This is a genomic window from Actinomadura alba (assembly GCF_014323705.1).
GTDB classification, from domain to species: domain Bacteria; phylum Actinomycetota; class Actinomycetes; order Streptosporangiales; family Streptosporangiaceae; genus Actinomadura_C; species Actinomadura_C alba.
The window spans coordinates 1-115,343 of sequence record NZ_JABVEC010000021.1 but is presented as its reverse complement, the minus strand read 5'-3'; the positions used below and the strand labels follow the sequence as shown (position 1 = coordinate 115,343).

Here is a 115,343-nt window from a genome sequence, read left to right as displayed (position 1 = left end):
GGTTCAGGCTGCGCGATGGTATTGGCTGATCAGGCCGCCGAGGATCGGCTGCCGCTGGACAGAGCGGAGGTCAGCCAGATCGGTAATCGGTCTCGCGACCGTGGTTTCGACATGTGGCGGTCGCTGGCCTCGCGACTGATGCGGCCGATGATCGTCGTAATGTTCGACGTATTCGGTGAGGATCTTGGACAGATGCTTTTCGTTGAAGATCAGTATCTGGTCGAGCACCTCTCGGCGGAGCGTCCTGACAACCCGCTCGCAGATCGCGTTCGCCCGTGGGGCTCGTGGCGGAGTCTTGATGATCTGGACGCCGCAAGCCCGGAAGACCTCATCGAAGGCGGCGGTGAACTTGGTGTCCCGGTCACGGACCAAGAACCGCAGCGAGTCCATCCGAGGCCCCAGATCCATGGCCAGGTTCCTGGCCTGCTGCGTCACCCATGGCCCGGTCGGGTTGGCGGTGACTCCGGCCAGGTGCAGCATGCGGGTGCCGTGCTCGATGAACACCAGGACATACAGGCGTTTCAGCACGGTCGTGTCCACCGTGAAGAAGTCACATGCGATCATCGCGTGGGTTTGGGCGGACAGGAATTGCCGCCAGGTCGGCCCCGATCTGCGCGGTGCGGGATCGATACCGGCCGCGTTCAGAATCTCCCACACCGTCGAGGGCGCGACCTGATGGCCGAGACGGGCAAGCTCGCCCTGGATCCGCCGATGCCCCCACCTTGGGTTATCCCGGGCCATCCGCAGGATCAACTGCTTGACCGCCGCGACCATCGATGGTCGTCCGGGCCGGCGACGGTCGGAATAGGTCCATTTGCGCGTGACCAGGCGGCGGTGCCAGCGCAGGATCGTCGCGGGAGTCACCGGGAACACCGCCGACCAAAGGCGTCGAGGCAGATGCCGAGACAGCGCCGCGAACCAGATCCGGTCGGCCGGCCCGTAGCGGGGGCGCGGGACCTGGCGGCGAAGCACTGCGTTCTCATGACGGAGCACAAGTAGTTCAACGTCCTTGGACACATCACCGCGGACCAGGACCGCCACCACTGAGAGTACGAATCTTATGATCATGTAAGCCAGGGCGAGAGGCATCTCGCGAGGATCCCAGCCACATCGACCGTCTGCAGGCGAACCTCCAGGTCAAAGCCTCGGCCGAGTTTTCGAGCGGCACACGCAAGATTAAGGACTTCCGCAACATCCTTATTGGCCGTATGACCTAAATTGCAACTCCAATAATTGAAGGGCTTCTGATGCGTTTCGCATGGCGTGCAGCCCACTTGCATCTCTCCTGGTCGCCGGACCTTGGCAGTCTGGTTTGCATCCACGAATCCATCGACTTCACCAATAAGGAAGGTTTGGTGATGTTGCTGTCTGTGCGCACACATGGCATGATCAGCTTGCGTTGAACACGACTTAACTCCCAGGATCCACTTGTGGTAAAATTTGCGAGTTTCGTCGGCATGGTCGGGCAGTGTCGGAGTACTGAAACCACTTAATAAGGGGACTTCTGGTTGCGTGGATCACTGATGCCAATGACCGGTCCTCGCTACTGCGTCGAACCGGAGGTTCTGATAGCCGATTCGGCTTCAGCGGTGATTGCCCGACGTAATACATCCAGTGGTGCTGGCGGTGGCCACGCTAGCCGATATCAGCGTCGTCGTACGCGCGGTGTTCAGTCCGCCTGTGGTCTATAGGTCTGGAGAGAGTGTATCAATGGCATCTCGCATTCCTGGAACCTTTCACATGAACCAATCCATCAAGTGCTTTGTCGCCGCAGTTGCGATATCTCTCTCTGGAAGTCTGGTGTCTGCGTGCGGCGGAGACTCTTCTGATGCAGAAGGCAAGGGTGAAGGTAATGCCAAGCTCTCCCTAGCCAGCGTTCGCGGGTCGTGGCAAGAGGCCAAGGTCCTACGCCAAGCAGAAGAGCAGCTCATGACCCAATGCATGAAAGCCAAGGGGCAGAAGTACATCGCTAGCCCAATTCCGGATTCAGAGCCCAAATGGGACTCATTTGGGCGATGGAACACAGTAGAGCCCGGCGATGATGTCCAGCGAGCACGGCGGACCGGTTACAATTTTCAAGACTTTCAGGCACGTCAGAAGTCTACGCCTCCCGACCTTAACGGCGCCTACTTGAAGACGCTTTCGCCGACAGAGCAGCAGAAGTGGGATCTGGCGATAAAGGGCGACAAGACGGTCAAAGTGAGCGTGCCTGGCAGCGGTGAGGGTGAGCGCCCGGCAGGCGGCTGTTATGGGGATATACAGAAACAGCTGTATGGCGATTTGAACAAGTGGTATCAAGCTCAGGGCACGATCGACATGCTTGCTGGCCCGGTCGGGGCGCTGGTCGCCCAAGATCAGCAAACCCGCAGGGTAGAGGATGACTGGCCTAAGTGCATGGCAACCAAAGGGTACCGGTACAAGCACCCGCGAGACGCTCAATCGGAGGGGTTCAAGCTGGCGGAGCGTGGGAGCAAGGATAAGGAAATCAAGCTCGCCGTGGCTGCCGCTGAATGTGACAAGCAGGTGGGATTCACTAGCACCATGCGCAACGTATGGGATTCGCATCAGGCAAAAGTGATAGCAGATCGGGAAGGCCAGATCATCGCTTATCGAACCCTGCGCATGGAGGCTCTTAAGCGGGCCCATAGCGTACTACGCAACTCCTGAACTTCACCTGCCCTCGCGACCGCTTGGCCCGGAAGGCGGTTGAGTTGACTTCCTGGGCCGCAGGTGCGGTCATCACCTGGCCACACAGCCAAGTAATGTCTTCATCCACTGGCCATTTCTGGCCACCACGCTTTTTTAATTGACATAACACTTTGGGCCATCAATAATTGAGCCGTAAATGAAGTTCTAGCCCGGTCCGCCGTAGAACGCTCGCCAGCATTGTCGGCAGATTGGGTCAGCGCGAAGCGAAAGGAAGTCTACATGTCCAAACTTCCCCTGAGCGTCCTGCGGAAGGTCGCGGTGACGTCCGCAGCCGTGGCCGCCGCCGGCGCAGCCGCAGTTGCGATCGCACCGAGCGCCAGTGCCGATAGGAACAGCGCGGCCGCCGAGTGCTCCACCAGCTACTACTGCGTCTGGGCCGGTCCTTCGGACAGTGGGTCCATGGCCCCGTTCAAGTACGACAACCCTCACTGGGGCACGACGGCCAATTATTGGATGGTGCACATCGACTCGTCGTCCTACAACGACACCGCGGGAAACAATTCGGTCTGGCTCCTGACCGAGTTCGGCGCCTACTGCTCGCGTCCCTTCGCCTACTGGAGCCAGCACAACCCCGACGGCGCGGGCTACGGGAACGACTGGGTAGCCTCCTGCTGAGGCTCTCCCTGCCCGCGGCGACCTAGAGTGGTCAGCCGACTGTGCGACCAGGTGATGACCGCACCTGCAGCCCAACCGTAAATGGAGTTCTAGCCCGGTCCGCCGTAGAACGCTCGCCAGCATTGTCGGCGGACCGGGCCAGCGCGAAGCGAAAGGAAGTCTACATGTCCAAACTTCCCCTGAGCGTCCTGCGGAAGGTCGCGGTGACGTCCGCAGCCGTGGCCGCCGCCGGCGCAGCCGCAGTTGCGATCGCACCGAGCGCCAGTGCCGATAGGAACAGCGCGGCCGCCGAGTGCTCCACCAGCTACTACTGCGTCTGGATCGCAGCTTACGACACCGGGAACAAGGCCTCGTTCAAGTACGACAACCCCAACTGGAGCACGACGGCCTATTATTGGATGGTGCACAACGACTCGTCGTCCTACAACGACACCGCAGGTAACAACGCGGTCTTGCTCATGACCGAGTACGGGCCTTACTGCTCGCGTCCTTTCGCCTATTGGAGTCTGCACAACCCCAATGACGCGGGCATCGGGAACGACTGGGTCACCGCCTGCTGAGGCTCTCCCGGCCCGCGGCGACCCAGAGTGGTCAGCCTGTTACGACAGGCAATGGAGATTATTCGGCCGGTGCGGTGCGCAAAGGTGAGCTGTCGACACCTGTGCATCCGCCGTGGGTAGCCGCCGCAGGGCTTGACTGTGAGGACATGCGACGGCTTCTCCGTCTGGCCCGGCATGCGCGAGCAAGCCGGTCGGCAGGTGGGGAGACTGTCGCGTGCGATAGGCAAGTTGTTGTGGCGCCTGAACAGGGTAATCACGGCGCGAGGTTTCTGGTGTGCACTTACTAGCCGACCCGATCTTTCTAGCCAACCCGATCTTTGTTAGTGCGTAGTTGTCTAATCCGCTTCAATTTTCACGGTATAGTTCCGATCGGTGTGTTGCTCGGAGGCTGGAATCCTCGTCGCTGAGCAGCAGTCTCCGGCTGAGGAGAACGCAAGGTTGTTGCGTAGACGTGGAAAATCCATCGAGAACGCGACGAGGCTGGCCACGCGAACGACTTCGGGAGAAACCTTGTGTACCTCGTCCCCTGATCCGCAGGTGAAGTATCCGGAGTCGGGTTCATGAGTCAGGACCGGCCGGATTCCGTCGGCCCGATGCCGGAGCCGTCGCAGCATGATGACGGGCAACCGGAGGCATCTGCGGTTGACGCGACATTGAATCGTCGTCGCATGCTGATCGGGGTCGTGGTCAGTGCCGTGGTGTTGTCGTGTGCGGGTTTGGGCGCGTCGGTGTGGGTGAAGTCGCCGCAGCAGGTCGCGGCTGAGGCGGCTCCCCCGAAGGCTTCGGTGATCTCGGCCCCGGTGGAGAAGCGGGTGTTGAAGCAAACAGTGGTATTGCGGGGGTCGGTGGCGCCGGGCAAGGAGATCGGGGTGTCGGTTCCGGCTCCTGCTGAGGGCAAGTCGGTCGTGACGCGGTCGGTCGTGAGGAAGAGCCAGCGGATCAGGGCCGGACAGGTCGTGGCGGAGGTTTCAGGCCGTCCGATGATCGCAATGTACGGCAGAATCCCGATTTACCGTGACATGCGTCCGGGTGCGAAAGGGCCGGATGTCCTGCAGTTGCAGGCGGCGTTGCGGAACCTGGGCTATTCGGTCGGCGACCGTCCGGGGGTCTTCGGGTCCTCCACGCAGGCCGCAGCGAAGCGGTTGTACGGCGATCGGGGCTATGACCCGCCGACGGCGACCGGGCCCTCCGCCTCCCCCGGATCCGGATCCGGATCCGATGACTCTGCCGGAGGGCCCTCTACAGGTGATGCTTCTTCGAGCGGTGCACGGAGCATCTTCGTGAAGGCTGGTGAGGTGTTCTTCGTGCCCAAGTTCCCGGCTCGGGTGACGTCAGTGAAGGCGGCGCTGGGCAGGGAAGTCAAGGGGACCTTGCTCACTCTGGCGGAGGGTGATCTGGTGGTCCGCGGGTCGTTGTCACCACCAGACCGCAAGCTGGTGGATGTCGGCGACCAGGTGCGGATCTTTTCGGAGGAGCTGGAGCTGGAAGTACGGGGGCGGGTGGGGTCGATCGGCGCTCTCGATGGTGGTCCGCCAGAGGGCGGCGAGGGGGAGGCCGGTTCTGGGGAAGGCCAGGAGCCTGCGAGTGAACCGGGTCATCCGATCCTCGTGACAGGTGTCAAGCAGCTTCCTGAGAAGCTCGCGGCGCAGGACGTGCGGTTGACGATCGAGGCGGCGAGTACGTCCGGTGCGGTGCTGGCCGTGCCGTCGTCGGCCGTCTACGCCAGCGCCGACGGATCAACACAGGTGATCGAGCTGCTGCCGGGTGGGAAGCAGCGGCGGGTGACGGTGCGGATCGGCGCTACTGCCGGTGGCTTTGTCGAGGTGGAGTCCGCTGAGCTTGCGCAGAACGACCTTGTGGTGGTGGGGGAGTGAGCATCCCCGAAACCGGGGCCGAGGCGCTTCATATCAGCTCTGCTGCGGGGAATACGCCTGTCATCGAGTTCTGTAGGGTCGGCCGTACTTATTCTGGGCCGCCGCCCGTGATTGCGCTGCGCCCGGCGGACCTGATGATCCGGCGCGGTGAGTACGTCACGGTGGTGGGACCGTCCGGATCGGGCAAGTCCACCTTCTTGAATGTGGCGGGTCTGCTCGATCGGCCCAGTGAGGGTGTCTACCGGTTGGACGGGATCGACACCGCGGCGTTGAACGAGCGGGATCGTACGGCGTTGCGCGGACGTCGGATCGGCTTTGTGTTCCAGTCGTACCACCTGCTGCCCCACCGCAGTGCCGTAGAGAACGTGATGCTGTCGTTGCTCTACACCGCAAGTTCTCGCAAGCGCAAGCGCAAGCGCAAAATGGCAGCCGAGATCCTGGAGAGGGTCGGGCTGTCGCATCGAATGCTGGCCAACGCCGGACAGATGTCGGGTGGAGAGCAGCAGCGGGTGGCTATCGCGAGGGCACTGGTGAACCGGCCGAGCCTGCTGCTGTGCGATGAGCCGACCGGTAACCTGGACACCACGACTGCGGCAACCGTGCTACAGCTCATGGATGAGCTGCACGCCGATGGGTTCACGTTGCTGGTAGTCACCCATGATCCAGGGGTGGCGGCACGTGGCGACCGCGCGGTGGTCATCCGGGACGGAGTGCTCCGGGAGGCCGACCCTGAACAGTTGACCGCCGAAGCCGTTCAGGCGACGGTGGGCGATGTGTGAGGGCTCCCACCGGGCCACCAAAGCGAAGCAACTCGCTCTCGCTCTCGCTCTCGCCCGTGTACGTAGTCACGTCCGCGCGCACGGCCGCGGCCCGGGTCCAGTGGAACCGACGCGGTTGGCATTTCGCGACATGGTGGACGAGGCGACGACAGCGATCCTCGCACGCCCCACCAGGGCGGGTCTGACGGTGCTGGGCACGCTGCTGGGAGTGGCGGCGTTCGTGGCGGTGCTCGGCCTGACCGCCACCGCCTCGGGTCAGGTCTCCAAACGGTTCACCGCTCTGGCGGCCACCGAAGTCATCGTGGAAGACGCCCCGGCCGAGCCATCCACCGCTGACACCCCCTTTCCCGCGGACACCGAACAACGGCTGATGCGACTGAACGGGGTCCGCAACGCAGGGACCTATTGGCAGCCCAGCTTTGGAGGCGGCGAAGGGCGCGGCGTGACGGTCACTGCCCGGCCACCCTCGATCGACCGCACGGCAGGAGAGCCACTGACCGTCATCGCCGCGTCACCAGGCTATCTGCGCGCCATCCACGCCCAGGTCAGCACCGGAAGGCTGTATGACGCCTTCCACCAGAGCCGGAACCAGCGGGTCGCCGTGCTGGGGCGTGCGGCCGCCCACAGGCTAGGGATAACCCGGCTGGACATGCAGCCGGCGATCTTCATCCGTGACACGCCACTTACGGTGATCGGAATCATCGACGACGTCGACCGCCAGCCTGACGCCCTGCTGTCCGTGCTAACCCCATCGTCGACGGCCACAACCCTGTGGGGTGCCGCTGACGCAGCAGACGGCTCTCCGCCGAAAGTGCTGATCGAGACCCGGTTGGGCGCTGCCCCACTGATCGCACAGCAGGCCGCTGTCGCCATCAGACCGGACAATCCGGACCGGTTCAAAATCATCGCCCCACCCGACCCCAAGCAACTCAAAGAGCAGGTGAACACTGACCTCGGCGCACTCTTCCTCGCACTCGCCGGTATCTGCCTGGTCATCGGAGCGGTCGGCATCGCCAACACGACACTCGTCGCCGTCCTAGAGAGAACCGCGGAGATCGGGCTGCGTCGTTCCCTAGGTGCCCGGGGCCGACACATCGCCGCGCAGTTCCTCTCGGAATCCGCGGCTCTCGGGTTGCTCGGTGGGCTGATCGGTACCAGCATCGGCGTTGCGACCGTCGTGGCGGCCGCCGTCGGCAAGGACTGGACTCCGATTCTGGAGCCGGCGACCGTCCTGCCCGCACCACTGATCGGCACGGTCACTGGGCTCCTCGCCGGTCTCTACCCCGCCTGGCGCGCCTCCCGCATCGAACCCATCGACGCACTTCGCCGCTGAATCGCGGTGGGAACCGGCGACCTGCAAACGCAATCGCCGAACAGTGGATCTCCAACTGTCGGTGAGAGGCCGCCGACAGATCCTCATCCTCAGCGAACGACACCTACGCACCGTCCGAATCGAATATGTCGATCACTACGACCGACACCTCCCACACCGGACGCTCCAGCAACGACCACGCGACGCCACGGAACCAGCGGCGGAGGCACCAAACAACCTGATCAAGATCGTACGACGCGATCGGCTCGGCGGACTGATCCGCGAATGCTCGTATGTCGCATAGGGCGACACTATTTCAGGCACCGACAGGGTGAGGGCCGCTGCCGGATACAGACCGGCTCTTTCCCTCTGTCCTGGCCGTCATGCGCGGCCATGCCACTGGTGCGCTCCGCCTACTCGGCTTCACCAACATCGCCGAAGGGATCCGCTAGGCGCGCGACGACTTCACCCATCTGTTGATCACCCTCGGTCTCACCATGTGAGAATGCGCTCGACCCTGACCCGCCTCTTGCACAATAACTTTCTGCAAGGCGGGAACGGTCAGTTCTTACGAGCTTTGATCGACAATTTCGACATTAATTGTGCTATCAGGGACGGCGCGCCTCTCCCGCACACCGGCACCGAGACGCGAATTTATACAAGGGTGCTGTGACGAATCTCACTTTCGACAGCGACCGCGCACGTTAAGTCAGTACGTAAACAGCTACTTGCCGTAGTAGCCCCCAGGTGGCGTGAGTAATTTTACACCCTCGCTCATTGATGGTGGACGCGAGGAGTTTCGACCGGGGGAGATATCTGGAGAGACTGCTTTACAGGAAACGAATCGCCGTGTAAAAATACATTTACCATGCAAAACTGTTAGCCCGGAATCCCGCAACAGATGGTCGGTACCTCGTCACGGGACTGGGCCAGCATGAATCGAAAGGAATTCTACATGCCTCTGCCAGTCGGACGCGCCCTGAGTAAGGCCGCCATCATAATAGTCGCCTCACTCGGCGCCCTTACGGCTGCCCTCGGCTCGGCCGCAATCGCCGACAGCACCTCTGGCAACTACGGTGCCGAATGCTCCAGCAGCTACTACTGCGTCTGGACGAATACCTACGACACGGGCAACAAGGCGTCGTTCCGGTACGACAATCCACGCTGGTCTGAGACCCAGTACTCCTTCATTACGCTCGACGACTCCTCCTCCTACAACGAAACCTCAGGCGGGAATTCGGTCTGGCTGGTCACGCAGATGGGCCACTACTGCTCCCGTCCGTTTGCGTATTGGAGAGTACACAACCCCATTAACGCTGGCTACGGAAACTACTGGACCTCGTCCTGCTAGATTGCGAACGGCTCGCTTACGTGGCGGGTGCCGAGCGCTCCGCACCCGCCACGCTTCGTCGTGATCTCCGAACCTATTGATCGCGGAGGCGTTTGACGACATCCTTAAGGTGGGGGTGGGTGATCGACCGGGTGTCAATATTCGGCTCAAGCCGCTGGCGAGCGGTTTACCGCCGTTGTGCGTGCCCAAAACCTCGTCCACGTAGTGCGACCTGGGAGTGTTCGTGCGAGGATGGCGCCGAGGCGGTCGCGCCGCGGGATCTTGAGTTGGTCTAGTGGCGCGTCACCGAATCTTGGCCGGGTAATGGCCGGCGTACTCGGTGAGGACAGCGGTCAGGTGCTTCTCGTTGACAATGAGCATCCGGTCAAACAGTTCCCGGCGCAGGTCCCGATCAGATCCTTGCAGATTGCGTTCGCCCAGGGAGCCTGCGGCAGGGTCTGGAGGGCGGTAATGCCATCGGCGGTGAGCATCTGAAAGCTAGATAAATTTGCTGTCGCGGTCACGGATCAAGAACCGTAGCGAGTCCATCCGCTCACCGAGCTCCCATCGCGAGATTACGAGCCTGCTGCATCACCCAGGCTCCGGTTTGCGTGGTCACCCCTACGAGATGGAGTCTGCGGGTGCCGTGCTCGATGAACGTCAGGACGTAGATCCATCTGAGCAGGACAGTATCGACCGTGAAGAAGTCACAGGCCATCACCGCGTGGGCCTGGGCGGACAGGAGCTGCCGCCAGGTCGGCCCGGACCTGCGCGGCGCCGGATCAATACCTGCGGCGTTCAGGATACCGTTGACGGTGCGATCACGTAGCCGAGGCGGGCCAGCTCGCCGTGGATTCGGCGATGGCCCAGGGCGGGTTGTTTCTCGCCATCGCCAAGATCAGCTTCTTTACCCCTCCGGGTGCCGAAAACCCCATCCAGGTCCTGTGACCTGCAGGTCGTAAGTACAGCTGACGATCGCCGCACGAGCACGCCAAGTGACCCCTCGTGCTATCGGCGATACCATCCTGCGCTGGCACCGCGTCCCGCCGCAAACACCCCGGCCGCCCTGTGCCGTTGGAGTATTGGGTTTCGGTCGCTGACCTGCAGGGTCAGCAGTGGACCTGGACACTTCATAGGCACCCGATCGGTACACCCCTACCGGCCACTAACTGACGGCCGTCAACGCACAGGTCGCCCGTTCCCATCTGTGCGACATCCCCCACGGCGCGAACCTGCGCAGCGTCGCAGCGGACCCGGACGCCGTTGCGCCGATGCGCCGATGCGCCGATGCCGGCTGATGCCGATGGTTGCTCGGTGGTTGCTCGTATGTCTTGGAACGGAGCGGCACGACGCGGCACAACCCGGCATCGGAAACGGTGGAGTCGCGCACGAAACGGCATAGAGCGACAGTGGGAGCACCGATCCAGCACGTGAGCAGCAGACTCTTAATCTGCGGGTTCGGGGTTCAAGTCCCTGACGGCGCACCCCGTCTGACCTGGGCAAACGCGATCAAGATCGTGTTTGCCCATCGGTCGTTTTGGGCCGGTTCGTCTCCCCACGCTGCTCGGAGTTCGCTCGCGGACACGAACCGAGACACGATCATGGTCACAGCGTCCCTCGGGGTCGGCCCGGTTACCTGCAGCGTTGCTCAAACGATCACCGACATCACCAGGAGCCGGGTCCGTAAGGTCATACGATGCCCCGCTGCGGCCAGCGAGCCGACCGGGCGTCCTAGTCAGGCCGGAACGGTGGGGATGTTCACCACGGCCACCTCGATGCCAAAGTTCCGGAGGGCGACCGCGGCCTGCAGGAGCGAGACCCCAGGCACGCGCGTTTCACCGGACCGCCCTTCTGCCGGCTCTGTCGGCGGCAGGCGATAGAAGATCGGCATGGGTTTCTCCACTGGTTACGTGCTCGTCCAGGATCTGACCGTCGATGATGTACTGCAGCGCCTCGGAGCCGTGCTCGGCTACCGGGTCGAGGATCCGTGCCTCTCAGACGCGCCGGCCTGTCTCGGGCCGCTTGAGCAGGGCTGGACGGTCATCGGCGACTCCCCCGGCGATATTCGGGACGACCCCGACCTGCTGGAAACCCTCAGTATCGGTACCACCGTGGTCACCGCTTTCCTGGAAGAACATGTCATGTACAGCCAGGCCGAGTTGTATGCCAACGGACTCCGACGGTGGAAGGTTGTCAGTGATTCCGAAACGGAGGACGACGCCGGCCTGCACATCGCCATCGAAGGCAGAGCCCCTGACGTCCTTGTTTCTCTCATCGAGCGGGCACTGCACGACGAACGCCAGACCATCGCCGTGGACTACCAGTTCAACGTGCCACTGAAGCTAGTCAACGACGTCACGGCCGGTGCCTTCGACGGCACCTACCCCTGGGGCGATCCCGACGAGAGCCCCTACCGAGAGATCGTATTCAACAATGCGTGAGCGAACTCGCAACTACCCGTGGAGGGTCCGATGTTCGCATCGCGGACCTTGATGTTCAGCGAAACCATGCCCACCGGGCACCATGTTCGCTCGGTGTTCGCTCGGCGACATCGGCACGGACCGGCACCCGCCAGCACAGCGCGGCATGCGAACGCCATGCATGCATCCCGGACAGGACGGTACAGTCTGATAGCGAGAGCGCTGATCTAACACGAGAACAGCAGCTCTTAATCCGCGGGTTCGGGGTTCAAGTCCCTGACAGCGCATCCGTTCCGACCTGGGTATTCGCAACGCTATCGCGAATGCCCATCAGTCTTTATAGGCCCCGATGAGGCGGGCAGGACAGGCGGGCGAAGTAGGCAGTGTGTTTCGATGCGCTGTGGCTACTCACCTCGCGGTGCATGCGCTGCACAGCCGCTCGGTCTCAGGTCTGGACCTTCCGGACGGGGTGGATCCGGTCCGGCTCGACTTTGAGACCGACGACCCAACCGACGGGCGCGCTTGTGGAGAAGTGATGGCGGGTCCGGCGGCTGTGGTGCGATTTTGGTGATTTCGCTGAGCGTGGATGGGGGTGGCCAGGATGATATACGTGCTGGTGTGCCGAGCGTGTGGAGTGGTGGGGTATGCGAGTGGCGGTTGTCGGGGCCGGGCCTGCGGGAATTGTGGCAGCGAAGGTGCTGCTGGAGAGCGGGTTTGAGGTTACGGTCTTTGACAAGTACCGGCGGGTGGGTGGTATTTGGTCGCCGGGGGGTTGTTACGACGGGTTGGCCAATCAGGCCTCGCTTCGTCTCTTTGAGTTCGCGGATCTGCCCAACCGGCTGCATTACGCCAGTGCGATAGAGACACAGCATTATCTGGAGGAGTACGCGGAGAACTTCGGGGTGCTGAAGCGTCTGCGGCCGGGGACCGAGGTGGTCGCGGTCCGGCCGGTGGATGGGCCAGGGCGGGCGGGTGCCTCAGGCTGGCTGGTCGAGTCTCGGCCTGCGGGGGACAAGGCGGCGCAGGCCGAAAACGAGGCATTCGACTATGTCGTTGTCGCCAGTGGGGCTCACCACCATGTCCGGGTGCCGAACCTACCTGGGCGTGAGTTGTTCGGCGGGACCGTGCTGCATTCCAACCAGGTGAGCGCCGGGACGTTCGAGGGTCGGCGTGTGGTCGTCGTAGGCGGCGGTAAGTCCGCGCTCGACCTGGCCACCCGTGCCGCGCGAGAGGCGGTCTCGGCCACTCTCGTGCAGCGCAAGGTGAACTGGATGGTCCCCGAGCGGCTCCTGTTCGGGCTTGTCGGCTACAAGTGGATCCTGATGACGCGATTCGGTGAGGCGCTGCTGCCGCGCTACCACGATCCGGCCTGCGTACGCCCGATCGACCGCCTCGGCGAGCGGGTCAAGCGAGCCCTGTGGTGGGGCATCGCCCGCGACATGATCATCTCTACGGGGCTGTACCGGCTGCCGAGGCGACTGCGGCCGGCGAACCCCTTGCCCTTTCACCTGGCACATGCCGGGGTGATGCCACGTGGCTACGTGCGGTCCGTCCGCCGAGGCCAGATCACCGCCAAGGTCAGCGCTGTCGAGGCGTTCACCCAAGCGGGGCTCCGGCTGGCGACCGGCGAGGAGGCGGCGGCGGATGTCATCGTTTTCGCCACCGGTCATCACAAGGTCTTCCCGTTCCTCGACCCGCGGGTGCGTGTGCATGATTCCGCCGAGCGAATACGGCTCTATCGGGGCATCGTTCCCCCCGGCGTGGAGCAGCTGGGGTTCGTCGGATTCCGGCAGATCTTCAACAACATCATGGGCATGGAACTCAGCGCGCACTGGCTGGCCCGGTATTTCCTGGGAGCGCTGCGCACCACCCCAGACGAGCAGAAAATGCAAGAAGCTATCGACAGCCGCCTGGCCTGGCAGGAGCGCGTGCTTCCCGGCTCCGGCGGATACGACTTCGGCCCATACGACATCCATAGTGCGGACGAGCTCATGCACGACATGGGCCTGCCGTCCCGCCGCGCCCGCAACCTCCTGGCCGAATATCTGCTTCCCGGTGGTGCCGCCTACCGCTACACCGGCCTGACGCCACCCCGCAGACGCCCCTCAACCGGCATCGTGACCTAGCGAAACGGCCCTCTCCGCGGGGGCCATGCACTTGGGCTCGCTGACGTGGAGGTCTAGGACGAGGCGGGCAAGGTCCTCAAGCACCTGCAGTAATCGGTCACCCCCTGCGCTCGCCAGGCACTCATCAACTCCACCAGTCCCGCCCCATACGCCCATCAAAACCGACCAGGCATGCAAGCCGATCGTCTCAGTCACAGATCATCACCAGGCTGCGATCAGCAGCACGACGACTCCACCCGTGTCTACTACCTGCAGGAAACCGAAAACCGAGACGTCCAGTGACCGGTCTGCGGTCCGGTGCGGGGGCGGTCCGGGCGGCCATGTTCGCTCGGCGTCCCCGGTACGGGACGACACGCCGCGATAAAGGGCGACATGAAAATCGGACTGGACGTGCACAGGGGCGGTATGAACTGACACCGAGAGCACCGATCTGACACGACAGCAGCGGACTCTTAATCTGCGGGTTCGGGGTTCAAGTCCCTGACGGCGCACCCGCTTTGGCCTGGGCGAACGTGACCATGATCGCGTTTGCTCAGTAGTCGTTTGGCCGAGTTCGTCCCCCCACGCTGCTCCTCGTTCGCTCGCGGACACGAACTGAGACACGATCATGGTCATCGCGTCTGATCCGGTCGGCTCGGTTCCCTGCAGCGTTGCTCACGATCGTCAACACCGTCCGACGCAGGGTCTGTAATGCCATCCTGCGATGCCCTGCTGCGGCCAGCGAGACGGCCGACCGGCCCTCGTCAGGCCGGAGCGGTGGGTATGTTCAACACGGCCACGTCGATGCCGGAGTTCCGGAGGGCGACGGCGGCTTGCAGGAGCGAGACCTGCGCGAAGGTGAACAGGTTCTCAACGGTGAGTGGTAGGCCGCTCTTCAGGGAGATGCCGTAGATCACCGACAAAGCTCGCTGACGAGTGGGGATGTGCGCCTGGCTCTGCCCGGCTACTTGGGCAGCGCGCCGCGGTGAGCCAGGAGCGGCCGGACGATCGGTGAGCCGATCTGAGGTACGCGCTCGAATTCCCCGGTGCGCACGTCGAGGCGGACCGCGGCGGCATCGATCTCCCAGCGTGGGACCGGCACCAGGAGGTGGTCGGCGTCTTCCCAGACCGGCTTGTGCGCGCCGGACGGGTTGGTGCCGCGGGGCAGCCAGAAGACCTTCGGGTTGTCGGCGCCGGTCTCGACGTCGAACAAGGTGACCGCCGGGGGCAGGTAGCGGTAGGTGTACAGACGCCGCCCGCCGGGTGCGAGCTCCGCGGCCGGATCGAGGTCCACCCGCCGCCTGATGCCGTCGGGCGAGATCACGACCAGGCCGGAGTCGTACACGAGCGCGGTGCCGGTCAGCGGGTCGATCTGGCGCAGGTCGTAACCGCGCGGCTCGGGCTCGCCGCCCGGGGCCCAGCACATGGCGACCCGAGGGCCGCCATCGGGCTGGGCGCCGACAAAGTGCACCGCGCCCTCGTGGATCGCTACGACGTAGCAGTCGCGGTCCTCGTCCCAGGGCATGACCTGCCGGGAGCCGTCGGCCAGGTCGATCAGGTGCAGTCGGTGGCGGGCGTCCCGGCGGGAGTACTCGGCCTCGGTGAAGGCGAGCAGACGCCCGCGCTCGTCCAGCACGCCGGAGTGGCTGTGCTCGGTGCCGAAGGTCATGATGGTCCCGTCATAGCGGAGCAGCGCCGACTCCCCGGCCATACCGAACAGCACGATGCCGTACGCCGCCTCGAGGGCCTGCACCGGCGGTTCCCCGCGCGGCCGGGACATGGTGATCTCCCGCTCCCGTCGCACGGTCACCTCATCGTCCGTGATGACCGTGCGCGGCGGGTCGCCGAACGGGGGGCGGTACGGCTTTGCGCGCCCGCCGTCGAAGTACCGCCGGGCGGCCTCGAACACCTCCCCGTCGACGTCCGGCTCGTCGCCGGCGGACCCGATGACGCCGATGAAGATCTGAGGGGCCGGCGGACTGGGCGTGTGCCACGGCGGGCCGGGCGCGGGAATCTGCGTGTACCCGGACGTCACGCTGTCCGCCCGCCGGGGCAGCGGCGTGAGTATCAGCGTCGACTCGGCGACCTCGGTGCGTTCGAGCAGGCCTTGCTCGACTGCGTACTCCAGCGTCTCGCGCACCTCCCGCTCGGTCGCCAGCAGCCGGCCGGTGAGCTCGCGGATCGTCAGCTCGGCACCGCCCGCCCACATCGCGACCGCCACGAGGTCGGACGCGAACCGGGTGAACCGGTGGAACCCGTTCCGCCGCTCCACCTGGGCGACCGTCTCCGCCGACAGGTCGAGGACATCCCGCGCCCTGGGAGGGTCTGCCGCCCAGCGGTAGCGGGGGCCGTCGCCGGAGTCCTCGGCGACCAGCAGACCGGCGGCGGCGAGCAGCGGCAGGGCCGCGCGGAAAGTGGTCGGCGCAGGGACTCCGAGCTGCTCGGCGATCCGCGTGTGCTCGCGCAGCCGCCGCGCGTTGTCCTCGACGACCGAGCGGCGCGAGTCGAGGCGGCCGGCGTCGATGTCGGCATGCCCGCTCGGCGGCGGCGTCGGCGGGTCCGGCCACAGCGGCTGGTCCAGCCAGCCGCGCTGCCGGGCGTGCCGGGCGCCCCACTCGCCAAGCTCCTCGGCCGTGACCCCCGTGCCGCCGCGCACGTGCTCCCGCTCGGCGGCGTACACCAGGTAGGCGACATCGCGGACGTGGTGGTCCAGCACCGTGTCCCAGCCCGACAACGGGTCCTGAACGGCGGATCCGTCGCGCTTGAGCCACCGAGGCGGCTCTGGCCGGTGCGGCCAGAACTGGAACCGCCACAAGTCACCGCCGTCATCCCAGCGCCTACGGGAGACCCGGGCACGGTAGGGGCCGGGATCGCCGAGCCGCAGCTCGGGCTTGCCGGCGCCACCTGTCACGTAGGTGAGGCCCACCTCACCGACACCGAAGTAGGAGGTCTCTACGGCCTCGCTCCACTCGTCGTGGTCGTCGGGCGGCGCCGCGTCGTGCGCTTCCAGCCGTACGACGTGGGGGCCATCGCCCGCCGCCGCCTCCAGCCACCCGGACCCGGCCCGGGCGATCGTCCCGCAGGGCGCAGCGTCAGAGCCGCCCTCCTCGAAGGCGTCGAGCCCGGGGATCTCCTCGGCATCCGAATCCCAGGCATCCCGAATCATCAGCGTGCCGAACTCGGGCAAGTAATCGTCGTTCTCGAAGCTCCGCAGCAACGCCATGGCCCGGAAGCTAACAGCGCCCTACGACACCCACCCGGAATTCATGATCTTTCGCGCCACTCAGCGGCCGCGGAAGCCTCTCCTCCGGTTGATCCCCACGGCACGGCAGGCTGCCGAGTCGGTCATGCCCTGTGCGATCAGTTTCAGATATTGCTCGCGCTTGTCGGTCAACGCGGTCGACCGACAGGTCCTCCGACGGCGAGGAGCTTGCGCCACTGCAACTCCCGAGGTGATCGGGTGTTGCAACGACCCCAAGAACCTGGGCCCGGAGCGCAAGGTCCCGCCGCTCACGCGCGCCCGTCCAATCCGGCGGGTGTCACTACATGTCCGGCCCGGTGCGCGGTGACGAAGTCGACGAAGGCGTCTGGCCAGCCCAGCGGGCAGTCGATACCGGCCTTGTCCGCGTTCACGATCGCATCGAGGATCAGGTCTCGTCCGCGCCCATGTCGACCTGGCTGACCGGGCACCATCGGCGACAGCGACATCAGGGACTGTCAATTTTCGGCTCTGTCTCAGAATTTCTTACAGTCCCGGCGGCCATGACCGAGGACGCTGGGCGCAAACATTCGGCTCCCGAACCCAGCGACTGGCTATCGTAATGACCACGAGTCTTCAAGCCCCTGCGCCTGGAAGGATCTACTTCTTCGTCTGCCGATTGCTGACGTTGGACCTCGGACAGCGGTCCGGACCTGAGTTCGATGATCCGAGTCGCGGCGGCTACGCATTGGACCGGGTTGATCTACTGGATGGCGGCTTGCGGGACGTTGATCTCAAGCCTGCGGCGTTGAAGGAATTCATCCTCGCCAACGATGTGGCTGTGGCGTGAGCGCCGCTGAGTCGGGGCAGGGCGGCGGCAGACATTGCCCGCCGCCGCCCTGCCATGGACCCAAGAGGCCCTCTGTTCAAGCCGGTTTAAGTTCCTACGCGATCATTCGGCGGCGATCGTCTCGGCGGCCTCGGCCTCGTCCACCGCCACGGGGGCGGAGTTCTTCGGGCCGCGCAGAGCGATGTAGACGAACAGCGCGCCCGTGACGGCGACGCCTGCCCACATGGCCTGCTGCCAGCCGTCGACGAAGGACTGCTGGGCGGCATGGACGATCTGCCGCGCGTGCGAGCCGGTGCTGCCCGAGACCTCGACGGCGTTGGCGATGCCTTCGCGGGCGGTGTCCGCGGCCCCCTGGGGGACGCCGTGCAGCCGGTCGTCAATCGCGCTGCGGTAGCCGGCGGACAGGAGCGCACCCAACATGGCGACGCCCAGCGCGGTGCCGAACTCGCGGGTGATGTCGTTGAGTGCGGAGGCGACGCCCTGCTTCTCACGCGGCAGCGAGCTGGTGATGGCCTCGGTGGAAGGCGTCATGGACAGGCCCATGCCGATGCCCATGGCGAGCATGCCCGGCAGGATGGTCAGGTAGCCGCCATCCACGGAAACGAACAGCGCCATCAGCACCAGGCCCACACCGGCCAGGGCGATGCCCACGGCCATGGTCGAGCGGGAGCCGATGCGGGCGGCCATTATGGGGGCCAGGCCGGAGGTCATCATCATCATGACGGCCATCGGCATCATGGCCACCGTCGACAGCAGTCCCGACCAGCCGAGCACCGCCTGGAAGAACGGGAACAGGACCACGGCGATGCCCGCCTGGACACCGAAGACCACCAGCAGCGTGATCGAGCCGCCGGCCAGGCCGCGCTCCAGGAACAGGCGTACGTCCAGCAGTGATGCGTCTCGGCGGTGCAGCTCCCAGGCCACGAAGCCGATGCCGGCGATGAGGCCGACGGCGAGGCTGATCAGCGTCGCGGGGGCGGTCCAGCCGCGCCCGGGCCCTTCCTGCAGGACGAGGATGAGGCCGATGACGGCGACGGTGGAGACCAGCGCGCCGATGGTGTCGAAGGAATGGGCCGAGCGCTCACGGGAGTTGGGCACCGACTTCAGTGTCATGCCCAGGGCCACGATGACCAGGGCCACCGGCAGCACGAACAGCCAGCGCCAGTCCGCGACATCGACCAGGAGGGCGGAGAGGAACATGCCCAGGATGCCGCCGCCTCCGGCGACGCCGGTCCACACGCCGATCGCCTTGCCGCGCTGCTCCTCGGGGAAGGTGGAGGTGATGACGGCAAGGGTGATCGGCATGATCATCGCGGCGCCGATACCGCTGGCCACACGGGCCGCGATCATGACCTCGGCGGTCGGGGCCAGGCCCGCCACGACGTTTGCGACACCGAAGATGCCAAGTCCGGCGATCAGCATGGGCTTGCGGCCCAGGCGATCACCGATCGCGCCGAGCGGCAGCAGCAGCGCGGCCAGGGCCAGGGTGTAGATGTTGATGATCCACAGAACCGTGTTCTGTGAGGCCCCGAACTCGACGGCCATGTGGGTCTGGGCGACGTTCAGCCCGGACACCGACGCGATGACGGCCATCAGCGCGATGGAGACGGCGATCAGGATGGTGCGCAGCTGACGCGCGTCCGGTGCGCCGGCCCCCTGTGCGGGCTGGTTCGTACTCATGGATTCCTCTCAGTAAGGGCATGGGGAGCTCGGCGTCGGACCCTGCCCGGACGCCGGAAATGCGGATGGAAGGAGCGGCAGCGCGCGCCGCGGATGTCAGGCGGTGGCGGTACCGCTCTGGGCTGCGGCGAGGGCCGCGTCGGTCTCGGCCGTGGCCAGCAGGGCGTTGATGTGGGATGCGGCCAGGGCGCCGGCCGCGGCGGATGCGCCGACCTGGGCGGTCAGGTCGGTGGCGTTGCCAGCCACCCACACCCCGGGCACCTCGGTGGTTCCGGCCATGCCGGAGGCGAAGCGGCGGCCCATGTCATCGGGCAGGTCCTCCATCGGCAGCTTCAGCCCGTCCATGCCCTCGGTGCGGGCCTGCATCCGGGTGGCGACCGCGAGAACGCGGCGGGCCATGAACGCGCCGTCGGCCAGGCGCACGCCCGCGACACCGCCGTCGTCGGCCTTCACGACCTCTTCCACGAGGGTGTCGACGATACGGATGCCCCGGGCGGCGAAGCGCGCGCGGGTGTTCTCGTCGAGTGGGGTGTTGCGGGTGAAGTAGACGAGGTCGTCGGTCAACTGGCGGAACAGCAGGGCGTGGTGGATGGATGCAGGGCCGGTGGCGAGGACGCCGATGGGCTCGTCGCGTACCTCCCAGCCGTGGCAGTACGGGCAGTGCACGACGCTGTGTCCCCAGTGTTCCGCGAGCCCGGGAACGTCGGGCAGCACGTCCCGCAGGCCGGTGGCCACCAGCACACGGCGTGCCGTGATGGTCCGGCCGTCGGCCAGGGTGATGGTGAAACGCAGATCCCCGTCGGCCGACGGGGCGGCAGGCTCAGCCGAGGCCACCTTGCCGAAGACGACCAGGCCGCCGTACTGGCGCACCTGCTCCCGGCCGCGCTTCAGGATCTCGGTGGGCGGCGTACCGTCCAGCACGATGAAGCCGTGCATGGCCTCGGCCGGCGCGTTGCGGGGCGTGCCGCTGTCGATCACGACAACGGAGCGGCGGGAGCGGGCGAGCATCAGCGCACCGTTCAGGCCCGCGGCGCCGCCGCCGATCACCACGGCGTCCACGGTCTCACCAGGCAGTGCGTCGCTCGCGTACGCGGAAGTCTGCACGGACATCTCCTCGCGCCCTTTCTGTCGTGCGCAGCCCCAGCCGATCCGGGCCATCTGCCTTGGACGTTAAGCCCGGATTGCATCGAGGGCATACCATGTTGCCTATGACGCAAGAAGAGGGTGCGCTGGACGGCCTCGTACGCAAACGCATCCGCGCTCTGCGGGTCGCACAGGGCTTGTCCTTGGAGGAACTGGCCACCCGCGTCCACCTCGGCCAGTCCTCGCTGAGCCGCATCGAGAACGGCCAGCGCCTGGCGCTGGACCAGCTCGTCGCCCTGGCCCGCGCTCTGGACACCACCCTCGATCAGCTCGTCGAGAACGCCGCCGACGATGTCGTCATCAGCCCCATGATCCACGGTACCCACGGTCTGAGCTGGCCGATGAAGGCCGACCCGGCCATGAGCGTCATGCGTCGGCGGCTGACCGAGCCGCCGCCCGACAATCCCTCCAAGATGCGCGCCCACCCGGGCCGGGAATGGCTCGTCGTGCTGTCCGGCACCGCGATCCTGATGCTGGGCCACCGCCGCTTCCGCATCGAGACCAACCAGGCCGCCGAGTTCCCGACCATGATGCCGCACGCCATCGGCGCCGAGGGCGGCCCTTGCGAGGTCATGTTCATCTTCGACCGCGACGCCCGCCGCGGACATCGCGAGTCCGACGATCAGCGCGAGAACGGCGACAGCGACGCGCAAGGCGCCAGCCCGTAGCCACGCCGGCGCCGCCGGCCCGCCCCCGCACGGGTGCACCTTGCGCGCCCGGCAGCACACAGGGCCATCGCCTTGCGCAATCCGCAAGAAGGTATGCCGAAAGCGCATGGCGCACTTAACGTGGCGGTATGACGCAAACACGCGCCCCCCACGACGGCCACCACGAACACGGCCACCACCAGCAACGCGGCGCCGACAGCGGGCAGGCGGAGATCCTCGACCTGGACGCGGAAGTCCTCGCCGAGCACATCGCCGCCATCACCAAGTGGCTGCCCCTGAAGAGCGGCCCGCGCCAGATCGTGGACCTGGCCTCCGGTACGGGAGCGGGCACCTTCGCGCTCCTCGAGCGCTTCCCCGAGGCGCACGTCACAGCCGTCGACGCCTCGCCCGGACACCTGCAACGGCTGCGGGAGAAGGCGTGCGCCCGCGGTGTGGGCGAGCACGTGCGCACCGTGCTGGCCGACCTCGACGACGCCACCTGGCCCGACCTCGGAACGCCCGACCTCGTGTGGGCGTCGGCCTCCATGCATCACATGGCCGACCCCGACCACGCCCTGCGCACCGTCCGCGACCTGCTCGCGCCCGACGGCCTGTTCGCCGTCGTCGAGCTGGCCGGCCTCCCCCGCTTCCTGCCCGAGAACGCCCCCGCCGACCGGCCCGGCCTGGAAGACCGCGTCCACGCCGCGACCGACCGCTTCCACGCCGAGCACGTGCCCCACCGCGGCGCCGACTGGGGACCCATGCTGAACACCGCCGGATTCGCTGTGGCAGGCGAACTCACCGTCGCCGTCGACATCGACGGGTCCCGCAACGCGGCGATCGGCCGCTACGCCTTGGGCGCGCTGCAGCGCATCCGCGGCGCCGCCGCCGCCGAGCTTGCGGCGGAAGACCTCACCGCACTCGACCGGCTGCTCGACACCAGCAGCCCGCACAGCATCCTGCGCCGTGACGACCTCGCGGTACGCACCGAGCGCACCGTCTGGGCCGCGCGCCGCAACTGACGCGCCATCCGGGGCGGGGTTTGCCCTGCGGCAGCCCCAGCACCCAATGTCTTGGCCCCGGAGTCCTATCTCGGGACTGTAAAGCTAACGGCGGATCTGATGATCAAGAGAGAGACACCAGATGACCGAGAACGCCGTTGAGTCTGAGTCCGTGGAGCAGGCCGTTGAGTCGCCGGTAAGCCAGGCGAGCATCCCCGACGCGGCACTCGGCGGAAGTGGCGGTGCTGACCCACCTGCTGGGGAGGCCCAACGACGCGGGCAGCGTCCTCGATCCGTCTGGCTACACCGACCCCGGCCCGGACTGCCCGTTCACCGACCACCGTCAGGCACTGGCACTGGACCGGCGTGTAGGGGTCACAGTCGATCGACTCCTCCGGAAGACCAGGTCGGCCACGTCGTCGACGTCAGCGAGGAACTGGACGTGCCCACGGTGCTCCTACGCAATGCTCAGCATGCCCGTGCCCGATTTCCGCGCCCGCATCGTCGACACGACGGTGCGATCATCGCTCGCCGACCTGCGCGAGGGCGCCCGCGCAGGGCGGGCACGTGCAGGTCGACGTTGACTCGGGGGAACTGCAGGGAACTGCTTGCATGACCGTGATAATCCGAGCGGCGGGGACAGCGGAGCCACAACCGACCGTCGCGGCATGCTCCGTCCCGATGAACGATCGTCAATCGGTCCGGGTGCGGAGGCTCCGCGCCAGGGTGGGGATCATCACCGTCGCAGCGACGAGGTGTAGCCCGAGGAGGGCGGTGGTGGTGGCGGTGTTCGCCTCGGAGAGGAGGGGCGGGACCAACGAGATCGCGGTCAGCGACACTGCCGTCCACACGAATCGCTCGGCGGGGCGAGCGCTCCAACGAAGAAGAGCGGCGGCAATGACGATGCCCACGACCGAGAAGAAGCCGGTCACCACGGCGAACCCGGACAACGGGATCGTCTCGCCACCATCGGTGACCTCGAAGTCGACGCCAACGGCCTGGGCAAGCGCAGCGGCGAGGGTGGTGGCCACCATCGCTGCGAGCGTGGCAATGAAGCCGGTGCCGGCGAGCCCCCGGAGTCGGTGGGTGTAGCTGGTCTGGCCCGATGCCGGGCCTGCGACGACCCCGGTGTCATTCATGCTGTTCATGTCGTTCCTCCATCATTCGGTAACTGGCGTACGGGGTGTGTTGACTGGCACGTGACGGTCCTGGCCCTGGGGTGTCACTCAGTCGGGTCGACCGGAGTACGCCGGTCGGTTCCGCTGCCGAGGGTGGGATGCGCGCCGCTGATGTGCACCTCCCAGCGGTCCACGCGAAGCACCCACAGCCGGAGGTCCGCCTCGCCGGTCAGTTCCTCGGCGGTGAAGGCCCGGGCACCACGCTCTGGACGGAACGCTCTGGGCAGGTGCTTGGCGAGGGCAGCGGGTCCTGCTGGGCCGGCGGGCGGTGTGCTGTGGCGTCATGGGGCCGGCGTCGTCGGTGGGTGTCGTCGGCGGCCAGGTGACCGTCGTGGAGAGCCTGGTGTACGAGACGGTGTGATCAGGCCGCGGCGCCGAGCTGCGCGGCGATGCCCTCCAGGCACCACGTCCAGCCCACGCGCATGTGCTCGGCGGTCAGGGCGCCCGACAGGCCCTCGACCGTGAGCTCCAGCCGGGTCCCGCCCTCGACCGGCAGGAGCAGCACCGTGCAGCGGGAGCGCTCGGCCATGTCCTCCCCCGCGGTGAGCACGTCGAGCACGAGCCGCTCCACGGGCTCGAAGACCGCGAAGGTGGCCGTCTCGCTGTTCGCGTCGCCGGCCGGGCGGGGGCCGAACCGCAGCCGGTAGCCCCCGCCCTCGCGGGCGTCGACCTCGCAGGTCGACACGCGCCAGGCGGGGTCGGGGCAGGCCCAGCGCTGCAGCAGGTCGGCGCGGGTCCAGGCGGCCCAGACGCGCTCGGGCGGCGCGGGGTAGGTGCGCTCGAGGTCGAACGACAGGAGCGGGGTGGCGGTCACGTGTCCTCCAGGAGGGTGCCGAGAGCGTCCAGCCGGGTCGACCAGAGCGCCTGCTGCTGTGCGGTCCACGTGGCCACGGCGACGAGGGCGTCGTCGCGCAGCCGGCACTCGCGCACGCGGCCGCGCTTGACGGTCGTCACCAGGCCCGCCTCCTCGAGCACGCGGACGTGCTTGAGAACGGCGGGCAGCGAGAGCGTCGTCGGCGCCGCGAGGTCACCGGCGGACGTCGGCCCGCGGGCGAGCCGCTCGACGATGGCCAGGCGGGTCGGGTCACCCAGGGCCGCGAACTGACGGTGAACCATAAGGTTTACTGTTGCGTCTCGACGCGCCCGTGTCAACCCGCTCGTCTACGCAGCTGGTCGGTGGGTTGGCGCGGCGCGGCTGTCGGCGCAGGGCTCGCCGTCGCCCGGTCGACCCCGAGGGATGCCACCCCCGGCGGGCCGCCCGCTGCGCTCTACGGAGGCACCCGAAGTGATCGGCTAGCGGGAGCCGGTGAAGAAGCGGCTCGCGGGCGTGCTCACGACAAATCTCGATCATGGACTCGATCGGATTGGTGGACCTCAACGCTCGCGGACACGAACCGAGACACGCGGCCCTCACCGAAGCACATCGACATGGCCGCACCACCGAACGGCCGCAATGCGCTGATCCGAGTTTGGGAAATCGGGGTGTGCGTTAGGGTTTCAGATGCCTTTCTCTTGATCATCTGGAGATGCTCCCATGCCGGAAGTCGAGCCGTTGCGGTCCGAGGACCCGCGAGGAACTGGCCGCCGACCCGCGCGTGCGCGAACGCTTCATGAAGGAGATCGCCGCCGCCCGCCGGGTCGATCCGTTCTGCATCGCGCAGGTCCTGGACGCGTCGTTGGACGGGCCGCGGCCGTACATCGTCACCGAGTACGTCGACGGTCCCTCGCTGCAACAGGCGGGGCCGCGGGGCAGCGCGGCGGCCGTCCAGCGGCTTGCCGTCGCCACCGCGACGGCGCTCGCGGCCATCCACGACGCGGGCATCGTCCATCGTGACTTCAAGCCGTCCAACGTGCTGCTCGCCCCGGACGGTCCCCGGATCATCGACTTCGGGATAGCGCGCGATACGGAAGCTCCGCTCACCGTCACCAGCGGCATCATCGGTACCCCGGCGTACATGGCGCCCGAGCAGTTCGAGGGACGGTTCGTCGGCGCGCCCGCCGACGTGTTCGCCTGGGCCTCCGTCGTGGCGTTCGCGACCACAGGACGGCCGCCGTTCGGCGCGAATTCCTTCCCGGCCATCATGAACCGGGTGCTCCAGGGTCAGCCCGATCTCGGCGACCTCGCCGAGCCGCTGCGTTCCGTCGTGACGTCCTGTCTGGCCAAGGACCCCGCCGACCGCCCGACCATGCGGGACGTCATGATGCGCCTGGTCAGCGTCCGTTCGGTGGTGACCGCCCCGCAGGCACCCGCCCCACCACTTCCCGGAGCCGCCGTCGCGGTACCGTCTCCCGGGCTTCGGCAACAGCCGCCCGTCCCCGTCCCCGTCCCGGTCCCGCAATCGCCGCTGCCAAGCGCGCCGCCGCCAGGCCCGCGCCCGCCCGAGACCACCGCTCCGGGCACGCGGCGGCCCGCCCCAGGGCGGCGCCGCCTGGCTCTACTGGCCGGAGCGGGCGGCGCGGCGGTGCTGACGGTGGCCGTGACCATGACCGTGCTCTTCTGGCCGAACCAATCGGAGGCCGATTCCGACGAGAACGGCGCCGATGCCGTCGGGGCGGCGTCAGGGGCCGACTCGCAGCGCCAGGGTGTGGTCAGCCCGACCGCGTCGGGATCTCCGACGAACGGCACGACCGGTGAGCCGTCGCCCGGCGCCTCGTCACCGGGATCGAAACCCAAGTCCGGCACCGGCTCCGGTTCTTCGCCAAGGACAGGCACCGGCTCCGGTTCTTCGCCAGGGACAGGCACCGGCGACAGCCCCGAAAGGCCCGCGTCCCCGGCCCCGACCAAGTCCAGCGGAGGTGGCGGCGGCGGTGGAGGGATCGCGCTCTCGGTGTTCGGCACCAAGAGCGGAAGTTGCTACACCAAGGCCGGCTACCGATACACGATCAGCTACCCCAATCCCAGCCACCAGCTCTTTCAAGACGGCAGTATGATCACCGACTCCAGCCAAAGAAGCTTCGAACTCCGAGCGTCCGGCGGTTGGACCTCGGGAACCCACCGCATCAGTGTCTACATGGACGAGCCCAATGTCGTAGACAGCGTCACCTTCACCGCCTGCTGACGCGCCGTCCCCACCCCGGCAAGGAAGTCGCACCGGCCTGGCCGACCGCACAACAAAGGCGTTCGGCCAGCCCAGCAGGCAGTCGATACCGGCCTTGTACGCAGCCGCCGCACGCGAACAACTGCATGATCACGCCTGGAGGGGAAGGGCACTGACGCTAGCGCAGCGCGAAGGACTTGATGATCGGGTCGGCGACCGCGGCAAGCCCACCCGGCTTGGCGTTGAGCGTCACATAGCAATACTTGTTGTGCGATACCGGTACACGGACGTCGATGGTTTCGCTGGTCACGCCGGTGAACGTAGCAGTCTCGGTGTAAGCGATCCGGAGCGCGGGCTTCCCGCTGACCGTGATATCGGTGATCTGTGCCCCCTTGTGGAAGGCCTGTGCCCTTTTCCGCAAGCCGTCGAGTGAGGCGTCCATCATTTCGCCGGAGTCGCACGCCGCCGCCAAATTGGTCGCGAACGCCCCGGACGCGCTGGCCGGATCGATCGCCCAGACCGCGCCCTTCTCCTTCAGTAGCCTCAGCATTTCCTTTGCCAGGTCAGCGGCCGAGTTGTCCTTGATCCCGTACGCCCCGGCCACGACCTCAGAGGAGTCGGTGGTGGGATCAACCTTCTTCCACTCGGTCGGCACCGTCACGACCAGCTCATTTGTTACGAGTTGCTGCCCTGCGGAGGACGATGGTGATGAGGACTCTCCCGCATGCGGTGTTCCAGTGGTCTCCTTCGCAGCAGGCGTGTCCGCGCCAGAACATCCGACGACCAATAGAGGTGCGGTCACAGCCGAGACGAGCAGCAGCATGCGCTTCATTAGTCGGTCTCCCAGGGATGGTTCGGAGAACGAGCACACCTCTCCGAATGGATCTGCCGGATGGTATCGGTCTCGGCCTTGCACTCGAAAATCGGAGACTTATCGCGCGTGCGGCAACGCCCATCGCGTCCCTGAACTGGGGTGTTGCAACCTGTGGGTGCCGAAAACCCCGTTCACACCGTGACCTGCGGAACCCGCCGAACAACCAGACCATCAGCAGATACAGGAGGCCTAGGAACACGAGTGCTGAGGATAGAAGGCCAGGTCAGATGCCATCGACGAGTTATGGCACCGCACACCCTGCCGACCGACACAATCAGCCGCGACCTGGCCTGATGGACCGGGTGCGGACGGTACGGGGCCTGGAGGCGTGCGGTCCCCTGCTCGCTGAGGGCGAGGGCGGCGATCGCGTCGTCAAGGTGGGTGAGCTTGTCAGCGCCTCACGGCGAATGTGGATCGGGGCTGAAGGCGGTGCCCACCACCAGGCGGCCACTGCGGGAGCGGACCGTCTGCACGTCGCCGTCGCGCTCCACGGTGACGCCTTCAGCCTCCTTCGCCGTCAGGTCCGAGGCGCCGCGCAGCACGACCACGGTGGCACCATCGCCACCCAGCCCGGGGTGGAACGCCAGGAACGAGTCCCCCACCTCGGCGAGCTCCGCATTCGCCCACTCGAGTCGGCCCAGTGGGGTGTCGAGGCCGAGGGCCAGCATCGCGCCGGTGCGCGGCGGCACGAGCAGCGGGCTGCCGTCGCCGACGGGCGTGCCGTCGAGGGCGAGCCTCCCGGTCACCTCGTGGCCCGTGACGTTCGCGAGGTGGAGGAGCCGCTCGCCGTCCGCCGTCGAGGTCGTCGTGGCGAGCAGTCCCGGCACGTCCGACTCCAGCCCCAGCCCCGGGGATACCCCCAGACGCTGCATCGCGCGGCTGAAAAGCACCGGCGCAGAGGGCAGTTCAGCCGCCAACACGATCGCCCTGCCCTCACCCACCGCCACGTCGACGCCGCACACGGCACCGTCGACGCCGCGCAGCACCGCTTCGCCCCGCTCGTACTCGACCGACTGGAACCAGCCGACCCGGGTCTCCGGCCACGGCGCCGCCCAGCCACTCGCGACGACCGAGGGGAAGTATTGCTCGCGGTCCCAGATGACCTCGCTGGCTCTCAGCCCGAGGGCGTCGGCGAGGATCGTACAGCGCGCCCCGGCGAGGTCGCGCTCAGGCACGCGGCCCAGGAGGAGCACGCCGCCGCCATGGGCCAAGTGGTCGACGAGCCCCTGCTGCACCTCAGGCGGCAGGTGCCGCCCCGAGGAGAGTACGACGACGCCGCTGGGCTCATCGCGCTGCAGGTGCACCGCCCCGAACCGGTAGCCGCCGAGCAGGAGGGAGCGCACCAGCGCGCGCCGGGGACCGGCGCCGCGGTGGCGCTGGAGGTCCTCGACGACTTCGGTCATCAGCGCGCTGTCGGGGTGGTGGTACTCGGTCGCGTAGGCGTCAAGGACGAGCCCGAGCTGCACCGCGTCGTGGTCCTCCTCCATGCGGGCCAGCCAGCGCTCGTGGACCCGTACCGCGTGCACGACGCGGGACGTCGCGTCATAAGTCATGCCCTTCTGGCCCTCGGGACCGACGGGGGCGGCGGTGCCGTGCCGTTCGCCGGTGAAGCTGATCCGGTCGTTCCCGTCGCCCACCGGCTCCTCGAGCGGCGGGTTGATGCCGCCCGCGAAGAGGTAGTAGTTGACCATCCGGTTGCCCTGCGCGAGCGAGCGGCGGGTCTTGAGGTCGACCGTGCTGGGGTCGTACTGCAGGTCCAGCCCGCCGCCGTAGTCGCCCGAACCGGCCTCGAACTCCAGGGAGGTGGTGGGCTGCCCGGGCCCGTGCACGGCGTCCATGAAGGCGTTGATGACGTAGAGGTCCGTCGTCGTCGAGAGGGTCATCTCACCCATATAGTGGTCCGAGCCGGACAGCATCCCGGGAACCCCGGCGTAGGTCTCCACGAGCTGGCTGATGCCGATGGGGAACGGCTCGCCGCTCCCACCCTCCGTTCCGTGGATGTTGACGAGGAACGGCACGCCCTCCACGCCCTGCGCCTCGGCCATGGCGCGCAGCGTCTCGACGTAGCGCCGGAAGCGGTCGCGCATGAACAGCGCGAGGTCCTCCCGCAGCGGCCCCGCCCACTCCTCCTGCGGGGAGCGGACCTCGGTGAGCCCCAGTGGGTACGGCGCCGTGCCGTTGTTGCGCCGGCGCGCCCACTCGGAGAAGTCGGCGACGAGGTGGTCGGTGAGGTCCGGGCCGTTGGTGACCCAGGCGAGCATGCCGATCTCGTTGTCGAGCTGCACGGCGATGACGTTGCCACCGGCCGGCTGCAGGCGCTGCGCGATGAGCGGCATGATCGCGGCGAACCACCGCCCGCACTCCTCGACGTATGCCGGCGCCAGGTAGTCGACGGTCCGCGACGACGCCGGCTTGGCGTCCCACCCGACCGGCACGATCTCGGGGTGCTCGGTGTAGAGCCGGTACGGCAGACCCTCGTTCTTCAGCTCGGCCATGATGAACGGCCCGGGTCGAGCGATGAACCACAGCCCGTGCTCCGCGCACAGGTCGATGAAGGCCGCGACGTCGCGCTCGGGCCGCGTCTCGCCGGTGACGTCGATGGTGCCGTCCGGCAGCTCGTGCCAGAGCCATGGGATGTAGGAGGCGACCGCGTTGCAGCCGGCCTCCTTGAGCAGCAGGATCCGCTGCTCCCATTCCTCGCGGGCCACCCGGAAGTAGTGGATCTCGCCCGCCATCACCACCCTTGGCTCGCCGTCGATGACGATCTGCTTGTCCGTGATCTCGATCATGGTGCTTTCCGTTGGGGGACAGAGGGTTCCGGGCTATGCGTGGTGCTGCGAGGGCGACCCTGCGCCGAGCGGCCCGGGACGTCAGCCCGTCACCGCGATGGCGAGGCTCGAGCCGTGGAGGGCGTCCGGCCCGGCGGTCAGGACGACATCGCCGACGTCGATGCGCTCGCGGTTGTCGCGGCCGAAGTACGAAAGCTGCTCCGCCCGCACGGTGAACCGGGCGGTGCCCTTCTCGCCCGGCGCGAGGTCGAGGTGCGCCCAGTCGAGGAGCTCGGTGAGCGGGCGGGTGACCTCGGCGACCAAGTCGCGGAACGACAGCTGCACGGTCTCGCGGCCGGGCCGCTCGCCGGTGTTCGTGACGTCGACCTCGACTTCGACGCTGCCGCCCTCGCGGGCGAGCTCGATCGACCCGGCTGCGCGGAGGTCGCCGTACGCGAAGGTCGTGTAGGACAGGCCATGGCCGAACGGCAGCCGGGCGAAGACGAGGTCGTCGAGGTAGCGGCCGAGGCGGTCGTCCTCATCGTGCTCGATTAGACGGCCCGTGGGCCGCTGGTGAGTGCTCGTCGGGATGTGCCCGGTCGTGAGCGGGAACGTCATCGGCAGCCGGCCGTGCGGGCTGACATCGCCGAATACGACGGAAGCCAGTGCGTTGCCCGCCTCGACACCGGGGTGCCAGACGACGAGGACGGCGTCAGCGGCGTCGAGGACCGGGCCGAGCTCGAGCGGCCGTCCGGTGTAGACGACCACGACGAGCGGCTTGCCGATCCGGGCGAGCTGCTGTACGTACTCGATCTGGCCGGCAGGCAGGCCGATGTCCGTGACGGAGTTCGCCTCCCCCGAGCGCCAGGGGTGCTCCCCCACGACGGCCACGGTGACGTCGGCGTTGCGGACCTGCTGCACGGCGCGATCGCTGAAACGGCCGTCCGTGACGAGCAGCCGCTCCTCGCCGAGCCGCTTGCGGAAGGCCGTGGCCGGGGCCACGACGTCCTCACCGCGGCCGTCGAGCGTCCACGTGCCCAGCAGCTCCTCGCCCGCCTCGGCGTACGGGCCGGTCAGGTGGACCGTGCCAGACGACGGGTCGAGCGGGAGGACGCCGTTGTTGGCCACGAGGACATGGGCGGCCTGGGCGGCGCGGAGCGCCACGACCCGGCTCTGGGGCGTCGGAGCATTGCTGCGGCCCGGGTCGCCGACGTAGGGCCGCTCGAAGAGGCCGAGCTCGAACTTCAGGCCCAGGATGCGGCGGACCGCGTCATCGACAAGGGCCACATCGACCTCGCCGGACTCGACGAGGTCGGCGAGGTGCGCGGCATACGACCCCGAGCACATGTCGAGGTCCACGCCTGCCTCGATGCCCTGCCGGGCGGCGTCCCGCAGGTCGGCCGCCACGCCCTGGTTGACGAGCTGGCCGATGCCGTTCCAGTCGGCGACGACGACCCCGTCGAAGCCCCACTCGCCCTTGAGCACGTCGCGCAGCAGGTGGCGGTGGGCGTGCATAGGGATGCCGTCGACGTCGTTGAACGCCGCCATCACAGTGCGGACCCCGGCCTGGACGGCGCTGCGGAACGGCCGCAGGTGCAGGTTGCGCAGCGTGTTCTCGCCCACCGAGACCGTGTCGTAGTCGCGGCCCCCGGCGGACAGCCCGTAGCCCGCGAAGTGCTTGACGCAGGCGGCGATCCGGTCCGGGTCGCCCGGGTCGACGCCCTGGAAGCCGCGCACGAGGGCAGCCGCGAGCCGGCCACTGAGCACCGGGGTCTCGCCGAGCGACTCGGCGACGCGGCCCCACCGCGGCTCCTCGGAGATGTCGACCATGGGCGCGAACGTCCACGCCACCCCGTCGACGACCGCCTCGGACGCCGCCACCCGCGCGACCTCCTCCAGCAGGTCCTCGTCCCACGAGGCGGCGAGCCCGAGCGGGATGGGGCACACCGTGCGGTGGCCGTGGATGACGTCACGGCCGAAGAGGACAGGGATGCCGAGCCGGCTCTCCTCGACCGCGTGGCGCTGCGCCTCGTCGATGTTGGCCGCGAGCACGCCCTCGTCCCGCTCGTTGCCGCCGGTGGCGCCGCTGGCGAACAGGCTGGAGCCGATCCGGCCCTGCGCGAGCTGGGCGGCGTCGTCGTGCGGGTGGATGTTGGCGACCTGATGCGTCTGGCCCACCTTCTCGGCCAGCGTCATCTCCGCCAGGAGGGCGTCGACGCGGGCGGCGGTCGGGAGCGAGGAGTCGAGCCAGGGCCTGGTGCGCTGGGCGGCGGTCATGTAGGAGATCTCCACGGTGAGCTCGATGTCGTTGCCGGACGCTGCGGCCGGCAGGTCGGACCGGGGCGTGCCGGGCACGTTCTGGCGGACCGCGAGGGCGGTGCCCGCCCGTCTCGGTGTTGATGGGTGTGCGGTCGAGGTACTGGCCGACGTGTGCCGCGAGGCCGGGGGCGTGGGCCATGACACCTCTGTTGTATAGCAGCGTGAAGCCCCCGCCTGACAAGGCGGAAAGCGTTGTAAATAAATGAAACTCAGTTCCTGAGCACGAACTCTAGTCGTGAAAGTACTTTCATGGGCGCGAAGGATTGACAGATGACCATTGGACAGATGACCATTTGCCGAACTTGGGGTGACGACAAATCCCCTTCCGGAGGTCAATCAATGGCGACAAAAACCAAGGTTGTAGCATTTGCTGTTTGCGGTGTGCTCAGCCTGTCAGCATGTACAGGCGGCGACTCCGGCGGGGGCTCTGCCGCCGATGGTGGCGGCGGGATGATTCCGCAGCTCATGTTCCCGTCCGACGCGCCGGCCACCATGGGCGGCCTCGTCGACTACAACCCGTACGCCGTGAACGCTCTGACGAAGACCTGGCTCTATGAGCCGCTCATGGTGCGCAACGGCATCAGCTGCGAGATCACGCCCTGGCTTGCCACCGACTTCGAGTGGGGCGGCGATGCCACCACCCTGACGTTCACCATCCGGAACGGCGTGAAGTGGTCCGACGGCCGGCCGCTCACGGCCCAGGACGTCGCCTTCACCTACAACCTGGCCAAGCAGTACCCGGCCATCGACCGCGCTGCCATCTGGAAGCCGGTGTTCGGCGCCCCCGCCAAGAGCGTGACCGCCGAGGGCAACAAAGTGACGATCGCGTTCAAGGGCAACGCCGCTCCCAAGTTCGACGAGCTCATCAGGCTGCAGATCCTGCCCGAGCACGTCTACTCCAAGGTCGGCGACGTCACGAAGTACATTGACAAGACGCCCGTCGGCTCGGGTCCCTTCAAGGTCGGCAACTACAATGGCCGCCGCCTTGAGCTGATCCGCCGGGCGGACTACTGGCAGGCCGACAAGGTCAAGGTCCAAAAGCTCATCCTCGAGGGCAACTACGACGCCGCCCAAGCCTCGCTGAAGCTGCGCTCCGGCCAGCTCGACGCCTATTGGGGCGAGATCCCCAACCCCAAGCGCGCGTTCGTCGACGCCAACCCGAAGACGAACCACATCTACTACGCGCCGAACGGCAGCACAGTGCTTAGCCCCAACGTGGAGAAGGCGCCTTTCGACGACGTGAAGTTCCGCGAGGCGATCGCCCCCGCGCTGAACCGCGGGGAGATCTCCGAGAAGGCGACCTACGGGATCATGAAGCCCGCGAGCCAGACGGGGCTGAAACTCCCGGCCGCGGCGAAGCTGCTGCCCGACGAGTACTCCGCCAATCAGGGAGCCGACACGGTCATCCCCTACGACGCGGCCAAGGCCGACCAGATGCTCGACGCGGCCGGCTACAAGAAGGGTGCCGACGGCAAGCGCACGACCCCCGAAGGCAATCGCCTGAACGTCACCTTCACGGTGCAGGCCGGGTTCATCGACTACCAGTCGATGGCGGAGGTCATCGCCCGCAACCTAACCTCGGTCGGGGTGCCGACGAAAGTCGTCGCCACCGCGCCCGAGTCGGTCGACGCGCAGAAGAAGTCCGGTGACTTCCAGGTGCTCCTGGAGTACCTGCACGGCGGCTGCGAGAACGCCAAGAACATCGGCGGCAAGCTCGCCTCGGACCAGATCCCAACGAAGACCGAGGTCCTGCCGAACGTCGAGCGCTGGAACGACCGCACGACGGACACCACGGTCAAGGAACTCAGCGGGACAGTCGACGAGGCGAAGCAGAAGGAGCTCGTCGGCAAGCTCGTCCACACGATGATGACCCAGTACCCGGTCACGCCCCTCATCTACGCTCCCGCGCGGATCCTCTACCGCACGGACAAGGCCGTCGGCTGGCCCAGCGAGGAGGACCCCTACGCCCAGCCCGCCGACGACCGGCTGCTCATCCTCACCCACCTGAAGCCGGCGAAATGATGGGCGCCGCCCAGGCCCGTACGGGGCCGGGGGGTCCGCCGTGAGGTACTTCACCCGCAAGATCGTGTTTTTCCTCGCCACCCTGTGGGCGGCGATCACGCTGAACTTCATCATCCCCCGCCTCCAGCCGGGTGACCCGGCCGAAGTGATGGTGCAGAAGCTCGCCGGCAAGGACGCCCAGCTCAACCCAGCCGCCGTCGAGGCGATGCGCGCCATGCTCGGCGCGCCGGAGGGCAGCCTGTTCGAGCAGTACATCGCCTATCTCAAGGCGCTGTCCCAGGGCGACTTCGGCATCTCCTACACGTACTACCCGTACCCCGTGACCGAGGTCATCGGCCAGGCCCTGCCGTGGACGCTCGTCCTCGTCGGCGTGACCCAGATCCTCGCCTTCGTCATCGGCGTGACGCTCGGCGCGTACGCCGCGTGGCGCCGCAACACCCGGTTCGACAGCATCGTGACCCTGGGCTCGACGTTCCTCGGGACGCTGCCGTCGTTCTGGATCGCGCTGCTGCTGCTCTTCGTCTTCGGGTACACCACGGGCTGGTTCCCCACCGGCGGCGGGTACTCGTCCACGTCCCCGGGCCTCAACGTGGCGTTCCTGGGCGACGCGGCATACCACTCGCTCCTGCCGGCGCTCTCGCTGCTCATCAGCGCGCCCATCGGCTGGATCCTCGGCATGCGCAACACCATGATCATGAACCTTGGCGAGGACTACATCCGCCTCGCCAAGGCCAAGGGTTTGCCCGACCGCGTCGTCGCGCTGCGGTACGCCGCGCGCAACGCCCTGCTGCCCAGCGTCACCGGCTTCGCCATCGCGCTCGGCGGCGTCCTCGGCGGCTCGATCCTCGTGGAGAAGATCTACGACTACCCCGGCATGGGCCGCCTCATGGATGAGGCGATCGGCAACCGCGACTTCCCGCTGCTACAGGCCCTACTGCTGTTCATCATCGTCGGCGTGCTGCTTGCCAACCTCATCGCTGATCTGCTCTACGGCGTCCTGGATCCGCGCGTGAGGAGGGCCGAGTCATGACCGCCGGAGTCGTCCAGACAGGCTCCGGCGAGGGCCCCGCCGACGCGAGCGCTGTCGAAGGCGAGTACACCCGGATGCGCTGGCCCCAGCTCATCTGGAGCAGCACCAAGGCCCGCGCCGGAATCATCCTGCTGCTGCTCTTCGTCCTCGTTGCGCTGCTCGCACCGGTCATAGCGCCCTACGAGGGGACGCGCTCCGACTTCGGCGCGCTGCTGCCGCCGAGCGGCGACCACCTGCTCGGCACGACGAGCCAGGGCGGCGACATCTTCTCCCAGCTCATCTACGGCAGCCGGATCTCACTCACGGTGGGGCTGTTCGGTGGACTGGTCTCGACCGCGATCGCGCTCATCATCGGCATGTGGTCCGGCTACAAGGAGGGCACGGTCACCGACGACATCCTCTCGTTCATCACCAACGTCGCCATCGTTGTCCCGGTGCTGCCCCTGATGATCGTGCTCATCGCCTACAGCGAGGTGCGCGGCGTCCCCCTCATGGTGTTCGTCATCGGCATCACCTCGTGGGCAGGCCACGCGCGCGCCAAGCGGTCGCAGATCATCACGCTGCGCAACCGCGACTTCGTCACCGCGGCGAAGTTCGCCGGGGAGGGCAGAATCTTCAGGGAGATCATGCCGAGCATGACATCCCTGGTCGCCGCCGGTTTCGTGGGCGCCGCAACCGGTGCCATCGGCGCGGAGGCGGGTCTGTCCTTCCTCGGCCTCGGCGACCCCAACACGGTGTCGTGGGGGACCATGCTCTACCAGGCCGACGCCCAGGGCGCGGTGGCGCAGGGGCTGTGGCTGTGGGTGCTCGCACCGGGCCTCGTGCTGGCGCTGCTCATCACCTCCCTGACGTTCATCAACTTCGGCGTCGACCTGCTCTCCAACCCCCACCTGCGGGAGGACTGACGTTGTCTGCCAACGGACCCCAGCCCACTCCCCTGCTGCGCGTCCGCGACCTCAGCGTGCGCTTCGAGCCGAGGATGTCACCCGCGCTGACCGCGGTCGACGGTGTCGGCTTCGACCTCGCCGACGGCGAGTTCGTCGGCCTCATCGGCGAGTCCGGCAGCGGCAAGTCCACGCTCGCCACGGCCTTGCTGCGGCTGCTCGACAAGCCCTGCCGGATCAGCGGCGGGTCGATCGAGTTCGACGGCGAGGACATCACGACGACGTCGCAGGACAACCTGCGCCGACGCCGGTGGCGCGACATCGGGACCGTCTTCCAGAGCAGCATGAACGCGCTCAACCCGGTCATGCGCATCGAGGCGCAGTTCCGCGACGCCATCGAGGAGCACAGCGACCTACGCGGCGACGCCGTCACCGACCGGGTCCGCGAGCTGTTCGAGATGATCATGATCGACCCGAGGTTCATGGCCGCCTACCCCCACGAGCTCTCCGGCGGCATGAAGCAGCGCATCAACCTCGCGCTCGCCCTGGCCAACCGCCCGCGCTTCGTCCTGCTCGACGAGCCCACCACCGGCCTCGATGTCGTGGTGCAGCGCTCCATCCTCGAGGCCGTGCGCCGGCTCCAGAAGGAGCAGGGCTTCGCGGTCCTGTTCATCAGCCACGACATCGGCACCGTCCTGGAGCTCTCCGACCGGATCTTCGTCATGTATGCCGGGCGGCTCGTGGAGCAGCAGGGCGCCGCCTCGCTGCTCGAGAACCCGCTGCACCCCTACTCCAAGGGACTGCTGGGGTCTTACAGCGACCCCCGGGCCGACACGGTGCGCGTCACCTACATCCCCGGTCGGCCGCCGGACCTCTCCCGGCCGATCGAGGGCTGCCGCTTCGCGGCGCGCTGCCCCGAGGCCATCGAGCGCTGCCAGAGCGACGACCCGGTACTCCTGCCCCTCGCCGGCGGCAGCGTGGCCTGCCATGTCGCCCACCTCCAGCGCGGCCCCGTGCAGGACGCCCCCGAGGACCTGCCGGAGCCGACCCGCGTCTTCGCCGGCCCGGCGTTCGTCAAGACCGCCGAGGACTCGGCTCGTGCCCTGCGCGGCGAGGTCTTCCTCGAGGTCAGCGACGTGAGCAAGGTCTTCAAGCACCGCCGCGGCCTCAAGCGCCACAGCATCCAGGCCGTCGACAACGTGTCGTTCTCGCTGCGACGCGGCAAGGTCACCGCGCTCGTCGGCCAGAGCGGCAGCGGCAAGACGACGCTGGCGCGGATGATCACCGGCGTCGACCGCCCGACGAGCGGGAGCATCCGCTTCATCGGCTCCGACGGCGACATCGAGGTGGACCGCCTGCCGACCCGGCGGCTGCGCGACTACCGCCGCCACGTCCAGATGGTCTTCCAGGACCCGTACAGCTCGCTCAACCCGGCGCTGCCGCTGCGCTACACCCTGACCCGGCCGCTGCGGAACCACCGCGGGCTGTCGGCGAAGCAGGCCAAGGCCGTCGCCGGCGAGCTGCTCGAGACCGTGGCGCTCACCCCGAGCCGGCGGTTCATCGACCGGTACCCGCACGAGCTCTCCGGCGGCCAGCGCCAGCGCGTCGTCATCGCCCGCGCCCTGGCCGCCGACCCCGAGCTCATCGTCGCCGACGAGCCGATCTCCAGCCTCGATGTCTCCATCCGCGCCGAGATCCTCGAGCTGCTCGAGCAGCTCGTCACCGACCGTGACATCGGTGTCCTCTACATCACCCACGACCTGCTGAGCGCGCGCCTGCTCGCCGACGAGATCGTGGTGCTGAACCAGGGCACGGTCGTCGAACACGGCCCGGTGCTCGACGTCATCCGCAACCCGGCGGACAGCTACACGCGCACGCTGCTCGACGCCATCCCCAACCGTTACCTGAAACCTGCTCAAACGTGAGCATGCTCAGGCAGCTGCCGCTTGCGCGGCGGCGGTCCCGGTCTGACCCGCTGGCGCGGTGCCGGGTTCCTGCTTCACGGGCGACCGCCCGGCGGAGCCGGGTCTTACGTCGCCTCCACAGGCGTTTATCCTCTCCGCCCCACTGGCGGCGAGGTTGAGCAGGTTACGGGCGGCGTTGACGTCCCGGTCGAGGACCAGGCCGCAGCCGTCACAGCGGAAGGTGCGCTCGGCGAGCGAGAGGCTTGGCTTTCGGCTCCCGCATCCCGAGCAGGTCTTGGAGCTGGGATACCAGCGGCCTGCCACCATCAGGCGGCCACCGTTCCAGCGGGTCTTGTACTCCAGCATCCGTCGTGTCGCGTAGAAGCCCTGATCGGCGACAGCGCGGGCGAGGCGCCTGTTGGCGAGCATCCCGGTCACGTTCAGGTCTTCCACGACCACGGTCTCGAAGCGGGCCGCGAGAGCGCTTGTGGCCTTGTGCAGGACTTCGGCGCGCAGGTCAGCGACTCGGGCATGGTGGCGGGCCAGCCGCGCGGCAGCTTTCGCTCGGTTCGCGCTCCCGCGCTGCTTGCGGGAGTGCGCCTTGCCGAGACGCCGGAGTTTTCGCAGGCCCGCGCTGAGTGCCTTCGGCCCGGCGACCTCAATCACCGTGCCGTGGTCGTCCATGGCGGTCAGCAGCGTCTTCACACCAAGGTCCACACCCACAGCGCTGCGCGGCCGGGCATGCCGGGCGGGCACCGCCCGGTCGACCTCGACGGTGAAGGACACGTGCCAGCGCTGCGCCGTGCGGGAGATCGTGGCTGACAGGATGCGGGCGGTCCCGTTCTCCAACCGCCGCGTGAGCTTACGGGTCGGCTCGTGCGTGGCGATCGTGCCGAGCCGCGGCAGCGTCACCGTCCGGCCTGCGCACCGCATGACGCCGGTGGAGAACCGGAACGAGTCACGGCACCTTCCGCGCCGCTTGAACTTCGGGAACCCCAGGCGGCGACCCTTCCGGGCACCCTTGCGGGACTTGACGAACTCACGCAACGCCCGGTCCAGATCCCGGAACGCCTCCTGGTAGACACACTTGGAGTTCTCGCCCCACCACGCCAAAGCCGGTTCGGTCTTCTTGACGGCGTTCCACAGCTTGTGCAGCTCCGCCCCGGAGTACCACATGCGCTCAGCGGCGTAGCGGTCCTGGCAGGCCACCAAGCCCCAGTTCCACGCGAATCGCGCAGCACCCGCGTGCGAGGCCAGCGCCCGCTCCTGCGCGGGCGTCGGGTCCAACGCGAACCGGAACGCCTGAGTCACCTGCACCCGCCGAACGGTACCGGCACCCACCGACAGACCACGGGCCCACGAACACGAATGCGTACAGGTGCTCACGTTCGCGCATGGTCCGCCCAACTGTTCGCTACCCCTTCGACACGCCCTCCCCGCCGGGTACGTCGCCGGTCAGCCGACCCTCCGCCGGCGACGCCCGCCACCATGGCCACGGGTGAGGCCAACGGCGAGCTCACCGCCGGCTGACTGGGCCGACCCGCGCCGGCCCGAACGGAACAGCGGACCGTGAGAACCCGGCATCCCCCTCCCCTCGCACATGACGGACCGCCGCCCGTTCTTGCACGCCTGCCCGAGGCCCGCGAGGATGGCGGTCATGGACGGGACGCGGGCGTGACCGAGGCAGAGGCGACCGACGGACCCGTCACTATCTACACCGTGGCCGAGCGGGCCGGTGTGAGCATCGCGACCGTCTCCCGGGTCCTGCAGGGCTCCGCCCGGTCCTCTCCGCTGACGCGGCAGAAGGTGCTGCGAGCAGTGGAAGAGCTTGACTACGTCCCGCTGCGCGCCGCCCGAACCGTCGATGTCAAGCGTTATGAGGCGCACGGGCTCGTCCTCCCGGGGCTGCAGGGACCCTACTTCGCCGAACTGCTCGCGGGCTACGAGTCGACCGCCGCCCAGTACGGCCAGTCAGTCGTCGTGGTTCTCTCAGGGGGTCTCGCGGACCTCAACACGATCCTGCGGACCCTGCTCGCGCGGGTCGACGGCCTCGTACTCGCCGGCGGCACGGCCAGCGACACGATGGTGCGCACCCTGGCCCGCAGCACCCCAACGGTGATGCTCGCGCGGGCACCGATCGAGGGCTGCCACATGGTCGCGGTCGAGAACCGCGAGAGCGTCGCGACGCTGACCACCCACCTCCTCGGGCACGGCCGACGGCGGTTGGTCTTCGCCGGCGACCCGGAGACGTCCCACGACATCCACGAGCGGTACGCCGGATTCGCGGATGCTCTCGTCCAGGCAGGCCTGCGCGAGGCGCTGCCGCCGATCGATGTCTGGTTCGAGGAGCCCTCTGCCCCGGAGATCGTGAAGCGGCTGCTCGCAGCGCGCAGCGAGGTAGACGCAGTGGTCTGCGCCAACGACGAGCTGGCCCTGGCGACGATGTCGCTGCTCGGGCGCGCCGGCGTGCGGGTGCCCGACGACCTGGCCATCGTGGGGTTCGACGACATCATGGCCTCGCGCTACGTCGAGCCCGGCCTGACGACGGTCAAGCAGCCCACACACAGCCTCGGCCGCTGGGCGGCGATCCGGCTGCACGAGCGCATCCAGGGCCCCACCCGCGACGTTCAGCCGCAGATCCTCCCGACACAGGTGGTGCTGCGCGGCTCATGCGGCTGCCCGTGGGACGGGAGCATTTGCGACTGAACGTTCCGGGATGGCGGCCCGGTTTCCGGGATGGCGGCCCGGTCCGTACGCTCGCTGTGCGAGATCGTCCCGTGGTCGCTCGTTGGTTGCTCGCCTGTCGTGATCTTGTCGCCACACGCCGCGCCACCTCGGCGTTGCACCTGCTTCCCAGGTGGCTACTCCGCCACCGGTGTTCATCGCAGGGTGAGTGGGGTCTCGGATGCGACGCGGGTCAACTTCTCGGGGTTGCGAACGTAGTAGAGGCCGGTGATGCGGGCGTCCTCGACACGGATCGCCAGGACGCCGACGATCTCGCCGTCCAGGCGTACGACGAGTGCCGGGCTGCCGTTGACCACCCCACTGGTGAGCGTGCCTTCGGCCTTGCCGAAGACGCCGGCGATGAAGCGGACCACCTTCTCGGCACCGGTGATCGGCCGTAGCGCGGCCTGCTTGATGCCGCCGCCGTCGCTGACAAGGACGACCTCGGGGGCGAGCACGCCGAGGAGTCCCTGCAGGTCCCTGGTTTCGAGCGCGTGCTGGAATGCCTCCAGGGCCGCCCGGGTCTGGCTCGGGGAGACCACCTCGCGCCGCCGGCGGGCATCGACGTGCCGACGGGCGCGATGCGCGATCTGACGGACGGCCGCGGGGCTCTTGTCGACGGCGGCCGCGATCTCGTCGTAGCTGACATCGAAGGCCTCGCGCAGCACGAAGACGGCGCGCTCGGTCGGCGACAGCGTCTCCAGGACGAGCATCAGCGCCATCGACACACTCTCGGCGAGCTCGACGTCCTGGGCCACGTCCGGCGCGGTGAGCATCGGCTCGGGCAGCCAGGGGCCGACATACGCCTCCTTGCGGCGCTTCATGGTGCGCAGCCGGTTGAGCGACTGCCGGGTCGTGATCCGGACCAGGTAGGCGCGCTGGTCGCGCACCTGCCCCACGTCGACCTTGACCCACCGCAGCCAGGCTTCCTGGAGGACGTCTTCGGCGTCGGCCGCCGATCCGAGCATCTCGTATGCGACGGTGAAGAGCAGGTTGCGGTAGGCGACGAAAATCTCGGTCGCCGGGTCAGTGGCGTGGTCGCTCATATCTCGGCCCCTCTCCCTTGCGACCCCGGGCCCGGTTGCCGAAGGCCTTCAGCGTGCATTCACAGCAAGCTTTGCGTTGGTAGCCGTTCGATCCGACCCACCTGTTCGGTGCGATCCGTTGGTAGTCGGCCGGACCGGCCACCGATGCGTGGCCTAGGCTGCCCGTTCAGCGGTGGCCGGCGCCTCGCCGCGCTTGGCCTGCAGCAGTTGTTGACGCTTGTCATCCTTGGCCCAGGTGTGCGAACCGGGCTTGCGTGCCTCGTCCGCCAGCTGCTTGACGGTGCGCTCGCAAACGAACTCCTTGAGCTTCGCACCAGGGCGGCCGCCGAGGTAGAACCCCTTCGCGATGTCGTTCTTGTGGGCGAATTGGAAGATACCGGCACGACGACCCAGGCTGATGCACTGGCCGGCGAACCCCAGGTTGATGGGCGCGGGTTGCTCACCCGCGATCCGGCTGAGCACCGTGTCGGCGGCGTGCGCGCCCAGCGGACCGGCGGCCTGGCAGCTCATCCGCAGCGGCAGGTCCGACGGTGCCGCCGAATCCCCGGCCGCGACGATGCGTACGTCGTCCACGCTCGTCAAGGTCTCGTCGGTGAGCAGGCGGCCCAAGGCGTCGGTGCTCAGCCCGCTGCGCGCGGCCAGGTCCGGCACGCCGAATCCGGCGGTCCAGATGGTCACCTTGCTCGGCAGATCGCGGCCGTCACCGAGCTGCACGGCATCGCCAGTGACAGCCGTCACCTTCGCGTCGGGGCCTTCGAGCACGGTCACACCGAGTTCGGCCAGCCGCTTGGCAACCGAGCGCCGACCCCGCGGGTGCAAGTACGGGCCGAGCACCTCGCCGCAGACCAGGGTCACGGTGCGGCCCAGCTCCGCCAGCTCGGCGGCGGTCTCGATACCTGTCGGACCGGCTCCGACAACCGTCACCGCGGCCGTTGCAGGCGCGGCGTCGACGACCGGCCGCAGCCGCTGCGCCGCCTCCAGGGTGGCGATCGGGTAGGCGAACTCGGCCGCTCCGGGCACCCGCGGGTCGGCGCTACCACTGCCCACTGCGTAAACCAGATGGTCGTAGCCGACCGTGCCGCCGGTCGCCAACATCACACTGCGCTCGGCCGCGTCGATCCGGGTCACGGTGTCGACCACCAGCCGGACGCCGTCGGCCAGGATCTCTCGGTAGTCGACGACCGCGTCGTGGGACCCGCCCACCAGCTGGTGCAGGCGGAGCCGCTCGACGAAGGTCCGGCGCGGGTTGATCAGTGTCACTGTCACCTCGTCGCGCTGCGTCAGGCGATTGGCCGCCATGACGCCGGCGTAGCCGCCGCCGATCACGGCCACATCGGTGTTCTCAGCCATGGTGTCTCCTGCGTTTCTAGGGGTTCGGCCTCAAGACACCGCGTGATCGATCTGACCGCCAGCTGGCACAGAAGATCCGTGGCGGGAGGTTGCTACGTGCCCGCGAGAGCGGGTTCGCGGTCGGACTTGCCCGCCGGCGGCTCGGCATCGTCGTGATGCTTGAACAGCTTGCTGGGCCACCACATCCATCGGCCCACATCCAGGGTCAGCGCGGTGACCAGCACCGAGCGGACGATCATGGTGTCCAGCAGCACGCCGAACGCCACCGCGAACCCGAGCTGGGCCGCGAACACCAGGGGCAGCGAGGCCAGCGCCGCGAAGGTACCGGCCAGGACCAGACCCGCCGAGGTGATCACACCGCCGGTGGCGGACAGACCGACCAGCGCGCCGCGCCGGGTGCCGTGCGCCATCGCCTCTTCGCGCACCCGGGTGACCAGGAAGATGTTGTAGTCGATGCCCAGGGCGACCAGGAACACGAACACCAGGAGCGGGAAGTTCGCGTCCGCCCCGGCGAAGTCGAACACGTGGTTGAACACCAGGCTGCTCACGCCAAGGGCCGCTCCGAACGACAGCACCACCGTCGCCATGAGCAGCAGTGGTGCGACGATCGCCCGCAACAGCAGCGCGAGGATGAGGAACACTATGATCAGTACGACGGGGATGATCACCTTGGAGTCGCGGGCGGCCGACTGCTGTATGTCGAGTGAGATCGCCGTGCTGCCGCCGAGCTGGGCATCCGCACCCTCGATCTTGTGGACCGCCGTTCTGGCCTGCTCAACGGTGCGCATCGCGGCCTTGCTGCCGGGAGCGTCGTTGAGCGTCCCGAAAACGATGGCCTCACCATCCTTGCTCATCGGCGCCGCGACGTCGGCGATCCCTGGGACGCCGGACAGCACGGTCTTAACCTGCTCCGCCGAGGCAGCCTTGGCCACGACGTAGATGGGGTCACCGGACCCGGCCGGGAAGTGCCTGGCCTGGATCTCCTCGCCGACGACCGCCTGCGGCTCGCCGGTGAACTGGCTCTTGCTCGGGAGCCCATCGGCCTTGAGCCCCATCACCCCGATCGCCATGACACCGAGGACGAGCGCGGTGCCGACCCACACGATCCGCGGCCGGCCGGCGATGGCGGTGCCGACCCGCGTCCAGATGCTGTCCTTGGCCGTCCCGGCCGAGCCGTACGACGGCTTCATCGGCCAGAAGATCCAGCGGCCGCAGATGACCAGCAGGGCCGGCATCAGGGTGACCATGGCGAGCAGCCCGACGAGGATGCCGACGGCGCAGGCCGGCCCGAGCCCTTTGGTGGAGTTGAGAGTGGCCAGCAGCAGCATCATCAGGCTGACCGCGACGGTGGCGGCGCTGGCGATGATCGCGGGACTGGAGCGGTACAGGGCCTCCGCCATCGCCTCGTGCCGGTCCTCGTGCCGCCGCAACTCCTCCCGGTACCGCGAGGTGAGCAGTAGTGCGTAGTCGGTGGCGGCGCCGAACACCAGTACGGTCAAAATGAAGCTGGTCTGCGTGTTGACGGTGAGCCCGGCGTTCTTCGCCAGCAGGTAGATCACCGCTTCCGACATGACCAGGGCGCCGCCCGCGGTCAGCAGTGGCAGCAGTGGCAGCAACGGGCTGCGGTAAGTGAACAGCAGGATGACGACCACCACCAACGCGGTGATCGCCCCCAGGGCGCCTCCTCCGCCGAAGCTCTTTATCGAGTCGGATGCGTAACCGGCCGGTCCGGTGACGTGGAACCCGAGACCGTTGGCGTTCTGTTCGCCGACCTTGTGCATCGCGTCGACGACCTTGGCGGCCGCGGCCCAGCCCTCACTACCGTCGTCAACCTGAACCACGGTCTGGATGGCCTTGCCGTCCTGGGCCTTCAACGGGCCCTGTGGCTGCCCCACGACGCCTTTGATGCCCTTGAAGGCTTCGGCGTCGGCTTGGGCCTTGGTCATGTCGGCAGGGGCGATGCCCTCGGGCCGGTCGTAGATCACGATCGCGGGCAGGGTCTCGGCGGGCTGGAACTTCTTGGCTTGGTCGACGACCTTGGTCGCCTCCGCGTTGCTGGGCAGCCAGGCCGAATTGTCGTTCTTCTCAACGTCGCCGAGCTTGCCGGCCAGCATGAAGGCCGGGATCAGCAGGGCGATCCAGAGGGCCAAGATGACCCATTTCGCCACCCTGCCACTGGGCAAGGAGGTCGCTTTTCGCAACATGGGGATTCCTCATTGTTCAGTCGACGTGGGAAAGTTACGCGCTGTTCAGGCAGCCATGGCGGAGCCGCTCGACGAAGGTCCGGCGCGGGTTGATCAGTGTCACTGTCACCTCGTCGCGCTGCGTCAGGCGATTGGCCGCCATGACGCCGGCGTATCCGCCGCCGATCACGACCACATCGGTGTTCTCAGCCATGGTGTCTCCTGCGTTTCTAGGGGTTCGGCCTCAAGACACCGCGTGATCGATCGTTGTGACAGCGTGTGAGGCAGATCACTCCACAGGCGTGGGCTCGGTATACGGAGTCCTCACGGTCGGAGCTGATGCTCCGGGGATGCGCGCCACCCGGGGGTCGAACAAACCCCTTCAGGGCAGGTCACTGTTGCCGCCAAGGTTGGCGACGATGCGGCGCAGGACGTTGATCGTCGTCACGAAGTCGGCGACTCGCGTGTCGGCACCTGCGATCCGGCCAGGCGTAGGCTCAACCGCCGGCGCGCCGCCGCTTCGCGAGGAGTTCGTCCGTCCACAGCGGACGATGAAGGGAAAAGGAGAGTACCCACTCCTTTCCATTTTCAACGTATAGCGCACTGGGGGGCTTGCGGCAAGACCCGGGTCGTGCCGCAGAATCGTCGGCCGAGGCCAGAACCTGCGGAAACGGGGGTCGCGAAGTGCGTGTGTTGTTGTCGACGTTTTACGAACCTCAGATCGGAGCTGATGACGTGAACCCCCTGACCACCAGCGCGTTCGACCTTCCCGACCACCTCTCCCCCAAGGCCGACGCGACGCTGATCGCCGGCGACGAGCAGCACTTCGCGGCCATCGCGGAGAGCCTCGAACAGTCGATCGCCGACCTGTCCGACCGCATTGATGCCGAGCGCAAGGCGCCCGGCGGCATAGGCCAGGAGGCGATGGACCGGGACATGGAGATCCACCGGCTGACCGCTCGCCTGCGCGCCCTGCGTCGCTTCGGTTTGGACCTGTGCCTCGGCCACATCGTCAGCGCAGACGACCCCGAGCCCGTGTACGTCGGACGACTTGGCCTCACGGACAGCGCGGGTCGTCGGCTGCTGCTCGACTGGCGCTCCCCCGCGGCTGAGCCGTTCTTCGGAGCGACCCACGCCAACCCGATGGGTCTGGCAAGCCGCCGCAGGTATCGCTGGACCCGCGGCCGGATCAGCGACTACTGGGACGAAGTGTTCACCTCGGACGGGTTTGAAGGGCACGCCGCGCTCGACGACCAGTCCGCCTTCATCGCCAGCCTGGGCGGCCACCGGTCGACCCGGATGCGAGATGTGCTCGGCACCATCCAGGCCGACCAGGACGCCATCATCCGCGCGGGATCCCGCGGCGCTCTCGTCGTCGACGGCGGTCCGGGTACGGGGAAGACCGTCGTCGCTCTGCACCGCTCCGCCTACCTCCTCTACTCCGACCCTCGCCTCGGTCACCGCCGGGGCGGCGTGCTGTTCGTCGGTCCGCACCAGCCCTACCTGGGCTACGTCGCCGACGTCCTCCCCAGCCTCGGAGAGGAGGGCGTGCAGACCTGCACCCTGCGGGACCTCGTCGCCGAGGGAGCCGCAGCAGCGATCGAGACCGACCCGAACGTGGCCCTCCTGAAGTCGTCCGCGAACCTGGTGAAGGCGATCGAGACGGCCGCCAGGTTCTACGAGAAGCCGCCCACCAAGGGGATGACGGTCACGACCGACTCGACCGACATCTGGCTGAGCGCCGACGATTGGGCCGAGGCGTTCGAAGCACCAGATCCCGGTACTCCGCACAACGAGGCGCGCGACCAGATCTTGGAGGAGCTGCTCACGATCCTGATGGACAAGCACGACGGCGACGCCCCGGCTGACCTGCTCCGCAAGGCGCTGCTGCAGAACAGGGAGCTGCTCATGACCCTCAACAGGGCGTGGCCGCTGCTCGAAGCGGCTGACCTCGTCGGAGACCTGTGGTCGGTACCCGCCTACCTTCGGTTGTGCGCTCCCTGGCTCAGTCCCGATGACGTTCAGCAGCTGCAGCGCGAGGACGCCCAGGCCTGGACGGTATCCGACCTGCCGCTCCTGGACGCCGCACGGCAGCGGCTCGGCGACCCGGAGGCGTCACGACGCAAGCGTAGGCATGAGGCCGCTCTCGCCGCACAGCGCGAGCGCATGGCGCAGGTCGTCGACAACCTGATCGAGGCCGCAGCCGACTCCGGCGCCGACGGTGACGACGGCGAAGGCCTGGTGACGATGCTGCGCGGACAGGATGCACAGGTCAGCCTGGTCGACGAGTCCGAGCTGTCCACCATCGCCCCGGACCTGCTCGCCGGCCCCTTCGCGCACATCGTCGTGGACGAGGCCCAGGAACTCACCGACGCCGAGTGGCAGATGTTGCTGCTCCGCTGCCCGTCCCGGAGCTTCACCATCGTCGGGGACCGTGCCCAGGCCAGGCACGGGTTCACGGAGTCGTGGCAGGAACGGCTCGAGCGGATCGGGCTCGACCGGATCAACCTGGCCTCCCTGAGCATCAACTACCGGACGCCGGAAGAGGTCATGGCGGAAGCCGAGCCGGTCATCCGGGCCGTGCTCCCGGACGCCAACGTGCCGACCTCCATCCGCAGCGGCGGCGTCCCCGTCGTACACGGATCCGCTTCGGATCTGGGCTCGATCCTCGACACCTGGCTCGCCGCGCATGCCGACGGGATCGCCTGCGTCATCGGCACTGGTGACATCGAAGCTGGCACGTTCCGGGCGACGTCCCGCGTCCGGTCGCTGACCCCGGAGCTGTCGAAGGGGCTCGAGTTCGACCTGGTCGTCCTCATCGATCCAGAGGCGTTCGGCAAGGGCATCGAAGGAGCGGTCGACCGCTATGTCGCGATGACCCGAGCGACCCAGCGACTCGTCATCCTCACGAGCTCACCTCACGCCGGTCCTGATCGGTGATCTCCAACTCCGACGACCCGGCCTTGCCCGGGCCGGTGAGCTGAGGGGCAGAACCAGGGAGAGCAGCAGGCGGGCCTTGCCCTCAGCATGAGCAGTGGTCGGGGGCTATCTGAGCAGGCGGGCACCGAGAGTGACTCCGTTGCTGGGGCTCGACCGTGTCATCTGTCCCAGTCCTGTGATGCGGCTAACTGCTCGCCTTCAGCCCGACGACGTGCACTCCGGCGGGGTTGAGCACGGTGACGAGTACCTCGCCGTCGGGTGTCACCGATGACTTCGATGCCATGCGGAAATCGCCCACCGTGAGGTTCGCATCGCTTCCGGCGGGTTCTGTGGTGATCAATCGGCCGTGTGGGTCGAGGTGCACCAGCGTGCCGTGGTCGTTGCGGTTCGTGACTTTGTGGAGCATGTAGCCACCGTCGTCGCGGCGTCCTTTGAGTGTCGCGTCTTCGCATTCGGGTGGGGTGTTCACCCACACCCGGCCTTCCTCGTACAGCACCACACCATTGTCGCTGCCTTGGTCGTCGCGGACGAGCATCGCGGCACCGTGCCGCTGGGATGCCGCGATGCCGTCGATGTCCAGGAGCCAGTCGATGTGGCCGGCCGACGTCATCCGGCCGAGACAATCACCTCCGATCGCGGTCTTCCCGTACAGTCGGCCGTCCGCGTCCAGCCCGATCAACCCGCTCATGACCACACGGTTGTTGTCGATGTCTTCGATCACCGACTCGGTACCGGTCTGGGGATCGAGGATCACCCAGGAGTCGCGAGTGTCGTCCCAACGCGTGAAGATGACGCGCCCGTCGGGATACATGTGGGAGATGCAGCCCTCGCGGCGGGCCACCACGTGGCCCGATCTGTCGTCGACTCGCGTCAGGAAGACATCTCCCATGGTCGGGGCATGGTCGGGTGCGTCCGTGCAGGTGAGAAAGACCCGTCCCTGGGTGTCGGCGAGGAGCTGCGAATGGTATTGGGCTGCCACGCGTTTCATCGTCCAGGCCGTCGTCCCGTCCGGACGCACTGCGCGCACTGCGAACCGGTCCTTGATCTGCTCGAGCACGATCGCGTGACCGTCGGTGTCCATGACCGCGTCCCAGATCAGGCCGTCCGTCGCGATGTCGACGCGCACGGCGGGCGAGGACAACCGGATCAGCCGCACGCGGCCAACGAAACGGGCCCACAGTGGACCAGGCGCAAGCAGCAAGGGCGTGCCGTCAGGAAGAGACCGTACTCTCACGTTCGCCCGCACGGAGGCGCTCGGATCGGAGTAGCCGCCCGTCGGGAGCGGCGGAATGATGAGCTCGGGAACGCCCTCGGTCGCGTCCCACGGCACGAACGCACGGAGCCGGACAACCGTGTCACCGATCACCATGAGCCACTCCGAATCCAGCCCAAATCGCTCAGCTGATACTAACGATCTTCAGCAGCGCGCTGGGCGGGACCGGGTCGGGGAGATGCGTTGGAGTGCTCCCCGGCGATCCGGCGTGGTGCAGCGGTGATGACGGTGTCAAGGATGCTGCGCGACGCTTCCAACTCCTGGATCGCGGTGGTGATCCGTTTCCGTTCCTGCTGCAGTTGGGCGACCAGGTTCGGGCAGGTGGGCACCAGGCGGTCGTCGTCGGCGCGGACGCAGGGGAGGACCTGGGCGATAAGGGCGGTGGGGAGCCCGGCGGCCAGCAGGCAGCGGATACGGCGCACCGTTTCCACGTTCGCCTCGCTGTAGACGCGGTAGCCGCTTGGTAGCCGCTGTGGCTTGAGTAGTCCTTGTTGCTCGTAGTACCGCAGCATTCGTTCGTGGACTCCGGTGCGCCGGACCATCTCCTTCATGCGCATGTGGCCTGCCTCTCACCGGACCGACTTGACTCTGACACTGATGTCGGAGTTTAGCGTGGTCTGCATGATCACTGAGCGCGCACTTCCCCAGCCTCGTTTCGACGTCCTCGTGCAGGGCAAGGGCCCCGCGCTCCTGCTCGCCCACGGTGCCGGCGGTGGGATCCAAGGCAACTTCGGCCTAGTCCTTGATGACCTGTCACGTGACCACACCGTCATCGGCCCGCATTACCCGGGAGCGGGCGGCACGCCCGTCGCCACCGAACCGCTGCAGCTCGACGAACTGGCCGACCAGCTGGTGGCCTCCGCGGTCGCGGAGGGGCACGACTCGTTCACCGTCCTCGGTGAGTCGCTGGGCACCACCGTGGCGGTCCGGGCCGCCACCCGGCACCCCGAGCGGGTCACGGCACTCGTGCTCACCGCCGGGTTCGCCGCCGCCGACCCGGTCCTGGCACTGGCCGCCCAGCTCATCCAGACCCTGGCCAGCGCAAACGAGTGGAGCGCCGTGGCACGTCTCGCCTGCCTGTCGTGCCTGTCACCGACGCACCTGGCGGAGATCTCCCCGGCGGACCTCGAGGCCATGGTGGCGCAAACCCAGGCGGGGATGCCGCCGGGAACGGTGGACCACTTCGATCTGGTGTCCCGGGCGGACGTCCGCGGCGACCTCGCGTCCGTGACCGTGCCCACCCTCGTCGTGGCGCCGACCGGTGACCGTCTGGTCCTCCCCGACAGCTCGCGCCGCTTGGCCGCCGGGATCGCGGGAGCAAAGCTCGTCGACCTGCCCGGCGCAGCCCACATCCTGAGCGAGGCCGACCGGGCGATCTGGCTGCGGCTCGTCCGCGAGTTCCTCGGCACCCTCCCCCAGCGGTCGGCGTGACCGCTCCGCCCGGCACCAAGCAGGCCGGCGCGCCCGTCGCATCCTCCGCGCGGCGGCGCGCCGGCCTGGCCGTGCTCGCGATCACCACGTTCGTCGTGGTCACGACCGAGATGCTCCCGGTCGGACTGCTGTCGCTGATCGGCGACGACCTGGGCGTCGCGCAGTCACGGGTCGGACTGCTGGTCACCGTCTACGCCTTCACCGTGGGGCTGACGGCGGCTCCACTCACGGCGTGGACGTCACGGTGGCCGCGCAAGCGACTCTTCGCGATGGTGTGCGCGGTGTTCGCCCTTGGCACGGTGCTGTCCGGGCTCTCGGTGAACTACCCGATGCTGGTCGCGGCACGTTTCCTGTGCGGCACCGCGCACGGGGTGTTCTGGTCGATCGTCGCCGGATACGCCGCGTCGCTCGCCGATCCCGGACGCACCGGGCGCGCGACATCCATCGTCTTCGCAGGAAACTCGGCAGCCCTCGTCCTGGGCATGCCCTTGGGCACCGCACTGGGCGCGGCCGCCGAGCAGCCCACATCCTGACCCTGTGCCACGGCGGTACTTTCACCGCAGGCCGAGGAGAAGGTCCAGAACATCGTTTTGGAGTGGTTCGCATGCCGGCGGTTCGTGGCGGGCCCGGCCGCCGATGCCCGTAGATCCAAGGTGCGGAACCTCCGGCGAGAACGCCGACCATGATCCGGAATCGCTGAGGCGAGCGGTATCCGTCTAATAAGGTGCGTAACGCCCACGCTTCCCTGCACCAGGAGTCACGCCCGATGTCAAAAGCCGAGCCCCTGGGCCCCGACGATCCGTCCGTCGTGGGTCCCTACCGGCTGTCCGGCCGGCTGGGCATGGGGGGCCAGGGGGTGGTCTACCTCGGGCACGGTGTCGACGGGACACCCGTCGCAGTGAAGGTACTCCGTCAGGAGCTCGCCGCCGACATCCGCGTCCGCGAACGCTTCACCAAGGAGCTCGCCGCCGCCGCCCGCGTGGACCCGTTCTGCATCGCCCAGGTCCTCGACGCCTCTTTGGACGGCCAACGCCCCTACATCGTCACCGAGTACATTCAGGGCCCCTCGCTCCAGCAGGCCGGGCCACGCAAGGGCGCGGCCCTGCAGCGACTCGCCGTCGCCACCGCGACGGCCTTGGCGGCGATCCACGAGGCGGGCGTCGTACACCGCGACTTCAAGCCCTCCAACGTCCTGCTCGGTCCCGACGGCCCCCGCGTCATCGACTTCGGCATCGCCCGCGACACCGAGTCACCCCTCACCCTGACCAACAGCATCATCGGCACCCCGGCCTACATGGCCCCCGAACAGTTCGCCGGGCAGTCCGTCGGCCCTCCGGCCGACGTCTTCGCCTGGGGCGCGGTCATCTCCTACGCCGCCGCCGGGAAGCCCCCCTTCGGCACGGACACCTTTCCCGCCATCATGAACCGCGTCCTGAACGGCGAACCCGACCTCGGCGAACTCCCCGAACCGCTGCGATCCACCGTGCAAGCATGCCTGGCCAAGGAACCCGGCCATCGCCCTCCCATGCAGGCCGTACTCCTGCGACTACTCGGCGCCCAGCCACGACCAACCGGCCCCCAGACGGCACCCACCGGGCCACCACCCGTGTCGACCAGCCCACCACCGGCACCCACCGGCACTCAGCCGCCCTCGTACAGTCCCGGTCCCGTACAGGCCGGCTCCCCGCAGGGGCCCACCGGCATCCCGCACGCGGCTCCGGCCGGCCCTCCCCCGATGCCCGCAGGCGCCCAGACGCCCGCCGGCCCTCAGATGGGGCTCAACGGCGGTGGGACGGCTGGGCGCAGGAAGCGGCGCCCCGCCGTCCTGTTCGGGGCGGGGGCGGCGGGCGCGCTGGCAGTGGCCGTTGCCGTTGCCGTTGCCGCGGTCATCTGGGGCGGGCTCGATACGTCCGGCGCCACCGTGGACAATCGCGACGGCTCGAGCAATTCGGAGAGCAATGCTCAAGGGCTCGGCCCTGGCGCTCCGGCTCAGCCCGGGACTGACGCAAGTGCCGGACCATCCGGCCGGCCATCCCCCTCCGCCTCCCCCGGCCCGAACACCAGAGGAGGTCGCGGCGCCTCCGGCACACCCCGTGACAGCTCCGGCCCCGGAGGCGGAGATGGCGGTGGAGGCGGGGGCGGTACCGCGCCCAGGCCCACGAATCCGAGCGGATCGAGCGCACCGAGCGGACCGAGCGCGCGGATCTCGTACTTTACGGTGGGGTCGGCGGGCACGTGCTATGCCAAAGGCCAATCCTTCCCCTTCAGGTACAGCATCGTGGGGAGCAAGAATCCGACCCCGATCGAATTCAGCATCTACTTCGACGGTCGCCTGGGCGCAGGCCATCCGATCAACACTGTCGGGGAACCGGATTTCACCATTTCCACCGACCGAAGTGAGAGCACAGCGGGCACGCACACCTACCGGATGGTGCTGCGCAGCCCCACCCACCAAGAGAAGACCGTCACCGTCAAGGTCTGCTGACCCGACCTCAGCGGTCGAGGCGGGGAGCAGCGGCCTCATGCACGGCGATCATCCGAAGGGATCACCGTCTCAGCCTGATGCGACTCGTTACACCGAGTAGGACAGGAATCGACCGACGAAGCCGCCGCGCCGAACTGCGAAGGCCTCATCGGCGCGCGAGACGGTCGCCTCGGATCCGCAGAGCCATTGTGCGCACAGCGATGAGCAGGGTCACGGCCGGGGTCCACAGGAGCATCACCGATCCGGCTGCGGTGAGCCAGAAGCGGCCGGTGAGCGGCCCGGTCGTCAGGCCGTCTGCGGTCCAGCCGAGAACGGTGAGCAGGACGGGGAGGGTGAAGCCGAAGTACCAGCCGGCCGTCGCGACGAGCCCGGCCAGCCAGACCCATCGAAACCATCGGCCGGCTTGGACATCGCGTGGTGCGGCGGCGGCCAGTTCGGCCGAATGTGCTGGAGAGAGCCGGCCGAGGGCTTTTCTGAGCAGCAGTGACTTCACCCGCCACAGGTTGCGGCAGCCGGTGGCGGTGACCAGCACCGCATAGATGTCGGTACGCAGGAAGACCAGGAACTGCCAGGTGATGGTGACGACTTTGACGAACACCACGGCGGCCAACAGGCCCGCGAGCGTCGACGGCATGGACCACGCGGAGGCGGTCAGTTCGGCGGCGAGCAACGCCGCCAGAACAACCGAGTCGATGGCGAGCCCGGCGAGCAGGGGGCCGAAGCGGCTGCGCCTGGGCAACGCCCACAGTTGGCTGAGGTCGGTCTCGAAGACGACGAAGTACAGCCGCAGGTCCACCCCGAACCTGGCCTGTACGCCTGCGGCGCGGGCGGCCAGCCAGTGCCAGCACTCGTGCAGCGCGGTTCCGAGCATGGCGATCGGATACAGCACCAGCGCGCTCAGGCCGATGCTGTCCAGGAAGAACACGTCTCCGGGGCGTGGCCACAAGTCCGGGCGGAAGGCGAAGCACCCGATACAGAACAAGAAAGACGCCGCATAGAACACCCATGCGATCCGGCCGAAGAAGGGCCGAGCCAGACTTTGCGAGACGCCCCGGAACCAGCCGCGCTGCTGAATCGGAGCCGTGCGTCCCGGTGACCTGATGGCCGCGTCATCCTGTTCGACGAACCCGAGCTTCCGCAGTTTTTCCACGAAGGCCGACAGATCGACGGGCTGACCGGCGTACCGCTCCGCCTCGGCGGACGCCTCACCGAGTGTCGCTCCCCGCCCGAACGCGCGTACGACCACCCCTCCGACCGGGGGAACTGCTACGAAGACACCGGTCTCGGCATCACCGACGAGAACATCGTCACCGTCGTCGACAACGCTCAACGGGCGCAGTCGAATCGTCGTGCGTTCGTCGATCACAACACGCCACCTCGAAAGAATGCAATCTTATTGGTGCGTGACGGCGGGCCACCCTCCTGACGAAGGATGGCCCGCTCATCGCATCGACCCGTCTCAGATGGGCATATATATGGTCGCTTTGATGTCTTCGACCTCGCGCACTTCGATGTCCATGAACTCGCCCTCCCCATCGACGGATACATGCTCGCGTGGCATCTTCTCGCCATGACGAGCGCAACAGAGATCCTCCACACGCACCCAGCTCAGCTGGGGATACAGATGGTCGCCTTGAGAGGCTCGACCTCGCGCACTTCGATATCCATGAACTCGCCCTCCCCTCAGCAAGCCACATGCACGCACGGCGCCTTACTCGCCACCGCGAGCGCAACGAATATCACCCATACCCGCTCATCTCAATAGGGCATGCAGACGTATGAATCGCCTCGGCTAAATCATGATGCACCCTGTGGCCTTGATGTCTTCGACTTCGCGCACTTCGATGTCCATTTGAGCTGACCTCCTAACGGCAGAGATGTCACAGAAGGCTCTTCCTGGACACGGGATACTAACCAAGCACGACGAAGTGATCAAGGGGTTGCGGTCTTGGTGCCTACTCTGCATAGGATGCTGAAGAACGAGATAAGGGAAGTCAGAGCGAGGAGATTCTCGCTGTGATTTCTTCCATATCGAGACGATTACCCTCGCCCGGCTGTACTGCTTCGCGGGCGGTATTTGAGCGAGCCATGCTCGAAAGTCTCCCCACCTGGAAGTTCATCGACTACGCGGAGATGCGGGCGGAACTGAGCCGCATCGAGCGCACGTCCGGCTCGCCCGAGGCGAAGCGGCTGCGCAAGACCATCACGCCGGTGGCCGTACCCAAGATCAACCCGGACGGCACCGAACTCGACCGCCGCGGCCCACAACATCACGCGGCAGGGCTACATCCCCGCCCGGTACCCGCACGCCCCGACCCGTGACCTTCCCGGGCAGGCACGGTGCTCGTTCGCCCTCAACGGCACCGGGACGGTCCTGTTCGAGGTACGCGAACAGACCCAGAGCATGGGCCACTACCAGTCGGAACGCTTCGTCGCCGCGGTGACCGCCGGCCTCATGGGAATGCTCGACGGGCTGCCGACCGGCAAGGTGCACAAGATCGACCCCGACTCGTTCGAGCAGCTGCCCGGCACGCTCAACGACGCCGCGGTTCGGGTCATTAGTGATCAAGCATTGACTGATCACCAAACCGGATTCACTCTTGGCACAACTGATCGATCAGCCGTCCTGTCCCTCCTCAATCTCTCCGTTCACCCCCGTACCAACAGGAGACTGGATGCTGCCGCGGCGGACCGCCCGCACGCTGGCGGCCGTGTTGACCACTGTCGTACTCGTCGGCGTGCCCCTGCACGCCGACGCGTTCGGCACGGCCCCCACGGTCGCGCGTGTGACGCATAGCAAGAATGTTCCAGCGCCCAAGGACTACTTCGGCTTCGCCATGGGGACGACCGGCAGGCTCGCCGGATTCGACAAGATCAAGAGCTATTTCCGGCTGATCGCCGACAGATCCGACCGGGTCACCTACCAGGTCGCCGACACCACCACGATGGGGAACGAGTACCCGGTTCTCTTCGTGAGCTCACCGAAGAACCTGCGCAACCTCAACCAGATCGTGCAGGACAACCGGCGGCTGGCCGATCCACGTGGGATCAACGAGCAGGAGGCGCGCTGGCTCGCGAGCCGGAGCAAGCCGATCTACATGATCGAAGGCACCCTGCACTCCACCGAGGTCGGCAACACCCAGGCGCTCGTGGACATCGTGCACCGCTTCGCCACCGAGACCTCCGGCTACACCGAGACCGTGCTCGACAACGTGGTCCTCATGGTGATCCCGTCGGCGAACCCGGACGGCCAGCACCTGGTCGTCGACCACTTCAACAAGACCGACGGTACGGGGTACAACCGGGTGTATCCGGACCTCTACCACAAGTACGCCGGGCACGATAACAACCGCGACTGGTTCATGTTCACGCAGCGCGAGACCCGTACCCGGGTCCGGCTCGAGCAGACGTACCGGCCGGTCGTCGCACACCTCATGCACCAAGCGGGTACCGGCAACCCGCGGCTGTGGACCCCGCCGTACGACGAACCGCTGGGCAACGGCATCGATCCCATCGCCATGCAGGCGGCCAACACCCAGGGGCAACAGGCCGCCCACGCGCTGACCGCCGAGGGCAAGAAGGGCGTCGGGTCCGACGACGCCTACGGCATCTTCTGGAACGCCGACGTCATGGGGTATCTGTCCTTCCTCGGCACGTCACCGTTCCTCACCGAGATCGCCGCCGCAAGGGACCTCGCCCTCCCGTTCACCAGCTCCGACGGCAAGCCGCTGGGGTCGCAGAACAAGACGATGCGCATGCTCGAGCCGTACGACAAGCCGACCTGGACGCTCGAGCAGATCGTGGCGTACGGCAAGACCGCCGCCTACGCGGGGATCGAGAACGTCGCCAACAAGCCCGACTTCTGGCTCTACAACAACCTCTACCAGGTCAACCGCAACGGCGTGAAGCTGCCGGAGATCTCACCGGACGTGCCGTACGCCTACGTCGTCCCGGCCGGTCAGCGCGACCCCTACGCGGTGCTCGAGATTATGAAGATCTTCGAGTTCGGGCGGGTCGAGATCGACCAGGCCACGGCGGCCTTCACCGCCGGGGGCGAGAACTACCCGGCGGGGACCTACGTACTCAGGACCCAGCAGCCGCTGGGCCGGTGGATCGACCAGCTCCTCAAGGTCGACAAGTATCCCGAGGCGGCGCGCAAGTGCGCGGCGTGCCCGCTGATCATGCCGTACAGCGAGACCACCGACAATCTCGGCCTCCTGCTCGGCGTGGACGTCGACGCGGTGGACACGTCGTTCACCGCCCAGCTGCAGCGGGTCCAGCGCATCGCACCGCAACCCGCCGCGATGCCCGCGGCTCCGCGCGGCGCGTACCTCGTCGCTCCGGAGTCGTACGGTGTCGCGCACGTGCTGTCCCGGCTGCAGAAGGCGAACGTGCCGATCCTGCGCGCGGCCGAGGAGTTCACGGCGGCGGGCAGGACATTCGCGCCGGGCACCGTCGTGGTCCCGCCGTCGGCGGGGGCACGCCAGGTGCTCCAGGAGGTCTCGTCCTCGACCGGCCTGCCCGTGTACGGCGTCGACACTCCGCCCAAGGTGGACGGTTTCCAGCTCAAGCCCGGCACGCGCGTCGGCCTCATCCGCGGGGCGAACAACATGCCCGGCGGCTGGATGACGTGGATGCTCGACCAGTACGGCATCAACTACAAGGTCGTCGGTGCCGACGACTACACGGACCTGGACGGCAAGTACGACACGATCGTGCTGGCCGACGGTGTCTCCAGGAACACCATCGTCAACGGCCTCGACCCCGCGAAGAATCCACCGGAGTTCGCCTGGGCCCGCGGAGTGGGCGACAAGGGCTGGGCCGCGCTCGCCGACTTCGTCTCCGGCGGGGGCAACCTGGTCGCGATCGGCAGCTCGTCCGAGACGGCCCGCCAGCTCCTGGACCTGCCGATCGAGAACGCCGCCCCTTCGGATCGGGACAAGTTCAACGCCCCTGGCGCGCTGCTGCGGGCGTCGTACCGGCCGGAGGTCCCCGCCGCCTGGGGCATGCCGAAGAACTGGCCGGTGTGGTTCGGCAACGACGCCGCCTACCGGGTTCGGGGCGAGGCGGACATCGCGTCCACCTACCCTGACGGCGACCTCCTCGCCAGCGGGTACGCGCACGGCACCGAGGCGCTGGGCGGCCTGGCGAACATCGCGACCTTCGATGTGGGCAAGGGCCACGCCACCATCGCGGCAAGCGAGATCACCTTCCGCAGCTGGCCGAGGGCGACCTGGCCGATCGTCATCAACTCGATCTACCACGGCCCGTCCGAGCCGGTGTCGGCCCGGTAGGCCTTCCGCCGACCGATCGTCGACCGATTCCGCTGACGGCACTGAGACCGCGAGCGCGGTCGGTCAGGACGTGTCCTGGCCGACCGCGTTCGCGGCGAGTTCGGAGGCCACGGCGCCTCGGCCATCCTCGCTCCCCTGGCTCCCCTAGCTCCCCTAGCTCCCGCGGTGATGCTCCCGCGGTGATGCTCCCGCGGTGATGCTCCCGCGGTGGCCGTACGCCGCCGCGGGTCGCCCCGCACGCCCCAGCCGCGTGTACGGGTATGTCGCGGCGCTCACCGAGAGCCGTGGCCCGGCAGGACGCGCGCCGCGAGCCACCCCACCGCACCGGCGATGACGCCGACGAGGACACCGGTGAGCACGCTGCTGCCGAACGCGAAGGTCCGCACGACCAGCGACTCGACGGCCGGTGACAGCTCGCCTTCGAGGTTCCCGCCCAGCCGAGGCGGGTCCTCCCCGAACGCCTCGTTCCACAGGATCTGATGCGTGACGGCCAGCAGGGCACCGTACACCAGGCCCACAGCGAGCAGGGTCGCGAACGGGTTGGGCAGACGCCGCCACAACACGACGGCGATCCAGATGACGACCGGGCCGAACACCAAGACGGCGTTCACTCCACCGCCCACCAGATCAAGGTCGTGGGCGACCACCCGGGGAACGCCGAGCGCCGCCAGCGCCACGATCACCGGGAGCGGCATCCCCAGCGACCGCCGCAACGCACCGGGGCCCTTCTTTACTTCCTGCCGCATGCAGGCCACCTCATTTTCGGGAATCGCCGGAACACCTCGTAACGCTAGGCCACCACGGACGAAGGCCACGTCCACCTGCAGTAGCGATCCGCCTGAACCCGCGGATGTATTCCCGGCAGCCCCGGATACCCCTGCGGTTGCCACCCGTCCGGCACGGCGAGGCGGTTCCGCGGCGATGTCCGGCACAGAGCAAGCGGCAGGAACGGTGGCACCGGAACCACATCTCCGGACAGTTCGTGGAGGAGGCGGATCAGCGATCAAGGAGGATGTATGAGAGAGAACGTGACGAAGAAGCTGCTGGGCCTCGCCTGCTCGCTCACGGTCGGCGCCGGCCTGCTCGTGGGCACCGCGGGCCCGGCCACGGCGGCCACCTGCTCCGGTACTCACCTGAGGAACTGGGGGATCACCGGCGGGTACATCGCGGTCTACTACAACTCCGCCACGCGCCGGAACTGCGCGATGACCTTTACGAACAAGCCCGGAACGTACCAGTACATGTACGTCGCCATCTCGGGGCCCAACGGATCCGACAAGGACGACGGCAAGTTCCAGTACTACGCCGGACCGGTGGAAACGTATGCGCCGGGTGCGTGCATCTCCCTCTGGGGGCAGGTCGGCCACACCAACCCCACTGAGGGAATCATCGACGTGCACTGCGGCTGAGGTCGCTCTCGGACTCTGATTCTCAGCGGGGACCGCCCGGCCTCCGGCGCGCCGGAGGCCGGGCGACGACGTCGAGCAGGTCGTGGAGAGTGTGAGCCGGACCGTACTGCGGCCAGGGTTGATCGCTCCGGACCGGCAGCTACACGGTCGAAAGTGGCACAGAGAAGCCTTAATTCCGACACCCGTGACAGCAGACCCCAATGGGGAACATATATCTAAGTTTGCGGTGTATCCCCAAAAGTTGAGCTAAATACGCCTCACGGCCGACCGGGTTCTGGTGTACTGGTCGCTCAGTACCTGCGGAGAGCGTCTCCGGTCGCTCTGAGCTCGTCGCCAACGCCATATGGAAGACCGCTGCGCTGACATATTCCTGGCAAGGCAGCTCCACTGAACGCGGATCAATGTCGGCACTTGGCGCCACAGTCGGCGACTTCCAGTGCGGAGAAGCAGGAGAGCTCACCGAGAACGGCTGAGGCCTGCTCGTCGTCGAGCAATTTGCGCGACAAGCCGACCTGACGAATGGCTCGGGATCGGAACGGTTCCCGCAGGAAGGCCGACACGGCTCGATTCGGCACGCCCCAAGGAGGTCTTGATGTTTCTCATCCTTTGCCCGATGTGCGGAAAGGGACACTACGGAACATGCATGCCCGGCGCCCGAGGAAACTCCTAGCTGAATAGGTGGTACCAGCGGAACCGGCCGCCCGGGAATCGAATGTGCGTTACTGCGCGCTTCCCGTGCGGGCGATCAGCTGAGCAAGAGAAAGTGCAACTCCCGGCCATTGGCGGGAACCCAGGAAAGACCAAGGCCCCGGCCCGCTAGAGCATAAAAGTGGGCCGGGGGCCTATCCCCGGAAAATGCGCCACTCCGGCACTCGCGGTGCCCTCTTCGACCGGCGCGCATCGAGCCCGCGGAACATGTCGGCACCGGGCCCGCGGAACATGTCGGCACCGGACGGGCGAGCCGGTCACCGACCCGGCCACCGGGTTTCGGCCCGTTCGGCGGGGCCGCGCCGGCACCGGTGACGGCGGCCGCTCACGTGCCCCCACCGGCCCCGGCCCCGCGACCTCCCGAGCACCGGCGACCCGGCGCACGCGCCGCCGGGCGGCACGCCATTCCGCCGGGGATATCGATCAGCCCGATGTTCTGCCTTCTCAGGCCGCTCTGTGGCGTCGCCCGCCGGTCCAGTACCCGCAGGCGAGCACGCGTTCGATGCGCGCCTTGATGTGAACCGGCCGATAGCTTAGTCTGCTGCTCCGTGCCACAGTACCCCCGGAGATCATATTCCGGCCTATATCGGTCATAGACATTTATTTTCCTCCTAGATTTTTCACGCCCTGAGTGTAAAGATCGTTTTAGTCGAAAAGCCAACCCGAGGAAGGGCTCCAGTGGAGTTCCGCATTCTCGGTCCCGTGGAGTTGTGGGCCGACGGTCGGCGACTCGAGCTTGGCTCGGCCAAGGAACGGCAGACGCTCGCGATCTTGTTGTTGGCGCCCGGCCGCCCGGTGCCCACCGAAGCGCTGATCGGCAGGCTTTGGGCCGGGAACCCGCCGCCCAAACCACGTGACAGTCTGTACGCCTATATCGCCCGCCTCCGTGGGCGTTTGAACGCGCTAGAGGATGGGCGGGCCCGGCTTCGCTCCGGTTCCGGGGCCTACAGCCTCGAGGTCGACCCGGACACCGTCGACCTGCACCAGTTCCGGAGATTGTGCGATCAGGCCCAGGCGGTGGCCGAGAGCGGCGACGCCGAACACGCCCTGGAACTGCTGCGCGAAGCCGACCAACTGTGGCGGGGCGAAGCGCTCATCGGAATGGACGGCGACTGGGCCGCCGAAATTCGCACCGGCCTTGAAAGCGAGCGACGGGCGGCGACGCAAAGACGCATCGCCGTCCGGCTCGATCTGGGCCACCACGCGGAACTCGTCGCAGAACTGTACGGGCTTATAGCCCAGCACCCTCTTGACGAAGAGTTCGTGAAGTACTTAATGGTGGCCCTTTACCGCTGCGGTCGGCAAGCGGATGCCTTGGCCGCCTATCGCCAAGCCCGCCTCCGCCTGGACATGGAACTGGGAATGGAGCCCGGGCCGGCCCTGCAAGAGGCGCACCAGCGCATTCTGCGCGGCGATGCGGACCTCGCCGCTCCACCGTCTCGTGGCAACATCGTCCAGCGGGAATCTCCGAACGACCTGCCGAGGGACATCCCCAATTTCACCGGCCGTGCCGCCGAGATGGAGCGGCTGGTCAACTCTCTCGAGAACGGATCCTTCGGCAACGCGGGCCCGATCGAGGTCATCGACGGGATGCCCGGGGTAGGCAAAACGGCCTTGGCCGTACATGTGGCGCACCAACTGGCGGATCGCTATCCGGACGGCCAACTGTTCCTCCGGCTCCGCGGTCACGATCCGAACCATGAACCTCTCGATCCCCGCGACGGGCTCGGAGGCCTGCTCCGCCTCCTGGGCGTCGCACGCAATCGCATACCGGCCTCTCTCGAAGGCAGAGCCGCCCTGTGGCGGAGCGAGCTGGCCGACCGAAGAGCGATCATCATCTTGGACGACGCGGCGGATCAGGACCAGATCCGCCCTTTTCTGCCCGGGACATCCGGCTGCCTGGTGCTGGTCACCAGCCGCCGCAGGCTCACCGACCTCGAGGGCGTCAACTCCGTCTCCCTCGACGTCTTCCCAGCCGAGGACGCCGCCGCCCTGTTCCGGCAGGCCGCCGGCGAGGACCGCGCGATGGGGGCCGATGACGTCGGATCGGTCGTACGGCTGTGCGGGCGCCTGCCGTTGGCCATCCAGCTCGTGGCGAATCAACTCCGCCACCGGCCGGCCCGTAACGTGGCCGATCTCGCGACGCGGCTCTCCCGGGCCAGGCTCCAGCTGGCCGAGATCCGGGCGGGCGACAGAGACGTGGCGGCCGCCTTCGAGCTGTCGTACCGCGGGCTGACCGACGAGGTCCGTCAGGCGTTCCGCCGGCTGGGCCTACACCCGGGAATCGATCTCACCGTGCAGTCGGCCGCCGCCCTCATCGGCTGTACCCCCGACACCTGCGAACGCATTCTCGAGGAGCTGCTCGACCACCACCTCATCGAGGAGGCCGTCGCCGGGCGGGTACGATTCCACGACCTGCTGCGCAAGTACGCCGCCGAACGCGCCCTGGCCGAGGAGCCCGAGCACGAGGCGCGGGAAGCCGTCCACAGGCTCCTCGACCACTACCTCTACATCGCGGACAAGGCCGACCGTGTCATGTACGCGCACCTACGGCGCACCCAGGTCGACATCGTCCATGTCCCTGATGCCCCGCCCCTGCTCGAGAGCGTCCAAGAGGCCCAGGAGTGGCTGAAGGCCGAACGCGTCAACCTCGTCGCGAGCGCGCAGTACGCGGCGGACCACCAATGGCCGTCCCACGCCTGGCAGCTCCCACAGGTCCTCGCCACCTTCCTGGAGCGCTTCGGGTACTGGGACGACGCCGTGGTGACCCACGAGAAGGCCCTGGTCGTCTGCCGCACCACCGGCATGCGGGAATGCGAGGCCAAGGCACTGCTGGAGCTCAGCCTGGTGCGCGGCCACACCGGCCACTTCGACCTGGCGCTGAGCTACTCCAACGACGCCCTCGCGATCTACCGATCCATCGGCGATCACGTCGGCGAGGCGGAGACGCTTGATCAGCAGGCCCGCGTGTGCTGGTACTCGGGGAGGTTCAAGGCGGCGCTCTCCCATGCCGAGGCGGCTCTCGAGATCTTCCGCAGCGTGGGCAACCCACATGGTGAATGCCAGGCCCTCATCCACAAGGGGGTCGCGCTGTGGCAGGCGGGGATGTACCTGGAGGCCGTGACCGACTTCGAGGAGGTCATCACCCTCAACCGTGACATCGGGGACAGGCGCGTCCAGGCACAGGTGCAGAACAACATCGGTGAGATCGCCCTGCGCCTCGGGGACGGCCGGCGGGCGATGCGGATGTTCCACGACGCCCTGGTCGCGATACAGGACATCGGATGGGCGCAGAGCGAGGGCGTGGTCCTCAACAACATCGGAAACGCACACCAGTCTTTGGACGAACCCGATGAGGCGCTGCGCTTCTACCGTGAGGCGTTGAAGATCTATCAGGCCACGGGTGACCGCCGGAATACGGCGAATGTTCTTAACAATATCGGTGCCACCTATGTACGTGATCAACGGTATGCCGAGGGGCTCATCCACCACCAAAAGGCTCTGGGCATCGCACAGGTGATCGCCGACCCCTTCGAGGAGTCGCGCGCGCTGCGCGGCATCGGTGAGGTACATCGTGGCTCCGGCCAATACTCTGCGGCACTCGGCCACTTCAGACGGGCGTTGACGCTCGCCCGCGACCTCGCCGATCCCTACGAGGAGGCGTGCTGTCTCGAGGGGCTCGGCGACGCGACCCTCCGTATCCAGGGTCACGACGCGGCCGAACCGCTATGGAGTGAAGCACTCGCCATCTTCGACCGACTGAACGTGCCTGAGGGAGAAGCTCTGCGCGCACAATTGCATGATCTTGGATTGAGCGTTTCCTGACCTTCTCGCTGACCTCTTATCCCGACGGTCACTGAGCACTTCTCTCTGTAGTCGTATCTCTATAATCCCAGGTCATCCACTGCCACGGCTTCATCGTCACGCGATTGACTAACCGAAGTTGTCAAATGCCCCCCGCGACCTTCGCATGCCCGCTACGATGCGACGAATGTGACAAAGAGGTACTAATGAGAGGAGGTAGTGGTGGCACGCGCTTTCCAGATGATCTTCTTCGGGCTGGCCTGAGTCAGCAGGGCGGCGGTCACCCCGAGCCGCCGACGTCGTAGCGGTAAAAAAAACTCGAATCCAAGTGTCGATCAGGTCGGAGTGAGCCCCCGTCGCGCAACCGGAAATCACCGTCATCCTCGAACGCGATCAGTACTCCGACAAAGACCCCGGTGTCCCCGAATCAGCGCCGGCGCGTAGACCACGTTCACCGGTCTCTTCCCGGGCACCAGCCGCCGATAGAAGCTGGTCATCGGCGAGCAAGCGGGGCGGTAAGCGGGCCGAGCAGGCCGCCGAAGTAATGCCTTCGGAGACAGCTTCATGCAGCCCGCTGCGTCGTAAAGAGCGGTCGGCCGTCGTTCCACAGTGATTGACGACGGCGCATGCCGCAAGCCGTTATTGCCGAACAGCTATTTTGGCATGCCCTTCACCGTCTTCACCAACGACGGTCGACGCTCTTTATCACCCGTCCGAACCTGTTCAAAAGCCTGCTGCCGGCCGTTGACCGGCACGCCCGGCCGTTACCTTGTGGGCCCGTTACCGCGTGGGCCTCAGGTCGATCCAGCCCTGACGGGCGCCGGCCCCCTGCTGTGGTGGCTCGACGCCGACCCGGTCGGTCCATTGTGCGACGGCCCCGGTCGCTCATGTCTCAAGCGCCACAAAGGCCCCATTGCCGACTGTGCGAACATCGGCACCTGTGGTTTCTCGGCTGACCACGTCGAATAGCCGGCCGCCGACTCGTAACGCGGCGAATTCACCCGCTGACCTGGACTGCAAGGTATCAGCAAGGTTCTCATCAAGGTGCAGCGCGCATCCTGGCAGGCAGGCGACGAACCTCGCCTGCGGAGTCGAAGAACCGGCCTGGAGAGCTGCAGATGGCAACGTCTCGTTCTGAATGGCGCCTGACGCGGATCACGCACTCAGCACCTGTCAACGGCGATTTGAAGAGAGTGCACGACAGTGCTCGCGTTGTCAACAGGGTGTTCTCAGGACAATTCAGTCAGCGTCGCTGCCGACCTCTCCAAGGACCTGGATCCGCTGATGAATCGATGAGGGGTTGCCATGAGGCCGACGGAACCAATCATGGATGAGACACGAACGCGGGTCCTCGAAGCGCGGCGGACAGGTGTCCTCCGCCACCGCACGCACATCCTGCTCCTCGGAGAGGTCGCCGAGGTCTCGAACGCCACCACGATCGTCACCTTCGCGTCGCCCGGGGTTCTGTCATGACCTGGGCGGACATGGTCTTCCTCGTGATCGCGGGGGTGGCTGCGGGCGCGCTCAACACGATCGTGGCGGGAGGATCACTCATCAGCTTCCCCGCCCTGGTCTGGCTGGGCTACCCGCCCGTGTGGGCCAATGTCATCAACAGCCTGGGACTGCTGCCCGGCGGGATCTCCGGCGCCTACGGTTACCGCACGCACCTGCCCAAGAACCCGGCGCTCATCGGCAAGATCATTGCAGTGGCCGTGGTGGGTGCTCTGATCGGCAGTGCGCTCCTCCTCACGCTGCCGGCCAGATTCTTCACAGTGGCCGCTCCGGTGCTCATCCTCGCGGCCTCGGTCCTGGTCGCCGTACAACCACTCATGATCCGCCGCGCCGCGCGGGCCACGCTGCCACCCCACGAGCCCGAGCCCGTGACGCGCCCTGCCGAGGCGCTCGCCAAGGCCGCGTCCGGACCATCCCTCGTCAAGGCCGCCTCCGGACCAACTCTCTCCGGGGCGTACCTCGACGCGCCCGCCGCCGATCTGGACGACGACGCGGACGCCCACACGGACCACGACGCGGACCACGACGCGGACGACCACGCCACCGCCGCGAAGCCACGGCCGCCGCGAAGCCATCGCAGACTGGGACCGTGGGCCCTGATGCTGGCCACCAGCGTCTACGGCGGTTACTGGGTGGTGGCCCTCGGCGTGATGCTGTTCTCGGTGTTCAACGCGACGTTCCCCCGTACATCACTCCAGCAGATCAACGCCCTCAAGATCCTCACCGCGGCAACGATCAACGTGACGGGGACCGTGGTCTTCGTGGCGACCGGTCATCTGCTGCCGGTGTGGGAGCCGGTTCTGCTGCTCGGCGGCGGCGCGGTGTTCGGCGGCTGGCTCGGCGCCATACTCGGCAAACGACTCGAGCCGACGTACCTGCGGGGCCTCGTGTTCGTCACAGGTCTGTTCTCGGCCGGCTGGCTCGTCACCACCTGACACCCCTCCCCTCGTGAAGCTGCGGAAGACGGGTCCGGCGCCTCCACCGGCGCCGGACCCGCTGACGTGCGACCACGAGCCGCCGGGGCCACGGCGCGGGCGGGCGCGGACGTCAGGCACCATGGACAAGTGACTCGTGCGGGACAAGAGGACCCGGGTGGCGGATTCGGCACGCTGCCCGGCCCGTCTGACATGTACGGCGACCCCGCGCTCGCGAAGTTGACGGATCGGATCGCGGACGGCGGCGTGGTCATCCTCAGCGGGGCCGGCCTGTCGACGGAGTCCGGTATCCCGGACTACCGCGGAGAGACCGGCCGCCGGCGGCGGGCCGAGCCGATGACGTACCAGACCTTCATCGGCAGCGTCGCGGCCCGCCGGCGGTACTGGGCGCGCAGCCACCTGGGATGGCGGCACGTCGCTCGTGCGGCGCCGAACGCGGGGCATCGCGCCGTGACGGAACTGCAGCGCCGCGGGCTGATCTCGGGGATCATCACGCAGAACGTCGACGGCCTGCACCAAGCCGCCGGTGCGCAGGACGTGATCGAACTGCACGGCAGCCTGGATCGCGTCACCTGCCTCGCCTGTGGCCGGCGCTCCTCGCGGGCGCTGCTCGACCAGCGCCTGCGAGAGGCCAACCCCCGCTGGGACGCACAGGACGCCGCGATCAATCCCGACGGCGACGCGGTCCTCGCCGACGACCAGGTCGAGGCCTTCCACCTCGTTGACTGCCGCGACTGCGGCGGCGTGCTCAAACCCGACGTCATCTTCTTTGGCGAGAACGTGCCACGACCTCGGGTCGAGGAGTGTTACGCCCTGACCGAGCGGGCCGGGACCCTGCTGATCCTCGGGTCGTCGCTGACCGTGATGTCGGGCTACCGATTCGTCCGCCACGCCGCCGAACACGCCGTTCCGGTCGCGATCGTCAACCAGGGGTCGACCCGAGGCGACGCCCACGCCGTCCTCACCCTCGACACCCCACTCGGTTCGACGCTCACCGCGCTCACGGCACTGACCGCGCGAACCAGCGCGATCGATCCCTAGGCGTCCGGTGTACGGGGCGTACTGCGCGTACGCGTGCCGGACGTGGATGCTGTTCGCGGCGGCGGCCCTGCCGCGGTGGAGCGCGGGTGGAGCGCGGGTGCAGTGCACCCCGCTGACCCTCCGCGAGCGGCGCGAGTTGAGATCTCGGTAAGGGACGAACCTCGCAAACTACAGCATCTCTGGCTGTACGGTAGGACCCATTCGGCCGCCTGACCCGGTGACCAGCGAGCAGTCGAGACCCCCTGTTCTCCTGTGATGTGCAGAGGTCCACGCAGCTCCGAGTCGCCCCGTCGGGCGTTCTGCACACTGAAGAAATCTGGAGATCTTCGTGGCGAGAATCACTCCACGAGCCCTGTCGATCACGGCGATCACCGCCGTGGCCGGTCTGCTCATCCCGCTGTCCGCCGCTCAGGCCCAGAGCGGTTTCACCCCCGGTGCGCCCGGCGCCGGCGACCCGTACTTCCCGGACATGGGAAACGGCGGCTATGACGCGCAGCACTACAGCCTCTCGCTCACGTACGACCCGGGCACCAAGGCGATCGATGCCCACGCGACGATCCGTGCCCGTGCCACCCAGAACCTGTCCCGCTTCAACCTCGACTTTCTCGGCCCACTGAAGATCAGCGCACTGACCGTCGGCGGGCGCAAGGCGTCCTATCAGCGGACCGGTGCGCAGGAACTCGTCATCACCCCGCCGAAGGGCCTGCGGCGCGGGCAGTCGTTCACGGTCGACGTCGCCTACTCCGGCGTACCGCAGAACATCGACGACGACGCGCTCGGTGTCTCCGGCTGGATCGCCACGCACGACGGCGCGGTCGCTGTGTCGCAACCGTTCGGCTCGGCGACCTGGTTCCCGGTCAACGACACGACCAGCGACAAGGCGACGTACGACTTCACGATCACTGTGCCGAAGGATCTGAAGGTGCTGGCCAACGGCGAGCCGGCCGGCACGCGGACACACGGGTCGGCCACGACCTTCCGCTGGGTCGACCGGCAGCCCACCGCCAGCGAACTGGTGATGGTCGCCATCGGAAAGTTCGATGTCAAGGACACGCGCACCGCGAGCGGCCTGCGCAACATCACCGCCGTCGACCCGGCCGCGATCCTCCCGGCGAACCAGGCCACGGCCGGTGCCGACTTCAACAAGTCCACCGCCGACGTCATCGAGTGGCAGCGGAAGGTGTTCGGCCGTTACCCGTTCTCCTCCGTCGGCGGCGTCACCGTACTCGCCCCCAACGTCGGCTACGCGCTGGAGACCCAGACGCGGCCCGTGTACGCGCGCAGCCGGGCCGGCGCGATCCCCAGCGCCGGGCTCATCGCCCACGAACTCGGCCATCAGTGGTTCGGTAACTCCGTCACACCGGCCCAGTGGAAGCACATCTGGCTGAACGAGGGCTTCGCCACCTACACGGAGTGGCTGTACACCGAGCAGCACGGCGGCGACACCGCGCAGCAGCACTTCGACGAGGCGTACGACTCCGCCGACACCGACTGGTCCGGCAAGGTGGCCGACCCGGGCCGCGACCACATCTACGACGACCTCGTCTACACGCGCGGCGCGCTGACCATGCACGCGCTCCGCAAGGAGATCGGCGACAAGGCGTTCTTCGAGTTGATCAAGGCGTGGCCGGAGGCGCAGCGCCACGGCTACAGCACGACGGAGGAGTTCGTCCAGTTCACCGAGCGCCTCACCCACAAGAACCTGGACACCCTGTTCCAGAAGTGGCTCTACACCGACGGCAAGCCCTCCGTCTGAGCAGGCACGTACCCGGCAGACCCCGGCCCGGTCGCGGCCGGGGTCTGTCGCGTCCGCGGCCCGTGCCGCCCGCGGTGGACACCGGGGTCGTGCGCCGGACCACGACCTCGTAGGCTCACGCCATGCGCGGATCAGCCGAGGGCCACTGGGAGCACGAGCGCTACTGCTCGGCCATCGAAACCGAGATCATGCGGTTCGCCGAAGTCGTCGACGGGGTGGACCCGGCCACACCGGTTCCGTCGTGCCCCGGCTGGACGGTCGCGAAGCTCATCAAGCACGTCGGCATCGTGCACAGGTGGGCGGAGCACATCGTGGCTCACCGCGCCAAGGAACCTGTGTCGCAACGGGACGTGCCGATCGACCTACCCGCCGCCGAATCCGGCTATCCGGCGTGGCTCGCCTCCGGAGCCGGGCCGCTCGTCACGGCGCTGCGTGCGGTCGGTTCCGGCACCCCGATGTGGGCATGGGGTCCGGACCATCACGCCCACTGGTGGTCCCGCCGCATGCTGCACGAGACGACCGTGCACCGGGCCGACGCCGAGATCGCGGTGGGCCGCGCGCCGCACATCGAACGGGACGTCGCCGTCGACGGCATCGACGAGTTCCTCACCAACCAGGCGTACACGCGCGGCGGCGAGCACTCCGCGGACCTCGGTGGGAAAGGCGAGACCGTACACCTCCACGCCACCGACGCCGACGGAGAATGGATGATCACCTTGGCCGCCGAGGGGTTCACCTGGGAACCCGGCCACGGCAAGGGCACCGTCGCGGTCCGCGGGCCGGCACGCGATCTGCTGCTCCTCACCTACGGCCGCGTCCAGCCGGCCGATGGGCAGTTCGAGATCTTCGGTGCCGCTGATCTGCTCGAGCGGTGGCGGGAACTGTCGGTCTTCTGACCGTCCCCGGTCCACGGTGGTACGGCCTGCCCGGTCACGGCGGTACGGCCTGCCCCGGTCGCGAGACCGACAAGCCCGCCGGCCGAACCATGCGGATCCGGAGATCCGCGCGTTCGGCCGGCGGCGAGTGGCGCGGTGGGGCGACAGCGGCTCAGTAGCGGGTCAGTAGGGGATCGAAGCGGGTCAGAAGCGGGTCAGCGCCGGTTCGGACCGCGGCGGGGATGACGAGGCCTGAGCCGGGTCGGCCGCCGATTCGGCCAGGGCCACCCGCGCGTGCACGCGTCGCAGTGGGCGCGGCAGCCACCAGTTGCCCCGTCCCAGCAGAGTCATGGTGGCCGGGACGAGCAGCATCCTGACGATGGTCGCGTCCAGCAGGATGGCGAGCGCCAGCCCGAACCCGATCGCCTTGATGGGGACGAAGCCGCCGAAGACGAACCCGGCGAAGACCACCGCGATCATCGCGGCCGCCGCGGTCACGATGCGGCCGGTGTGCTGCAGGCCCTCGGCGACCGAAGCCCGGGAGCCGGCTCCGGCCAGCCACCGCTCCCTGATCCGCGACAGCAGGAACACCTCGTAGTCCACCGACAGCCCGAACGCGATCGCGCCGATCAGCACCGGGACGGTGAGGTGCACGTAGCCCAGGCCCTCGGTGCCGAGCAGCCCGGCCAGATGCCCTTCCTGGAACACCCAGACGACGACGCCGAGCGCGGCACCGATGCTGAGCAGGTTGGTGAGTATCGCCTTGATCGGCAGCAGCACCGAGCCGGTGAAGGCGAACAGCAGGATCAGCGTGCCGAACACCACCAGCGCCACCGCCAAGGGCAGCCGTTCGGCCAGCATCGCGCGGTAGTCGACGAGCTGAGCCGAGTCTCCGGTCACTTCGACGCCGAAGGGCGCCGGCAGATCGCGGATGGCGGTGACGGCGGCACGGGCCTCCGCGCCGTCGGCCGCACCGCGCGGCGTGGCGTGCAACGCGGTCAGCTCGGGCCCGAACTCCTCCACCTTCACCTCGGTGACTCCGGGCACGGCCGCGATCGCCTCGCGCAGCCGGCCGAGCTCGGGGTCGTTCGCCGCCGTGTCGGCGAGCACCTGGATATCGCCGGACCACCGTGCCTGGTCCGGGAAGTGGACGGTGAGCTCGTCCCACATCTGGCGGGTCGAGGTGGAGCCCGGCAGCATCCGGGGGTCGCCCTCGGAGATGTGCAGCCCCAGGACGGGAGCGGCCAGCGCCACCATCGCTCCGGCGGTGACGACCAGGGTGACCACCGGCCGCCGCTGCACGATGTGCGCCACCCGGGCGAACATGCCGCCACCCGCACGCCGCTTCGCCGGGGAGATCCGGTGGCCGAACTCGGTGAGCAGCGCCGGCAGCAGCGTGAGCGCGGCCACCATGTCCACCAGCACCACCGCGGAGCCGGCCAGCCCCATAGAGCGGAGGAACGGATCCGGGAAGACGGTCAGCCCGGCGAGCGCGACCGCCACGGTGAGGCCCGAGAACATGACGGTACGGCCGGCGGTGGCGGCGGTACGGGCGACCGCGGCGGACACGTCGGGCGCGGTGGCGCGCTCCTCCCGGAACCGGTTGACCACCAGCAGCGCGTAGTCCACCGCCAGTCCGATGGCGAGCATCGTGGTGACCTGGATGACGTAGACGGAGATGTCGGTGACGCTGCTGAAGGCATAGAGGACGCCGAAGGTCGACCCGATGCCCACCACCGCCACCAGCAGCGGCAACCCGGCCGCCAGCAGACCGCCGAAGACCACCAGCAGCAGGACCAGTACGACCGGCATGCTGATCATTTCGGCCCGGGCCACGTCCTTCTGTGCCTGTTCGTCGAACTCGGTGTCCGACAACGGTCCGCCGCCGATGGCGACCGTCCCGGCGTCGATGCCGCGCAGCCGTTCGGCGGCACCCTCCGCCGCCGCCTCCTGCCCGTCCCCGGGCGCCAGCGTGACCTCGACCAGCAGGGCGTTGCCGGTCTTGGCCGACGGCAGCGGCTCGGACACCTCGGCGACGCCCGGCACCGCCCGTGTCTTCTCGATGGCCGCCGTGACGCTCTGCCACAGCGCCGGGTCCGTGGCCGGCCGGCCGGCCACGACCGCGGTCAGCGTCTCGGGTCTCGGCGCCGCGTCGGCGAGCCGATCCGCCGCGCGGCCGGACTCACTGCCGGGCACGGTGCCGACGTCGGGAACGAGCCGGTCGAACACCCCGCCGCCGATGCCGAATCCGACGCCGACGATGGTGAGCCACGCCACTATGACGACGAACGGCCGTCGGGCGGCGAACCCGGAAATCGTACGGATCATGACAGCCTCCAAGGTTTGACAGCTGCCCTGATGCTGATCGTTGGACCCGTGGTCGCGAATCGCCGCGAAGAGCGGACCTGCGGCCCGCTCTCACGAACGGGCGACTCCGTCTCAGGAGTGAGCCGGCGGCGAGGTCTCTCCCGGCTGCACCAGACCCGACTCGTAGGCCAGCACCACCGCCTGTACCCGGTCACGCAGACCGAGCTTGCTCAGCAGGCTGCTGACGTGCGTCTTGACGGTGTGCTCGGTGACGTACATCGCCCGCGCGATCTCGGCGTTGGACAGTCCCCTGGCGACCTGACGCAGCGCGTCGGTCTCCCGGACGGTGAGCGTTTCCAGCCGCGCGTCCGTACGAGGACCGGCCGCCACGGGGCCACCACGCCCGACCACGTCGGCGATCAGCCTGCGGGTCACCGTGGGCGCGAGCAACGCCTCGCCGGCGGCGACCACCCGTACCGCGTCGACCAGTTCTCCGCGCCGCATGTCCTTGAGCAGGAAACCGCTGGCACCGGCGCGCAGCGCGTCGTAGACGTACTCGTCGAGGTCGAACGTGGTGAGCACCAGTACCTTTGCGCGGGTCTCCCGGCAGATCGCCGCGGTGGCCTCAATCCCGTCGACGTTCGGCATCCGGACGTCCATCAGCACCACGTCCGGGTCGAGCTCGCGCGCCGCCCGGATCGCCTCGGCTCCGTCGGCCGCCTCACCCACGATCGTGATGTCCGGCTGGGCGGAGAGGATCATCGCGAAGCCGTCGCGCACCAGCCCTTGGTCGTCGGCAAGGAGGACACGAATGCTCTGCTCGGGGGGCACGGCCTAATTCAACGGCAAACCTGCCACGACACGGAAGCCCACTCCGTCCGGACCAGGGCCGAAGGTCAGCTCGCCACCGGCCACGGCGACCCGTTCGCGCATCCCGACCAGCCCGTTCCCGCCCGGCCCGTTCCCGCCCTGGCCGTTCCCACTCGGCCCGTTCCCGCCCTGGCCGTTCCCGCCCTGGCCGGTTTCGCCGCCCGCACCGTGCCCGTCGTCGCCCACCTCCAGCCGCAGCGCGTCATGGCGCCACGTCAGCCGGACCCAGGCGGTGCTCGCCGCAGCGTGCTTGACCGTGTTGGTCAGCGACTCCTGGACGATCCGGTACACGGTCGCGGCGAGATCGGGCGGCACCTGCCGCGCGTCGCCGTCCTCCTCCAACGTGACGGCCAGGCCGGTGCGCCGGACGTCCTCGACGAGCGCGGGCAGGGCATCGAGCCCCGGCTGCGGCCGCCGGGTCGGCTCCTCGGACCGCAGCACGCCGAGGGTCCGGCGCAGCTGGGTCAGCGCCTCCCTGGCCGAAGCCGAGATGGTGTCGAACACCTGCTCCGCCTTGTCCGGGTCACTGCGCACGGCCAGCGGACCGGCCTCGGCCTGTATGACGATCATGCTCATCGAGTGGGCGATGATGTCGTGCATCTCCCGGGCGATCCGCTGGCGTTCCCGCGCGGCGGCGGCGCTCTGCTCCTCCCCGAGGCGGCGTGCCCGCTCCTCCAGCATCGCGATCCGGTCGCGGCGCGCCCGGGCGGCGGTGCCGAGCGCGTACGCCACGGCGAAGGCGATCGCCACCGGGCCCAGGTTGAGGACCTTGTCCTCGGGAATCAAGATCGATATCGAGAAGCCGACGACCGTGCCGGCCATCGCGATCACACGTTCCACCGGCGGGCACAGAGCGGCGAACGTGTAGGTGGCGACCAGTTGCGCCGGAGGCAGGTCGCCCAGCATGCCCACCACGGACAGCCATGTCGTACTGACACCAATGATCATCGTGATCTCGAACGGATACCGGCGTCTCCAGAGCAACGGCACCGAATTGGCCGTGGCCGCGAGCGGAACCCACCACTCGAGCTGCTCGTCGATGCCCGCCTGGAGGACCGTGTTGATCCAGCAGACGATGACGATGACCGCGTCGACGGCGAGCGGCGGAAGCCCTTGCGCCCGCTTCGCGAGCCGCTGCGCGTACGCGGTGACGCTGCCCATCTGATCTGCTCCTGGTGCCGACGACCCTCAGTATCGAACGCCGGGCGTCACGGCGTCCTCACTCTCACGAGGGAGTCGGCTCACCCGCGACGAAGCCGTGGGGGTGGTGCGTCTCCCCGCGTCGTCAGGAAGCCGGCCTGTCGTCGCCGGTCGCCGGCGCCGCAGCCGTTCGGCGACCTCGGTGTCGTACTGCTGTGCCTCGTTGCGCGCCCGCAGATCGGCGAGCTCCCGCTCGTACTGCAGGCGCTGGGTCTCCTTGAGCCGGCCGGTCGCCATCTCACGCTGCGCGATGGCCTCCTCGGACTCCAGCTCGGCCAGCCGCGCGATCTGCCCCTGTGGCCAGCGGCCCCGGAGGAGGCGGCGCGCTATCCGGCACCGCGCTCGGCGCTGCCGCACTCCGCCGGGACCTGAGATCGTCCTCGAGCACGGGTATGAAGAACCTAGGCTCCTGCCGGATCGGCGAGCTGTACGGCGAGTTCGTGGCCGAGAAGTTCCTGCCCGGGGCGTCCATCACCGGCGGCCTCCTGGAGGCGGCGGGGAGCTGCGGCCGCTACCGCCGCTGGAGACCGGGACCGACCGGGAGTTCTACGACTACACCGCGAAGCGCGATCCGGCGCAACGGCGCTACCACTGCCCGGCCCAGAGGCGGTGCACGCGCATCGCCGGCTCCTGGGCCGGGAGCAGTTCGTCGGCCGGGAGCGGGGTGTCAGTAGGTGATGACGACGCAGCCGTTTCCGCCGGGGAGGCCGCGCTGGTGGGGGGGAGGAGCTGGGTTGGCGCCGTTTCCGCCTCGGCCGGTGCCGGCGGGGCAGGCGCTGGATACCCCGGCGCCGGGTGCGCCTCCGGCGCCTCCCGCGTCTTTGCCCACGCTGGGCGCGCCGTCCTTGCCGAAGTCTTGTCCGGCGTCGCTGCCGGCGCACCAGGTGGCATTGAAGCCTCCCGCGCCGCCCGCGTTGCCGTGGCCGCTGGGGCCGGTATGGCCGCCGCCGCCGGCGTCGGCGCTGGCGCCGCCGGAACCGCTGTAGCTGATGGAGGAGGCCGTCCCGGAGAGGCCGTCGCCGTTTGGTGCGGCGCCGCCGGCGCCGACGGTGACGGTCAGTGTGTCGCCGGGGCGGACGGCCAGGGTGCAGAACGAGGTGGCGCCCCCGCCCCCACCACTGCCAGGGACCATGTAGGCCTCGTTGCGGGTCCCCATACTGCCGCCTCCCCCGGCCCCGGTGAGGACGACCCTGATCTGGGATACGCCTTGGGGCACGGTGAGGGTGTACGTGCCCGGTGTGCTGTAGGGCTTTGTGGTCTGGGCGTGGGCGGGAACGGCTGCGGCCACCGGCATCAATACGCCGGCCGCCGCTGCGACACCCACGATGCCTCCTCTGACGCGACAGATGAAGTGGCCGGTACGACGGTTGGGCTGGGTGGTGTGCATGGGCTCTCCGTGCTTGCGTTATGGATGTTGCGCTTGTGGCCACCAACCATATGACTACTCAGTGGAGTTGTACGACTACGCTACGGTGGCGGCGGTGAGCGGCGCCGTCAGGTCCGCCAACGGGCACACCTTCGGCGGGCTGTCGGACGCGGCCTTCCCGATGATCCCGCTCCTGAAAGCCGGCCGGTCGCAGACCTGGCCGTTCTGAACCCGACCTGAGCGACGCCCAGGCCAGGCTGCACGAGACCGAACAGAAGATCCACCAGCTTGCCGACGAGGTCCGCGAGGACATCCACAGGTCGACCTGACTGCGCAGAGAGCCTCGCGGGGCGACGGCGGCTTGTGAGCGGTGAACGCCACGGCCTGCCGAGATTGGGCACCGTCACAGGTCGGTACCTTGATCGCTTCGGCTCTCTTGACGCCCGTACCCAATGATCGGATGCTGACATCCGGTCTCCCGGAGTCGGCGGTGCCGTGACCTGACCTCGCAGCCCTGGCATGGGTTCCCGGAACGGTCGCCGTCACGGTCCGCATGCGGGAGTGTCGTGGCTAGAGAGAGGGCTACGCGATGTTCCGAAGGTTCGTCGCCCTGTTGTCCGCACTGCTCCTGGTGCCCGTGGTGATGCCGCCCGCCGCTCATGCGGGCGGCCACCGGCTGCGGCCGGTCGTCTTCGTACACGGTTTCAGCGGTTCGGGCGGTCAGTTCGAGACGCAGGCGCGGCGGCTGGCCGCCAACGGTTATCCGGCCGACCACATCGAGGCCCACGAGTACGACTCGCTGTTCACCGTGAACACCCGGGAGCAGGTCTTCGCGGCACTCGACCAGCGCATCGCCCGGTTGCGGAAGAAAACCCGAGCCGACCGGGTCGACCTGCTCGCGCACTCTCTCGGCACCAGCCTCATGCAGACGTACCTGCGGAGTTCGCCGGCGCGTGCGGCCACCGTCGCGCACTACGTGAACCTCGACGGCGCGAGCTCGGCCGACCTTCCGGGCGGCGTACCGACCCTCGCCGTGTGGGGCGAGGGGTCCACCGAACGAAAGGTCGGCGGCGCCGCCAACGTCTACTTCTCCGACCAGTCCCACACCCAGGTCGTCACCTCGACCGACACCTTCGCCCGGTTCTACGCGTTCTTCACGGGCCGGTCGCCGCGCACGACCGCGGTCACCCCGCAGCACGGGACCGTGCGGCTGTCCGGCCGTGCCGTGCTCTTCCCGACCAACGTCGGTGCCGATGGCGCCCGCCTGGAGATCTACCGGGTGGACCCGCGCACCGGTGAGCGCACGACGCGCAGGCCCGCCGCGACCTACCAGATCAGCGGCGACGGATCATGGGGACCGTTCAAGGCACGCGGCGACGCGCACTACGAGTTCGCGGTGGTGTGGAGCGGCACGGCCGTCCACCATCTCTACTTCGAGCCCTTCCGCCGCACCGACGCGCTGGTCCGCCTGCTCACGAGCAGGCCGGGCGAAGGGCTCGCGGGCCTGATGGACGTCAGCGAGCGGCACTCCGCCCTGGTCATCAACCGCCAGAAGGAGTGGTGGGGCGACCAGGGCGCGGCCGGCGACTCGCTACGGATCAACGGACGCGAGGTGCTGAACGCCGCCAATACCCCGCGGACCAAGCGGACGATCGGGATCTTCGCCTACGACGCCGGGAGTGACGGTGTCACCGACCTGAGCGCGCCGATCCCCCAGTTCTTCGCGCAGCCCTTCATCACCGGACTGGACCTGTACGTTCCCGCTGCCGGACGGCCGGACCGCCCGATCTCGGTGGTGTCGCATCCTCGCGGCGGAGACGGCCACGTCGACTCGCTGACGATCCCGAGCTTGCCGTCGAACGAGCACCGGATCTCGGTGCAGCTGGACGACTACGTGCGCTGACGCCCGCCCACCAGTGACCTTCGTGCCGACAGTTCAGCCAGGATCGCCTCCCGCGGTTCCGACGTCGTACCCCTGGCGGGGCGCGGCTGCTGGGTATGAACACCTGGAGACCGGGCCACTGTCCGGGCTCCAGGGCCCGGCATGGTGCCGACCGGGGGCCCGGGCCGGCTACGGACGAGGAGCACCGCCGTGGATCAGCAACGCACCGCCGCTGTGGCCTACCAGGCCATCCGATTCACGATCGAGACCGGGGCGCCGTTCGACGACTTCCGTTCGCGCTACGAACGAGCGGTTCCGGAGTATCCGGCGGAGCGGTTCGACGCGCTGGTGGCGCGTGCCGCCGGCTGGCAGGAGGTACTCGACCTCGCTGACGAGTCCGCCCCCCACCACTTCATGATCTATTGGAGGTACGAGGCGCACCCGATGATGCGGCTGGCCGGTGACCCCTTCCGGTGCGTCGAGTACCTGATGGGCAATCACACCATCGCGGAGCGCATGTTCCGCCACGAACCCTCGATCCTGCTCTACGCGCCACTGCGCACCGTCATCGCCGAGGGCGCCGACGGCATCACCCGCTTGTCGATGGACCAGCCCAGCGCCCAGTTCCGCGGCTTCGGTGATCCGCGGATCACCGAGGTCGGGATCGACCTGGACCGGAAGGTCGCGGCGCTGCTGCGGCATCTCGAGGTCCCCGTTCCGAGCGCCCTCACGGGAGAGCCCGCCGGCCGTCGTCCGGATCAGGGATAGCCGGGGAACGGCCCGTTCTTCAGCACCTCAGCGCGATGGCCCGGCCTCGGCGCCGTCGGCCCGCAGGAGCGCGGTGACCTCGATGTCGTACAGCAGTTCGGGGTCGAGGCCCATGGACGCGAAGTTCCCCTCGATCTCCAGACTGACGAAGCCGTGCAAGCGGGTCCAGACACCGACCGCCCGGAGCGCGACGGCGGGGCCGCCGCCGACCATGCGGCGGTCTCGCGCCCACTCACCGAGCTGGTCGTCCAGCACGCTCGGCGCACCGGTCCCACCCTGCGGTACGAGGTCGGCGAGGACGTCGAGCAGGACGTCGAGCAGGACGTCGATGTCGCAGGCCAGGCAGGTGACGGATCAGCCGACCCGATCCTCGCAGGGAAGGCGATTGTCACCTCCGAAGTCGAATGTTTGTTCGACTCTTGCCGGTGACTTTCAGTAGAGTTTGAGTGTGCGGTCAGTAACGATCGATCTTGATGCGGCCTCCCCCGGGCAGTTGGTGGAGGCGGCGTCGGCGGTCGTGCTGGAGTTGGCCGGCCGCCCTGCGGTCGAGTCCCCGGCCGCGTGCATGGAACTCACCCAGTCCCTCGGTCGCACCCTGGATGTGGGTGAGGCCGCCCTGTCGTCCCTGATCGGCGTGGTGGACCGTAGTGGTGAGGTGCGCCGGTGGGGGTTCTCCTCCACGTCGGCGTGGCTCAGGAAGCAGCTGGGGATGCGCACCGGGCGGGCGAATGAGCGGGTGTTGCTGTCGCGTCAGTTGCGGCGGCTGCCATTGGTGGCCAAGCAGTGGGCCTCGGGTGAGTTGCCTTTGGGGTATGCGAGCACGATCGCCCACGCCGTCAACCGGCTCAACGACGACGACACCGCAGCCGCCGAAGCCTCCCTGCTCGACCTCAAAGACCAGGGATTCTCGGCGGGTCAGGTCGCGCGTGCGGGTGAGCGGATCGGTGAGGTGGTCGCCGACCGCGACGACACCGAGGAACCACCGGCCGAGGCCAAGCGGCCGTTCAAGCGCTCCTGGGTGGAGAAGTCCAAGAGCCTGGACGGGGCCGCCTGGGTGAAGGGCTGGCTCAGCCCCGAGGACGCCGCCATCTTCGACGACGTCCTCGAACCGTTGGCCACCCCCACCGGCGCCGGAGACGACCGCGACCACGCCCAACGGGTCGCGGACGCGCTGATCAGTGTGCTGTCGCAGGGGCACCAGCGCAGTCCTCTCATGGTCATCATCCAACTCCAGACCCTGCACGGCGCGAACGTGCCAGGGCGGCTGCCCGATGGGACGCCCGTCCCGGCGCCCCGGGTGCGGCAACTCGCCCTCAACGCCGGAGTGTCCGCCCTCATCCTCGGACCCGACGGACACCCCCTCTACCTCGGGCGCACCACCCGGTTCGCCACCCCACGGCAACGCCAGGTACTCCGCGCCCTGTACGCCACCTGCGTCGTGGACGGATGCGACATCCCCACCGGACTCTGCGAAATCCACCACGTTGACGGATGGAAGCTGGGTGCGTCCACCGACATCGACAAACTCGCCCCGGCGTGCGGGTTCCACAACCGATGGATCGAAGACAACCCTGATCGGGTGCACACCATCCGGGACCCCAACGGCCGCTACACCATCCACTGCCTCCCGCCCTGGGACGCAAAACACCCCCAACCCGACACCAAACGAAACCCTCCAAACCAGCCAAACCGACCTAGCCAACCGGACCGGCCGAGCTGGCCGAGTGAGCCGAAGGAAGGCGACCGACAACCCGAAGGACCATGACCGACGACACCGCCAACCGGCGATGACCCAAACAAAGGGGGGGCACGCCCTCTCAGCAGCCGACGGCCAAGCCTGCGAACGGTGGAACGCGCCGAACCAAGCCGCCGCCAGGTCTCGCCTCGACGGCAGAGGTTCTCAGTCGCCCCAGGTACCGAAGAAGACGTCGTCGAACGGCGCGGGGAACGGGTCGTTGATGGTGCCGTCGGCGTTGAAGACCCCGCCTACGTGCAGCAGTTCGGTGTCGGCGAACGTCACCGAGCCGGTGGTGTTGGGGGCACTGTGCGTACGCCCGTCGACCACATAGGTGATGGACCGCGGGGTGACCACGCAGGCCACGGTGTGCCATCGGCCGTCTGCAACCAGATCGACCGGTGCGAACACCATGACGCGTCCTTGGTCGCCCTTGACGACACAGCCCTGGCGGCCGGCGTCGAGCTGCAGCTTCCACTGGTTGGTCGTCTCGCTGTACCTGCCGCGCTGGAGGAAGTTGGCGTCCGTGGTGAACGCCGTGTCCATCTTGACCTTCGCGCCGTAGGTGAACGACCTCGTACCCGGGTTGAACGCCTCGTCGTCGGCGGTCGAGTCCAGCCTGATCAGCGCGCCGGACAGGTGCGCTCCGAGACCACGGCCGGCCGCGACGGTCCGGAGCGCGCCTCCTGGCACGGCGGCGTGCACTACCCCGGTGTTCCCGTGACCGCTGTGGTCGCGGATCCGCGAGGCGCAGTCGACGACCGGAGTACGGCACTCGTCGAAGGTGTAGAGGAGGTGCACCGGGTTGTCGGCGTGCGCGGCCGAGGCGAACGTCAGCACACCCGCCATCGCGACCGCGCCGACGCCGACGATCGAACGCAGGATCATCCAGCCCTCCCGTACCCGCCACCGAGTATTGATCACTGAGACGCTATTGGGCGTGCTCTGCGACCGCAACCATTGCGCGCGCCGATATCCGCACATCGTCGTCATTGCACCGCGACCTGAAGACAGGCCTGAAGACAGGCCCCGACAGCGCCGTTTCCGGTGTTCGCTCGACTGCTCGCCGGCACCGCGGACCACCCCGGGATCCACAAGATCGGCAGCGTACCGGCGCATTCTGGACTACGGTGGTGATCGGTTCGCCTCGTGAAGATTTGGAGTTGGTCCGGTGACCGCCCCTAAGAGCCCGTCGTCCCGCGACTTCACGAATGGCGTGCCCACTCCGGCCCGAATGTACGATTATTCACTCGGCGGCAAGGACAACTACGAGGTCGATCGTCAAGCCGTGCTCGAGGTGAATCGCCGGATCCCGGGCGGCCTGGACATCGCCCGGCAGAATCGGCTCTTCCTCTATCGTGCCGTGCGCTTCCTGGCGCGTGATTCCGGGATCCGCCAGTTCCTCGATCTGGGCAGCGGACTGCCGACCCAGCAGAACGTGCATCACGTCGCTCAGGAATTCCAGCCGGACGCGAACGTGGTCTATGTCGACGACGACCCTGTGGTGCTGACCCATGGCCGGGCGATCCTGGCCGAGAACGCCCGGACCAGGGTCATCATGGCGGACATCCGCGAGACCGCTGAGATCCTGGCACATCCGCAGGTCCGCGAGCTCATCGACTTCGCCGAGCCCGTCGCCATACTGTGCCTGTCGGTGGGCCATTCCATTCCGGACGACGCGACACTGCGAAATATGCTCACCACGCTGGTGGCCGCAATGCGCGGCGGAAGTTACCTGGCATTCTCCCAGGCCGCCACCACGACGCCGGAACAGGCGGCCGCGGCCACCGAAGTCGCCACCGGCCTGGGCCTGGACTGGAAGACGCGTACCACCGACGAGGTCGCCGCACTCCTCCCGGAAGAACTGGAATCGGTGGAGCCCGGACTGCTCGACGTCGACGGCTGGCGGCCGGACCCCTCGCAACCGCCGTTGGCACCCGTCGACGCTCCATTGCTTCCCTTTATCGGGATGCGGGCACAGAGCGAGGAGCACAAACACTCCATGGAGTTCGGCGGAGTGCTCCGCAGGCCCTGACGCCGTATCGCTCGATTTCCCCGGGCCCGCACGCGACCCCTTTCAAGCACAGAAATCAGCGATGGCGCCGGTCGGATGTCGTGAGCCCGGCGCACGGAGGCCGGGTCGGCCCATTCGGTGGCGGCGTGCGGCTCCCCCGCCGTCGGCGCGGTGGTGGTTCAGTGCCGGTTGGCGGCGGTGCCCTCCGTGCTCAGCAGCACGACGGTGCAGTCCCGGCCCGCGGACAGGGACTCACGGCGCGCGGCGCCGTCCGCACCGGCGAGGGCCGTGCGCAGGCCGGCCAGGGACGCCGCCCCGCAGGGACCGGAGGAGATTCCGAGCGCGCCCAGGTCCAACACCGCGCGGCCACTGGCGGCGTCGGTGACGGCGACCGCAGTGTCGAGGCCGTCCCGGAGAAAGGGCCAGGCGAGGCTCGACGGTGTGCCGCAGTTGAGGCCCGCCATGGTCGTGATGCCGGTTTCCACCGTGCGCGGGCGCCCTTCGAGGAGGCTCGCCAGCACGCACGCCGCGACGTCCGGTTCCACGGCCAGCAGCGACGGCGGCGGGCCTTCGGTGCGGCTGCGATAGTGGGCGACGGCCGCCTGGGCGAGCGAGCCCACGCCCACCGGAACGGTGACGAGATCGGCCGTTCCCGCGCCGGATGCGCGCAGCTGCTCGTCGATCTCGGCGAACAGCGTGGAGTAGCCCTCGACGATCCAGCCGGGTATCTCCTCGTACCCCGGCCAGGCGGTGTCCTGGAGCAGCAGGCCCGATGGCCCGTCCGCCGCCCGGCGGGCCTGCCGTACCGCCTCGTCGTAGCTCCCCGGCACCCGGGCGACCTCGGCACCCTCGGCGGTGATGTCGGCGACGGCCGCCGGGTGGATGCCGTCCGGTACGAAGACCTGGGCGGGCAGCCGGAGGAGACGCGCGATGCGCGCGACGGCTCGGCCGTGGTTCCCGTCGGTCGCCGTGACCAGCCGTACCGGCGGCAGGGACGCGATCCGCTCGCGCAGCTCCCCCAGCGTCGCGGGAGCCGTACCGCGGACACGTGCCGACAGGGCCCGGTGGGCTGCCCACGAGGCACCGAGGACCTTGAAGGCGGGCAGGCCCAGCCGGGCGGACTCGTCCTTGACGAAGAGACGGCCCACGCCCAGCTCCCCGGCGAGCGCGGGGACCTCGGTCAGCGGCGTCGGCGCGTAGCCCGGCAACGACTCGTGGAAGCTCCTCACCCCACTCGGCGCGGGCCCGCAGGTCCAGGACCGCGCGGCGGGCCGTGCGTACCAACGCTGTGACGGTTCGGTGTCGGCGTCGAAGGCGGCTGCGGCGTCGGAGGCGGCTGCGTCGGTGTCCGGGGCGGCTGGGTCGGCGTCGGCGGGGCGCGAGCCGGACTGAGCGGAATTGTGCATGCCGACACGCTGCACCACCCGCGTCACCTCGGTCCAGCGCCGGCCCTACAGCTGTTGCCCGGTCTTCGGGTCATAGCGGACCTGTACGGCGGCGACCTGGTCGGTCGGCAGGATCTCGACCCACTGGTCGAAGACCTGGTACGGCTCGGCCGGGCGGAAACCGCCCGCGAGCGGGTCGAACCCGGTCTCGTAGACCTCTTCGGTGGCGAGCAGGTTCTCCACGTCGGTGTTGGATTCCTGCAGCTTCTCCGCGACCTTCCGCAAGACCTCTTCGACCGTCAGCCCCTCGTACTCAGGAGGATCTCCCGGCTGGAAGGGGTAGGTCAGGCCGAGAGCCGCTTCGCCCTCGACGTCGGCGAGCCAGTCGAGCGCGGCGAGTTCGTGACCGGGCCGCACCGGCAGGACGGCTTTGGCCCAGGCGGCGTTGAGGAACTCGTTGCGGCGCTCGTCACCGTCGATCTGGATCAGCCAGCCCAGCGAGCTGCCCAGGGGGGCCGGCCGGGTCTCCTCGGTGATGAGGTAGTTCACCCGCCATTCGGGGGTGGCCTGGCCCTGCGGATCGAGGGCGTTGGTCATGTCCGTATGGGAGTACCAGCCGGCCACGGTCGCCCCCGCGAGGGGCTTCGAGGCGTCCGGTGCCGAGATGGGCGCCGGCACCGGATACCTGCCGAGACTGCTCTCGGTGGGATGCGTGACGGTGGTGCTCGGACGCCAGAAGTCGGGAGCGACGAAGTACAGCATCTCATCCACGTCGAAGATCTGGCGGATCAGCTCCGAGCCGAGGTGCGGATCCTCGCCCAGCCCGAGTCGGTGGACCAGTTTCCCGAATACCGTCTGCCGTTCCTCGCTGCGAAGGTCCTCGGGCGGGCGCGAGCGCATCGAGCTGACCAGCTTGAGGCGGTTGCGCACGGCGTTGCCGTAGGCGGCGCGCTGGAGTTGTGCGACCTGCTCGTTGTACGCCGCCGCCGCGTCGGCGTTGATCTGGTCGATCGCCTCCTGGGCCTCGTCGGTCGGCGTGTAGATGATGACGATGTCGAAGGGCATGGACTTCTTGCCCTGGAAGTTCGCGTAGGTCAGCCGCACCTTGAGGGTGTTCTTCACCGGGTCGGGGTTCGTTCCCATATCGGGCGCGGTGATGGTGAACTGCACCTGGGCACCGTGAACATCGATGGAAGCGATCTTGGTGAGGGCATAACCCGCCGGGATGGGCGGCAGCGGGAACTCGAAGAAGAACTGAATCGTGTCGTCGTTGCCCACAGTGCTCGTGTTCACGCCCCGGTCGATGTTGTCGGGGTGCGGCGTGTAGGTCTCGACGGCCTCGTCGTCGGGCCCGGCGTCGTGCAGGAACGGTACGTCCAGGCGGAAGGGCACCTGCTTCTCGGCCGCCGGCGGCAGTACCTCGGGCGGTTTGAGGGCGGTCAGGTCGGGCGCCGGGACGATGTCGACCAGATCTCCCAACCCCAGGTCGCGCCCCGGGGAGTTGAAGTAGACCTGCCAGCTCAACCGGGTGCCGATGTGCTGCAACTGCACGCCGACCTTCCGCATCTTGCGCCGCAGTTCGTAATTGACCAACTGATCCGTGGTGTTCTGAACGACGTACCGGCGGCTGGACGTGTCCGTGGTCTCGGTCACCGTCTTGAACGTGGTCTTGAAGTTCCGCTTGATCTCGCTGCTGACCTTCGCACTCTGCGTGCGGGTGTGCTTGTGGGTCTGCTCCGAGGAACTCTTGACGGTGCTCTGCGTGCTGAAGCTCGCGCTCGCGTCGGCGTGGTAGATCGGCGCGTTCACGCCGCCCGTCACGCTGACTCCGAGCTTGGTGTCGTTGGCGTTCTCCTCCTTGACCGCGTCGGCGACGTCGTCCTGCCGGGTCAGGCTCTCCTCGACCTTGCGCGAGGTCTCCTCGGCCTGCTCGGCGAACTTCTCGACCAACGTGCGCCGCGTACTGGTCTCGACCACCTCCACAGTGCCGCCCGGGCTGATCCACAGATGTCCCGCCGGGGCGCCGAGGAAGGTGTCGAACTCGAAGAAGTACTGGCGGAAGAGGTTCACCAGGCCGACCGGCGACAGCACGCCTTGAGCGGCGGCCGCGAACCGCTCGGTCAGTGCCGTCAGGTTCTCGTCCCTGAGCGTGCGCGCGGCGGCTCCGGAGAAGCTCTCGCGGCTCAGGCCGGCCGGCTCGTGATCTCCGGTGCCCGCCTGGGCGCGCAAAGTGTTCTGTGCGCCGAACCAGCCGGCCAGCGGCTGGTAGACGCCGAACACCTCGCTGGCGTACGGCAGCGTGCCCGCGAAGTCGGGAACCGGGCGGCCGTTGAACACCGGCGGACCCACCACCGGCGCGGGCAGCACCTGCACATGAGCGGGGTTGCCGCCCTGGGTCGTGGCGAAGGGCAGTGACGCCCACGCCTGACCGGACGAGGCCTTCACGAGGAACACCTCACAGGTGCTCTCGGCGGCCGGGGCGACGAACGAGAGCGTCTGGACACCCGGCGACGTGATGAGCCGCCCGACGTACTGCCGGGACGACGACGGATCCCGCTGCAGGAAGGTCGCCGCCAGTTGCGGAACCCCCGGATAGGAGTCCGGGTTCTGCACGTCCACGGCGCTGGGCAGCCCGAACGCGATCCGCTGCCCCACCTGCAGTTCGCCCGGCCCGCTCGGGTCGATGCGGTACGACCAGATCTTGAACCCCGTGCCCGCACCGGGAGCGGGGAGCGGAGTTCTACCCGTGAACGTGACAACCAGCGCCATGGCATCCCCCCTGGACTCGGCCCCTGGCCGTCAACTTGTCACGAAAATTCGTGGCGTGACAGCACGTGGCCGGAGATGGCCTGTCGGTAGCCCCGGAGGCCGGCTATGGCGCGTACAGCACGGCCGCTTCCGGCGTGGCCACCATGGAGCGCACCCCTTCGAGTGTGAGCAGGCCACCGCGTTCGGACTCGGCGGCGAAGCGCTCCTCGCCCAGCGCGTCCCGGACCCGCGCGGTGATGCGGTCGATGTCGCCGCGATCGATGGGGGTCACGAGCATGGAGCCCGACGCGCGCATCGCGGCCGCCGCGCCCAGGAGCCGGGCGGCGCAGTCGTGGCGTCCGGTGAGGGCCAGCGCCCCGGCCATCCCGTCGATGGCGATCGTCATGTCCCGGGAACCCTCCAGCCTCTCGACGACGTCGAGCGTCCGCAGATGCAACGCGAGGGCCTCCGCCGCCTCGCCACGATGCTCGGCGACGAAGGCCAGCTCGGTGTAGATCATGGAGAGGTACGGTGGCGGTGCCTCTTCGGCGTCCTGGCGGGGAGTGCGGTTCAGCACGTCACGCAGGTGGGTCTCGGCGGTGTCGAGGCGGCCGCCCCTGCGGGCGGCGAAGGCGAGCCCGATCAGGGCGAAGATCTGCCCTGGCTGGTGACTCTGGCCGGCGGCCAATCGCAGCGCCCGCTCGCACCAGCCCTCCGCCTCGGCGTGGTCGCCGCGCTGCAGGGCCAGCCAGCCGAGCCAGCCCAGCCGGCCGGCGACCTCCGTCCACAGCTCGAGCTCCTCGGCCATGCGCAGCCCGTCCCGGTGCATCCGCTCGGCCCGCTCGAGGTCGCCGTTCAGCTCGGCCAGCGCACCGAGCCAGCCGGTGGCCTCCAGCTGACCCCAGCGATCGCCGAGCTCGCCGAACAGCTCCGCGCTCCGCTCGCCGTCGCGTTCGAGTACGGCCAGGTCACCGCGGACGTGCGCGAGCTTGGCCCGCCCGGCGAGAGCGGCGGCCTCTCCCCACCGGTCGCCGAGTGCCTCGAAGACCGGCAGCGCGCTGCTCAGCAGCTCTTCGGTGGCGGCCAGGTCGCCAAGGTCGATCCCGGCGTACGCCAGGAACCACTCGGCTCTGGCACGCCCGCCAGGGTCGGCCGCCCCGTCGTACAGCGCCAGTGCGGTACGGCGCCGGGCCTCCCGGTCGGCGCCGTCACCGCGCAGGAAGCCGAGCCCGGCGTCCCAGGCCAGGGCCCTTGCCCGCAGCACGGTGTGCGGTACGGCGGTGAAGGCCCCGGTCTCGGGCCCGGACGCCACGGTCTCGGGCCCGGACGCCACGGTCTCGGGCCCGGAGATCCGAACGGCGCCGGGCGCGTCGCCGGCGACGGCGAGCGCCGCCGCGAGGGACCGCCGGGCCTCGGTCAGCCGGCCGCGCAGGAACCAGTACCAGGCCATCGCGTTGACGAGACCCAGCGCGCCGCCCGCGTCGCCGTCCTCGACGGCGGCATTGAGCGCGGCACGCAGATTGGCGGCCTCAGCGTCGAGGCGCCGCAGCCACCGCCGCTGGTCGGCCCCGTACATGTACGACTCGGCCCGCATGGCGAGGTCGGCGTAGTGGTCGCGGTGGCGCCGCCGCAGCCGCTCCAGCTCCCCCGCGTCCCTCAGGCGGTCGACGCAGTAGGCCGCCACCGATTCCAGCAACCGGTACCGGGGCGCCTCGGAACTGTCCACCATGACCACCAGTGACCGGTCCACCAGACGCGTCAGCAGGTCGAGGACGTCCAGACCGGTTTCCGCGCAGACCGCCTCGGCGGCGTCCAGGGTGCACCCGTCGGCGTGCACGGCGAGTCTGCGCAGTACGACGCGTTCGGGGTCCGGCAGGAGTTCCCAGCTCCAATCGATCATCGCCATCAGGGTCTGCTGACGCGGCGGAGCACCACGGTGCCCGGTGGCCAGCAGCCGGAACCGGTCGTCCAGGCGGTCGACGAGCCCGTGCACGCCGAGCGACCGCACCCTCGTGGCCGCCAGTTCCAGCGCCAGCGGGATGCCGTCCAACCGGCGGCAGAGCACTGCGACGGCGGGCGCGGTGTCCGCGTCGAGGGTGAATTCCCTGGCGGCGGCGGAGGCGCGCGCCACGAACAACCGCACCGAGCCGGCGCGCTCCAGGGCCGCGAGGTCGGCGGCCGGGTCGGGCACCTCCAGCGGCGGAACGCTCCAGACGACCTCGCCGGCCAGGGCGAGCGGCTCCTGGCTGGTGACCAGCAGCCGAAGCCCGGGAGCCGTCCGCAGTAGCAGCTCCGCCAGCTCGGCGGCCGGTTCGACGACGTGTTCACAGTTGTCCAGGACCAGCAGCAGCCGCCTTGGCCGCAGCGCCTCGGTGAGCCGGTCGACGGCGGTCACCGGCTCACCGTGCTCCGCGGCTCCCCCGGCGTCCCGGATGTCCAGGACCGCCATGATCGTTTCAGCCAGCCGGGTCGCCGCGTCGTGGTCGGCGGGCCGGTCGAGCGACGCCAGCTCGACCAGCCACACTCCGTCGGCGAACGCGTCAGCGGCGTCGGCGGGGCCATGGGACGCCCCCGACTGCGGCGGCGTCCCGGTGCCGGGGGCGGTGCCGGAAGCGGAAGCGATGCCGGAAGCGGAAGCGATGCCGGGGGCGGGGCCGGGAGCGGAAGCGATGCCGGGAGCGGAAGCGGGGCCGGGCTCGGCCGACAGGACGGCCGCCCGCCTGGCCGTCTCGACCGCGAGGCGGGTCTTGCCCACCCCGCCGGGACCGGTGAGCGTCACCAGGCGATGTGCCTCCAGCAGGGCGTGGATGTCGGCGACCGCCTCGTCCCTGCCGATCAGGTCGGTGAGGGGCGCGGGCAGGTTCGGGGCGGTGAGGCGCGGGGCGGTCCGGGCCGACGCCGAGCCGGTCGCGGTGGGCGCGGCCAGCGCCGGATCCTGGGTCAGGATCGCCTGTTGCAGGGCGACCAGGTCGGCACTCGGGTCCAAGCCCAGTTCGTCGGCCAGCAGGGCGCGCAGTTCCTCGTAGCTGTCGAGCGCCTCACTCTGCCGGCCGGAGCGGTAGAGGGCCCGCATGTGCGCGGCGCGCAGCCTCTCCCGGAGCGGATGCGCCGCCAGCAGGTCACCGAGCTCCCCGGCCAGCAGGGTGTGCTCGCCCAGGGCGAGCCGCACCTCCGCCTGGTCCTCCTGCGCGGTCAGCCGCTGCTCGGCCAGACGGGCCGCTGCGGGCCGGATGAACGGCTCGTCGGCGAAGTCCGCGAACGCCGGGCCACGCCAGCACGCCAGCGCGTCCGACAGCAGCGCCGCCCTGGCCCGCGGATCGCCGCTCCGGCTCGCCTCGGCGATCAGGGCCTGGAAGCGCTCGGCGTCGGTACCGGCCGTCAGCTGGTAGCCCGCCGGCCGGTGGACGACCAGCTCCCGGCCACCCGGCTCGGCGTCCTCCAGGGCCCGGCGAAGCTGCGACACCTTGGCCGACAGCGCACCCGCGGGGTTACCGGGCAGGTCGTCGCCCCACAGATCGTCGATGAGCCGGTCGGCGGGCACCGGCCGCCCCTCGTGCACCAGCAGATCGGCCAGCAGAGCGCGGACCTTCAGTCCGGGCACCGTGACCTGTTCGCCGCCGGCCGTCCACACCGACAACGGGCCCAACACCCCAAAACGCATGGACGCCACGATAACGGCAGACCCGGCCCCGTTTTACGGCCGATCGCGCGCCCGCAGGGCCGGGCCGTCAACCGACCGGAAACAAGCCGTAAACGGCCTTCGGCATGGTGAGGAACGTCGAGCCGGAGACGAGAACGAAGGAGGCGGGCAGATGCCGCAGGACGATCCGCTGCGATTGGCGATCATCATCGCCAGCACCCGCAACGGCCGGTTCGGCCCCACGGTGGCCTCCTGGTTCGCCGCCAGGGCCCGCAGGCGTACGGACCTGGACATCGATCTGATCGACCTGGCCGAGGCGGGACTGCCGCAGACGCTCACCGACCAGGACGAGCCCGTCCCCGCGCCGGTGGCGGCCCTGGCCCCGCGGCTGACCGCCGCCGACGCGTTCGCGGTGGTCACGCCCGAGTACAACCGGAGCTTCCCCGCTCCGCTCAAGACGGCCATCGACTGGTACTACGAGGAATGGCAGGCGAAGCCGGTCGCCTTCGTCGCCTACGGCAGGGAATCCGGCGGCCTGCACGCCGTCGACCAGCTCCGCCAGGTCTTCACCGAGCTGGACGCCGTGGCCATCCGCGACGCGATCAGCCTTCCGCGGTACTGGGACCTGTTCGCCGCCGACGGCACATGGCCCAAGGTCACCGCGGACTGCAACGCCGCCGCTGCGACCACCCTGGACCGGCTGTGCTGGTGGGCCCACGCGCTGCGGGACGCGCGGGCCAAGCGACCGTACGTCCCTTGAATCCCGGCACACCCCGACCGAACCCATCACTCCCCACCACCGCTAACGACCACGACCTCGACCACGACCACGACCACGACCACGACCGATCAACAGCGCACGATCCGTGACCCGGAGGAAAAGAAAATGCGAAAGATCATCGCGTCGACCTACGCGACGCTCGACGGCTACATCGACAACCCGCACCTGTGGATGATGCAGTACGGCACCGAGGAGGCCCAAAAGTACTCCTTCGACCTCCTCATGGGCAGCGACGCCGTCCTGATGGGGCGGGTCACCTATGAGGGCATGGCGCAGGCCTGGCCGGAGAGGGGCGGCGACCCGTTCGCCGACAAGGCGAACAGCATGGCCAAGTACGTGGTCACCTCGACCCTGGAGAAGGCCGACTGGAACAACACCACGATCATCCCCGGCAACGACGTCGTCGCCGCGGTCACCGAGTTGAAGCGGCAGCCCGGCGACGACATCCTCATCTGGGGCTGCGGCCGGCTGACCGACACGCTCATGGAGCACGGTCTCCTGGACGAGTACCGGATCTCGGTCTACCCGGTCATCAAGGGCGAGGGCCAGCGCCTGTTCCGCGAGGGCATTGAGGCGACCCTGGAACTCACCGACACCACGGTCTTCGGCCAGGGCGTCGTTCTCACCTACCGGCCGCTGAGCGCGGGCGGCGACGAGGACGGGGCCGCGCCGGCCGCCGGCTGAGTGCCGCCAGGGAGGCACCGCCTGGGACACAGCGTCAGGGAGGCACCGTCAGGAAGGCAGCGTCAGGGAGGCACCGCCGGGGCCACGAGGGTGAACACCGCCCTCGTGGCCCCGGCGCCGTGCCCTAGCGGCGACGTCAGCCGCGGAGGCCGGAGGGCGGCCGGTGGTCCAGCCGTGGCCCGCGAACCGCGCGATGCACGGATGCACGGATGTACGCGAGCCGCGCGACCCGCGCTCAGGGAGCCGTCTCTTCACGCCCCTCCCCCGGCCGGTATGCGGTGCAGGCCTCGACGAAGTCGCGGACGACCGCCCGGTGGTCGCCGGCGCGCCAGGCGATGGACAGCAATGTCGGGGACAGGCCCGTGACCGGCCGGGTGACGATTCCGGGTCTGCGGTAGATGGCGGCGTTGCCCGAGCTGAGCAGGGCGATGCCCAGCCCATTGGTGATGGCCTCGAAGGTCTCGTCGGCGTTGGCGACCGTGGCGCCGATCCGTACGGGATGCCCGGCGCGCTGGTCCATCGCCAGCCAGTGGTCGCGCACCGCACCGGCGTCCTGCGGGAGCGCGAGGAACGGTTCGTCGAGGAGTTCGGCGAAGGCGATCTCCTCGTTTCCGGCGAGCCGATGCGCGGCGGGCAGGGCGACCCAGCGCGGTTCGGTGACGAGGACGCGCGAGGTGAGCGGCGGCTCCGCCGACGCGGGCAGCCAGATCAGCGCGACGTCGGCCGTTCCGTCGGCCAGCCCCGCCGTCGGGTCGCCCCAGTCGACCTGACGGGGCTGGATCCGCCAGGACGGGTGCCGCATCGCGAAGCGTTCGGCGGCCGAGGGCAGCAGATCGCGCCCCACGCTCGTCGACATCCCCACGCGCAGCACCGCCGTCTCGGCGGCGGCCGCGTCGGCGACCGCACGCTGCGCCTCGTCCCACCGGGCGACGACGTCCCGGGCCGGCGAGACCAAGGCGCTGCCGGCCGCGGTCAGCGCGACCGAGCGGCGGTCGCGGACGAACAGCGGCACTCGCAACGTCGCCTCCAGCCGCCCGATCTGCTTGCTCAGCGCGGGCTGGGACACGAAGAGCCGTTCCGCCGCCCGGGTGAAGTGCAGTTCCTCGGCGACCGCGAGGAAGTAGCGAAGATCCCGCACATGGACGTCCATAGCCATTGGTTATCACCAGTGGTCTTGGACACGCCACCGGCGGTGTCGACACGCTGTCCTCATGCGGACACCCCTCACCCCGACTCCTCTCGCACGAACGCGCCTCGCGCGGAAGGCCGTCGCTCGAACGCGCCTCGCGCGGACGACGGTGTGCACGGTCGTGCTGGCGATGGCCGCCGGGGGCTGCGGTGGGTCGGGGCCCTCACCCACGGCGTCCCCCTCGGCCCCCTCGACCATGTCGTCCGAGCCGCCCGCGTCGGCCACGGCCGGGCCGGACGCGGCGGTGGACGTCGCCGCGGCCGGCCGGGCGTACGTCGACGCGGTCAACGAGGAGGACCTGGCCGGCCTGGCTGAGGCGTTCACGACGGACGCGGAGATCGTCGACGTCAGCCGGAGCATCCGCGGTCGCGCGGCCATCCGCGACTGGGCCGCCGCCGAGGTCATCGGCGGGCGGCTGCGCGTACTGCGGATCACGCCCATGCCCGGCGGCCAGGATCTGCTCGTGCACTGGGCCCCGTCCGGATCCGCCGGCTGGCGGGCGCATTACCGCTTCACCTACCGCGACGGCGCGATCGCTCGGGCCGACCTGCAGTACGCCTGAAGGACAGTGACCAGGAGGAAGACATGACGACATCGGGACGGCACAGCGCGTCGCGCCGTGGAGTGGTGACGGCCGCCACGTGCCGAGCTGACCGGCCCGGGGTGAAGCGAGGGCGAGGGTACGACCCGGGCCGGATCAGCCGGCGGAGTCAGCCCTGTTCGGGCACCACCGGGGAGACCGGCAGGTAGATCCGGCCGCCGGAGCCGGTGAACTCCTCCGCCTTCTCGCGCATCCCGCGGGTCAGCGCCTCTGTGTCGGTCAGGCCGTTTGCCTCGGCGTACCGCCGCACATCCTGGGTGATCTTCATGCTGCAGAAGTGCGGGCCGCACATCGAGCAGAAGTGCGCGGTCTTGGCCGGTGCGGCGGGCAGCGTCTCGTCATGGAACGACCGCGCGGTGTCGGGGTCGAGCGCGAGGTTGAACTGGTCCTCCCAGCGGAACTCGAACCGGGCGTCCGACAGCGCGTCGTCCCAGGCCTGAGCGCCCGGGTGGCCCTTCGCCAGGTCGGCGGCATGCGCCGCGATCTTGTACGCGATGACGCCCGCCTTCACGTCGTCCTTGTCCGGCAGCCCCAGATGCTCCTTGGGGGTTACGTAACAGAGCATCGCGGTGCCGTACCAGCCGATCATCGCCGCGCCGATCGCCGACGTGATGTGGTCGTACCCGGGTGCGATGTCGGTCGTGAGCGGCCCGAGCGTGTAGAACGGCGCCTCGTCGCAGAGCTCCATCTGCAGGTCGACGTTCTTTTTGATCTTGTGCATGGGGACATGCCCCGGTCCCTCGATCATGACCTGGTTGTCGTACTCCGCTGCGATCTTGGTCAGCTCGCCGAGGGTGCGCAGTTCGGCGAGCTGGGCCTCGTCGTTGGCGTCGTAGATCGAGCCGGGCCGCAGGCCGTCGCCGAGCGACCAGGTGACGTCATAGGCGGCGAAGATCTCGCAGAGCTCCCGGAAGTGCGTGTAGAGGAAGTTCTCCCGGTGGTGGGCGAGGCACCACGCCGCCAGGATCGAGCCGCCGCGCGAGACGATCCCGGTCTTGCGCCGCGCGGTCAGCGGCACGTACGGAAGCCGGACCCCGGCGTGGACGGTCATGTAGTCGACGCCCTGCTCGCACTGCTCGATCACGGTGTCGCGGTAGACCTCCCAGGTCAGCGCCTCCGGCCGACCGTCGACCTTCTCCAGCGCCTGGTAGATCGGCACGGTGCCGACGGGGACGGGCGCGTTGCGCAGGATCCACTCCCGGGTGGTGTGGATGTCCCGCCCCGTCGACAGATCCATGATCGTGTCAGCGCCCCAGCGGGTCGCCCAGGTCATCTTGTCGACCTCCTCGTCGATCGAGGAGGCCACCGCCGAGTTCCCGATGTTGGCGTTGATCTTGACCAGGAAGTTCCGGCCGATGATCATCGGCTCGGACTCGGGATGGTTGACGTTCGAGGGCAGCACCGCGCGTCCCCGCGCGAGCTCGTCCCGCACGAACTCCGGTGCGACGCCTTCGCGCAGCGCCACGAACTCCATCTCGGGGGTGATCTCACCGCGCCGGGCGTAGGCGCGCTGGGTCACCGCCCCGCCCGTGGCTCTGCGGGGGCGGCGAGGCGGAAAGGCGGCCTGGTCGCGGCGCGGGTCGGGTGATCTGCGCCCGTCGTCCTGCGGGCCGATCGGCTGGCCGTCGTACTCCTCGGTGTCGCCTCGTTCGGCGACCCATGCGGTGCGCAGCGCCGGCAGGCCGCGGCGTACGTCCGGCTCGTACGACGGGTCGGTGTACGGACCGGACGTGTCGTACAGGACGACGGTCTCGTCGGTGGTGAGCGGGACCTCCCGCATCGGCACCCGGAGGTCGGGCCGCGATCCGGTCACGAACGTCTTGCGGGCGGCGGTCTTGCGGGCGGGCGGAACGGTGGACTCGGCGGTCGCGTGGGCAGGCGAAACAGCTGAATCGGTCATGGTGCTACGACAACTCCCTACGCCGGCATTACCCGGTCAGGTTCGAGCGGTCGGCGACCCCTGACGTCGCCCTCTCAGCCCGGTCATGGCCGGGCTCCCGCGTCCTGTCGTGATCGACGTTAACCCGGCGGCATCCTCTTGCCGCAACCCCCCGCGCTGGGATAAGGGTCCTCGGTTCGCTACAAAGTCATATTTCCTAGCAAGTCTATTGACATTGTAGAGAATACTCCGGAACATGGCGAAGTGATCATGCATGGGCGTCTTGTCACCTGTACGGCCACCTTGCCGTATCGGAACGATCCAAGCCCGATCACCCAGCACACGCGGAAGGATGGAGATGCGCACGTCTCTCCGGAGAATGGCCATCGCCGTGGTAGCGGCGATCGCCCTGGTCGCGCCCTCGGGCGCGGCGCTGCAGACGGTCTCGGCGTCGGCCAGGATCCCTGCCCCTGACGACTACTTCGGCTTCCCCATCGGTTCCGACGGCAACCTCGCGACCGCCGACAAGATGCGGAGCTACTTCCAGCTCATCGCCAAGGACAGCGACAAGGTCGACTACGCGAAGCTCGGCGACGCCACGCTCGGCAACCCGTACTACATGCTGACCATCAGCTCCAGGAAGAACCTGCGCGATCTCGACCGCCTCGTCGCGATCAACAACCGGCTGGCGGACCCGCGCGGGCTCTCCCAGGCACAGGCGCAGAAGCTCGCCGCCGAGGGCAAGCCCATCTACTACGTCCAGGCCGGCATCCACTCGACCGAGGTCGGCAACGCCCAGGCGATGCTCGAGATCGCCCATCGCTTCGCGACCGAGGACTCGCCCTACATCAGGCACATCCTCGACAACGCGATCATCCTGATGGTGCCGGCCCAGAACCCCGACGGGCTCAAGCTGGTCAACGACTACTTCACGGCGACCGCGGGGACCAACTACGCGCGGACCTACCCGGACCTCTACCAGAAGTACACGGGGCACGACGGCAACCGCGACTGGTTCATGTTCACGCAGGCCGAGAGCCGGCTGATGGTCGCGATCCAGAACAAGTACCACCCGCAGGCATTCCAGGACGCCCACCAGGCGGGCACGGGCGCCCCCCGGATGTTCACCCCGCCCTACCTCTCGCCGTCCGACCCCAACATCGACCCCATCACCGTGCAGCAGACCAACGCCCTCGGCATGGCGATGCAGCGCGGCATGACGGCGGCGGGGATGAAGGGCGTCGGGTGGGGCATGACCTACGACTACTGGTCGCCGTCCCGCCAGTACCAGGCCTACCACGGGTCGGTGCGGATCCTCACCGAGGCGGCCAGCGTCTCCAACCTGGCCTACCCGTACACCAGCACGCGCCCGATCGGCCAGCAGGAGGCCGACACCAACTTCATCGAGCCGTACGACCAGAACGTCTGGCGGCTGCGCCAGATCCTCGACTACACCTCGCAGGCGTTCTACTCCGGCGTCGAGGCGCTGGCGAACGACCCGTACAACTGGCTGTACAACTTCTACCGGGTCGGCCAGAAGGCGGTCGCGAGGACCGACGCCCACGCCTACGTCATCCCCGCGAACCAGCGTGACCCGCAGGCGATCCACGACGTCCTCGACATCCTGCGCACCGGGGCCGTCGAGATCCATCGGGCGAGTACCGCGTTCACGGCGGGCGGAAAGGACTACCCGGCCGGCTCCTACGTGGTCTACCTGGCCCAGCCGTACGGCGCGTTCGCCAAGACACTGCTCGAGGTCCAGCACTATCCGGAGTTGCTGCAGTATCCGGGCGGACCACCACAGCGTCCGTACGACGTCACGGCGCAGACCCTGCCCATGCTCCTCGGCTTCAAGGCCGATCTGGTCAAGGACCGGTTCACCGTGCAGGCGGCGCCGGTCGGCCAGGCCGGGCCGGAGCCGGTGACGCCGCCCGCCGCCCCCGGCGAGGACGGCGCCTACGTCGTGGGTCCCGAGTCGTACGGCGTCTTCCAGATCGTCTCCGCTCTGCAGAAGCAGGGGATCCCGACGTTCCGCGCGGCGGAGAAGTTCACCGACCGGGGCCACGACTTCCCGGCGGGGACGTTCGTCGTGCCGCCGACCGCGCAGGCCCGCGAGGTCCTGCTGAGCCAGTCGCAGGCCACCGGGATCCCGGTCTCGACGATTTCGAAGGTCCCGGAGATCTCGGGCACCAAGCTGAAGCCCGGCACTCGGATCGGACTGCTCAAGCCGGCCAACAACATGCCGGCGGGCTGGCTGATGTGGATGTTCGACCAGTACAAGGTGAACTACCAGACCCTGAAGGCGCAGGACTACCAGGGCGATCTCAGGTCGAAGTACGACACCATCGTCATCCCCAGCGACGTGAGCAGGAACAACATCGTCAACGGGCTCAACGCGAACAACTACCCGCCCGAGTGGAGCTGGGCGTTCGGCGTCGGCGAGGCCGGCTGGAACAAGCTGCGCCAGTTCGTGGAGGACGGCGGGACGCTGGTCACGTACGGCAGCGCCACGAACACCGCGGACCAGCTGCTGGACCTGCCGATCGAGTCGGTGCTGCCGAGCGGCTCCTCGACCTTCTACTCCCCCGGCTCGCTGCTCAGCCAGCGGATCGACGTCGACAACCCGGTCGGCTGGGGAATGGACCCCGAGAACCCGGTGTGGTTCGAGGGCGACGACGCCTTCCGGGTGACCGACCCCGGCAAGTACGACGTCAAGGTCGTCTCGAAGTACCCCGACAGCGGGTCACAGCTGCAGAGCGGCTGGCTGATCGGCGGCCAGCACCTCAATGGCGCCGACAACGCGATGACCTTCAACGTCGGCAAGGGTTACGTGGTGACCTTCGGCAACCAGGCCGGATTCCGCACCTGGAACCGCGCCGAACAGAAGATGATCTTCAATGCGGCCTACCACGGCCCGTCGGAGAAGCTCGCCCCGGCCGAATTCGCCGAGCTCGGCGGCTGACCGCGGCTCCGGCCCGCACCGCGCCGGGCCGGGCCGGAGTCGGCCGGGTGCTCTCGACGCCGCGGGTGGGAGGCGGTCCCGTCTCCCACCCGCGACGCCTCCCCGCCGGCACGTCCACCCGCGACGCCTTCCCACCGGCGGCGTCCACCCCGACGTCTTCCACCAGCCACGTCTTCCCCCAGCCACGTCTTCGACCACTGATGTGACCGTGCCCGCGCACGCCCGTCGTTCCGCCGATCCGCGACCACCGGAGAGAGCCCGCATGAACGAGCCGCTGACCGCCGACGTCCCGGCGGCCGACAAGAACGCCGTGATCGAGCTACCCGTGATCGAACTGCGGGGCGTGCGGAAGTCCTTCGGCGGCCTGGAGGTCCTCAAGGGCGTGGATCTCACCGTCACCCGAGGCGAGGTCGTCGTCATCATCGGCCCGTCCGGCGGCGGCAAGAGCACTCTGCTGCGCTGCGTCAACCTGCTGGAGCCGATCACCGCTGGAAAGGTGTTCCTGGAAGGGCGGGACCTGACCGAGCCCGGGGTCGACCTCAACGAGGTCCGCCGGCAGATCGGGATGGTCTTCCAGCAGTTCAACCTGTTCCCGCACCTGACCGCGCTGGACAACCTCACGCTGGCCCCGCGCAGGCTGCTCAGGACGCCACGGACCGAGGCCGAGCAGGCGGCCCGCGAGCTGCTCGACCGGGTGGGGCTGGCCGACAAGGCCGGCAGCCATCCCGGGCAACTGTCCGGTGGCCAGCAGCAGCGCGTCGCCATCGCACGCGCGCTGATGATGGCCCCGCACGTCATGCTCTTCGACGAGGTGACCTCCGCGCTGGACCCGGAGCTGGTCAGCGAGGTCCTCGACGTCATGCGGGATCTCGCCCGATCCGGCATGACCATGCTCTGCGTCACCCACGAGATGGGCTTCGCCCGTGAGCTCGGCGACCGTCTGGTGTTCGTCGACGGCGGGGTCATCGCCGAGCAGGGCCGGCCGGCCGATGTGCTGGACGAGCCGAGCGGCGAGCGCACCCGTCAGTTCCTCCGCAAGGTGTTGAGATGACCCGCCTGAGCGCGGGTGGAAGGAGTTCATTTTGAGAGCGAGACTCGGCGGTCTCCTGGCCGTCGTCGCGCTGGTCGCCGCCGCCTGCGGCGGTTCGAACGGCGGGTCCGGCGACTCCGGCGGATCGGGAACGCCGGTGGACGTCGGCACTCCGCTGCCGGCGAACGTGAAGAGCAAGGGCCGCCTGGCGGTCGGCGTCAAGTGCGACTACCCGCCGTTCGGTTACATCGACGAGGGCGGGAAGAACGCCGGCTTCGAGATCGCGATCGCGCGCAAGTTCGCCTCGTACGCCTTCGGCAAGGAGAGCGCCGTCCAGCTGACCTGCGTGACCGGGGCCAACCGGGTGCCGTTCCTCACGACCAACCGCATCGATCTCATCCTGGCGACGATGAACTACACCCCGGAGCGGGCCCAGACCATCGATTTCACGACGCCGTACTTCAGCAGCGGCGTGAAGCTGCTGGTGCCCAAGGACTCCCCCGTCGCCTCGTTCGCCGACCTGGCGGGCAAGCAGGTCGTCACCACCAACGGATCGACCGCGAGCATCTGGCTGAGCCAGTGCATGAAGGACGTGAAGCAGGTGCCCTTCGGCCAGACCAGCGAGGCGCTCACCGCGCTGAAGCACGACCGAGGCGCGGCGTTCGCCCAGGACGACACGCTGCTGGTCGACCTGGCCGCGAAGAACACCGACCTGAAGGTCGTGGGCGATTCGAAGGCTCCGAGCCCCTGGGGCATGGGCGTCCGCAAAGGCGACAAGGCCATGCTGACCTGGGTCGACGCCGCCCTCGCGAAGATGCAGGGCGAGGACTTCCTGTGGACGGAGTTCCAGCGGGCGGTCAAGGACAAGGAGGTCCAGGCACAGTTCCAGCAGTTCCTCCCGCGCCCCGGCAACGCTCTGAAGTACCCGACCGGATCGACCATCAAGTGCTGACCGCATGGTGATGACCGACGGCTACCGGTTCGACGCGGGATTCGTCTTCTCCCACCTCGGCGAACTGGGGAACGGCCTCCTTCGTACGCTCGCGATCAGCGCCATCGGCATGGCCGGTGCGCTCGTGGTCGGGGTCTCGCTCGGCGCTCTCTGCGCGTTGCGCGTCCCGGTCGTACGGCAGCTGACGCGGGCGTACGTGGAGGTGTTCCGCAACACGCCGCTGCTGGTGCAGATCTTCTTTCTCTACTTCGCCCTGCCCGACGCCGGAGTGAAGCTCAGCGCCTTCACCGTGGGGTGGCTGTCGCTGGTGCTCTGGGGCGGCGCCTACAACGTGGAGAACTTCCGGGCCGGCTTCGAGGCGGTGCAGCCCGGATACGTCGAGGCGTCCCGCGCCCTCGGCTTCCCCGTACTCGCCGCGTTCCGCCGCGTTGTGCTTCCGCTGGGCTGGCGGATCGCGCTGCCATCGGTGACCAACACCCAGGTGTCGGTGTTCAAGAACTCGTCGTTCATGATCGCGATCAGTTATCCCGAGCTCACCGAGACGGCCATCAACATCGTCTCGGTCAGGTTCCGGGTCTTCGAGATGTTCATCGCCATCGGCGTCGTGTACCTGGCGCTGGTCTGGCTGACCTCGATGGGCGCGCGGTCCGTCGAGCGCCGCTTCGCCATCCCGGGAGGTCTCTAGATGCGCGCACCACGCAAGGACACCGGCTGATGCCCGCGTGGGCCGGCCCGGTCACCCGCTACGTGGCCGAAGGACTGCTGACCACCGTGACCCTCGCCGCGGTGAGCGTGGTCGTGAGCGTGCTGCTCGGCACGGCGCTCGGGGCGCTGCTCACCCTGCCGAGCAGGCCGGTACGGATCGTCGTACGGGCCCATGTCGAGATCTGGCGCGGACTGCCGATCATCGTCACGCTGTTCTTCATCTTCTTCGTGCTGCCGGTCATCGGGCTCGGCTTCGGCACCTTCGTCGCCGCCGCGATCGGGCTGTGCCTGTGGGGAAGCGCCAACGTGGCCGAGATCGTGCGCGGCGCGGTGCAGTCGGTGCCGCGCGGGCAGGCCGACGCCGCCGCGGCGCTCGGCTTCCCGTGGCCGGGGCGGATGCGCCATGTCATCTTCCCGCAGGCGGCGCGGCGGGTCCTTCCCCCGCTCGTCGGCTTGGTGGTCAACCTCGTCCAGCAGACCTCGCTGGCCGCCGTCATCGGCCTGCTCGACGTCCTTCAGGCATCCCAGCGCTCGATCGAGCGGCTCACCCTGTCCAGCGGTGAGACGCACGCGGTGCCCATCCTCGGCTCGGTCCTCGCCGTCTTCTTCGTCATCTGCCTGCCGCTCACGATCCTGTCGCGCCGGCTGGAACGGCGGCTGCACTGAGGTTCACTGCATGCCGGTTCAGTGCATGCCGGTTCACTGCATGCCGGTTCACTGCATGCCGGTTCACTGCATCCCGAGCCGGGCCAGGGGTTCGACGAGTTCCCTCTCCTCGTACGCCAGGTGGGAGAGCAGGGTGTCGGTGAGCAGGTCGACGGCGGCCCGCAGGCCGGACATGTCGCCGGGTGCCGCCACGAACGCGACCAGCGCACGGTCCACTCCCTCGAGGACCTCATGGATGATCTCGTGCTCCTCCTGCAGGCGGTCGACGACCGGCGCGAGGCGGGGCTCGGAGCTCCGCAGGTGCGGGAACAGAGCCTGGTCCTCCAGGGTGTGGTGCGTGGTGACGACCCGGCAGTAGGACTCGCAGTACGTCCCGAGCGTCCAGTTGTTCTGGCGCATCGTCATGGTGTTGATGTGCGATCGCGCGAGTCCGGGATCCATCGACCCGGCGGCGACCTGCTCGATGAGATCGCGCACCTGCGCGAGCTCGGCGCGGAGGTGGTCATGGACGTCGATGAGATGCCGGCCCGACGCCAGCTCGTGGGGCGTGTAGGTCCGGTCGGGGTCCGGCGGCGGGCCGGTCGGCCGCTCGGTCTCGTCCCAGACCCGGACGCCGCTGAGCCGGACCCCGTCGTCCGGGGTGGGGGTCACGGTGAACGCGCTCGTCATCACCCGGGGGGTTCTCCGCTCCGCGGTCGTGGCCCGGCCGGCGCCCTCACGACGGACGGGCTCCGTGGGCGCAGGCACGGCACGCCCGTCAAGGGCGTCGGGCGCGGCAGGTGCGGCCGGTGCGGCAGGTGCGGCCGTCCGGGCGCGTTCGGTGGCGACGAGTTCCCGGACGTGCGGTGCCACCTCCGCGGCGAAGCGGCGTACGGCGTCGTCGGAGTCGGCCATCAGGACGTAGCCGCTCACGCCCTGGGTGAGGGTGAGCTCGGCGAGCTGCTCCGCCCACACCCTGGGCGGTCCCTGCAGGAAGCCGCCGCCGTTTCCGGTGAACGTTCCGACGATGTTGTAGAGACGGCGCACCGCCCCCGGCGGGCGGCCTGCGGCGGCCGCCGCCTCGTCGATGACGCGGTTCGACTCCGGCAGCCGATCCGGGGGTACGTACGGCGAGCTGGGCAGCCAGCCGTCGGCGACGCGTCCGGTCAGCCGCAGCATGCGCGGTTTGATGGCGCCGATCCAGATGCCGATGTCGTGTACCGGGAAGGGCCCGGGTTCGGTGCCCGCGAGCTCGTAGTGCTCGCCGCCGAGCCGCACGCCGCCACCCGGCGCCCAGAGCGCCCGGATGACCTGGACGGCCTCGTCCAGCGCCGCGACCGATTCGGCGGGCGTCCGCCTCGGGCCGCCCATGCCGGCGATGGCGTCGGCGAACCCGCCGGCCCCGAGGCCCAGTTCCACGCGCCCACCGCTGAGGATGTCCAGGCTCGCCGCGCTGCGGGCGAGTACCGCCGGCGGCCGCAACGGCAGGTTCGCCACGTTGGGGAACACGCGCACCCGTGAGGTGCGGGCGGCGATGACCGACAGCAGCGTCCACGCGTCGAGGAACGCAGGCTGGTACGGGTGGTCCTGGACGCTGACCAGGTCGAGCCCGGCCTGCTCGGTCAGCCGTGCCAGCTCGATCACGCGCTCGGCCTGCCCGGCCGCCGGTGTCAGGAACGTGCCGAACAGCAGGTCGTGACCGTAGTCGGCCATAAGGTGCCCCCTTCGCGAAGCAATGCTGCTCGCAAGATGTTATGTCAGAAATAAGGTTTGTCGCACATAAGATCGGTGGCACCACATGTGAGTTATGCTTCGTCCATGGCGTCTTCGCAGCCCGACACCGGTGGCCAGGGGGAGCACCCGCCCGCCACGGGCCTGGACGCCGACCTGGGCTGGGCGCTGGGTGTCGTCTTCCGCTCCTACGTCAAGGCCGTCGACGCGGTGCTCAGCGATCTGCCGGGAGGCCCCCGGGGCTACCAGCTGCTGGCCTCCGCCGTGCACAACCTCGCCGGCAACCAGGGGTTGCTCGCTCAACAGCTCGGCATCGACCGGACCGTCCTGACCTACCTCATCGATGATTTCGAGGAGCTGGGCCTGGTCGAGCGGCGTCCCGATCCCGCCGACCGGCGTAGCCGCCGGGTCATCGCCACCGACAAGGGGCGGGCCCTGTGCTCACAGCGGCAGGAGGCTCTGCGGCATGTCGAGCAGCATCTTCTGGCCACGCTGGGCGATGACGGACCGGCCTTCCGCGCGCTACTGCGGCGGCTCGCGGCCCACGCCGACGAACTCGACCCGGTCACCAGCGCCTGTGAGGTCATCGAAGAGCTGAAGCCCGCCGACGGCACCGGCGCGCCCCGCTCGCGGACCGGCCGGAGCCGCTGAACGGCGCCGGGCCCCGTGACCTCCGCACCACCGCTCAGCGCACCGCCTGCTCAGCGGACCGCCGCTCAATGCACCGTCGGCTCAGCGCACCGCCGGTAGACCGGCCGCGACCACGGTGAGCATCCGCCGTAGCGTCGGCAGGAACGCGGGGCAGGCCGCGGCGAGGTCCGGATCCTGCGCGTAGACCTCGGTCATCGTCGCCGAGGGGTGGGCCGCCGGATAGACGGCCTGGGCCACCGCGCCGGCCGCCGCGACCAGCTCGAACCCCTCGCTCTCGGTGAGCCCGCCGTGCGCCTCGGCGACCCGGGCCCCGAGGTCGGCGAGGACGTCGATCGTGGCCCGCTTGAAGGCACGGGCGGCCGGGACCGAGACGTTGTGCTCCAGGCTGGTGGACAGCTGGCTGAGCAGATCGCAGAACAGCGGCCGCGCCGCGAGCGTCTCCGCCAGCGCGTCGATGACGTCGTCCGGCCCGGTGGCGTCGCGCAGGCGCTCGGTCACCGCGTCACCCCAGTCCCGCCAGCCCTCGGCGGTGAGCTCCAGGTAGATCTCCTCGCGGGTCCCGAAGTAGCGCACCACATTCGACTTCGCCAGCCCCACGGCGGCCGCCACGCCACCGAGGCTGACGTTGCGCACGCCGGACTCGAGGGCGAGCTCGCGCGCTGCGGCGAGGATCGCCTCACGCCGCTGCCGCTTGTGCTCCGGCCGCCTGGCCCGGACGAATCCCGAATGCGCCATGTCCCCGTCAGCATACGACCTTAGGAATCGAACGATTCTCACCGCTCATCAGCCCGATGATGCTAGAGGGATGGGATCAGTCCCACCAGAACGACTCACGGTTCTGCATCAAGCGCGGCTGGGGACCTTCTCCGTGGGGATCTAACGGGTCCCGATCGGCAGCAGATATCGCTGGCGTCCGCTACGTTCCGCCGGGTGGTGAGCCACAGGACGCGCGCCGGCCGGTTCGATCAGCCGTCGCGCTGCCTCGTTACTTCTGTCGAGTTCGATTACCGCTTCGGTGATGCCGTTGGCTCTCGCAAAGGGGAGCGCCGCCGTGAGCAGTGCGTGTCCGTGGCCTTCACGGCGCGCGGATGGGCGCACCGTCACCCACAGCTGACTTCCGCTCTCGCCGAGCGAGCTCGTTGCGGGGTAGTGCCGGACCGATACCCGGCCGAGGTAGTGGCGACGTTCGGGCAGGTCGGCCACGTACCACCAGACAGTAGGACGCAAAGGCTCCGTGCCCGGCCGGAGCGCCGTCCCCTCGACCAGTCCCTCCACGTAGCTGTCCACACAATCAGCAGTCCGCAGGTCAGCCAGAGTCAGTCCGTCGGCGTCCGGCTTGCCGTCGGTGGCGTGGTGTTCGGCCATCGCTTCCAGGAATGTGGCTCGTAGCGCCGCGTCGGGCCGGCTCAAGAACGCCGCCGTCTGGAGCGTGGACGCCTTCGCGGTGGTCGTCATGTCGTCAGCATTTCATCGGTTGGACGTGTCGAACAGGCGAACTCACGGGAGTGCACAACCGGTCTGCAATCGCCTTGGTGATCGGCAATCCGGTAGCGATCTCCACGAAGCCGTACATTCCGAGCGGGTTGCACTCCAAGAACACCCAGTTACCGGAAGCGTCGATGATGAAGTCGAACGCGCCGTACTCCAAGCCGAAGCGGTTCATGTAGAGCAGGATCGCCCTGTGCACCGAGGGCGGCACGTCGATGACGCTGTACGTCACGTCGAGGTTCGCTCGCCAGTCGATGCGGTCCGCACCGGAAATAGTGACCGCGAACGCTTCGCGGCCGATGAACGTCCCTCGGACGTGCTGACCTCCGATGATCTCCTGGAACATTGATGCCGCTCCCAACTCCAGCGGCAGGTCTGTTCCGTTTACGGGGGTCGCCAAGACCATGTGGCAGTCGTCGGTGCCTTGAGCGTGGAACGCCTTGTACAGCACGTCACGCCGAGCCGCCCAACGCCTGGCCACCTCACCGGACGTAGTGATCAGGGTCGGAGGCACGGGCAATCCGACGTCAACCGCTGTCGTGAGCTGATCGGGCTTGAAGTTGGCCATAGCCACCGCGCCAGGGTGGTTGACCCACCTCACCGGGAGCGAGCGCAGTACGCCATGGAGGGCAGCCGTGTCCTCTCGCGCCGCCCATGCGCGACGGTCGGCGTCCAGGATGGCCGGATGCCCGGCCGGAGGCGTCGGCCAGCGCCATAGCACCGAGACGACATTCTCCAGCCGGGTGGCACGGCGCTCGTCCCGGATGACGTTCTGCCAACGGCCGGCCGTCAGCTCGGCCTCCATGCTGACGAACCCTGCTCCAGGGTCAAGCCGCATGACCCGCTCGCCCCGCTGCACCAGATCCGAGACGACAAGGTCGGCGGTGTGGTCATCGGCATCGGTCACCACGAGCACCGTGCGCACTGTGGATCAGCCTCCGTCGTCGGTCTTGTTGTCGCGGTTCGGGGTGCCATAGGTCACTGAGCACTGACGCATCAGGCCCGGCTGCTGCGCCAGCGGCTGGCCACCGGTCATGTTGAGCTGACTGATCGGGTCGTAAGCGACGCCCGCCAGCGGAGCGGTGAACACCTCCGGCAGGCGCACCTGGTGACTCAGGCCGTACGGATTCATCGGGGAATCTCCTCTCTCCTCCCAAGGGAGGAATCAATCGCGCATCTCAGCGCGACGGGGTTCGTACGGGTGATCTCGTTGAGCTTGCCGCCGATCACCCGGCAGGCGGTCCATTCACCTCGATGGGCGTCAAACACGAACCCCCAGGACGGGTAGCCACTCCGGAACCGGGAGAGGATCTCGGCGACACCTAAGGGGCTGGCACCGGTGAAGGTGCCGTCGCGGTTGCGGGCCATCGGGGCTCCCTGGCTAGGTGACTCGTTCCCTTTTAGAGAACCTGAGCCAGCAGGCCTGTCCCAGGGCAGTCACGAGGCACCAATGGTGCATCTCTGGTGCATCCGCGCTGCATCGTTAATTCACGCCCTACGCTGACGTAGGGAAATAGACACTGCTGGACCTCACACTCGGAGGCGTTCATGGCGGCACGGCGCCGGCCCCGCCTGGCCAAGCGCCGTAGAACGCAGGGGTTCACCCAGGAGTCCCTGGCCGCCGAACTAGGTGCCGACCGGTCCACCATCGCCCGATGGGAGCGCGGGGACTGCGACCCACAGCCGTACTACCGGGCGAAGCTCGTCCATCTCTTGCACGTCACCCCAGAGGAGCTGGACGAGTTACTGACGCCCGAGCCCCTCCATGTGGGCACGCAAGTCTCTGGTTCCCCAAACCTGCTTGAGGGACGTGTTATCGGTCACGCGGTGACCAAACCCGACAGTGTCTTTGATGAACTAGAGGACATGAACCGCCGGGAGTTGCTTCGCCTGCTGAGCCTCGCCGGGACGCTGGTCGCCGTCCCCAACCTGAGCGCGGACGCGCTCACCGGGGACTCCGAGGAGGTCGAGCAGTTCGAGCTGCTGAACTCCCACCTGTGGCAAGTCTTCGCTCTATCACCGTCCAAACGCACCATATATCCGGTGGTGCGTCAGCAACTCGACCTACTGGCCGGCACCCTCAAACAGGCTCATTCACAGGCAGTTCATAGTCGCCTTTGTGTATTGACGGGCGATCTTCTCCAACTCGCCGGAGAGATCCTTTTCGACGCCGACAAATACACTGATGCCGCCCACTGTTACAAGCTCGCCGCAGACGCGAGCAAAGAGGGCAATGGATTTGACCAATGGGCCTGTGCGCTCACACGCCACGCCTACCTCGGCATGTACGAACGGCGGTTCGACGTCGCGATGCCCCTCCTCGAAGGGGCTGCCCGAGTCGCCCAGCGCGGCGACAGCCAACTGTCTACCCGCCATTGGGTAGCTGCCGTGCAGGCAGAAGCACATGCCGGGCTTGGTGACTTCAACGCCTGTCAGCGGGCGCTGGAAACCGCCGAGCAAGTCCAAGCGCTCACCGAGTCCGTCATGCCCGGCGGATGGCTCCGCTTCGACGGAACGCGAATGGCCGAAGAACGAGGCACTTGCTACGCCGCGCTTGGTCGGACTGGCCTGGCGTCTTCAGCGCTGGTCGAAGCCCTCAAGATCACAACGTCGCTGCGTCGCCGTGGCAGCATTCTCACCGACCTCGCGATGCTTGGCGTCCAGGCCAAAGACCTCGACCAGGCTCTCGACTATGGCAACCAGGCCGCCGACCTGGTTGACCAGACCCGATCGTCGGGATACGTCGGCCGCAAGCTCCAGGGACTCCGCGCCGAGCTTGCCCCCATGCTGTCCGACGGTCGAGCGTCGCAGCTCAGCGACCGCATCGCCCAACTGTGAGGAGTGCAATGCAAGCAGACCAGCAGGAAGATCAGGGCCGCACGTTTCGCGAGGCGTGGATAGCTGGTGTTCGCAAGTACTACCCCGGAGAGCCGAAACCGGGTTACGTCGCCCCGTGGGAGGACACCCCCGAATGGGAGCGGCAGGCGGCAAGCGCCGTCTTCGGTCAGGTCGCCGACTTCGTCGCCCTGACTGACGGCGCAACGGGCAAGCTGACACGGGAGCAGAGGGGCCGGTTCGTAGCGCTGTGCTGGCTCGCCCAGATCTACAAGCACTTCGACGACCCCAAACCTTCCTATGTCGCGGATTGGGACGCTATGCCGTCATGGCAACAGGAAACCAACGCCGACATCTTTGCGGCGATCGAAGGCCGTGTCTGACCAGGCGACGTTGAACTCGACGGACAAGGGCCCCCTCTTCGGGAGGGGTTTCTTGTGCATGGGCCGCGCTTACAGTCTTCCGGCCTGTTTCAATAGACTTTCCCGCATGTGGGAAGGCACAACATAGGCCGTTTCTTTATTCAGTTCGTCAGGCTGCGCAAGGACACAGTGTTGACTTTGCCGTCGACACGTGCCAGTTCGGCCCGTATCACAGCCGTCTCGGCGTCCGTCCGAGCCACCAGAATCTGACCGCCCGGCTGACCGCTGGGCCGGACGTTCGGACCGCGGTTCCGCTGACGCATCGGCTGACCTCGCCTCGTGTACTCCCCTGTTTGTATTCGGCAATCAGCGAACTGATCGCTGCCGGAGTGCAACGTACGTGCTTAACGATCATCGGCAACCGCGCCGCGGCATCGGACCGGCCGGAGTTCCCGGCGGAAGCACCCTGCACTCCTGCCCGCACGATCCGACAGGGAGTCGCCACAAGATCAAGGGCCAACTTGTGAGACGAACGACCGAACAGGCCGGGATTCGATGAGGGTCGAGATCGAGAATTAAGAGAACGCCGTTCTCTTGTTAAGGCAACACTGTTCTGTTAACGTCGCGGACTGTACGGGAACGGACGTCCCCAACGGAGGGAACACATGGTCGAGGTGCGCCTGCGGGTGAACGGAGCCATCGAGTCGCTCGACGTGGAGCCGCGGGTCAGCCTGCTCGACGCGCTGCGCGAGCACCTTGGCCTGACCGGCACGAAGAAGGGGTGCGACCAGGGTGCCTGCGGAGCCTGCACGGTGCTGGCCGACGGCGAGCGGATCAACTCGTGCCTGGCCCTGGCCGTGCAGTACGCGGACCGCGAGATCACCACTGTCGAGGGGATCGCGACCGGCGGGCGCCCACACCCGCTGCAGACGGCGTTCATCGCCAACGACGGCTTCCAGTGCGGCTACTGCACCTCGGGCCAGCTCTGCTCCGCGATCGGCATGCTCGCCGAGCACGGCGCGGGAGCGCCGAGCGCCGTGACCGAGCACCTCTCCACCACCGGCATCGAGCTCACCGACGCGGAGATCAGGGAACGCATGAGCGGCAACCTGTGCCGCTGCGGTGCCTACAACGGGATCGTCGGCGCCATCCGCGACGTGGCGGACACGGAGCCCGTGCGATCCGAGCCCGTGCGATCCGAGCCCGTGCGATCGGAGCCGGTGCGATGAGGTCCTTCTCGTACGTGAGCGCGCCCGACGTCGCAGCGGCGGTCCGCGCGATCGGCAGCGAGCCCGGCGCGAAGTTCATCGGCGGCGGGACGAATCTGGTCGACCTGATGCGCGAGGGCATCGAGCGGCCCGAGACGGTCGTCGACATCACCGCGCTTCCGCTGGCCGAGATCGAGGAAGCGGCCGGCGGCGGGGTGCGGATCGGAGCACTCGTCCGCAACAGCGGGCTCGCCGCGCACCCGCTCATCCGGACCCGCTACCCGATGCTCTCCCAGGCCGTCCTCACCGGCGCCTCGGCACAGTTGCGGAACATGGCCACGGTCGGCGGGAACCTGCTGCAACGCACCCGCTGCGTCTACTTCTACGACGGCGCCGCGGCCTGCAACAAACGCGAACCGGGCAGCGGCTGCGACGCGATCGGCGGCTTCACCCGAAACCACGGAATCCTCGGCGTGAGCGACGACTGCGTCGCCACGCACCCCTCGGACATGTGCGTCGCGCTGGCCGCGCTCGACGCCACCGTGGAGGTGCAGAGCGTGCGCGGCGTCCGGCGCGTGCCGCTCGCCGACCTCCACCTTCTGCCCGGCCGCACGCCGCACATCGAGACGACGCTGGCCGCCGACGAGCTGATCACGGCGGTCGAGCTGCCGGCGTCGGCCGTCGCGGCGACCTCCCGCTATCGCAAGGTGCGCGACCGGGCGTCGTACGCCTTCGCGCTGGTCTCGGTCGCCGCCGCGCTGAACGTCAGGGACGGCGTGGTGACGGAGGTCCGGCTGGCGCTCGGCGGGGTGGCCGCGAAGCCGTGGCGGGCCCATGAGGCGGAACGGATCCTGGTCGGCGCACCGGCGACCGAGGACTCGTTCCGCAGGGCCGCCGCTGCGGAGCTCGCGGCCGCGACGGCCCTGCCGCACAACGCCTTCAAGATCGAACTCGCGCAGCGCACGATCGTGTCCACGCTGCGGCAGTTGCTCGCCGAAGGGGGTGCGGCATGACCGGCACGCGGACCCAGAGCCCGTCCCGGCCCGAGACGGCAGGTCCCGTCGTCGGCCGGCCGGTCGACCGGCTCGACGGCACCCCCAAGACCACCGGCGCGGCGCGCTATTCGGCCGAGTATCCCTACCCCGGCATCGCGTACGCCGCGCTCGTGCACGCGACGATCGCGCGGGGCCGCATCACCGGCATCGACACCGCGAGCGCGTCCGCCGTCGCGGGCGTGCTCACCGTGATCACTCATGAGAACGCGCCGGCGATGAAGCCACCGCCGAAGGTGAGCATGCTCAATCTGAGCTCGCTCGCCTCGGGGACCTCGGTCAACTACCTCAACACCGACCAGGTGCACTGGAACGGCCAGCCGGTGGCGGTGGTCGTGGCCGAGACCCTCGACGCCGCGCGCGAGGCCGCCGGGCTGGTCCGGGTCGGCTACGAGGAGCTGCCGGCCACGGTCGACTTCGCCGCCGAAGAGCCCAACGCCAAGCCGCAGAAGAGCAACGCCATCCAGTCGGGCGGTGCGAAGAAGGGCGACGCCCAGGCCGCGCTCGCCGCCGCACCCGTGTCGGTGGACCTGCGATTCACCACGCCGCCGCATCACCACAACGCGATCGAACCGCACGCGACGACGGCGGCGTGGGACGGTGACCGGCTGACCGTCCACGAGGGGACGCAGAACATCCCCTGGGTGCGCAGGCACCTCGCGCTGAGGTTCGACGTGCCCGAGAAGGCCGTACGGGTGATCTCGCCGTACGTCGGCGGGGCCTTCGGCGGCAAGACCATGGTCTGGCCGGGCACGATCCTCACGGTGCTGGCGGCACGGGTGACCGGTCGGCCGGTACGGATGATGCTCACCCGCGAGGGGGTCTACCGCACGGTCGGCGGGCGCACGCCCTCGACGCAGCGCATGGCGCTGGGCGCCGACGCCGACGGCCGGCTGACCGCGCTGATCCACACCAGCGTGACGCAGGTCGGGCGGGTCGGCGGGGGCCCCGAGCAGGTGACCTCGCAGTCACGGCACCTCTACGACGCCGCGAACATCCTGGTCCAGCAGAACCAGGTCGAGCTGGACATGCTCTCGAACACGGTCATGCGGGCGCCCGGCGAGTCGATCGGCACGTTCGCGCTGGAGTCCGCGGTCGACGAGCTGGCCGCCGAGCTCGGCCTCGACCCGATCGAGCTGCGGATGCGCAACGAGCCCGCGCGGAATCCGATCGACGGCAAACGGTTCGCCCACCGGATGCTCCGCGAGTCGTACGCGCTCGGCGCGGAGCTGTTCGGCTGGGCCGACCGGACGCCGCGGCCGCGTTCCATGCGGGACGGGCGCTGGCTCGTCGGCATGGGGGTCGCCTCGGCCTATCACCCGTCGTGGCAGCTCCCCGCGAACGTCACCGTGCGGCTGTCGGCCGACGGCACCGTCGTGGTGCGGTGCGGCTTCCACGAGATGGGCATGGGCGCGGCGACGGCGCAGGCGCAGATCGCCGCCGACGCGCTCGGCGTGCCGTTCGAGGCGGTACGGGTGGAGTACGGAGACTCGACCCTGCCCAGCGGCCCCGGCGCGGGCGGGTCGGCGCAGACCGCAAGTGTCGCGAACAGCCTGATCGCCGCCTGCGAGAAGCTGAAGCGGTCGGTCCTCGCCCTGGCCCGGAAGTCGGGCGACTCTCCGCTGCGCGGGCAGCGGCCGCGCGATGTCGAGGCGCGGAACGGCGGGCTCTACCGCATCGGGCGGCCGGAGGGCCACGACCCACGGAAGGGCGAGAGCTACCCGACCATCCTGAGCCGGGCCGGCCGGAGCGAGGTCGAGGCGGCCGTCGGCTCCGACACGCGGCTCGGTGAGCTGACCGGGCAGCTCCGGTTCATGTCGAAGTTCATGCTCGACCGGCGGCGCTGGGTCAAGGCCGCCTGCGGCGCGCAGTTCTGCGAGGTCCGCGTCGACGCCGACACCGGCGAGATACGGGTGTCCCGCTGGGTCGGGGTGTTCGACGTCGGCCGGGTGATCAACGCGAAGACGGCGAGCAGCCAGCTCCGCGGCGGCGTCGTCATGGGGATCGGCATGGCGCTCTCGGAGGAGACGCTCGTCGACCCGCGAACCGGCCGGATCATGAACCCCGGCCTGGCGGAGTACCACGTCCCGGTGCACGCCGACATCCCGCCGATCGACGTCCGCTATCTCGACGACCCCGACCCGACCATGCCCCTGGGCCTGATCGGCGTCGGCGAGGTGGGCATCACCGGTGTCGCCGGCGCGATCGCGAACGCGGTGCACCACGCGACCGGCAAGCGGGTCCGCGACCTGCCCATCACCCTGGACAAGCTGCTGTGAGGCGACCCCCGAGAGCGGCGGCGCGCTCAGCCGCCGGGCCGCAGCGGGCCGTCGGATGCCGGACCCATTCGGGTGCCTCTGCGCACACGTCCAGCAGTGTGTCGGCAGCGGTGTCCCAGCGTTTGGCCTCGCAGTTGGCCAGCGCTACGTTCAGCATGTGGCGGCAGCGAACCGCCAACGGTGTGCTGACCGGGAGTCTGGTCTCGGCGATGAGCTCAAGGGCCTGGCCGACGTCTCCGAATGCCAGGTGGATTTCGATGGCCGTCTTACGGGCTGTAGTGGGCCCGAACAACGTCTGGTGCCTGGCCCGGTAGCGCTGCGCTTGGGACGGCAGACGGGGAGATCAGGCAGGAGGCATCTGCTGGAGCCCTCAACTCCGTCTACGCTCCGAGCGTGGCGTACGAAATGTGGTGGGCTGGCAATTTCCGAGCCGTGCCTATCGATCCATCGCTTCCACCCAGCTACTCGAATACGAAGCTGATCGAGCTAGATCATCCTCCAGTTGCGCATGCCGTCCCCAAAGGCTCAGGCACACCTGAGTGTGGAAGTTCGTCCCGCCTCGTGACCTACCACGAGCCCTGGCCCGACCCGATCCCTGAGGGTTGGGAACGGTGCTCGACTTGTCTCGCCAAACACCCGGTGTGATCGCGATCAAACAGTGACAGCACCGATGACGCAACAGCCGACCCGTCGAAGGTTCCACCGCAGGTCACCGACGTGATTACGAGCACATACCCAGGTCAACGATCAGGCAGGGCTAACAACACCCAGATCTACGAGGACATCCATTTAGAGGCGGCAGATCTAGTCACCGGAAATTCCCCAGAACACTATCTCGTGAGGTTGGCCGTCCTTGTAAAGCACCAGGTAGCAGCCGCAACTCTCCTCGTTGATCAAGTCCCACACGTCGTTTTCGGCACGTTCGAAGTCTGCTCGCGTAGGTTGATCGATGCCGAAGACTTCAATCGCGTCTTCGATCGATGGAGGGCTGAGCGTCCCGAAATCTGGCTCTTCCCCTGGGGCCAGGGCGACCTCGGCGTCGATCACGCAATGAGCGCCGAACTCCTCTGTGGTGTTCGGCTGCCAGAAGCTATCCAGGGAAGACGGCCTCGGATGTTCAGGTATCCCGTTCTTGCCGTAAGGCCAGTAGTAGTCCTGATCTTCGAACGCTTGCTGCCGAGCGTGTTCGAGTGCAGCCGAGATGCCATCCTGATAGGGACTGAATGCTGTCCATGCAGAGCTTCCCATCGGGCAGCCTCCGTGACTCAAGATGAAGCAGGTCAGGCAAGGGTACAGACCGACCACAAACGGGCACCGAGTGGAAGGGGCCCAGGCACGCGGTAATAGGCGAGCAGATGCCCGTGCCACAAACGTGCCAGTCAGGGCT

91 protein-coding genes, 1 tRNA gene and 1 riboswitch are annotated in these 115,343 nt (G+C 68.3%); of the genes, 51 read left to right on the top strand and 41 right to left on the bottom strand.

The features are described 5' to 3' along the window. Nucleotides 1–3: 3 nt before the first annotated feature. Nucleotides 4–1,089: an integrase core domain-containing protein gene (locus HKK74_RS25430; protein WP_187245860.1), complete on the bottom strand. Its 1,086-nt coding sequence runs from the start codon at nt 1,087–1,089 to the stop codon at nt 4–6. A 651-nt stretch (nt 1,090–1,740) separates the two neighbouring features. On the opposite strand from HKK74_RS25430, the gene HKK74_RS25425 reads away from it, so the two are divergent. From HKK74_RS25425 to HKK74_RS25390, 8 genes are all read left to right on the top strand, one after another. Further along, complete coding sequence (locus tag HKK74_RS25425; RefSeq protein ID WP_187245859.1) at nt 1,741–2,667, top strand: hypothetical protein; 927 nt, start codon at nt 1,741–1,743, stop codon at nt 2,665–2,667. A 261-nt stretch (nt 2,668–2,928) separates the two neighbouring features. Beyond that, a complete protein-coding gene (locus HKK74_RS25420) occupies nt 2,929–3,324 on the top strand; it encodes a peptidase inhibitor family I36 protein (protein WP_187245858.1) in 396 nt (131 codons plus the stop codon). Nucleotides 3,325–3,488: 164 nt separating this feature from the next. After that, nucleotides 3,489–3,884, top strand: a complete 396-nt coding sequence (locus HKK74_RS25415; RefSeq protein ID WP_187245857.1) for a peptidase inhibitor family I36 protein — start codon at nt 3,489–3,491, stop codon at nt 3,882–3,884. 560 nt (nt 3,885–4,444) lie between these two features. Continuing rightward, nucleotides 4,445–5,758 (top strand): peptidoglycan-binding protein, encoded by a 1,314-nt coding sequence (locus tag HKK74_RS25410; protein ID WP_187245856.1) that lies wholly within the window; start codon nt 4,445–4,447, stop codon nt 5,756–5,758. Further along, complete coding sequence (locus HKK74_RS25405) at nt 5,755–6,537, top strand: ABC transporter ATP-binding protein (protein WP_312881747.1); 783 nt, start codon at nt 5,755–5,757, stop codon at nt 6,535–6,537. The genes HKK74_RS25410 and HKK74_RS25405 overlap by 4 nt, the downstream gene beginning before the upstream one ends. 115 nt (nt 6,538–6,652) lie before the next feature. Next, a complete protein-coding gene (locus HKK74_RS25400; RefSeq protein ID WP_222722720.1) occupies nt 6,653–7,870 on the top strand; it encodes an ABC transporter permease in 1,218 nt (405 codons plus the stop codon). Between the two features lie 934 nt (nt 7,871–8,804). Beyond that, entirely contained in the window at nt 8,805–9,200 is a 396-nt protein-coding gene (locus HKK74_RS25395; RefSeq protein WP_187245854.1) for a hypothetical protein, read from the top strand. Nucleotides 9,201–10,582: 1,382 nt separating this feature from the next. Next, a tRNA-Leu gene (locus tag HKK74_RS25390) sits at nt 10,583–10,663 on the top strand. Between the two features lie 251 nt (nt 10,664–10,914). Here HKK74_RS25390 and HKK74_RS25385 read toward each other — a convergent pair. Beyond that, a complete protein-coding gene (locus tag HKK74_RS25385) occupies nt 10,915–11,070 on the bottom strand; it encodes a hypothetical protein (RefSeq protein WP_187245853.1) in 156 nt (51 codons plus the stop codon). Here HKK74_RS25385 and HKK74_RS25380 point away from each other — a divergent pair. Both HKK74_RS25380 and HKK74_RS25375 read left to right on the top strand, forming a co-directional pair. After that, on the top strand, nt 11,069–11,620 hold the full coding sequence (locus tag HKK74_RS25380; protein WP_187245852.1) for a hypothetical protein: 552 nt from the start codon (nt 11,069–11,071) through the stop codon (nt 11,618–11,620). The genes HKK74_RS25385 and HKK74_RS25380 overlap by 2 nt on opposite strands. Nucleotides 11,621–12,243: 623 nt before the next feature. Then, nucleotides 12,244–13,725, top strand: a complete 1,482-nt coding sequence (locus HKK74_RS25375; protein ID WP_246491982.1) for a flavin-containing monooxygenase — start codon at nt 12,244–12,246, stop codon at nt 13,723–13,725. A 743-nt stretch (nt 13,726–14,468) separates the two neighbouring features. Here the strand turns inward: HKK74_RS25375 and HKK74_RS42185 are convergent. The 3 genes from HKK74_RS42185 to HKK74_RS41035 form a co-directional block, all read right to left on the bottom strand. Next, entirely contained in the window at nt 14,469–14,627 is a 159-nt protein-coding gene (locus HKK74_RS42185; protein ID WP_514130591.1) for a DUF6119 family protein, read from the bottom strand. Between the two features lie 41 nt (nt 14,628–14,668). Next, the gene (locus tag HKK74_RS25365) at nt 14,669–16,927 is read right to left on the bottom strand and encodes a DUF6042 family protein (protein WP_187245849.1); all 2,259 of its coding nucleotides are present in this window, start codon (nt 16,925–16,927) and stop codon (nt 14,669–14,671) included. 287 nt (nt 16,928–17,214) lie between these two features. Then, nucleotides 17,215–17,337 (bottom strand): hypothetical protein, encoded by a 123-nt coding sequence (locus HKK74_RS41035; protein WP_281398007.1) that lies wholly within the window; start codon nt 17,335–17,337, stop codon nt 17,215–17,217. Between the two features lie 188 nt (nt 17,338–17,525). Between HKK74_RS41035 and HKK74_RS25360 the strand changes: the two genes are divergently transcribed. Further along, the gene (locus HKK74_RS25360) at nt 17,526–17,753 is read left to right on the top strand and encodes an NUDIX hydrolase (RefSeq protein ID WP_187245848.1); all 228 of its coding nucleotides are present in this window, start codon (nt 17,526–17,528) and stop codon (nt 17,751–17,753) included. Nucleotides 17,754–17,855: 102 nt separating this feature from the next. Here the strand turns inward: HKK74_RS25360 and HKK74_RS25355 are convergent, their stop codons facing one another. Next, complete coding sequence (locus tag HKK74_RS25355; RefSeq protein ID WP_187245847.1) at nt 17,856–19,433, bottom strand: MFS transporter; 1,578 nt, start codon at nt 19,431–19,433, stop codon at nt 17,856–17,858. A gap of 96 nt (nt 19,434–19,529) precedes the next feature. Further along, entirely contained in the window at nt 19,530–20,537 is a 1,008-nt protein-coding gene (locus HKK74_RS25350; protein ID WP_312881745.1) for an NAD(P)/FAD-dependent oxidoreductase, read from the bottom strand. 104 nt (nt 20,538–20,641) lie between these two features. Here HKK74_RS25350 and relB point away from each other — a divergent pair, with 104 nt between their 5' ends. Further along, the gene (gene relB, locus HKK74_RS25345; RefSeq protein ID WP_187245845.1) at nt 20,642–21,244 is read left to right on the top strand and encodes a type II toxin-antitoxin system RelB family anti-toxin; all 603 of its coding nucleotides are present in this window, start codon (nt 20,642–20,644) and stop codon (nt 21,242–21,244) included. A 128-nt stretch (nt 21,245–21,372) separates the two neighbouring features. Further along, a complete protein-coding gene (locus tag HKK74_RS25340) occupies nt 21,373–22,245 on the top strand; it encodes a class I SAM-dependent methyltransferase (RefSeq protein ID WP_187245844.1) in 873 nt (290 codons plus the stop codon). A gap of 671 nt (nt 22,246–22,916) precedes the next feature. On the opposite strand, the gene HKK74_RS25335 is transcribed toward HKK74_RS25340, so the two are convergent. The 3 genes from HKK74_RS25335 to HKK74_RS25325 all read right to left on the bottom strand — a co-directional run bounded on the left by HKK74_RS25335 (nt 22,917) and on the right by HKK74_RS25325 (nt 24,518). Beyond that, nucleotides 22,917–23,372 carry a DUF6069 family protein gene (locus HKK74_RS25335; protein WP_187245843.1) on the bottom strand — a complete coding sequence of 152 codons (456 nt, stop codon included), beginning with the start codon at nt 23,370–23,372 and terminating at the stop codon, nt 22,917–22,919. Between the two features lie 391 nt (nt 23,373–23,763). Continuing rightward, nucleotides 23,764–24,216: an SRPBCC family protein gene (locus HKK74_RS25330; protein WP_187245842.1), complete on the bottom strand. Its 453-nt coding sequence runs from the start codon at nt 24,214–24,216 to the stop codon at nt 23,764–23,766. Further along, the gene (locus HKK74_RS25325; RefSeq protein WP_222722719.1) at nt 24,213–24,518 is read right to left on the bottom strand and encodes an ArsR/SmtB family transcription factor; all 306 of its coding nucleotides are present in this window, start codon (nt 24,516–24,518) and stop codon (nt 24,213–24,215) included. The genes HKK74_RS25330 and HKK74_RS25325 overlap by 4 nt, the downstream gene beginning before the upstream one ends. A gap of 410 nt (nt 24,519–24,928) precedes the next feature. On the opposite strand from HKK74_RS25325, the gene HKK74_RS25320 reads away from it, so the two are divergent. Continuing rightward, nucleotides 24,929–26,461, top strand: coding sequence for a serine/threonine-protein kinase (locus HKK74_RS25320; protein WP_187245840.1), 1,533 nt, complete (start codon nt 24,929–24,931; stop codon nt 26,459–26,461). 157 nt (nt 26,462–26,618) lie between these two features. Here HKK74_RS25320 and HKK74_RS25315 read toward each other — a convergent pair whose 3' ends face one another. The 3 genes from HKK74_RS25315 to HKK74_RS25305 all read right to left on the bottom strand — a co-directional run bounded on the left by HKK74_RS25315 (nt 26,619) and on the right by HKK74_RS25305 (nt 32,545). Next, nucleotides 26,619–27,272 (bottom strand): hypothetical protein, encoded by a 654-nt coding sequence (locus HKK74_RS25315; RefSeq protein WP_187245839.1) that lies wholly within the window; start codon nt 27,270–27,272, stop codon nt 26,619–26,621. Between the two features lie 440 nt (nt 27,273–27,712). Further along, nucleotides 27,713–30,103, bottom strand: a complete 2,391-nt coding sequence (locus HKK74_RS25310) for a beta-galactosidase (protein ID WP_187245838.1) — start codon at nt 30,101–30,103, stop codon at nt 27,713–27,715. Nucleotides 30,104–30,184: 81 nt separating this feature from the next. After that, nucleotides 30,185–32,545 carry a glycoside hydrolase family 3 N-terminal domain-containing protein gene (locus tag HKK74_RS25305; RefSeq protein WP_187245837.1) on the bottom strand — a complete coding sequence of 787 codons (2,361 nt, stop codon included), beginning with the start codon at nt 32,543–32,545 and terminating at the stop codon, nt 30,185–30,187. Between the two features lie 306 nt (nt 32,546–32,851). Between HKK74_RS25305 and HKK74_RS25300 the strand changes: the two genes are divergently transcribed. The 4 genes from HKK74_RS25300 to HKK74_RS25285 are packed head-to-tail and all read left to right on the top strand — an operon-like array spanning nt 32,852 to nt 38,262. Beyond that, on the top strand, nt 32,852–34,423 hold the full coding sequence (locus tag HKK74_RS25300) for an ABC transporter substrate-binding protein (protein WP_187245836.1): 1,572 nt from the start codon (nt 32,852–32,854) through the stop codon (nt 34,421–34,423). Between the two features lie 40 nt (nt 34,424–34,463). Further along, the gene (locus HKK74_RS25295) at nt 34,464–35,453 is read left to right on the top strand and encodes an ABC transporter permease (RefSeq protein ID WP_187245835.1); all 990 of its coding nucleotides are present in this window, start codon (nt 34,464–34,466) and stop codon (nt 35,451–35,453) included. Continuing rightward, the gene (locus HKK74_RS25290) at nt 35,450–36,358 is read left to right on the top strand and encodes an ABC transporter permease (protein WP_187245834.1); all 909 of its coding nucleotides are present in this window, start codon (nt 35,450–35,452) and stop codon (nt 36,356–36,358) included. Before HKK74_RS25295 ends, HKK74_RS25290 begins: the two co-directional genes overlap by 4 nt. A gap of 2 nt (nt 36,359–36,360) precedes the next feature. Further along, entirely contained in the window at nt 36,361–38,262 is a 1,902-nt protein-coding gene (locus HKK74_RS25285; protein ID WP_222722718.1) for an ABC transporter ATP-binding protein, read from the top strand. A 6-nt stretch (nt 38,263–38,268) separates the two neighbouring features. Here HKK74_RS25285 and tnpB read toward each other — a convergent pair whose 3' ends face one another. Next, on the bottom strand, nt 38,269–39,558 hold the full coding sequence (gene tnpB, locus HKK74_RS25280) for an IS607 family element RNA-guided endonuclease TnpB (protein WP_187245833.1): 1,290 nt from the start codon (nt 39,556–39,558) through the stop codon (nt 38,269–38,271). 357 nt (nt 39,559–39,915) lie between these two features. Between tnpB and HKK74_RS25275 the strand changes: the two genes are divergently transcribed. Next, a complete protein-coding gene (locus HKK74_RS25275; protein WP_187245832.1) occupies nt 39,916–40,947 on the top strand; it encodes a LacI family DNA-binding transcriptional regulator in 1,032 nt (343 codons plus the stop codon). Nucleotides 40,948–41,120: 173 nt separating this feature from the next. Here HKK74_RS25275 and HKK74_RS25270 read toward each other — a convergent pair whose 3' ends face one another. The 4 genes from HKK74_RS25270 to HKK74_RS25255 form a co-directional block, all read right to left on the bottom strand. Then, complete coding sequence (locus HKK74_RS25270; RefSeq protein WP_187245831.1) at nt 41,121–42,011, bottom strand: RNA polymerase sigma-70 factor; 891 nt, start codon at nt 42,009–42,011, stop codon at nt 41,121–41,123. 153 nt (nt 42,012–42,164) lie between these two features. Then, a complete protein-coding gene (locus HKK74_RS25265) occupies nt 42,165–43,361 on the bottom strand; it encodes an NAD(P)/FAD-dependent oxidoreductase (RefSeq protein WP_187245830.1) in 1,197 nt (398 codons plus the stop codon). Nucleotides 43,362–43,453: 92 nt separating this feature from the next. Then, a complete protein-coding gene (locus HKK74_RS25260; RefSeq protein ID WP_187245829.1) occupies nt 43,454–45,565 on the bottom strand; it encodes an MMPL family transporter in 2,112 nt (703 codons plus the stop codon). A 34-nt stretch (nt 45,566–45,599) separates the two neighbouring features. Then, nucleotides 45,600–45,758, bottom strand: a complete 159-nt coding sequence (locus tag HKK74_RS25255; RefSeq protein ID WP_222722717.1) for an FAD-dependent oxidoreductase — start codon at nt 45,756–45,758, stop codon at nt 45,600–45,602. Between the two features lie 521 nt (nt 45,759–46,279). Between HKK74_RS25255 and helR the strand changes: the two genes are divergently transcribed. Then, nucleotides 46,280–48,484, top strand: coding sequence for an RNA polymerase recycling motor ATPase HelR (gene helR, locus HKK74_RS25250; RefSeq protein WP_187245828.1), 2,205 nt, complete (start codon nt 46,280–46,282; stop codon nt 48,482–48,484). A 184-nt stretch (nt 48,485–48,668) separates the two neighbouring features. Here helR and HKK74_RS25245 read toward each other — a convergent pair whose 3' ends face one another. After that, nucleotides 48,669–49,853, bottom strand: coding sequence for a hypothetical protein (locus HKK74_RS25245; RefSeq protein WP_187245827.1), 1,185 nt, complete (start codon nt 49,851–49,853; stop codon nt 48,669–48,671). Nucleotides 49,854–49,891: 38 nt separating this feature from the next. Then, complete coding sequence (locus tag HKK74_RS25240; RefSeq protein WP_187245826.1) at nt 49,892–50,314, bottom strand: MerR family transcriptional regulator; 423 nt, start codon at nt 50,312–50,314, stop codon at nt 49,892–49,894. A 64-nt stretch (nt 50,315–50,378) separates the two neighbouring features. Here HKK74_RS25240 and HKK74_RS25235 point away from each other — a divergent pair, with 64 nt between their 5' ends. From HKK74_RS25235 to HKK74_RS39265, 3 genes are all read left to right on the top strand, one after another. Continuing rightward, nucleotides 50,379–51,188 carry an alpha/beta fold hydrolase gene (locus HKK74_RS25235; protein WP_187245825.1) on the top strand — a complete coding sequence of 270 codons (810 nt, stop codon included), beginning with the start codon at nt 50,379–50,381 and terminating at the stop codon, nt 51,186–51,188. Then, complete coding sequence (locus tag HKK74_RS25230; RefSeq protein ID WP_222722716.1) at nt 51,185–51,721, top strand: MFS transporter; 537 nt, start codon at nt 51,185–51,187, stop codon at nt 51,719–51,721. The genes HKK74_RS25235 and HKK74_RS25230 overlap by 4 nt, the downstream gene beginning before the upstream one ends. A gap of 191 nt (nt 51,722–51,912) precedes the next feature. Then, a complete protein-coding gene (locus tag HKK74_RS39265) occupies nt 51,913–53,673 on the top strand; it encodes a serine/threonine protein kinase (protein WP_344397893.1) in 1,761 nt (586 codons plus the stop codon). A 145-nt stretch (nt 53,674–53,818) separates the two neighbouring features. On the opposite strand, the gene HKK74_RS25220 is transcribed toward HKK74_RS39265, so the two are convergent. Then, nucleotides 53,819–55,039, bottom strand: a complete 1,221-nt coding sequence (locus HKK74_RS25220; RefSeq protein ID WP_187245824.1) for a hypothetical protein — start codon at nt 55,037–55,039, stop codon at nt 53,819–53,821. 722 nt (nt 55,040–55,761) lie between these two features. Here HKK74_RS25220 and HKK74_RS25215 point away from each other — a divergent pair. Further along, nucleotides 55,762–55,995 carry a hypothetical protein gene (locus HKK74_RS25215; protein ID WP_187245823.1) on the top strand — a complete coding sequence of 78 codons (234 nt, stop codon included), beginning with the start codon at nt 55,762–55,764 and terminating at the stop codon, nt 55,993–55,995. A 353-nt stretch (nt 55,996–56,348) separates the two neighbouring features. Further along, the gene (locus HKK74_RS25210; protein ID WP_187245822.1) at nt 56,349–58,967 is read left to right on the top strand and encodes a M14 family zinc carboxypeptidase; all 2,619 of its coding nucleotides are present in this window, start codon (nt 56,349–56,351) and stop codon (nt 58,965–58,967) included. A gap of 272 nt (nt 58,968–59,239) precedes the next feature. Here HKK74_RS25210 and HKK74_RS25205 read toward each other — a convergent pair whose 3' ends face one another. Then, nucleotides 59,240–59,713, bottom strand: coding sequence for a hypothetical protein (locus HKK74_RS25205; RefSeq protein WP_187245821.1), 474 nt, complete (start codon nt 59,711–59,713; stop codon nt 59,240–59,242). 270 nt (nt 59,714–59,983) lie between these two features. Between HKK74_RS25205 and HKK74_RS25200 the strand changes: the two genes are divergently transcribed. From HKK74_RS25200 to HKK74_RS25170, 7 genes are all read left to right on the top strand, one after another. After that, nucleotides 59,984–60,376 (top strand): hypothetical protein, encoded by a 393-nt coding sequence (locus HKK74_RS25200; protein ID WP_187245820.1) that lies wholly within the window; start codon nt 59,984–59,986, stop codon nt 60,374–60,376. A gap of 1,386 nt (nt 60,377–61,762) precedes the next feature. Beyond that, entirely contained in the window at nt 61,763–64,909 is a 3,147-nt protein-coding gene (locus HKK74_RS25195; RefSeq protein WP_187245819.1) for an AfsR/SARP family transcriptional regulator, read from the top strand. Nucleotides 64,910–66,214: 1,305 nt separating this feature from the next. Further along, a complete protein-coding gene (locus tag HKK74_RS25190) occupies nt 66,215–66,361 on the top strand; it encodes a hypothetical protein (RefSeq protein WP_187245818.1) in 147 nt (48 codons plus the stop codon). Continuing rightward, a complete protein-coding gene (locus HKK74_RS25185) occupies nt 66,358–67,335 on the top strand; it encodes a sulfite exporter TauE/SafE family protein (RefSeq protein ID WP_187245817.1) in 978 nt (325 codons plus the stop codon). The genes HKK74_RS25190 and HKK74_RS25185 overlap by 4 nt, the downstream gene beginning before the upstream one ends. 192 nt (nt 67,336–67,527) lie before the next feature. After that, complete coding sequence (locus HKK74_RS25180; protein WP_187245894.1) at nt 67,528–68,376, top strand: NAD-dependent protein deacetylase; 849 nt, start codon at nt 67,528–67,530, stop codon at nt 68,374–68,376. A gap of 328 nt (nt 68,377–68,704) precedes the next feature. Further along, nucleotides 68,705–70,132: a M1 family metallopeptidase gene (locus tag HKK74_RS25175; protein ID WP_312881740.1), complete on the top strand. Its 1,428-nt coding sequence runs from the start codon at nt 68,705–68,707 to the stop codon at nt 70,130–70,132. 122 nt (nt 70,133–70,254) lie between these two features. After that, nucleotides 70,255–71,028, top strand: a complete 774-nt coding sequence (locus HKK74_RS25170) for a maleylpyruvate isomerase family mycothiol-dependent enzyme (RefSeq protein WP_187245816.1) — start codon at nt 70,255–70,257, stop codon at nt 71,026–71,028. A 183-nt stretch (nt 71,029–71,211) separates the two neighbouring features. On the opposite strand, the gene HKK74_RS25165 is transcribed toward HKK74_RS25170, so the two are convergent. The 5 genes from HKK74_RS25165 to HKK74_RS25145 all read right to left on the bottom strand — a co-directional run bounded on the left by HKK74_RS25165 (nt 71,212) and on the right by HKK74_RS25145 (nt 76,708). After that, nucleotides 71,212–73,335, bottom strand: a complete 2,124-nt coding sequence (locus tag HKK74_RS25165) for an MMPL family transporter (RefSeq protein ID WP_187245815.1) — start codon at nt 73,333–73,335, stop codon at nt 71,212–71,214. A gap of 111 nt (nt 73,336–73,446) precedes the next feature. Beyond that, on the bottom strand, nt 73,447–74,145 hold the full coding sequence (locus HKK74_RS25160) for a response regulator (RefSeq protein ID WP_312881739.1): 699 nt from the start codon (nt 74,143–74,145) through the stop codon (nt 73,447–73,449). A gap of 3 nt (nt 74,146–74,148) precedes the next feature. Next, the gene (locus tag HKK74_RS25155) at nt 74,149–75,345 is read right to left on the bottom strand and encodes a sensor histidine kinase (RefSeq protein WP_187245814.1); all 1,197 of its coding nucleotides are present in this window, start codon (nt 75,343–75,345) and stop codon (nt 74,149–74,151) included. A 27-nt stretch (nt 75,346–75,372) separates the two neighbouring features. Continuing rightward, a complete protein-coding gene (locus HKK74_RS25150; protein WP_187245813.1) occupies nt 75,373–75,741 on the bottom strand; it encodes a hypothetical protein in 369 nt (122 codons plus the stop codon). A 310-nt stretch (nt 75,742–76,051) separates the two neighbouring features. Next, nucleotides 76,052–76,708 (bottom strand): glycine-rich domain-containing protein, encoded by a 657-nt coding sequence (locus HKK74_RS25145; protein WP_187245812.1) that lies wholly within the window; start codon nt 76,706–76,708, stop codon nt 76,052–76,054. A 124-nt stretch (nt 76,709–76,832) separates the two neighbouring features. Between HKK74_RS25145 and HKK74_RS25140 the strand changes: the two genes are divergently transcribed. From HKK74_RS25140 to HKK74_RS41565, 3 genes are all read left to right on the top strand, one after another. Further along, entirely contained in the window at nt 76,833–76,979 is a 147-nt protein-coding gene (locus tag HKK74_RS25140) for a hypothetical protein (RefSeq protein ID WP_187245902.1), read from the top strand. 360 nt (nt 76,980–77,339) lie between these two features. Further along, a complete protein-coding gene (locus HKK74_RS25135; protein WP_187245811.1) occupies nt 77,340–78,653 on the top strand; it encodes a lipase/acyltransferase domain-containing protein in 1,314 nt (437 codons plus the stop codon). A 189-nt stretch (nt 78,654–78,842) separates the two neighbouring features. Beyond that, nucleotides 78,843–79,400: a DUF302 domain-containing protein gene (locus HKK74_RS41565; protein WP_222722714.1), complete on the top strand. Its 558-nt coding sequence runs from the start codon at nt 78,843–78,845 to the stop codon at nt 79,398–79,400. Nucleotides 79,401–79,427: 27 nt separating this feature from the next. Here HKK74_RS41565 and HKK74_RS25125 read toward each other — a convergent pair whose 3' ends face one another. Then, nucleotides 79,428–79,709, bottom strand: coding sequence for a TetR-like C-terminal domain-containing protein (locus tag HKK74_RS25125; protein WP_246491972.1), 282 nt, complete (start codon nt 79,707–79,709; stop codon nt 79,428–79,430). 256 nt (nt 79,710–79,965) lie between these two features. Here HKK74_RS25125 and HKK74_RS25120 point away from each other — a divergent pair, with 256 nt between their 5' ends. Further along, nucleotides 79,966–81,165, top strand: coding sequence for an HNH endonuclease signature motif containing protein (locus HKK74_RS25120; protein WP_246491971.1), 1,200 nt, complete (start codon nt 79,966–79,968; stop codon nt 81,163–81,165). A 135-nt stretch (nt 81,166–81,300) separates the two neighbouring features. Here HKK74_RS25120 and HKK74_RS25115 read toward each other — a convergent pair whose 3' ends face one another. Further along, entirely contained in the window at nt 81,301–82,023 is a 723-nt protein-coding gene (locus HKK74_RS25115; RefSeq protein WP_187245808.1) for a LamG domain-containing protein, read from the bottom strand. Nucleotides 82,024–82,369: 346 nt separating this feature from the next. Between HKK74_RS25115 and HKK74_RS25110 the strand changes: the two genes are divergently transcribed. Beyond that, on the top strand, nt 82,370–83,170 hold the full coding sequence (locus HKK74_RS25110; protein ID WP_222722713.1) for an SAM-dependent methyltransferase: 801 nt from the start codon (nt 82,370–82,372) through the stop codon (nt 83,168–83,170). Nucleotides 83,171–83,328: 158 nt separating this feature from the next. On the opposite strand, the gene HKK74_RS25105 is transcribed toward HKK74_RS25110, so the two are convergent. The 3 genes from HKK74_RS25105 to HKK74_RS25095 all read right to left on the bottom strand — a co-directional run bounded on the left by HKK74_RS25105 (nt 83,329) and on the right by HKK74_RS25095 (nt 90,943). Continuing rightward, entirely contained in the window at nt 83,329–84,573 is a 1,245-nt protein-coding gene (locus HKK74_RS25105; RefSeq protein WP_312881736.1) for a diaminopropionate ammonia-lyase, read from the bottom strand. Between the two features lie 27 nt (nt 84,574–84,600). Beyond that, nucleotides 84,601–87,303 (bottom strand): hypothetical protein, encoded by a 2,703-nt coding sequence (locus HKK74_RS25100; RefSeq protein ID WP_187245807.1) that lies wholly within the window; start codon nt 87,301–87,303, stop codon nt 84,601–84,603. Nucleotides 87,304–87,406: 103 nt separating this feature from the next. Further along, the gene (locus HKK74_RS25095; protein ID WP_187245806.1) at nt 87,407–90,943 is read right to left on the bottom strand and encodes an AfsR/SARP family transcriptional regulator; all 3,537 of its coding nucleotides are present in this window, start codon (nt 90,941–90,943) and stop codon (nt 87,407–87,409) included. A 151-nt stretch (nt 90,944–91,094) separates the two neighbouring features. Between HKK74_RS25095 and HKK74_RS25090 the strand changes: the two genes are divergently transcribed. Together HKK74_RS25090 and HKK74_RS25085 are read left to right on the top strand one after the other, a co-directional pair. After that, nucleotides 91,095–91,682, top strand: coding sequence for an NADPH-dependent FMN reductase (locus HKK74_RS25090; RefSeq protein WP_187245805.1), 588 nt, complete (start codon nt 91,095–91,097; stop codon nt 91,680–91,682). A gap of 126 nt (nt 91,683–91,808) precedes the next feature. Then, nucleotides 91,809–92,387 (top strand): dihydrofolate reductase family protein, encoded by a 579-nt coding sequence (locus HKK74_RS25085; RefSeq protein ID WP_187245804.1) that lies wholly within the window; start codon nt 91,809–91,811, stop codon nt 92,385–92,387. A 235-nt stretch (nt 92,388–92,622) separates the two neighbouring features. Here the strand turns inward: HKK74_RS25085 and HKK74_RS25080 are convergent, their stop codons facing one another. Further along, on the bottom strand, nt 92,623–93,537 hold the full coding sequence (locus tag HKK74_RS25080) for a LysR family transcriptional regulator (protein WP_187245803.1): 915 nt from the start codon (nt 93,535–93,537) through the stop codon (nt 92,623–92,625). A 61-nt stretch (nt 93,538–93,598) separates the two neighbouring features. Here HKK74_RS25080 and HKK74_RS25075 point away from each other — a divergent pair, with 61 nt between their 5' ends. Continuing rightward, complete coding sequence (locus tag HKK74_RS25075; protein WP_187245802.1) at nt 93,599–94,138, top strand: nuclear transport factor 2 family protein; 540 nt, start codon at nt 93,599–93,601, stop codon at nt 94,136–94,138. Between the two features lie 148 nt (nt 94,139–94,286). Here the strand turns inward: HKK74_RS25075 and thiC are convergent, their stop codons facing one another. Next, complete coding sequence (gene thiC / locus HKK74_RS25070; protein ID WP_187245801.1) at nt 94,287–96,077, bottom strand: phosphomethylpyrimidine synthase ThiC; 1,791 nt, start codon at nt 96,075–96,077, stop codon at nt 94,287–94,289. After that, nucleotides 96,075–96,188: riboswitch (TPP riboswitch) on the bottom strand. (Overlaps the previous gene by 3 nt.) A 226-nt stretch (nt 96,189–96,414) precedes the next feature. On the opposite strand from thiC, the gene HKK74_RS25065 reads away from it, so the two are divergent. From HKK74_RS25065 to HKK74_RS25045, 5 genes are all read left to right on the top strand, one after another. Then, entirely contained in the window at nt 96,415–99,018 is a 2,604-nt protein-coding gene (locus tag HKK74_RS25065; RefSeq protein ID WP_187245800.1) for a M14 family metallopeptidase, read from the top strand. Between the two features lie 262 nt (nt 99,019–99,280). After that, complete coding sequence (locus HKK74_RS25060) at nt 99,281–100,069, top strand: amino acid ABC transporter ATP-binding protein (protein WP_222722712.1); 789 nt, start codon at nt 99,281–99,283, stop codon at nt 100,067–100,069. A 31-nt stretch (nt 100,070–100,100) separates the two neighbouring features. Beyond that, nucleotides 100,101–101,000: a transporter substrate-binding domain-containing protein gene (locus HKK74_RS25055; protein ID WP_187245799.1), complete on the top strand. Its 900-nt coding sequence runs from the start codon at nt 100,101–100,103 to the stop codon at nt 100,998–101,000. 10 nt (nt 101,001–101,010) lie between these two features. Further along, nucleotides 101,011–101,685, top strand: coding sequence for an amino acid ABC transporter permease (locus tag HKK74_RS25050; protein ID WP_187245798.1), 675 nt, complete (start codon nt 101,011–101,013; stop codon nt 101,683–101,685). Nucleotides 101,686–101,714: 29 nt separating this feature from the next. Further along, a complete protein-coding gene (locus tag HKK74_RS25045; RefSeq protein ID WP_187245797.1) occupies nt 101,715–102,371 on the top strand; it encodes an amino acid ABC transporter permease in 657 nt (218 codons plus the stop codon). Nucleotides 102,372–102,434: 63 nt separating this feature from the next. On the opposite strand, the gene HKK74_RS25040 is transcribed toward HKK74_RS25045, so the two are convergent. Beyond that, nucleotides 102,435–104,063: an LLM class flavin-dependent oxidoreductase gene (locus tag HKK74_RS25040; protein ID WP_187245796.1), complete on the bottom strand. Its 1,629-nt coding sequence runs from the start codon at nt 104,061–104,063 to the stop codon at nt 102,435–102,437. A gap of 105 nt (nt 104,064–104,168) precedes the next feature. Between HKK74_RS25040 and HKK74_RS25035 the strand changes: the two genes are divergently transcribed. After that, entirely contained in the window at nt 104,169–104,732 is a 564-nt protein-coding gene (locus tag HKK74_RS25035; protein ID WP_187245795.1) for a MarR family winged helix-turn-helix transcriptional regulator, read from the top strand. An 81-nt stretch (nt 104,733–104,813) separates the two neighbouring features. Here the strand turns inward: HKK74_RS25035 and HKK74_RS25030 are convergent, their stop codons facing one another. The 5 genes from HKK74_RS25030 to HKK74_RS25010 all read right to left on the bottom strand — a co-directional run bounded on the left by HKK74_RS25030 (nt 104,814) and on the right by HKK74_RS25010 (nt 107,588). Next, nucleotides 104,814–105,467, bottom strand: a complete 654-nt coding sequence (locus tag HKK74_RS25030; RefSeq protein ID WP_187245794.1) for a TetR/AcrR family transcriptional regulator — start codon at nt 105,465–105,467, stop codon at nt 104,814–104,816. Between the two features lie 141 nt (nt 105,468–105,608). Then, nucleotides 105,609–106,187 (bottom strand): GNAT family N-acetyltransferase, encoded by a 579-nt coding sequence (locus HKK74_RS25025; RefSeq protein WP_187245793.1) that lies wholly within the window; start codon nt 106,185–106,187, stop codon nt 105,609–105,611. Between the two features lie 4 nt (nt 106,188–106,191). After that, the gene (locus HKK74_RS25020) at nt 106,192–107,127 is read right to left on the bottom strand and encodes an MvdC/MvdD family ATP grasp protein (RefSeq protein ID WP_187245792.1); all 936 of its coding nucleotides are present in this window, start codon (nt 107,125–107,127) and stop codon (nt 106,192–106,194) included. A 24-nt stretch (nt 107,128–107,151) separates the two neighbouring features. Then, nucleotides 107,152–107,352 carry a hypothetical protein gene (locus HKK74_RS25015; RefSeq protein ID WP_187245791.1) on the bottom strand — a complete coding sequence of 67 codons (201 nt, stop codon included), beginning with the start codon at nt 107,350–107,352 and terminating at the stop codon, nt 107,152–107,154. Further along, nucleotides 107,349–107,588, bottom strand: a complete 240-nt coding sequence (locus HKK74_RS25010; RefSeq protein ID WP_187245790.1) for a hypothetical protein — start codon at nt 107,586–107,588, stop codon at nt 107,349–107,351. The genes HKK74_RS25015 and HKK74_RS25010 overlap by 4 nt, the downstream gene beginning before the upstream one ends. A 180-nt stretch (nt 107,589–107,768) precedes the next feature. On the opposite strand from HKK74_RS25010, the gene HKK74_RS25005 reads away from it, so the two are divergent. The 5 genes from HKK74_RS25005 (at nt 107,769) to HKK74_RS24985 (ending at nt 113,956) form a co-directional block, all read left to right on the top strand. After that, the gene (locus HKK74_RS25005; RefSeq protein WP_187245789.1) at nt 107,769–109,058 is read left to right on the top strand and encodes a helix-turn-helix transcriptional regulator; all 1,290 of its coding nucleotides are present in this window, start codon (nt 107,769–107,771) and stop codon (nt 109,056–109,058) included. A gap of 8 nt (nt 109,059–109,066) precedes the next feature. Further along, complete coding sequence (locus tag HKK74_RS25000; protein ID WP_187245788.1) at nt 109,067–109,438, top strand: hypothetical protein; 372 nt, start codon at nt 109,067–109,069, stop codon at nt 109,436–109,438. 644 nt (nt 109,439–110,082) lie between these two features. Further along, nucleotides 110,083–110,646, top strand: a complete 564-nt coding sequence (locus tag HKK74_RS24995) for a (2Fe-2S)-binding protein (protein ID WP_187245787.1) — start codon at nt 110,083–110,085, stop codon at nt 110,644–110,646. Then, nucleotides 110,643–111,638, top strand: coding sequence for an FAD binding domain-containing protein (locus HKK74_RS24990; protein WP_187245786.1), 996 nt, complete (start codon nt 110,643–110,645; stop codon nt 111,636–111,638). Before HKK74_RS24995 ends, HKK74_RS24990 begins: the two co-directional genes overlap by 4 nt. Continuing rightward, a complete protein-coding gene (locus HKK74_RS24985; protein WP_187245785.1) occupies nt 111,635–113,956 on the top strand; it encodes a xanthine dehydrogenase family protein molybdopterin-binding subunit in 2,322 nt (773 codons plus the stop codon). Before HKK74_RS24990 ends, HKK74_RS24985 begins: the two co-directional genes overlap by 4 nt. Before the next feature lie 804 nt (nt 113,957–114,760). Here the strand turns inward: HKK74_RS24985 and HKK74_RS24980 are convergent. Beyond that, the gene (locus tag HKK74_RS24980; RefSeq protein WP_187245784.1) at nt 114,761–115,204 is read right to left on the bottom strand and encodes a hypothetical protein; all 444 of its coding nucleotides are present in this window, start codon (nt 115,202–115,204) and stop codon (nt 114,761–114,763) included. Between the last annotated feature and the right edge of the window lie 139 nt (nt 115,205–115,343).

Coding starts and splice junctions, on each gene's coding strand:
- HKK74_RS25430 (WP_187245860.1), bottom strand. CDS start 1,089: ATGCCTCTCGCCCTGGCTTACATGATCATAAGATTCGTACTCTCAGTG.
- HKK74_RS25425 (WP_187245859.1), top strand. CDS start 1,741: ATGAACCAATCCATCAAGTGCTTTGTCGCCGCAGTTGCGATATCTCTC.
- HKK74_RS25420 (WP_187245858.1), top strand. CDS start 2,929: ATGTCCAAACTTCCCCTGAGCGTCCTGCGGAAGGTCGCGGTGACGTCC.
- HKK74_RS25415 (WP_187245857.1), top strand. CDS start 3,489: ATGTCCAAACTTCCCCTGAGCGTCCTGCGGAAGGTCGCGGTGACGTCC.
- HKK74_RS25410 (WP_187245856.1), top strand. CDS start 4,445: ATGAGTCAGGACCGGCCGGATTCCGTCGGCCCGATGCCGGAGCCGTCG.
- HKK74_RS25395 (WP_187245854.1), top strand. CDS start 8,805: ATGCCTCTGCCAGTCGGACGCGCCCTGAGTAAGGCCGCCATCATAATA.
- HKK74_RS25380 (WP_187245852.1), top strand. CDS start 11,069: ATGGGTTTCTCCACTGGTTACGTGCTCGTCCAGGATCTGACCGTCGAT.
- HKK74_RS25385 (WP_187245853.1), bottom strand. CDS start 11,070: ATGCCGATCTTCTATCGCCTGCCGCCGACAGAGCCGGCAGAAGGGCGG.
- HKK74_RS25375 (WP_246491982.1), top strand. CDS start 12,244: ATGCGAGTGGCGGTTGTCGGGGCCGGGCCTGCGGGAATTGTGGCAGCG.
- HKK74_RS25365 (WP_187245849.1), bottom strand. CDS start 16,927: ATGGCGTTGCTGCGGAGCTTCGAGAACGACGATTACTTGCCCGAGTTC.
- HKK74_RS25360 (WP_187245848.1), top strand. CDS start 17,526: ATGACCACGAGTCTTCAAGCCCCTGCGCCTGGAAGGATCTACTTCTTC.
- HKK74_RS25355 (WP_187245847.1), bottom strand. CDS start 19,433: ATGAGTACGAACCAGCCCGCACAGGGGGCCGGCGCACCGGACGCGCGT.
- relB (WP_187245845.1), top strand. CDS start 20,642: ATGACGCAAGAAGAGGGTGCGCTGGACGGCCTCGTACGCAAACGCATC.
- HKK74_RS25340 (WP_187245844.1), top strand. CDS start 21,373: ATGACGCAAACACGCGCCCCCCACGACGGCCACCACGAACACGGCCAC.
- HKK74_RS25335 (WP_187245843.1), bottom strand. CDS start 23,372: ATGAACAGCATGAATGACACCGGGGTCGTCGCAGGCCCGGCATCGGGC.
- HKK74_RS25325 (WP_222722719.1), bottom strand. CDS start 24,518: ATGGTTCACCGTCAGTTCGCGGCCCTGGGTGACCCGACCCGCCTGGCC.
- HKK74_RS25320 (WP_187245840.1), top strand. CDS start 24,929: ATGCTCCCATGCCGGAAGTCGAGCCGTTGCGGTCCGAGGACCCGCGAG.
- HKK74_RS25315 (WP_187245839.1), bottom strand. CDS start 27,272: ATGAAGCGCATGCTGCTGCTCGTCTCGGCTGTGACCGCACCTCTATTG.
- HKK74_RS25310 (WP_187245838.1), bottom strand. CDS start 30,103: ATGATCGAGATCACGGACAAGCAGATCGTCATCGACGGCGAGCCAAGG.
- HKK74_RS25300 (WP_187245836.1), top strand. CDS start 32,852: ATGATTCCGCAGCTCATGTTCCCGTCCGACGCGCCGGCCACCATGGGC.
- HKK74_RS25290 (WP_187245834.1), top strand. CDS start 35,450: ATGACCGCCGGAGTCGTCCAGACAGGCTCCGGCGAGGGCCCCGCCGAC.
- HKK74_RS25270 (WP_187245831.1), bottom strand. CDS start 42,011: ATGAGCGACCACGCCACTGACCCGGCGACCGAGATTTTCGTCGCCTAC.
- HKK74_RS25265 (WP_187245830.1), bottom strand. CDS start 43,361: ATGGCTGAGAACACCGATGTGGCCGTGATCGGCGGCGGCTACGCCGGC.
- HKK74_RS25260 (WP_187245829.1), bottom strand. CDS start 45,565: ATGTTGCGAAAAGCGACCTCCTTGCCCAGTGGCAGGGTGGCGAAATGG.
- HKK74_RS25255 (WP_222722717.1), bottom strand. CDS start 45,758: ATGGCTGAGAACACCGATGTGGTCGTGATCGGCGGCGGATACGCCGGC.
- HKK74_RS25245 (WP_187245827.1), bottom strand. CDS start 49,853: ATGGTGATCGGTGACACGGTTGTCCGGCTCCGTGCGTTCGTGCCGTGG.
- HKK74_RS25240 (WP_187245826.1), bottom strand. CDS start 50,314: ATGCGCATGAAGGAGATGGTCCGGCGCACCGGAGTCCACGAACGAATG.
- HKK74_RS25235 (WP_187245825.1), top strand. CDS start 50,379: ATGATCACTGAGCGCGCACTTCCCCAGCCTCGTTTCGACGTCCTCGTG.
- HKK74_RS25215 (WP_187245823.1), top strand. CDS start 55,762: ATGCTCGAAAGTCTCCCCACCTGGAAGTTCATCGACTACGCGGAGATG.
- HKK74_RS25210 (WP_187245822.1), top strand. CDS start 56,349: ATGCTGCCGCGGCGGACCGCCCGCACGCTGGCGGCCGTGTTGACCACT.
- HKK74_RS25205 (WP_187245821.1), bottom strand. CDS start 59,713: ATGCGGCAGGAAGTAAAGAAGGGCCCCGGTGCGTTGCGGCGGTCGCTG.
- HKK74_RS25200 (WP_187245820.1), top strand. CDS start 59,984: ATGAGAGAGAACGTGACGAAGAAGCTGCTGGGCCTCGCCTGCTCGCTC.
- HKK74_RS25190 (WP_187245818.1), top strand. CDS start 66,215: ATGGATGAGACACGAACGCGGGTCCTCGAAGCGCGGCGGACAGGTGTC.
- HKK74_RS25185 (WP_187245817.1), top strand. CDS start 66,358: ATGACCTGGGCGGACATGGTCTTCCTCGTGATCGCGGGGGTGGCTGCG.
- HKK74_RS25180 (WP_187245894.1), top strand. CDS start 67,528: ATGTACGGCGACCCCGCGCTCGCGAAGTTGACGGATCGGATCGCGGAC.
- HKK74_RS25170 (WP_187245816.1), top strand. CDS start 70,255: ATGCGCGGATCAGCCGAGGGCCACTGGGAGCACGAGCGCTACTGCTCG.
- HKK74_RS25165 (WP_187245815.1), bottom strand. CDS start 73,335: ATGATCCGTACGATTTCCGGGTTCGCCGCCCGACGGCCGTTCGTCGTC.
- HKK74_RS25155 (WP_187245814.1), bottom strand. CDS start 75,345: ATGGGCAGCGTCACCGCGTACGCGCAGCGGCTCGCGAAGCGGGCGCAA.
- HKK74_RS25135 (WP_187245811.1), top strand. CDS start 77,340: ATGTTCCGAAGGTTCGTCGCCCTGTTGTCCGCACTGCTCCTGGTGCCC.
- HKK74_RS25120 (WP_246491971.1), top strand. CDS start 79,966: ATGGAACTCACCCAGTCCCTCGGTCGCACCCTGGATGTGGGTGAGGCC.
- HKK74_RS25115 (WP_187245808.1), bottom strand. CDS start 82,023: ATGATCCTGCGTTCGATCGTCGGCGTCGGCGCGGTCGCGATGGCGGGT.
- HKK74_RS25110 (WP_222722713.1), top strand. CDS start 82,370: ATGTACGATTATTCACTCGGCGGCAAGGACAACTACGAGGTCGATCGT.
- HKK74_RS25100 (WP_187245807.1), bottom strand. CDS start 87,303: ATGGCGCTGGTTGTCACGTTCACGGGTAGAACTCCGCTCCCCGCTCCC.
- HKK74_RS25095 (WP_187245806.1), bottom strand. CDS start 90,943: ATGCGTTTTGGGGTGTTGGGCCCGTTGTCGGTGTGGACGGCCGGCGGC.
- HKK74_RS25090 (WP_187245805.1), top strand. CDS start 91,095: ATGCCGCAGGACGATCCGCTGCGATTGGCGATCATCATCGCCAGCACC.
- HKK74_RS25085 (WP_187245804.1), top strand. CDS start 91,809: ATGCGAAAGATCATCGCGTCGACCTACGCGACGCTCGACGGCTACATC.
- HKK74_RS25080 (WP_187245803.1), bottom strand. CDS start 93,537: ATGGACGTCCATGTGCGGGATCTTCGCTACTTCCTCGCGGTCGCCGAG.
- HKK74_RS25075 (WP_187245802.1), top strand. CDS start 93,599: ATGCGGACACCCCTCACCCCGACTCCTCTCGCACGAACGCGCCTCGCG.
- thiC (WP_187245801.1), bottom strand. CDS start 96,077: ATGACCGATTCAGCTGTTTCGCCTGCCCACGCGACCGCCGAGTCCACC.
- HKK74_RS25065 (WP_187245800.1), top strand. CDS start 96,415: ATGCGCACGTCTCTCCGGAGAATGGCCATCGCCGTGGTAGCGGCGATC.
- HKK74_RS25060 (WP_222722712.1), top strand. CDS start 99,281: ATGAACGAGCCGCTGACCGCCGACGTCCCGGCGGCCGACAAGAACGCC.
- HKK74_RS25050 (WP_187245798.1), top strand. CDS start 101,011: ATGACCGACGGCTACCGGTTCGACGCGGGATTCGTCTTCTCCCACCTC.
- HKK74_RS25045 (WP_187245797.1), top strand. CDS start 101,715: ATGCCCGCGTGGGCCGGCCCGGTCACCCGCTACGTGGCCGAAGGACTG.
- HKK74_RS25040 (WP_187245796.1), bottom strand. CDS start 104,063: ATGGCCGACTACGGTCACGACCTGCTGTTCGGCACGTTCCTGACACCG.
- HKK74_RS25035 (WP_187245795.1), top strand. CDS start 104,169: ATGGCGTCTTCGCAGCCCGACACCGGTGGCCAGGGGGAGCACCCGCCC.
- HKK74_RS25030 (WP_187245794.1), bottom strand. CDS start 105,467: ATGGCGCATTCGGGATTCGTCCGGGCCAGGCGGCCGGAGCACAAGCGG.
- HKK74_RS25025 (WP_187245793.1), bottom strand. CDS start 106,187: ATGACGACCACCGCGAAGGCGTCCACGCTCCAGACGGCGGCGTTCTTG.
- HKK74_RS25015 (WP_187245791.1), bottom strand. CDS start 107,352: ATGAATCCGTACGGCCTGAGTCACCAGGTGCGCCTGCCGGAGGTGTTC.
- HKK74_RS25010 (WP_187245790.1), bottom strand. CDS start 107,588: ATGGCCCGCAACCGCGACGGCACCTTCACCGGTGCCAGCCCCTTAGGT.
- HKK74_RS25005 (WP_187245789.1), top strand. CDS start 107,769: ATGGCGGCACGGCGCCGGCCCCGCCTGGCCAAGCGCCGTAGAACGCAG.
- HKK74_RS25000 (WP_187245788.1), top strand. CDS start 109,067: ATGCAAGCAGACCAGCAGGAAGATCAGGGCCGCACGTTTCGCGAGGCG.
- HKK74_RS24995 (WP_187245787.1), top strand. CDS start 110,083: ATGGTCGAGGTGCGCCTGCGGGTGAACGGAGCCATCGAGTCGCTCGAC.
- HKK74_RS24990 (WP_187245786.1), top strand. CDS start 110,643: ATGAGGTCCTTCTCGTACGTGAGCGCGCCCGACGTCGCAGCGGCGGTC.
- HKK74_RS24985 (WP_187245785.1), top strand. CDS start 111,635: ATGACCGGCACGCGGACCCAGAGCCCGTCCCGGCCCGAGACGGCAGGT.
- HKK74_RS24980 (WP_187245784.1), bottom strand. CDS start 115,204: ATGGGAAGCTCTGCATGGACAGCATTCAGTCCCTATCAGGATGGCATC.